The 114,068-nt window shown below is 59.7% G+C and carries 100 protein-coding genes, 1 tRNA gene and 4 pseudogenes (2 of these 105 only partly in view); 68 read left to right on the forward strand and 37 right to left on the reverse strand.

The window, feature by feature from the left end; genetic code table 11:
* Together acnD and prpF are read left to right on the forward strand one after the other, a co-directional pair.
* Window positions 1-1,389: the 3' portion of a Fe/S-dependent 2-methylisocitrate dehydratase AcnD gene (gene acnD, locus N5D61_RS00280; RefSeq protein WP_279890059.1), read on the forward strand. The gene continues 1,206 nt to the left of window position 1, outside the view; 1,389 of the gene's 2,595 nt are visible here — the last part of the coding sequence; the start codon falls outside the window, past its left edge; its stop codon occupies window positions 1,387-1,389.
* A gap of 92 nt (window positions 1,390-1,481) precedes the next feature.
* Window positions 1,482-2,666, forward strand: coding sequence for a 2-methylaconitate cis-trans isomerase PrpF (gene prpF, locus N5D61_RS00285; protein WP_279890060.1), 1,185 nt, complete (start codon window positions 1,482-1,484; stop codon window positions 2,664-2,666).
* A gap of 114 nt (window positions 2,667-2,780) precedes the next feature.
* On the opposite strand, the gene N5D61_RS00290 is transcribed toward prpF, so the two are convergent.
* Complete coding sequence (locus N5D61_RS00290) at window positions 2,781-3,599, reverse strand: pyruvate, water dikinase regulatory protein (protein WP_108238036.1); 819 nt, start codon at window positions 3,597-3,599, stop codon at window positions 2,781-2,783.
* A 191-nt stretch (window positions 3,600-3,790) separates the two neighbouring features.
* Between N5D61_RS00290 and ppsA the strand changes: the two genes are divergently transcribed.
* The 8 genes from ppsA (at window position 3,791) to N5D61_RS00330 (ending at window position 12,074) form a co-directional block, all read left to right on the forward strand.
* Window positions 3,791-6,166 carry a phosphoenolpyruvate synthase gene (gene ppsA, locus N5D61_RS00295; RefSeq protein ID WP_279890063.1) on the forward strand — a complete coding sequence of 792 codons (2,376 nt, stop codon included), beginning with the start codon at window positions 3,791-3,793 and terminating at the stop codon, window positions 6,164-6,166.
* Window positions 6,167-6,339: 173 nt separating this feature from the next.
* Window positions 6,340-7,332, forward strand: coding sequence for an alpha/beta fold hydrolase (locus N5D61_RS00300; RefSeq protein ID WP_279890064.1), 993 nt, complete (start codon window positions 6,340-6,342; stop codon window positions 7,330-7,332).
* Between the two features lie 219 nt (window positions 7,333-7,551).
* Complete coding sequence (rraA, locus tag N5D61_RS00305; RefSeq protein WP_108238039.1) at window positions 7,552-8,040, forward strand: ribonuclease E activity regulator RraA; 489 nt, start codon at window positions 7,552-7,554, stop codon at window positions 8,038-8,040.
* 37 nt (window positions 8,041-8,077) lie between these two features.
* Entirely contained in the window at window positions 8,078-9,073 is a 996-nt protein-coding gene (locus N5D61_RS00310) for a zinc transporter ZntB (protein ID WP_108238040.1), read from the forward strand.
* An 88-nt stretch (window positions 9,074-9,161) separates the two neighbouring features.
* Window positions 9,162-9,425: a CrfX protein gene (locus N5D61_RS00315; RefSeq protein WP_108238041.1), complete on the forward strand. Its 264-nt coding sequence runs from the start codon at window positions 9,162-9,164 to the stop codon at window positions 9,423-9,425.
* Between the two features lie 2 nt (window positions 9,426-9,427).
* Window positions 9,428-10,252, forward strand: a complete 825-nt coding sequence (locus N5D61_RS00320) for a mechanosensitive ion channel domain-containing protein (protein ID WP_108238042.1) — start codon at window positions 9,428-9,430, stop codon at window positions 10,250-10,252.
* Window positions 10,253-10,341: 89 nt separating this feature from the next.
* A complete protein-coding gene (sigX, locus tag N5D61_RS00325; RefSeq protein WP_108238043.1) occupies window positions 10,342-10,932 on the forward strand; it encodes an RNA polymerase sigma factor SigX in 591 nt (196 codons plus the stop codon).
* A 107-nt stretch (window positions 10,933-11,039) separates the two neighbouring features.
* Window positions 11,040-12,074, forward strand: a complete 1,035-nt coding sequence (locus N5D61_RS00330) for an OmpA family protein (RefSeq protein ID WP_108238044.1) — start codon at window positions 11,040-11,042, stop codon at window positions 12,072-12,074.
* Window positions 12,075-12,223: 149 nt separating this feature from the next.
* Here N5D61_RS00330 and N5D61_RS00335 read toward each other — a convergent pair whose 3' ends face one another.
* The 4 genes from N5D61_RS00335 to N5D61_RS00350 form a co-directional block, all read right to left on the reverse strand.
* On the reverse strand, window positions 12,224-13,915 hold the full coding sequence (locus N5D61_RS00335; protein ID WP_279890067.1) for a bifunctional protein-serine/threonine kinase/phosphatase: 1,692 nt from the start codon (window positions 13,913-13,915) through the stop codon (window positions 12,224-12,226).
* A 19-nt stretch (window positions 13,916-13,934) separates the two neighbouring features.
* A complete protein-coding gene (locus N5D61_RS00340) occupies window positions 13,935-15,146 on the reverse strand; it encodes a NarK/NasA family nitrate transporter (RefSeq protein ID WP_279890068.1) in 1,212 nt (403 codons plus the stop codon).
* A gap of 248 nt (window positions 15,147-15,394) precedes the next feature.
* Window positions 15,395-15,970 (reverse strand): ANTAR domain-containing response regulator, encoded by a 576-nt coding sequence (locus tag N5D61_RS00345; protein WP_108238045.1) that lies wholly within the window; start codon window positions 15,968-15,970, stop codon window positions 15,395-15,397.
* Window positions 15,971-15,979: 9 nt separating this feature from the next.
* A complete protein-coding gene (locus N5D61_RS00350; RefSeq protein WP_279890069.1) occupies window positions 15,980-17,188 on the reverse strand; it encodes a CmpA/NrtA family ABC transporter substrate-binding protein in 1,209 nt (402 codons plus the stop codon).
* Between the two features lie 266 nt (window positions 17,189-17,454).
* Between N5D61_RS00350 and N5D61_RS00355 the strand changes: the two genes are divergently transcribed.
* Entirely contained in the window at window positions 17,455-18,477 is a 1,023-nt protein-coding gene (locus N5D61_RS00355) for a quinone-dependent dihydroorotate dehydrogenase (RefSeq protein WP_279890070.1), read from the forward strand.
* A 156-nt stretch (window positions 18,478-18,633) separates the two neighbouring features.
* Here the strand turns inward: N5D61_RS00355 and rmf are convergent, their stop codons facing one another.
* Entirely contained in the window at window positions 18,634-18,849 is a 216-nt protein-coding gene (gene rmf, locus N5D61_RS00360) for a ribosome modulation factor (protein WP_010223328.1), read from the reverse strand.
* 581 nt (window positions 18,850-19,430) lie between these two features.
* Here rmf and rlmKL point away from each other — a divergent pair.
* From rlmKL to N5D61_RS00385, 5 genes are all read left to right on the forward strand, one after another.
* Complete coding sequence (rlmKL, locus tag N5D61_RS00365; RefSeq protein WP_279890072.1) at window positions 19,431-21,695, forward strand: bifunctional 23S rRNA (guanine(2069)-N(7))-methyltransferase RlmK/23S rRNA (guanine(2445)-N(2))-methyltransferase RlmL; 2,265 nt, start codon at window positions 19,431-19,433, stop codon at window positions 21,693-21,695.
* A gap of 157 nt (window positions 21,696-21,852) precedes the next feature.
* Entirely contained in the window at window positions 21,853-23,862 is a 2,010-nt protein-coding gene (locus tag N5D61_RS00370) for a diguanylate cyclase (RefSeq protein WP_279890073.1), read from the forward strand.
* Window positions 23,863-23,993: 131 nt separating this feature from the next.
* Window positions 23,994-24,260 carry a PepSY domain-containing protein gene (locus tag N5D61_RS00375; protein WP_108238049.1) on the forward strand — a complete coding sequence of 89 codons (267 nt, stop codon included), beginning with the start codon at window positions 23,994-23,996 and terminating at the stop codon, window positions 24,258-24,260.
* 119 nt (window positions 24,261-24,379) lie between these two features.
* Window positions 24,380-24,817, forward strand: coding sequence for a GNAT family N-acetyltransferase (locus N5D61_RS00380; protein ID WP_279890074.1), 438 nt, complete (start codon window positions 24,380-24,382; stop codon window positions 24,815-24,817).
* A 154-nt stretch (window positions 24,818-24,971) separates the two neighbouring features.
* Window positions 24,972-26,003, forward strand: a complete 1,032-nt coding sequence (locus N5D61_RS00385) for an Ldh family oxidoreductase (protein WP_279890076.1) — start codon at window positions 24,972-24,974, stop codon at window positions 26,001-26,003.
* Here the strand turns inward: N5D61_RS00385 and N5D61_RS00390 are convergent.
* Window positions 26,000-26,197 (reverse strand): hypothetical protein, encoded by a 198-nt coding sequence (locus tag N5D61_RS00390; RefSeq protein ID WP_279890077.1) that lies wholly within the window; start codon window positions 26,195-26,197, stop codon window positions 26,000-26,002. The two genes, N5D61_RS00385 and N5D61_RS00390, sit on opposite strands and share 4 nt — an antisense overlap.
* Window positions 26,198-26,411: 214 nt before the next feature.
* On the opposite strand from N5D61_RS00390, the gene N5D61_RS00395 reads away from it, so the two are divergent.
* Window positions 26,412-26,609, forward strand: a complete 198-nt coding sequence (locus N5D61_RS00395; RefSeq protein ID WP_279890078.1) for a hypothetical protein — start codon at window positions 26,412-26,414, stop codon at window positions 26,607-26,609.
* Between the two features lie 44 nt (window positions 26,610-26,653).
* Here the strand turns inward: N5D61_RS00395 and N5D61_RS00400 are convergent, their stop codons facing one another.
* Entirely contained in the window at window positions 26,654-26,803 is a 150-nt protein-coding gene (locus N5D61_RS00400) for a hypothetical protein (protein WP_158541433.1), read from the reverse strand.
* Window positions 26,804-26,989: 186 nt separating this feature from the next.
* Here N5D61_RS00400 and N5D61_RS00405 point away from each other — a divergent pair, with 186 nt between their 5' ends.
* The 3 genes from N5D61_RS00405 to map all read left to right on the forward strand — a co-directional run bounded on the left by N5D61_RS00405 (window position 26,990) and on the right by map (window position 28,438).
* Entirely contained in the window at window positions 26,990-27,328 is a 339-nt protein-coding gene (locus N5D61_RS00405) for a helix-turn-helix transcriptional regulator (RefSeq protein ID WP_108238053.1), read from the forward strand.
* A 73-nt stretch (window positions 27,329-27,401) separates the two neighbouring features.
* Window positions 27,402-27,656 (forward strand): ParD-like family protein, encoded by a 255-nt coding sequence (locus tag N5D61_RS00410; protein WP_108238054.1) that lies wholly within the window; start codon window positions 27,402-27,404, stop codon window positions 27,654-27,656.
* The gene (gene map, locus N5D61_RS00415; RefSeq protein WP_279890081.1) at window positions 27,653-28,438 is read left to right on the forward strand and encodes a type I methionyl aminopeptidase; all 786 of its coding nucleotides are present in this window, start codon (window positions 27,653-27,655) and stop codon (window positions 28,436-28,438) included. The genes N5D61_RS00410 and map overlap by 4 nt, the downstream gene beginning before the upstream one ends.
* A 198-nt stretch (window positions 28,439-28,636) precedes the next feature.
* On the opposite strand, the gene N5D61_RS00420 is transcribed toward map, so the two are convergent.
* Both N5D61_RS00420 and N5D61_RS00425 read right to left on the reverse strand, forming a co-directional pair.
* Entirely contained in the window at window positions 28,637-28,891 is a 255-nt protein-coding gene (locus N5D61_RS00420) for a hypothetical protein (protein WP_108238056.1), read from the reverse strand.
* Window positions 28,892-28,983: 92 nt separating this feature from the next.
* The gene (locus tag N5D61_RS00425; RefSeq protein ID WP_108238057.1) at window positions 28,984-29,208 is read right to left on the reverse strand and encodes a DUF6555 family protein; all 225 of its coding nucleotides are present in this window, start codon (window positions 29,206-29,208) and stop codon (window positions 28,984-28,986) included.
* A gap of 474 nt (window positions 29,209-29,682) precedes the next feature.
* Here N5D61_RS00425 and N5D61_RS00430 point away from each other — a divergent pair, with 474 nt between their 5' ends.
* Window positions 29,683-30,012 carry a hypothetical protein gene (locus N5D61_RS00430; protein WP_279890082.1) on the forward strand — a complete coding sequence of 110 codons (330 nt, stop codon included), beginning with the start codon at window positions 29,683-29,685 and terminating at the stop codon, window positions 30,010-30,012.
* A gap of 46 nt (window positions 30,013-30,058) precedes the next feature.
* On the opposite strand, the gene N5D61_RS00435 is transcribed toward N5D61_RS00430, so the two are convergent.
* Both N5D61_RS00435 and N5D61_RS00440 read right to left on the reverse strand, forming a co-directional pair.
* Window positions 30,059-31,123: an endonuclease/exonuclease/phosphatase family protein gene (locus N5D61_RS00435; RefSeq protein ID WP_279890083.1), complete on the reverse strand. Its 1,065-nt coding sequence runs from the start codon at window positions 31,121-31,123 to the stop codon at window positions 30,059-30,061.
* 74 nt (window positions 31,124-31,197) lie between these two features.
* Window positions 31,198-31,473 (reverse strand): DUF1654 domain-containing protein, encoded by a 276-nt coding sequence (locus N5D61_RS00440; RefSeq protein ID WP_279890084.1) that lies wholly within the window; start codon window positions 31,471-31,473, stop codon window positions 31,198-31,200.
* A 171-nt stretch (window positions 31,474-31,644) separates the two neighbouring features.
* Between N5D61_RS00440 and N5D61_RS00445 the strand changes: the two genes are divergently transcribed.
* The 9 genes from N5D61_RS00445 (at window position 31,645) to N5D61_RS00485 (ending at window position 40,130) form a co-directional block, all read left to right on the forward strand.
* Window positions 31,645-31,869, forward strand: a complete 225-nt coding sequence (locus N5D61_RS00445) for a YgdI/YgdR family lipoprotein (protein ID WP_108238061.1) — start codon at window positions 31,645-31,647, stop codon at window positions 31,867-31,869.
* A gap of 654 nt (window positions 31,870-32,523) precedes the next feature.
* On the forward strand, window positions 32,524-33,483 hold the full coding sequence (locus N5D61_RS00450; protein WP_279890085.1) for a sugar ABC transporter substrate-binding protein: 960 nt from the start codon (window positions 32,524-32,526) through the stop codon (window positions 33,481-33,483).
* Between the two features lie 63 nt (window positions 33,484-33,546).
* Window positions 33,547-35,100: a sugar ABC transporter ATP-binding protein gene (locus tag N5D61_RS00455; protein ID WP_279890087.1), complete on the forward strand. Its 1,554-nt coding sequence runs from the start codon at window positions 33,547-33,549 to the stop codon at window positions 35,098-35,100.
* Complete coding sequence (locus N5D61_RS00460) at window positions 35,097-36,092, forward strand: ABC transporter permease (protein ID WP_108238064.1); 996 nt, start codon at window positions 35,097-35,099, stop codon at window positions 36,090-36,092. Before N5D61_RS00455 ends, N5D61_RS00460 begins: the two co-directional genes overlap by 4 nt.
* A 1-nt stretch (window position 36,093) precedes the next feature.
* Complete coding sequence (locus tag N5D61_RS00465; RefSeq protein WP_279890089.1) at window positions 36,094-37,116, forward strand: LacI family DNA-binding transcriptional regulator; 1,023 nt, start codon at window positions 36,094-36,096, stop codon at window positions 37,114-37,116.
* Window positions 37,117-37,154: 38 nt separating this feature from the next.
* Window positions 37,155-38,072 carry a ribokinase gene (gene rbsK, locus N5D61_RS00470; RefSeq protein WP_279890090.1) on the forward strand — a complete coding sequence of 306 codons (918 nt, stop codon included), beginning with the start codon at window positions 37,155-37,157 and terminating at the stop codon, window positions 38,070-38,072.
* Entirely contained in the window at window positions 38,069-38,473 is a 405-nt protein-coding gene (rbsD, locus tag N5D61_RS00475) for a D-ribose pyranase (protein ID WP_279890092.1), read from the forward strand. The genes rbsK and rbsD overlap by 4 nt, the downstream gene beginning before the upstream one ends.
* 42 nt (window positions 38,474-38,515) lie before the next feature.
* Entirely contained in the window at window positions 38,516-39,544 is a 1,029-nt protein-coding gene (locus N5D61_RS00480) for a nucleoside hydrolase (RefSeq protein WP_279890093.1), read from the forward strand.
* A 262-nt stretch (window positions 39,545-39,806) separates the two neighbouring features.
* On the forward strand, window positions 39,807-40,130 hold the full coding sequence (locus N5D61_RS00485; RefSeq protein ID WP_108238069.1) for an I78 family peptidase inhibitor: 324 nt from the start codon (window positions 39,807-39,809) through the stop codon (window positions 40,128-40,130).
* A 59-nt stretch (window positions 40,131-40,189) separates the two neighbouring features.
* Here the strand turns inward: N5D61_RS00485 and N5D61_RS00490 are convergent, their stop codons facing one another.
* Both N5D61_RS00490 and N5D61_RS00495 read right to left on the reverse strand, forming a co-directional pair.
* Window positions 40,190-40,402, reverse strand: coding sequence for a cold-shock protein (locus tag N5D61_RS00490; protein WP_003179963.1), 213 nt, complete (start codon window positions 40,400-40,402; stop codon window positions 40,190-40,192).
* A gap of 298 nt (window positions 40,403-40,700) precedes the next feature.
* A complete protein-coding gene (locus N5D61_RS00495; RefSeq protein ID WP_108238070.1) occupies window positions 40,701-41,015 on the reverse strand; it encodes a hypothetical protein in 315 nt (104 codons plus the stop codon).
* Window positions 41,016-41,407: 392 nt separating this feature from the next.
* Between N5D61_RS00495 and thrS the strand changes: the two genes are divergently transcribed.
* The 9 genes from thrS to N5D61_RS00540 all read left to right on the forward strand — a co-directional run bounded on the left by thrS (window position 41,408) and on the right by N5D61_RS00540 (window position 48,861).
* A complete protein-coding gene (gene thrS / locus N5D61_RS00500; protein ID WP_108238071.1) occupies window positions 41,408-43,330 on the forward strand; it encodes a threonine--tRNA ligase in 1,923 nt (640 codons plus the stop codon).
* Window positions 43,330-43,881, forward strand: a complete 552-nt coding sequence (gene infC / locus N5D61_RS00505; RefSeq protein ID WP_177411056.1) for a translation initiation factor IF-3 — start codon at window positions 43,330-43,332, stop codon at window positions 43,879-43,881. The genes thrS and infC overlap by 1 nt, the downstream gene beginning before the upstream one ends.
* Window positions 43,882-43,941: 60 nt before the next feature.
* A complete protein-coding gene (rpmI, locus tag N5D61_RS00510; protein WP_027620572.1) occupies window positions 43,942-44,136 on the forward strand; it encodes a 50S ribosomal protein L35 in 195 nt (64 codons plus the stop codon).
* A 28-nt stretch (window positions 44,137-44,164) separates the two neighbouring features.
* Window positions 44,165-44,521, forward strand: coding sequence for a 50S ribosomal protein L20 (gene rplT, locus N5D61_RS00515; protein ID WP_045490382.1), 357 nt, complete (start codon window positions 44,165-44,167; stop codon window positions 44,519-44,521).
* A gap of 105 nt (window positions 44,522-44,626) precedes the next feature.
* Window positions 44,627-45,643: a phenylalanine--tRNA ligase subunit alpha gene (gene pheS, locus N5D61_RS00520; protein ID WP_108238073.1), complete on the forward strand. Its 1,017-nt coding sequence runs from the start codon at window positions 44,627-44,629 to the stop codon at window positions 45,641-45,643.
* 31 nt (window positions 45,644-45,674) lie between these two features.
* Entirely contained in the window at window positions 45,675-48,056 is a 2,382-nt protein-coding gene (gene pheT, locus N5D61_RS00525; RefSeq protein ID WP_279890095.1) for a phenylalanine--tRNA ligase subunit beta, read from the forward strand.
* 3 nt (window positions 48,057-48,059) lie between these two features.
* A complete protein-coding gene (gene ihfA, locus N5D61_RS00530) occupies window positions 48,060-48,362 on the forward strand; it encodes an integration host factor subunit alpha (RefSeq protein WP_002553164.1) in 303 nt (100 codons plus the stop codon).
* Window positions 48,343-48,699 (forward strand): MerR family transcriptional regulator, encoded by a 357-nt coding sequence (locus N5D61_RS00535; RefSeq protein ID WP_108238075.1) that lies wholly within the window; start codon window positions 48,343-48,345, stop codon window positions 48,697-48,699. The genes ihfA and N5D61_RS00535 overlap by 20 nt, the downstream gene beginning before the upstream one ends.
* Before the next feature lie 85 nt (window positions 48,700-48,784).
* Window positions 48,785-48,861: transfer RNA gene (locus N5D61_RS00540), tRNA-Pro, on the forward strand.
* Between the two features lie 82 nt (window positions 48,862-48,943).
* Here the strand turns inward: N5D61_RS00540 and N5D61_RS00545 are convergent.
* A pseudogene (locus N5D61_RS00545) lies at window positions 48,944-49,318 on the reverse strand (tyrosine-type recombinase/integrase); the annotation flags it as partial.
* Between the two features lie 69 nt (window positions 49,319-49,387).
* Between N5D61_RS00545 and N5D61_RS00550 the strand changes: the two are divergent.
* The 6 genes and pseudogenes from N5D61_RS00550 to N5D61_RS00575 all read left to right on the forward strand — a co-directional run.
* A pseudogene (locus N5D61_RS00550) lies at window positions 49,388-49,858 on the forward strand (Fic family protein); the annotation flags it as partial.
* 43 nt (window positions 49,859-49,901) lie between these two features.
* Window positions 49,902-50,154 (forward strand): annotated as a pseudogene (locus N5D61_RS00555) (transposase); the annotation flags it as partial.
* 252 nt (window positions 50,155-50,406) lie between these two features.
* On the forward strand, window positions 50,407-51,888 hold the full coding sequence (locus N5D61_RS00560) for an ATP-binding protein (protein ID WP_279890097.1): 1,482 nt from the start codon (window positions 50,407-50,409) through the stop codon (window positions 51,886-51,888).
* The gene (locus tag N5D61_RS00565) at window positions 51,878-54,631 is read left to right on the forward strand and encodes a Z1 domain-containing protein (RefSeq protein WP_279890099.1); all 2,754 of its coding nucleotides are present in this window, start codon (window positions 51,878-51,880) and stop codon (window positions 54,629-54,631) included. Before N5D61_RS00560 ends, N5D61_RS00565 begins: the two co-directional genes overlap by 11 nt.
* Complete coding sequence (locus N5D61_RS00570; RefSeq protein ID WP_279890101.1) at window positions 54,618-55,589, forward strand: PD-(D/E)XK motif protein; 972 nt, start codon at window positions 54,618-54,620, stop codon at window positions 55,587-55,589. The genes N5D61_RS00565 and N5D61_RS00570 overlap by 14 nt, the downstream gene beginning before the upstream one ends.
* Window positions 55,582-57,645, forward strand: coding sequence for an AIPR family protein (locus tag N5D61_RS00575; RefSeq protein WP_058164607.1), 2,064 nt, complete (start codon window positions 55,582-55,584; stop codon window positions 57,643-57,645). Before N5D61_RS00570 ends, N5D61_RS00575 begins: the two co-directional genes overlap by 8 nt.
* Before the next feature lie 21 nt (window positions 57,646-57,666).
* Here N5D61_RS00575 and N5D61_RS00580 read toward each other — a convergent pair whose 3' ends face one another.
* The gene (locus N5D61_RS00580; protein ID WP_347881569.1) at window positions 57,667-58,146 is read right to left on the reverse strand and encodes a very short patch repair endonuclease; all 480 of its coding nucleotides are present in this window, start codon (window positions 58,144-58,146) and stop codon (window positions 57,667-57,669) included.
* Between N5D61_RS00580 and N5D61_RS00585 the strand changes: the two genes are divergently transcribed.
* Window positions 58,139-59,809 carry a DNA cytosine methyltransferase gene (locus N5D61_RS00585; RefSeq protein WP_279890106.1) on the forward strand — a complete coding sequence of 557 codons (1,671 nt, stop codon included), beginning with the start codon at window positions 58,139-58,141 and terminating at the stop codon, window positions 59,807-59,809. The genes N5D61_RS00580 and N5D61_RS00585 overlap by 8 nt on opposite strands.
* 58 nt (window positions 59,810-59,867) lie before the next feature.
* On the opposite strand, the gene N5D61_RS00590 is transcribed toward N5D61_RS00585, so the two are convergent.
* From N5D61_RS00590 to N5D61_RS00600, 3 genes and pseudogenes are all read right to left on the reverse strand, one after another.
* Window positions 59,868-61,874 carry an ATP-binding protein gene (locus N5D61_RS00590; RefSeq protein ID WP_279890107.1) on the reverse strand — a complete coding sequence of 669 codons (2,007 nt, stop codon included), beginning with the start codon at window positions 61,872-61,874 and terminating at the stop codon, window positions 59,868-59,870.
* 111 nt (window positions 61,875-61,985) lie between these two features.
* The gene (locus tag N5D61_RS00595; protein ID WP_279890108.1) at window positions 61,986-63,413 is read right to left on the reverse strand and encodes a site-specific integrase; all 1,428 of its coding nucleotides are present in this window, start codon (window positions 63,411-63,413) and stop codon (window positions 61,986-61,988) included.
* A 239-nt stretch (window positions 63,414-63,652) separates the two neighbouring features.
* A pseudogene (locus N5D61_RS00600) lies at window positions 63,653-64,909 on the reverse strand (IS3 family transposase).
* A gap of 233 nt (window positions 64,910-65,142) precedes the next feature.
* Here N5D61_RS00600 and N5D61_RS00605 point away from each other — a divergent pair.
* From N5D61_RS00605 to N5D61_RS00615, 3 genes are all read left to right on the forward strand, one after another.
* Window positions 65,143-65,964, forward strand: coding sequence for an NADPH-dependent oxidoreductase (locus N5D61_RS00605; RefSeq protein WP_279890110.1), 822 nt, complete (start codon window positions 65,143-65,145; stop codon window positions 65,962-65,964).
* 266 nt (window positions 65,965-66,230) lie between these two features.
* Window positions 66,231-66,509: a DUF2790 domain-containing protein gene (locus tag N5D61_RS00610; RefSeq protein ID WP_279890112.1), complete on the forward strand. Its 279-nt coding sequence runs from the start codon at window positions 66,231-66,233 to the stop codon at window positions 66,507-66,509.
* Window positions 66,510-66,773: 264 nt separating this feature from the next.
* Entirely contained in the window at window positions 66,774-67,100 is a 327-nt protein-coding gene (locus N5D61_RS00615) for a hypothetical protein (RefSeq protein WP_279890113.1), read from the forward strand.
* Window positions 67,101-67,162: 62 nt separating this feature from the next.
* On the opposite strand, the gene N5D61_RS00620 is transcribed toward N5D61_RS00615, so the two are convergent.
* Together N5D61_RS00620 and N5D61_RS00625 are read right to left on the reverse strand one after the other, a co-directional pair.
* Window positions 67,163-68,470, reverse strand: a complete 1,308-nt coding sequence (locus N5D61_RS00620) for an MFS transporter (RefSeq protein ID WP_279890114.1) — start codon at window positions 68,468-68,470, stop codon at window positions 67,163-67,165.
* 105 nt (window positions 68,471-68,575) lie between these two features.
* On the reverse strand, window positions 68,576-69,787 hold the full coding sequence (locus N5D61_RS00625; RefSeq protein ID WP_279890115.1) for an aminotransferase class V-fold PLP-dependent enzyme: 1,212 nt from the start codon (window positions 69,785-69,787) through the stop codon (window positions 68,576-68,578).
* A gap of 160 nt (window positions 69,788-69,947) precedes the next feature.
* Between N5D61_RS00625 and N5D61_RS00630 the strand changes: the two genes are divergently transcribed.
* The 15 genes from N5D61_RS00630 (at window position 69,948) to N5D61_RS00700 (ending at window position 84,266) form a co-directional block, all read left to right on the forward strand.
* A complete protein-coding gene (locus N5D61_RS00630; RefSeq protein ID WP_279890116.1) occupies window positions 69,948-70,673 on the forward strand; it encodes a GntR family transcriptional regulator in 726 nt (241 codons plus the stop codon).
* A gap of 73 nt (window positions 70,674-70,746) precedes the next feature.
* Window positions 70,747-71,151 (forward strand): hypothetical protein, encoded by a 405-nt coding sequence (locus tag N5D61_RS00635; protein WP_279890117.1) that lies wholly within the window; start codon window positions 70,747-70,749, stop codon window positions 71,149-71,151.
* A complete protein-coding gene (locus N5D61_RS00640) occupies window positions 71,145-71,846 on the forward strand; it encodes an RES family NAD+ phosphorylase (RefSeq protein ID WP_279890119.1) in 702 nt (233 codons plus the stop codon). The genes N5D61_RS00635 and N5D61_RS00640 overlap by 7 nt, the downstream gene beginning before the upstream one ends.
* Before the next feature lie 137 nt (window positions 71,847-71,983).
* Window positions 71,984-72,685, forward strand: a complete 702-nt coding sequence (locus tag N5D61_RS00645) for a TetR/AcrR family transcriptional regulator (protein ID WP_279890120.1) — start codon at window positions 71,984-71,986, stop codon at window positions 72,683-72,685.
* A 222-nt stretch (window positions 72,686-72,907) separates the two neighbouring features.
* Complete coding sequence (locus tag N5D61_RS00650; RefSeq protein ID WP_279890121.1) at window positions 72,908-73,966, forward strand: aromatic ring-hydroxylating dioxygenase subunit alpha; 1,059 nt, start codon at window positions 72,908-72,910, stop codon at window positions 73,964-73,966.
* Complete coding sequence (locus N5D61_RS00655) at window positions 73,953-74,909, forward strand: PDR/VanB family oxidoreductase (protein WP_279890122.1); 957 nt, start codon at window positions 73,953-73,955, stop codon at window positions 74,907-74,909. Before N5D61_RS00650 ends, N5D61_RS00655 begins: the two co-directional genes overlap by 14 nt.
* A 94-nt stretch (window positions 74,910-75,003) precedes the next feature.
* Window positions 75,004-76,239, forward strand: coding sequence for an FAD-dependent monooxygenase (locus N5D61_RS00660; RefSeq protein WP_108238090.1), 1,236 nt, complete (start codon window positions 75,004-75,006; stop codon window positions 76,237-76,239).
* 15 nt (window positions 76,240-76,254) lie between these two features.
* A complete protein-coding gene (locus tag N5D61_RS00665; RefSeq protein ID WP_279890123.1) occupies window positions 76,255-77,109 on the forward strand; it encodes an alpha/beta hydrolase in 855 nt (284 codons plus the stop codon).
* A complete protein-coding gene (locus N5D61_RS00670) occupies window positions 77,096-78,145 on the forward strand; it encodes a 2,5-dihydroxypyridine 5,6-dioxygenase (protein ID WP_279890124.1) in 1,050 nt (349 codons plus the stop codon). Before N5D61_RS00665 ends, N5D61_RS00670 begins: the two co-directional genes overlap by 14 nt.
* Window positions 78,138-78,764: an isochorismatase family protein gene (locus tag N5D61_RS00675; RefSeq protein ID WP_279890125.1), complete on the forward strand. Its 627-nt coding sequence runs from the start codon at window positions 78,138-78,140 to the stop codon at window positions 78,762-78,764. The genes N5D61_RS00670 and N5D61_RS00675 overlap by 8 nt, the downstream gene beginning before the upstream one ends.
* 134 nt (window positions 78,765-78,898) lie before the next feature.
* On the forward strand, window positions 78,899-80,119 hold the full coding sequence (locus tag N5D61_RS00680; protein ID WP_279890126.1) for an ABC transporter substrate-binding protein: 1,221 nt from the start codon (window positions 78,899-78,901) through the stop codon (window positions 80,117-80,119).
* A gap of 241 nt (window positions 80,120-80,360) precedes the next feature.
* Window positions 80,361-82,319 (forward strand): ABC transporter permease, encoded by a 1,959-nt coding sequence (locus N5D61_RS00685; RefSeq protein ID WP_279890127.1) that lies wholly within the window; start codon window positions 80,361-80,363, stop codon window positions 82,317-82,319.
* Window positions 82,316-83,098 (forward strand): ABC transporter ATP-binding protein, encoded by a 783-nt coding sequence (locus N5D61_RS00690; RefSeq protein WP_108238095.1) that lies wholly within the window; start codon window positions 82,316-82,318, stop codon window positions 83,096-83,098. The genes N5D61_RS00685 and N5D61_RS00690 overlap by 4 nt, the downstream gene beginning before the upstream one ends.
* On the forward strand, window positions 83,095-83,865 hold the full coding sequence (locus N5D61_RS00695) for an ABC transporter ATP-binding protein (protein WP_108238096.1): 771 nt from the start codon (window positions 83,095-83,097) through the stop codon (window positions 83,863-83,865). The genes N5D61_RS00690 and N5D61_RS00695 overlap by 4 nt, the downstream gene beginning before the upstream one ends.
* Window positions 83,866-83,960: 95 nt before the next feature.
* Window positions 83,961-84,266: a DUF1883 domain-containing protein gene (locus N5D61_RS00700; protein WP_108238097.1), complete on the forward strand. Its 306-nt coding sequence runs from the start codon at window positions 83,961-83,963 to the stop codon at window positions 84,264-84,266.
* A gap of 3 nt (window positions 84,267-84,269) precedes the next feature.
* Here N5D61_RS00700 and N5D61_RS00705 read toward each other — a convergent pair whose 3' ends face one another.
* From N5D61_RS00705 to N5D61_RS00720, 4 genes are all read right to left on the reverse strand, one after another.
* Window positions 84,270-85,700, reverse strand: coding sequence for a mechanosensitive ion channel family protein (locus N5D61_RS00705; protein WP_108238098.1), 1,431 nt, complete (start codon window positions 85,698-85,700; stop codon window positions 84,270-84,272).
* Between the two features lie 262 nt (window positions 85,701-85,962).
* Window positions 85,963-88,197, reverse strand: coding sequence for a xanthine dehydrogenase family protein molybdopterin-binding subunit (locus tag N5D61_RS00710; protein WP_279890128.1), 2,235 nt, complete (start codon window positions 88,195-88,197; stop codon window positions 85,963-85,965).
* Window positions 88,198-88,212: 15 nt separating this feature from the next.
* A complete protein-coding gene (locus N5D61_RS00715) occupies window positions 88,213-89,196 on the reverse strand; it encodes a xanthine dehydrogenase family protein subunit M (RefSeq protein ID WP_279890130.1) in 984 nt (327 codons plus the stop codon).
* Window positions 89,196-89,858, reverse strand: coding sequence for a (2Fe-2S)-binding protein (locus tag N5D61_RS00720; protein ID WP_108238101.1), 663 nt, complete (start codon window positions 89,856-89,858; stop codon window positions 89,196-89,198). The genes N5D61_RS00715 and N5D61_RS00720 overlap by 1 nt, the downstream gene beginning before the upstream one ends.
* Before the next feature lie 673 nt (window positions 89,859-90,531).
* Between N5D61_RS00720 and N5D61_RS00725 the strand changes: the two genes are divergently transcribed.
* The gene (locus N5D61_RS00725; RefSeq protein ID WP_279890520.1) at window positions 90,532-93,321 is read left to right on the forward strand and encodes an EAL domain-containing protein; all 2,790 of its coding nucleotides are present in this window, start codon (window positions 90,532-90,534) and stop codon (window positions 93,319-93,321) included.
* Between the two features lie 120 nt (window positions 93,322-93,441).
* On the opposite strand, the gene N5D61_RS00730 is transcribed toward N5D61_RS00725, so the two are convergent.
* Window positions 93,442-94,647 carry a GGDEF domain-containing protein gene (locus N5D61_RS00730; protein ID WP_279890131.1) on the reverse strand — a complete coding sequence of 402 codons (1,206 nt, stop codon included), beginning with the start codon at window positions 94,645-94,647 and terminating at the stop codon, window positions 93,442-93,444.
* 296 nt (window positions 94,648-94,943) lie between these two features.
* Here N5D61_RS00730 and N5D61_RS00735 point away from each other — a divergent pair, with 296 nt between their 5' ends.
* The gene (locus N5D61_RS00735) at window positions 94,944-96,080 is read left to right on the forward strand and encodes a glycerate kinase (protein WP_279890132.1); all 1,137 of its coding nucleotides are present in this window, start codon (window positions 94,944-94,946) and stop codon (window positions 96,078-96,080) included.
* Window positions 96,081-96,116: 36 nt separating this feature from the next.
* Here N5D61_RS00735 and N5D61_RS00740 read toward each other — a convergent pair whose 3' ends face one another.
* A complete protein-coding gene (locus N5D61_RS00740; protein ID WP_279890133.1) occupies window positions 96,117-96,338 on the reverse strand; it encodes a DUF2790 domain-containing protein in 222 nt (73 codons plus the stop codon).
* A 173-nt stretch (window positions 96,339-96,511) separates the two neighbouring features.
* A complete protein-coding gene (locus N5D61_RS00745; protein ID WP_279890134.1) occupies window positions 96,512-98,041 on the reverse strand; it encodes an MFS transporter in 1,530 nt (509 codons plus the stop codon).
* Between the two features lie 147 nt (window positions 98,042-98,188).
* Here N5D61_RS00745 and N5D61_RS00750 point away from each other — a divergent pair, with 147 nt between their 5' ends.
* Window positions 98,189-99,064 carry a LysR substrate-binding domain-containing protein gene (locus N5D61_RS00750; RefSeq protein ID WP_108238107.1) on the forward strand — a complete coding sequence of 292 codons (876 nt, stop codon included), beginning with the start codon at window positions 98,189-98,191 and terminating at the stop codon, window positions 99,062-99,064.
* Window positions 99,065-99,134: 70 nt separating this feature from the next.
* Here the strand turns inward: N5D61_RS00750 and N5D61_RS00755 are convergent, their stop codons facing one another.
* Window positions 99,135-100,964 (reverse strand): monovalent cation:proton antiporter-2 (CPA2) family protein, encoded by a 1,830-nt coding sequence (locus N5D61_RS00755; RefSeq protein WP_279890135.1) that lies wholly within the window; start codon window positions 100,962-100,964, stop codon window positions 99,135-99,137.
* Window positions 100,965-101,175: 211 nt separating this feature from the next.
* Between N5D61_RS00755 and N5D61_RS00760 the strand changes: the two genes are divergently transcribed.
* Complete coding sequence (locus tag N5D61_RS00760; RefSeq protein WP_108238157.1) at window positions 101,176-101,364, forward strand: hypothetical protein; 189 nt, start codon at window positions 101,176-101,178, stop codon at window positions 101,362-101,364.
* A 92-nt stretch (window positions 101,365-101,456) separates the two neighbouring features.
* On the opposite strand, the gene N5D61_RS00765 is transcribed toward N5D61_RS00760, so the two are convergent.
* The 8 genes from N5D61_RS00765 to glgA form a co-directional block, all read right to left on the reverse strand.
* Window positions 101,457-102,455 carry an alpha/beta hydrolase gene (locus tag N5D61_RS00765; protein ID WP_347881570.1) on the reverse strand — a complete coding sequence of 333 codons (999 nt, stop codon included), beginning with the start codon at window positions 102,453-102,455 and terminating at the stop codon, window positions 101,457-101,459.
* Window positions 102,456-102,719: 264 nt separating this feature from the next.
* Entirely contained in the window at window positions 102,720-103,694 is a 975-nt protein-coding gene (locus tag N5D61_RS00770; RefSeq protein ID WP_279890136.1) for a GlxA family transcriptional regulator, read from the reverse strand.
* Between the two features lie 208 nt (window positions 103,695-103,902).
* On the reverse strand, window positions 103,903-106,092 hold the full coding sequence (glgX, locus tag N5D61_RS00775) for a glycogen debranching protein GlgX (protein WP_108238110.1): 2,190 nt from the start codon (window positions 106,090-106,092) through the stop codon (window positions 103,903-103,905).
* Between the two features lie 186 nt (window positions 106,093-106,278).
* Complete coding sequence (locus tag N5D61_RS00780) at window positions 106,279-106,686, reverse strand: DUF2934 domain-containing protein (RefSeq protein ID WP_279890137.1); 408 nt, start codon at window positions 106,684-106,686, stop codon at window positions 106,279-106,281.
* 17 nt (window positions 106,687-106,703) lie between these two features.
* Window positions 106,704-109,487 (reverse strand): malto-oligosyltrehalose synthase, encoded by a 2,784-nt coding sequence (locus N5D61_RS00785; RefSeq protein WP_279890138.1) that lies wholly within the window; start codon window positions 109,485-109,487, stop codon window positions 106,704-106,706.
* An 8-nt stretch (window positions 109,488-109,495) separates the two neighbouring features.
* Window positions 109,496-111,565 carry a 4-alpha-glucanotransferase gene (gene malQ, locus N5D61_RS00790; RefSeq protein ID WP_279890139.1) on the reverse strand — a complete coding sequence of 690 codons (2,070 nt, stop codon included), beginning with the start codon at window positions 111,563-111,565 and terminating at the stop codon, window positions 109,496-109,498.
* On the reverse strand, window positions 111,555-113,369 hold the full coding sequence (gene treZ, locus N5D61_RS00795; RefSeq protein ID WP_279890141.1) for a malto-oligosyltrehalose trehalohydrolase: 1,815 nt from the start codon (window positions 113,367-113,369) through the stop codon (window positions 111,555-111,557). Before treZ ends, malQ begins: the two co-directional genes overlap by 11 nt.
* A gap of 27 nt (window positions 113,370-113,396) precedes the next feature.
* Window positions 113,397-114,068, reverse strand: partial view of a glycogen synthase GlgA gene (gene glgA / locus N5D61_RS00800; protein ID WP_279890142.1) — the end only. The gene runs 915 nt beyond the window's last position; only the last 672 of its 1,587 coding nucleotides appear in the window; its start codon lies off the right edge, out of view; its stop codon occupies window positions 113,397-113,399.

Here is a 114,068-nt window from a genome sequence, read left to right on the forward strand (position 1 = left end):
ATCACCAGCTGCACCAACACCAGCAACCCACGCAATGTTATTGCTGCGGGGCTGTTAGCACGCAACGCCAACGCGCTAGGGCTGACGCGCAAGCCGTGGGTCAAATCTTCCCTGGCTCCGGGTTCCAAGGCCGTTGCGCTGTACCTTGACGAAGCCGGATTGACCGGTGAGCTCGAGCAACTGGGCTTTGGTGTCGTGGCGTTCGCCTGCACCACCTGCAACGGCATGTCCGGTGCGCTGGAGCCTCGGATCCAGCAGGAAATCATCGACCGCGACCTGTACGCGACGGCCGTTCTGTCGGGCAATCGCAACTTCGATGGGCGCATCCACCCGTACGCCAAGCAAGCCTTTCTGGCCTCGCCGCCGCTGGTGGTGGCCTATGCCGTTGCCGGGACCATCCGCTTCGACATCGAGAAGGATGTGCTGGGCATTGGGCCGGACGGGCAAGAGATTCGCCTGAAAGACATCTGGCCAAGCGATGAAGAAATCGACGCCGTGGTCAAAGCGGCTGTTAAACCGGAGCAGTTCCGCCAGGTGTACATCCCGATGTTCGCCGTTCACGAGGACACAGGTCCAAGGGTCGAACCGCTCTACGACTGGCGTCCCATGAGTACCTATATTCGTCGCCCTCCGTATTGGGAAGGTGCACTGGCAGGCGAGCGCACCCTCCGGGGCATGCGCCCGTTGGCGGTGCTGCCGGACAACATCACCACCGATCACCTGTCGCCGTCCAATGCAATCATGCTCGACAGTGCGGCAGGCGAATACCTGGCGAGGATGGGTGTGCCGGAAGAGGACTTCAACTCCTACGCCACTCACCGCGGCGATCACTTGACCGCTCAGCGCGCCACCTTCGCCAACCCCAAGCTGTTCAATGAAATGGTACGAGAGGACGGCAAGGTCAAGCAGGGTTCGCTGGCCCGCATTGAGCCGGAAGGCAAGGTGGTGCGCATGTGGGAGGCGATCGAAACCTACATGGACCGCAAACAGCCGCTGATCATTGTCGCAGGTGCCGACTACGGCCAGGGTTCCTCCCGTGACTGGGCGGCGAAAGGGGTGCGTCTGGCGGGCGTGGAGGCGATCGTTGCCGAAGGCTTCGAGCGAATCCACCGTACCAATCTGGTGGGCATGGGGGTATTGCCGCTGGAGTTTCAGCCCGGCACCAACCGTACGACACTGGGGATCGACGGCACCGAGCTGTTCGACGTCATCGGAGAAAGAACGCCCCGAGCCACGTTGACACTGGTTATCCAGCGAAACAACGGCGAGCGCATCGAGGTGCCGGTGACCTGTCGCCTCGACACGGGGGAAGAGGTCTCGATCTACGAAGCCGGTGGTGTGCTGCAGCGTTTCGCCCAGGACTTCCTCGAATCGGTCGCCGTGGCATGACGGCCTTTCGCGCCGGGGGCACGGTCTGCACGTGGCCCTGGCGCTGAGGACCGGTTCCGTACCTGTCTCAGAATGAAGAAGGAAACGATTCCATGGCTCACACAGCCCAGATCAAGATCCCTGCCACTTATATGCGCGGCGGGACCAGCAAAGGGGTGTTTTTTCGACTTGAGGATCTGCCCGAAACCGCTCAAGTACCGGGCCCGGCACGCGATGCCCTGCTGTTGCGGGTGATCGGCAGCCCCGATCCCTACGCCAAGCAGATCGACGGCATGGGGGGCGCCACGTCCAGCACCAGCAAGGCGGTGATTCTGTCTAAAAGCATCAAGCCCGAGCACGATGTCGATTACCTGTTCGGTCAGGTGTCGATCGACGCGCCGTTCGTGGATTGGAGCGGCAACTGTGGCAACTTGTCGGCTGCCGTCGGGCCCTTCGCCATCAGCAATGGGCTGGTCGATGCGGCGCGGATTCCTCACAACGGTGTGGCTGTGGTGCGGATCTGGCAAGCCAACATTGGCAAGACCATCATCGCCCATGTGCCGATCACCGATGGCCAGGTTCAGGAAACCGGCGATTTCGAGCTCGATGGGGTGACCTTTCCCGCCGCCGAGGTGCAACTGGCGTTCATGGATCCGGCGGCAGAGGAAGAGGGCGCGGGCGGTGCGATGTTTCCGACGGGCAATCGGGTGGACGACCTGGAGGTGCCCGGCGTCGGGACACTCAAGGCCACCCTGATCAACGCGGGTATCCCGACGATCTTCGTCAACGCCAGTGACATTGGCTACACCGGCACCGAGCTACAGGACGCGATCAATGGCGATCCGCAAGCATTGAGCCGACTCGAGACCATCAGGGCGCATGGTGCCGTGCGCATGGGCTTGATCGCCAGCGTGGAGGATGCTGCAAAGCGCCAGCACACGCCCAAGGTCGCTTTTGTCGCAAAACCCAGTGACTACCTGTCTTCCAGCGGCAAGCGCGTATCGGCGAACGACACCGATCTGCTGGTGCGGGCGATGTCCATGGGCAAGCTGCACCACGCGATGATGGGCACCGCCGCCGTGGCGATCGGCACGGCCGCAGCGATTCCCGGAACCTTGGTGAACCTGGCGGCCGGCGGCGGCGAACGCACGGCTGTGCGCTTCGGGCATCCTTCGGGAACGCTGCGCGTGGGCGCCGAGGCGGTGGAGGTCGGAGGTGAATGGAAAGTGAAGAAGGCCATCATGAGCCGCAGCGCGCGGGTATTGATGGAGGGGTGGGTGCGCGTGCCGGGTGACTGACCGCACATGCCATCGTCGTAGGCGTGCGCGTGCCCGCGATTGCGATCTGTCTGCCGAATCCGTGCTGAATGAGACGACGCCATCGCGGGCAAGCGCGCCTGCGGTTACGCAGTGCTATTTGAATCTGCGTTCTACCCCTTTTTCCACCAGCACTTTCGCCGAGATTTCCTCGACCGAAAAGTGAGTGGAGTTGATGTGCGGAATGTTCTCGCGGCGGAACAGGTTTTCCACTTCGCGCACTTCGAATTCACACTGCGCAAAGCTGGAATAGCGGCTGTTGGGCTTGCGCTCATGACGAATCGCCGTCAGGCGGTCCGGGTCGATGGTCAGCCCGAACAGCTTGGCGCGATGCTGTTTGAGCGCGGCGGGCAACTGCAGGCGCTCCATGTCGTCTTCGGTAAGCGGATAGTTCGCGGCGCGTATGCCGAATTGCATGGCCATGTATAGACAGGTAGGCGTCTTCCCACAGCGCGATACACCCACCAGAATGATGTCCGCTTTGTCGTAATAGTGCGTACGGGCCCCGTCGTCATTGTCCAGCGCGAAGTTCACCGCCTCGATCCGCTCCATGTAATTGGAGTTGTGACCGATGGAGTGGGATTTGCCCACCGAGTACGACGAGTGTGAACTAAGCTCCTGTTCGAGCGGGGCGAGGAAGGTCGAAAAGATGTCGATCATGAAGCCATCGGAGGTCGCCAGGATTTCCCGAATGTCCTGATTGACGATGGTGTCGAAGATGATCGGCCGAACTTCGTCTTTCTCGGCGGCCTTGTTGATCTGCGCCACCATGGCCCGGGCTTTCTCGACGCTGTCGATGTAGGGCCGCGTGAACTTGTTGAATGTAATGTTTTCAAACTGCGCGAGCAGGCTCTGGCCAAGGGTTTCGGCAGTGATGCCGGTGCCGTCGGAGATAAAGAAAGCGGATCGTTTCATTTGCGCCCTGGGCCTTAAGCTGATGACGATTCTTGGATATCATAGGCGCGCTTGCGGGCCATGATTGGCCGCATTCTAACGAGTTTTACGCGTCAGGCTTCAAGATCCGAACCCCGTGCGCAGAATCCGTTCCCTGTCATTGCAGCGCCAAAGCTTTTCCCAACAACAAATCGGTTAGTGGAGAGATCACCTTGGTAGAGTACGTAGTTTCCCTCGATAAGCTCGGCAAACAAGATGTTGAGCATGTGGGGGGCAAGAACGCATCCCTCGGCGAGATGATCAGCAACCTGGCGGGCGCAGGCGTATCCGTCCCCGGCGGCTTCGCCACTACAGCTCAGGCCTATCGTGATTTTCTTGAGCAGAGTGGTCTGAACGATCAGATTCACAAGGTACTCGATGCACTGGATGTCGACGACGTCAACGCACTGGCCAAGACCGGCGCGCAGATCCGTCAGTGGATCATGGAGGCCGAATTCCCCGAGCGGCTCAACAGCGAAATCCGCACCGCATTCGCCGAACTCTCGGCGGGCAATCCGGACATCGCCGTCGCCGTGCGCTCTTCCGCCACCGCAGAAGACTTGCCTGACGCGTCCTTCGCCGGTCAGCAGGAAACCTTCCTCAACATTCGCGGCGTCGACAACGTGATCCGTGCGGCGAAAGAAGTCTTCGCCTCGCTGTTCAACGACCGCGCGATTTCCTATCGCGTTCACCAGGGGTTCGATCACAAGCTGGTCGCCCTGTCCGCTGGCGTCCAGCGCATGGTGCGCTCGGAAACCGGCACCGCGGGCGTGATGTTCACGCTGGACACCGAATCCGGTTTCCGCGACGTGGTGTTCATCACCGGAGCCTATGGTCTGGGCGAAACCGTCGTTCAGGGCGCGGTCAACCCGGATGAATTCTACGTGCACAAAAGCACGCTCGAGGTGGGTCGCCCGGCGATCCTGCGGCGTAATCTGGGCAGCAAGGCCATCAAGATGATTTATGGCGACGAGGCCAAGGCAGGGCGATCGGTCAAGACCGTCGATGTCGACGCCGCCGATCGCGCCCGTTTCTGCCTCAGCGACGAAGAGGTCAGCAACCTGGCGCGCCAAGCGATGATCATCGAGAAGCACTACCAGTGCCCGATGGACATCGAATGGGCCAAGGACGGTGACGACGGCAAGCTCTACATCGTTCAGGCGCGTCCCGAAACCGTGAAGAGCCGCAGCTCGGGCAACGTCATGGAGCGCTACCTTCTGAAAGAGAAGGGCACCGTTCTGGCCGAGGGCCGTGCCATTGGCCAGCGCATCGGCGCGGGCAAGGTGCGCGTCATCAAGGACGTCTCGGAAATGGACAAGGTCCAGGCGGGTGACGTGCTGGTCTCCGACATGACCGACCCGGATTGGGAACCGGTGATGAAACGCGCCAGCGCTATCGTCACCAACCGCGGCGGGCGTACCTGCCATGCGGCGATCATCGCCCGCGAACTGGGCATCCCGGCGGTCGTCGGTTGCGGCAACGCCACCGAGTTGCTCAAGGACGGCCAGGGTGTCACCGTGTCCTGTGCCGAAGGCGACACCGGTTATATCTTCGAGGGCGAGCTGGGCTTCGACGTCAAACAGAACTCCGTCGACGCCATGCCGGAGCTGCCGTTCAAGATCATGATGAACGTCGGCAACCCCGACCGCGCCTTCGATTTCGCCCAGTTGCCCAACGCGGGTATTGGTCTGGCGCGTCTGGAGTTCATCATCAACCGCATGATCGGCGTGCACCCCAAGGCGCTGCTGAACTACCCGAATCTGCCTTTGGACATCAAGGAAAGCGTCGATAAACGTATTGCCGGTTACGGCGATCCGGTCGGTTTCTACGTCGAAAAGCTGGTCGAGGGCATCAGCACGCTCGCCGCAGCTTTCTACCCGAAGAAGGTCATCGTGCGTCTGTCGGACTTCAAGTCCAACGAGTACGCCAACCTGATCGGCGGCAAGCTGTACGAGCCCGAGGAAGAAAACCCGATGCTGGGCTTCCGCGGGGCTTCGCGCTACATCAGCGAAAACTTCCGCGACTGCTTCGAGTTGGAGTGCCGTGCGCTCAAGCGTGTACGCAACGAGATGGGCCTGACCAACGTTGAAATCATGGTGCCGTTCGTGCGCACGCTGGGTGAGGCGAGCCAGGTGGTCGATTTGCTGGCGGAAAACGGGCTGGCTCGTGGTCAGAACGGCCTGCGCGTCATCATGATGTGCGAGCTGCCGTCCAACGCCTTGCTGGCGGACGAGTTCCTGGAGTTCTTCGACGGATTCTCCATTGGCTCGAACGACCTGACTCAACTGACGCTGGGCCTGGACCGTGACTCCGGCATCATTGCGCACCTGTTCGACGAGCGTAATCCGGCGGTCAAAAAACTGCTGTCCAATGCCATCCAGGCCTGTAACAAGGCGGGCAAATACATTGGCATCTGTGGCCAGGGGCCATCGGACCATCCGGATCTGGCGCGCTGGTTGATGGAACAGGGGATCGAGAGCGTTTCCCTGAACCCTGACTCGGTGTTGGAAACCTGGTTCTTCCTGTCCGAGCAGGATGCTCCAAAGTGATGTAAAGCGAGTAAGATGCGGGCCCGTTCCCCGGGCCTGTCTTCTGGAACAGGGCGGTCTTGATGATCCGCCCTTTTTTATGCGACCTGCTCAGACATTTATTAAGGCGCCACGGCGTTCCCGGACTCCCTTCACCGGGCGCTGGTCATTCTTGAATCAAGCAAAAACGATCTATGCAAAGCAGCAGCAACCTTTTTCCCGTGGCCTTGATCAGTGCCGATCGGCGTGGCGATCTGGTCGAGGACGTCTACCGTCTCAAACCCGGCAACAGCCTGGATTTCACCGTCGAGCTGGCTGTGACCCGTCTGGGGCGGGCGGCGGCTCCCGACGTACGCGGCGTGCCCGTGATCCTGCTGCACGGCAGTTTCTCCAATCGGCGCTTCTGGTATTCCCCGAAAGGCATCGGCCTGGGCGCTTATCTGGCGCGCGCCGGGTTCGACGTGTGGATTCCCGAAATGCGTGGCCACGGATTATCCGCCCGAAACGAGGCTTACCGGACTAATCGCGTTGCCGATTATGCGCAGTATGACCTTCCCGCGATCGCCGACTTCGTCGTCGAGCAGACCGGGCAGGTGCCGCACTGGATCGGCCATTCGCTGGGCGGCACGACCCTGGCCGCTGCGCTCGGCGGTCATTACCTGGGAGCCAGGCAGGCGGCGTCGGTGGCACTGTTCGGTAGCCAGGTGACCCGCACCTACTGGCCCCTGAAAGTGCCCGGACTGGCCTGGAGTGCCCGCGTGCTGCTCAAGCGCTTCGAGCATGTATCCGGCCCGCGTTTCAAACGGGGCCCCGAGGACGAGCCGATGGGCATCCTGGTGGAAAGCCTGCGCTGGCATGGGCCGTTCGGCCGTTTCGGGGACAAAAAGGACGATTGGTGGTCCGGCCTGCGCCATGTCAACGTGCCCACCCTGTGCGTCGCCGCCGTGGGGGATACGCAGGACCCGCCCTGGGCGTGCCACGAATTGTTCGAGCAGATCGGTGGCGAAACCAAAGCGTTTCTGCTGCTGGGGCGCGAGCAGGGTTTCACCGAGGATTTCGGGCACGTACAGATGCTCGTCAGCAAGGCAGCTCAAGTGCAAGTCTGGCCCAGGGTCGAGGATTGGTTGAACCGCCAGCTTCAACCCGTTGCGGCTGAATCAACGCTGAACATGTTGGCAACTTCCTGAGTTTGGCTGGTGCGAGGCATTCCTATGCAGGGGGCAGAGGGCTAAGCTAGCGCTGGTCGAATGGCGGGCCGCCCTCCATGCACTGAATACTCGTCGGTCAGGTTTTTGTTCTATATAAGGAAGCAATGTGATGCGCCGCGCGGTCAGACGTGCGACCCATCCGAGCCCGCCAAAAGGCGGATTCCTCTCGAGCGACAGCCTCACTGACAGGAGTTGACCATGCATTACATCACGCCGGATCTATGCGACGCCTACCCTGACCTGGTTCAGGTGGTCGAACCGATGTTCAGCAATTTCGGTGGTCGTGATTCGTTCGGGGGGCAGATCGTGACCCTGAAATGTTTCGAGGACAACTCACTGGTTCGCGAACAGGCGGAACAGAACGGCAAGGGCAAAGTGCTTGTCGTCGATGGCGGCGGTTCGCTGCGGCGCGCGCTGCTGGGGGACATGCTGGCTGAGAAGGCCGCTCGAAACGGCTGGGAAGGCATGGTCATCTACGGTTGCGTGCGGGATGTGGACGTTCTGGCGCAAACCGACCTTGGGGTGCAGGCCCTCGCCAGCCACCCGCTCAAGACCGACAAGCGCGGATTGGGTGATTTGAATGTGATCGTGAGTTTTGGCGGCGTGACGTTCCGCCCGGGTGAGTACGTGTATGCCGACAACAACGGCATCATCGTCTCGCCAAGTCCATTGGAAATGCCTCAGTAAATGGCGTTTCCGCCGTATGGGACTGCAAGGAAAGTAAATGGTCGATGATTCGAACGCCCAGTGGGGCCTGGTGCATGCGCTGGTGTTGAATGGGAAGGGTGGGGCGCGCTCCATCGCGCGCACCGACCTGGATACGTTGCAGTTGGAGGCCCATGAGAGCCTTTGGCTGCACTGGGACCGCAGCCATCCGCAAACCCAGACATGGTTGCGCAAGTCCAGCGGGCTGACGGAGTTTGTCTGTGACCTGATGCTGGAAGAGAACACCCGGCCGCGGCTGTTGCCCTTGCCGGATAACCAGTTGCTTCTGTTCCTGCGCGGGGTCAACCTCAACCCGGGCGCCGAACCGGAAGACATGGTATCGGTGCGGATTTTTGCGGCAGCCCAGCGAGTGATCTCCTTGCGCCTGCGTTCGTTGCGGGCCACAGACGAATTGATTGCTCTGCTCACCGAAGGAAAGGGGCCGAAAACGTCCTCCGAGTTGCTGGTGTACCTCGCTCAGTTACTGACGGACAAGGTACAGGCGGTGGTCAGTGAGTTGACCGACCTGGCCGATGATATGGAAGAACGGATAGACGCCGACGAACGGTACATGCCCGAACACGGCAACATGGTGCATATCCGCAGGCGGGCGGCAGGCATGCGGCGCTTCCTCGCGCCGCAGCGAGACATCTACGCTCAACTGACACGTAGCAAGATGCCGTGGTTCGTCGAGGACGACGCCGATTACTGGAACGAGTTGAACAACAGCCTGACCCGTTACCTGGAAGAGTTGGAGCTGACGCGCGAGCGGGTAGGGTTGGTCCTCGAGGCTGAAGACAGGCGCCTCAACGAACGCATGAACCGAACCATGTACCGGTTCGGCATCGTCACCGGGATTTTTCTGCCGATGAGCTTCCTTACCGGATTGCTGGGGATCAACGTGGGCGGGATCCCGGGAGCGGACAATAGCCATGGTTTCATGCTGGCGTGCGCGCTGATGATTGTGGTGGCGGTGGGGCAGATCTGGCTGTTCAAACGCCTGCGGTGGATGTGACCGGTAGAAAAAGTGTCGTTTTGTGCGTTACGGCGTGTGACTTGTTTGCGAAGGGCTGCGTCTTCCAGTGACATCACGTGAGGTGCCCATGCACGATCCGTTTGAAGAATCACTGCGAGACATGCTCAATTCGTCGTCCTCCAGCCGGGATGACGATGCGGTGCTGGGCCGCGTGCTCAAGACAGCCAACCGGCAAGTCGGCGCTGGCGATTTGTTCGGCCTGTTGGGGCGTTGCATCCAGGGGCTGATGATCGCGGTCAACAACGGCTCAGCTCACGTTTCACCCGTTTCCCGTCGCAAGGCGACGATTGCCGGCACCGACCTGTTCGGCGCTCAAGACAAGGCTGATTGAATATGGAATTGGATCTCTGGACGCAGAGTCTGGTTACCGCAATGACTGCGTTGTGGACCAAAGTTGCAAATTTCATCCCGAATCTCTTCGGGGCGTTGGTGGTGGTGCTGTTGGGTTTCGTGGTCGCCAAGCTGCTCGATACCCTGCTTTCCAAGCTGTTGGCGAAGTTGGGCCTGGACCGTCTGATGGGCGGCACGGGGCTCACCAAACTGATCAGTCGTGCAGGCGTCCAGGTGCCGATTTCGACGCTGATCGGAAAGATCGTGTATTGGTTTGTGCTATTGATTTTTCTGGTGTCGGCGGCAGAATCCCTCGGCCTTGAGCGGGTCTCGGCGACACTTGACATGCTGGCTCTGTACCTGCCAAAGGTCTTTGGAGCGGCGCTGGTGTTGCTGGTGGGCGTATTGCTGGCGCAGGTGGTCAACGGTGTAGTGCGTGGCGCGGCAGAAGGCGTCGGGCTGGATTATTCGGCAGGTCTGGGGCGCGTGGCGCAGTGGCTGGTCATTATCATCAGCATTTCGGTCGCCATCAGCCAGTTGGAAGTCAAGACCGACCTGCTGAACCATGTGATTGTCATCGGCTTGATTACCGTTGGTCTGGCGGTTGCGCTGGCGATGGGGCTTGGCAGCCGTGACATCGCGAGCCAGATTTTGGCAGGCATTTATGTGCGGGAGTTGTACGAAGTAGGGCAACAGGTGCGAGTTGGAGAAGTTGAAGGGCAGATCGAGGAGATCGGCACGGTGAAGACCACGCTGCTCACCGACGAGGGTGAGCTGGTGAGTCTGTCGAACCGGATTCTGCTCGAACAGCGCGTGAGCAGCCGCTGAACCGGCAAATCTGATAATGTATGCCGCCGCAAAATTCGGGTGCCCCCTGAGCGCGGTGGATATTGAACTGACTGTCGGCACACTCTGTTTTGAACAAACCCCAATCGCACTCACTGCGTTACGACCCCCGCGAGCTCTCCGATGAGGAGTTGGTGGCGCGCTCGCACGCCGAGTTGTTCCATGTGACTCGGGCCTACGAGGAGCTGATGCGTCGCTACCAGCGGACACTTTTTAATGTCTGCGCGCGATATTTAGGGAACGATCGCGATGCTGACGATGTCTGTCAGGAGGTGATGCTTAAGGTGTTGTATGGCTTGAAGAATTTCGAGGGAAAATCGAAATTCAAGACCTGGCTCTACAGCATCACCTATAACGAATGCATCACGCAGTATCGAAAGGAGCGGCGAAAGCGTCGGTTGATGGACGCTTTGAGTCTCGACCCCCTCGAGGAGGCGTCCGAAGAGAAGTCGCCAAAACCGGAAGAAAAGGGCGGGCTCGATCGCTGGTTGGTTCATGTGAACCCGATCGACAGGGAGATTCTGGTGCTTCGATTTGTCGCGGAACTGGAATTTCAGGAGATCGCAGACATAATGCACATGGGCTTGAGTGCCACGAAAATGCGCTACAAGCGGGCACTCGATAAATTACGTGAGAAATTTGCAGGCATTACCGAAACTTAACTCGGAGCAAATATCTCTAACGGGCAGGCAAGTTCTGATAGACTTGCCGATGAGTTGCCCCCCGATTAGGGGGGCTGCTTTACAATCACCAGATGGGGATTTAACGGATGAAACTGAAAAACACCTTGGGCTTGGCCATTGGTACTATTGTTGCCGCAACTTCGTTCGGCGCTCTGGCACAAGGCCAAGGCGCAGTCGAAATCGAAGGCTTCGCCAAGAAAGAACAGTTCGACAGCGCTCGTAATTTCAAAAATAACGGCAACCTGTTCGGCGGTTCTGTTGGCTACTTCCTGACTGACGACGTTGAATTGCGTCTGGGCTACGACGAAGTGCACAACGTTCGCAGCGACGACGGTCGTAACATCAAGGGCGCTAACACCGCTCTGGACGCTCTGTACCACTTCAACAACCCAGGCGACATGCTGCGTCCTTACGTTTCGGCTGGTTTCTCCGATCAGAGCATCGGTCAGAACGGCTCCGGCGGTCGTAACCGCTCCACCTTCGCCAACATCGGCGGCGGTGCCAAGCTGTACTTCACTGACAACTTCTACGCCCGTGCTGGCGTTGAAGCTCAGTACAACATCGACCAAGGTGACACCGAGTGGGCACCTAGCGTCGGTATCGGTGTGAACTTCGGTGGCGGTTCGAAGAAAGTCGAACCTGCTCCAGCTCCAGTGGCTGAAGTCTGCTCCGACAGCGACAACGACGGCGTTTGCGACAACGTCGACAAGTGCCCTGACACCCCAGCCAACGTCACTGTTGACGCCAACGGCTGCCCGGCTGTTGCCGAAGTTGTCCGTGTTGAGCTGGACGTGAAATTTGACTTCGACAAGTCCGTTGTCAAGCCAAGCAGCTACGGTGATATCAAAAACCTGGCTGACTTCATGAAGCAATACCCACAAACCACCACCACTGTTGAAGGTCACACTGACTCCGTCGGTCCTGACGCTTACAACCAAAAACTGTCCGAGCGTCGTGCAAACGCCGTTAAACAGGTTCTGGTTAACCAGTACGGTGTTGGCGCTAACCGCGTGAACTCGGTTGGCTACGGTGAAACCCGCCCAGTTGCCGACAACGCCACTGAAGCTGGCCGCGCCGTTAACCGTCGCGTAGAAGCACAAGTCGAAGCTCAAGCTAAGTAATTAGCCTTGCTTTGCGAAAAACCCGGCCTCGGCCGGGTTTTTCTTTTTGGGCCCTATAGCGAGTTGACGTTGAGCGCCATCTCTGGCGCGATCTCAACGTTCTTGCATCAATTTTCATTACCCCATGCCCTGGGCGTGTTCGGTGCTGCTCAGTGTTTCAAGAGCCAGATCCACAGAATCCCGTTCAGCACCATTGAACACAGTGCAAGGGTTCGCCATGCTCTGAGCGGGTCGCGCTCCAGCAAGGGCGTGCGTCGCGTTCGCAACGTGGCCAGTTCACCCTGCTGTAAGTGCAATATCCATTCTTCTGCCGTTTCGAAGCGCTTGCGGGGATCGGCTTCCAGCGCCCGTTGCAGGTGCAGATCCAGCCACTCCGGGACCTCGGGACGATAACGGGTGACCGGTATGGGGCGGCTGTATCGGCGGTGCTGAAAGGCTTCGATCTCCCCATACGGATAGTGGCCACTGAGCAGGAAATACAGGGTCACGCTCGCGGCATAAAGGTCCAGCGCCGGAGAAGGGGCTGCACCCACGAAGGCCTCCGGTGCGATGAAGCTTGGCGTGCCGGGGATGTCACCGGGTGTGTCGCTGGAAAGCCCCGGGCAGAACGCCAAGCCGAAATCCAGTACCTTCAGTTCACCCTGATGATCGATGAGCAGGTTTTCAGGTTTGATATCCCTGTGCACGATGTTGCGCCTGTGCAGCAGGCCTACGGCGCCAATCAGCTCGCGCGCCAGGCTAAGCCACCGACTCATCACCATCGGGCCATCCTGCGTGAAGGTTTCCGCCAATGTCTGGCCCGTGCACTCCCGCATGACGTAATACAGATGCTGACGATCCGGCGCAGGGTGGATCTCGGGAAAGAAGCGTCCGGCAACGCGTCGCATGAACCACTCTTCCAGTAACAGCGATGAATCCGCCCCAGGTTCATCGCGACGTGCTTCGGGCAGCGTCTTCAGTAGCCACGCCTGGCCTTGGGCGTCCCGCACGCGATACAGCAGCGACTGGCGTGAACCCGCATGCCGCTTTTCTATCTGCCAGCCTTCAAAATGCTGCCCGGGGGTCAGGGGAGCAGGCAGCTGCCACTGTTGCAAATGAGCCAGCGTGTCGCCCAGCGCGTCGGAGCCCAGTTGCAAAACCTCGACGAGCACGGCCGTAGCGTTGTCCCGGCTGCCCGCCAAGTGTGCAGCCTTGACCAGCGTCCGCACTGCACTGTCCAGATCGTCCTGTTCGGCGAGAATGGATCGAATCCGCTCATCACCGAGGGTCGTCCAGACACCATCACTGACCAACAGCAGCCGCTCGCCTTGGCTGAGCTCCCCGTCCAGATAATCCATCACCACATGCTGGTCCAGCCCCAGCGCGCGCTTGAGGACATGCTGCATGTCCGGCTGTTCCCAGACATGATCCTCCGTGATGCGCTGCATCTTTCCTGAATGCCAGCGATACACGCGGCAGTCTCCGACATGGGCGAGGGTGAAGCGGCGTCCGCGCAGGACCACCACACTGAGCGTGGTCAGGAGCCCATTGGCCAGCAACCACCGATTCTGAGCCGACAGCAGGCGATCCAACGCGTCTGCGATGCTCCAGGTCTCGGGGGTGGCATAGTAGTCGAGTGCAAGTGCCTGCAGGGTAGTCCGTGACGCGAGTCCACCATCTGCGCATTGGCTGACGCCATCGGCCAGGGCAAATAGAAAGCCTTTGCTCGCTGCCAATGTGGCAGCGGGCGTCACCAGGCGCGTGGCGTCCTGATTATCCTGTCTGGGCCCGCTGGCGCTGTGTTCCGCGAAGCGCAGTTGCAACTGGGGTGCAGAGAGAGCAGGTGGTAGCGGGCGATTCACTGGGCAGTCTCCTCCTGCGTCAGACGCGCGCTGCGGTGACTGCTGCCGAACCCCAAGTGGTCCTCCAGCGGCGTTTGACGTTCATCAGTCCGAACCAGGCCAGGACGCCGAGCAGGGCGAACAACCACAGGCCCAGCTGATAGTCGCCTGTGTGCTGCTTGATGGCGCCCAGGCCCGCTGCCAGCAAGAAACCGCCAATCCCTCCTGCCATCCCGATGAGGCCCGTCATGACGCCTATTTCCTTGCGAAACCGCTGAGGCACCAGTTGGAACACGGCACCGTTACCCGCACCGAGCCCAAGCATGGCAGCCACGAAAAATGCCAGCGCGGCCCAAGCGCTGGGAAGATTGAAGCCGACGGCTGCAATGCAGATGGCAGCGACCGCGTACATGCCTGACAGCGTCCGGATGCCTCCGAACCGATCCGCCAATGCGCCGCCTAGCGGCCGCATCAGGCTTCCGCCGAAAACGCACGCGGCAGTGTAATAACCCGCGGTGACTGGACTGAGGCCGTATTGATCGCTGAAATAGCCGGGCAACGCGCTGGCCAGCCCGATGAACCCGCCGAACGTCACGCTGTAAAAAAACATGAACCACCAGCTGTCTCGGTCGCCCAGTGCCTTGAAGTAGTCGCCCATGGACTTGGCTTTGGGCCGTTCCGGTGCGTTGCGGGCCATTAAAGAGAAAGCGATCAGCGTCAGTACGAGCGGCAGCACGGCAAATCCGAAGACGTTGCTCCATCCGAAGGCTGCGGCAAGGACGGGTGCGATCAGGGCGGCGAAGACGGTGCCCGAGTTGCCGGCCCCCGCGATCCCCATCGCCTTGCCTTGATGTTGTGGGGGATACCACTGCGATGCCAGGGGCAAAGCCACTGCGAAAGAGGCGCCCGCCATGCCCAGGAATACGCCCAGCAGCAAGGCCTGTTCGTAGCTGTGGATGCCCAGTTGCCAGGCGCAGAGGAGGGCGCAGATGACAATGACCTGACCGATGATACCGGCGGTCTTGGGGGAAAGCTGATCCGCCAGCATACCCATCAGGAAGCGTAGAAACGCCCCGGCGAGGATGGGCGTCGCGACCATCAGCCCGCGTTGCTGAGTGGTCAGGTGCAAGTCGGTGGCAATCTGGACGGCCAAGGGGCCCAGGAGATACCAGACCATGAAGCTCAGGTCAAAATAGAGAAATGCCGCGAACAGAGTGGGCTTGTGGCCGGCCTTCCAGAAACTTGTAGTCATGTCACACCTCATCTGCAGGAAATCGTTGTGGTGGTCAATTGCACCGCCACGGGTCAGGTCTTGCAGGTGGAGCAGCCGACGGCGCTCCACCCGGTTCTTTTGTCGAGACCAGAACGAAAAAGACGTCGCCACCGATTCGCGCAGGGCGAAAGGGTGAGCGACGTCTTTGTCGTGAGTGGGGGCAACCGCCGTTGGCTACCTGTGTGTTCTTTAAAGCAAAGTGTGGGCCAAAGGCGCGTAACGGGGCATCAGCCCAACAATTCGTTCATGGCAATGATCTGTTCCGCGACTTGAACAAGCTTCTGCTGTCGGCTCATGGCCTGCCTGCGCATCAAGGTGTAGGCCTCTTCCTCGTTGCAGTTTTTCATTTTCATCAGCAAGCCTTTGGCCGTCTCGATGCGTTTGCGCTCAGCCAATTGCTGGTCGCGCGCCTGCAACTGGGCGCGCAGATCCTGGTCGCTCTCGAAGCGGGCCATGGCCACGTCGAGAATCGGTTGCAAGCGTTGCGCGTGAATGCCTTCGACGATGTACGCGCTAACCCCCGACTTGATGGCCTGGCGCATCACACCAGGGTCGTGTTCATCGGTGAACATCACGATAGGCCGGGGCAGATCGCGGGTGACCAGCACCACTTGCTCCATCACATCGCGGCCGGGAGATTCGGTGTCGATCAGGATGACATCGGGTCGCACCGCTTGAACGCGTTTCGGCAAGTCGATGATCAGACCGGACTCGTCGATGACGTCAAAACCCGCCTCGACCAGTGCGGCTCTCAGGCGGCCGACTTTTTTCGGCGTATCGTTGATCAGCAGGATGCGCAACATATCCCGCCCTCAATGTTCGTTGGCGTCAGGCGCGGCACCGGCCAGCGCGTGAAGTGTGAAGCTGCGGGCATAACCTGCCGGATCGCGGCCGTCCCAAACCTTGCCATCGATCAACTGGCTGCTGCGCAGGGGCGAAGAGGGCACTTCTATGCTCAGGGCGCTGGCGGCTTGACGATACAGGTCCAACTGCTGGACCTGGCGGGCAACTGCCAGGTAATCCGGGTCTTCGCGCAGCAACCCCCATCGGCGGAATTGCGTCATGAACCACATCCCGTCAGACAGATACGGCATGTTCACCTCGCCATTGCGGTGAAAACTGACCGCGTGGTGATCCTGCCATTCATGACCGAGCCCGTCGCTGTAGTGGCCGAGCAATCGTGCTTCGATATCCTCGACCGGCGCGTTCACGTAGTCGACGCCGCTGAGCATTTGCGCAGCACTGCGGCGGTTGTCGAGGCTCCCCTCGATGAAGCGACTGGCCTCCAGCACTGCCATGACCAGGGCTCGTGCGGTGTTGGGGTATTGCTCGACAAACGCCAGGCTGCAGCCCAGCACCTTTTCCGGGTGGTCGGGCCAGATGGTCTGGCTGGTGGCAAGCGTAAAACCGAGCCGCTGGTTGACGGCGCTCGCCCCCCAGGGTTCGCCCACGCAGAACCCATCGATTCGCCCGGCCTTGAGATGCTCAACCATTTTGGGTGGCGGCACCACGACGCTCTCGACATCCTCGAGCGGGTGAATGCCTTGGCTGGCCAGCCAATAATACAGCCACATCGCGTGATTGCCGGTGGGCAGGGTCTGGGCGAAGGTCAGTTTTGTCCCGCTTTGGTGCGTATGGCGGTCCAGTGCTTCAGGAGTGATCACACCTGCCTGCTGCAGCGCCGTGGACAGGTTGATGCTCTGGCCATTCTGGTTCAACCCCATGAGCACTGCCATGTCCTGGGCCGCCACGCCAATGCCCAGTTGCGCTGCGTAGACCAGGCCATACAGGCTATGGGCGGCATGCAGTTCGCCATTGACCAGGTTATCGCGCAGGCTGCTCCAGGACGTCTGGCGCCGTAGTTGGATGTTGAGGCCGTATGGCTGGGAAAAACCCTGAGTGGCGGCGACGATCAGTGATGCGCAGTCAGTCAACGGCATAAAGCCCACGTCGATGCTGTTCAATTCCGGCGCGTCGCTGCCGTTGACCCAGGCCAATGCCGTAGGGAGGCTGTCATTCATGTGCTCGGTTCCGCGTGAAAGCGCGTTGGGGGCCATCGACCTTCCAAAAAAAAAAACGCCGCGCCCTCCGGGCTTTCGTCCAGAAGGTCGCGACGCCATTGTCAAATGCAGCCCGCCGTTGGACTGCACGTTTGACGCTATCCGAAGCAAGCCATATGCCAGCGAGTTCTCCAAGACGGCAAACTTAACGACATGCCTCGCGCTTGACCCTCGCGCACGTCTATAATCCGCGGCTGACTTCAGCCTCTCACGAGCCATGCCTGCCCATGTACAACCTGGCCCGCCAGTTACTGTTCAAACTCTCCCCTGAAACCTCTCACGATCTGTCCATCGATTTGATCGGCGCAGGGGGTCGGTTGGGTCTCAATAGCGTGTTCACCAAGGCACCCATGCGCCTGCCGGTGACTGTGATGGGCTTGCAGTTCCCCAATCCGGTGGGGCTGGCAGCCGGCCTGGACAAGAATGGCGCGGCCATCGATGGTTTCGCCCAACTGGGTTTCGGTTTCGTCGAGATCGGCACCGTGACGCCACGCGCTCAGCCAGGCAATCCGAAACCTCGGATCTTCCGCCTGCCTCATGCGGAGGGGATCATCAACCGCATGGGGTTCAATAACCTGGGTGTCGATCATCTGGTCAGCCGTGTGCAGGCGGCTCGATACAACGGCGTGCTGGGCATCAATATCGGTAAGAATTTTGACACCCCGGTGGAGCGCGCCGTCGACGACTACCTGATCTGTCTGGACAAGGTCTATGCCCACGCCAGCTACGTCACGGTCAACGTCAGTTCGCCCAACACGCCGGGTCTGCGCAGCCTGCAATTCGGCGACTCGCTCAAGCAACTGCTCGAAGCGCTGCGTGTGCGCCAGGAAGCCTTGACGCAGACCCATGGCAAACGCGTGCCGCTGGCGATCAAGATCGCCCCGGACATGAGCGACGAAGAGACTGTGCTCGTTGCCCATGCGTTGCTCGAATCGGGAATGGACGCCGTCATCGCCACCAACACCACCCTGAGCCGTGAAGGCGTCGAGAGTCTGCCACACGCCGACGAAGCGGGCGGGTTGTCGGGCGCGCCGGTGCGCGAGAAGAGCACCCACATCGTCAAGGTGCTGGCTGCGGAGTTGGGCGGCAAACTGCCGATCATCGCCGCCGGCGGGATCACCCAAGGTCGCCATGCTGCGGAAAAGATCGCGGCTGGCGCGAGCCTGGTGCAGGTGTATTCGGGCTTCATCTACAAGGGCCCGGCGCTGATTCGTGAATCGGTGGATGCGATCGCGGCGATGGGCCGTTGAGGTTCAAACGAAAAGAGGGGTCCCCATAGGGACCCCTCCTGGGCGTTGGCCCGCCGTCCGGATGGGACGTGCATGGTGCAGGTGTGAAGTGAATCTGATTGTCGAATCTCTTTTTAAGAAACCTTAATTAGGTCGGTCACCCAAGTGAAAAGGGTGTCAGCCGACTGCGTGAAGTTCGTTGAGTCTGTGTATACCCGCAGTGCCGGTCATACCGTCCCAGTTGTCGCCGCGTCCCTCTCGCCAGCCGTTGATCCAGGCTTGACGTACCGACGGTAGAGTAAATGGGCAAAGCTCACGGGATTTACCAGTTACGCCGTATTGATATCCGCGCGAAAAAGCTCTTTCCAACGGATCACGCTTAAGTCTTCTCATAGGGTGTTGCCCTCGTTTGTTGACTGTTATGTCCCTGGAGACCTCAGGTTGAGGCCAGGCAGAAATCATCTGCCGTTTCGTCGCCCGCTGCCGGCGTCGCGGGCTCTGCACCCCCGTCATTGCGTCGAAGGCTGAGGTGATTTCTAACCAATGAACCGAAGGGTGTGAATGACCGTTTTGTCATAAGAACGTAACGATTGAAGCTTTAAGGCCATAAGTGATGGGTGGATTCGCCGGGCTTTTTGCCGCCGAGCCCCTGATATGGGGGGCCCTGATCGAATGTGCGACGCGTTCTCATGCGGCCGTGATGGCTGATTGACGTCAGATTTAAAGCGACGAAGGGTCACCTCTGTGGCTTCTTATTCCCTTTGTTGTCGTGCTGAATCATGTTTTCAAATCAGATTTCGCGAACCCGGTGGTAGTTGGACCACGGGCTTCGCCGCCGCCTTCGACCTGTATCGTTGCGGCAAATGGGCACAACGGGTGTGCCACGCAGGTGTCCTCTCGGAAAGGCACCTGTTTGAAACAGGGCGGGCAACGCGTTGCCTGGCCACATTACGCCTTATGGCTCTGGAATTCTTATGTCGGACCGCTACGAACTCTTCCTCACCTGTCCCAAAGGGCTGGAAAGCCTGCTCGCTGAGGAGGCCACTGCGCTTGGCTTGCAGGACACCCGCGAACATACCTCGACCATTCGCGGCATCGCCGACATGGAAACCGCCTACCGGCTGTGCCTGTGGTCGCGTTTGGCCAACCGTGTCCTGCTGGTGCTCAAACGCTTTACGATGAAAAACGCCGATGACTTGTATCACGGCGTCCATGACATCGACTGGGCAGACCATCTGGAGCCCGACGGTACTCTGGCGGTGGAGTTCAGCGGCCATGGCTCGGGCATCGACAACACGCATTTCGGCGCTCTCAAGGTCAAGGATGCCATCGTCGACAAGCTGCGGACCCCCGATGGCGAGCGGCCTTCCATCGATAAGCTCAACCCGGATCTGCGTGTCCACCTGCGTCTGGATCGCGGTGAAGCGATTCTCTCCCTTGACCTGTCCGGCCACAGCCTGCACCAGCGGGGCTATCGCCTGCAGCAGGGCGCCGCGCCGCTCAAGGAAAACCTCGCCGCTGCCGTGCTGATCCGCTCGGGCTGGCCGCGTATCGCTGCCGAAGGAGGCGCGCTGGCTGACCCGATGTGCGGCGTGGGGACGTTTCTCGTGGAAGCAGCGATGATCGCCGCGGACATTGCGCCCAATCTCAAGCGCGAACGCTGGGGTTTTTCCGCGTGGCTGGGCCATGTCCCTGCGCTCTGGCGCAAGCTGCACGACGAGGCGCTGGCCCGCGCCGAAGCAGGGCTGGCTCGTCCACCGTTATGGATACGCGGGTATGAAGCCGATCCGCGGTTGATTCAACCGGGTCGCAATAACGTCGAAAGGGCCGGGCTGTCGGACTGGATCAAAATCTACCAGGGCGAAGTGGCCACCTTCGAGCCGCGTCCGGACCAGAACCAGAAAGGTCTGGTGATCTGCAACCCGCCCTACGGCGAGCGCCTGGGGGACGAAGCGAGCCTGCTGTACCTCTATCAGAACCTCGGCGAGCGTCTGCGTCAGGCCTGTCTCAACTGGGAGGCTGCCGTTTTTACAGGGGCGCCGGACCTGGGCAAGCGCATGGGCATCCGCAGTCATAAACAGTACGCTTTCTGGAACGGTGCGTTGCCCTGCAAACTGTTGCTGATCAAGGTGCGACCGGATCAGTTCGTCACAGGTGAGCGCCTCAGCCCCGAACAGCGTCAGGCCGCCCGTGAACAGGCCGTCTCCGATCCACTGCCAGAGGGGCTGCAGGCGCGCGCGCTGAATAAGAACGGTAACCCCATCAAGCCCGCGCCCGCGCCGGCGGTCGAGCAGCCACGCCTCAGCGAAGGCGGCCAGATGTTCGCCAACCGTCTGCAAAAGAACGTCAAGGCCCTGAGCAAGTGGGTCAAGCGCGAAGGCATCGACTGCTACCGCGTCTACGATGCCGACATGCCTGAATACGCGATGGCCATCGACCTGTATCACGATTGGGTGCATGTTCAGGAATATGCAGCGCCCAAATCGATCGATCCGCAAAAGGCTTCGATCCGCATGTACGACGCGCTGGCGGCCATTCCTCAGGCCTTGAACATCGACAAGAGCCATGTGGTGGTCAAACGTCGCGAGCGCCAGAGCGGGACGAAGCAATATGAGCGTCAAAGCGCGCAAGGCAAGTTCAATGAGGTCAACGAAGGCGGCATCAAGCTGCTGGTCAACTTGACCGACTACCTGGATACCGGGCTGTTCCTCGACCACCGGCCAATGCGCATGCGTATTCAGCGGGAGGCGCAAGGCAAACGTTTTCTCAACCTGTTCTGTTACACCGCCACCGCGACGGTGCATGCCGCCCGGGGCGGTGCCCGCAGCACCACCAGCGTTGACCTGTCGAAAACCTACCTGGATTGGGCGCGTCGTAACCTGTCGCTCAACGGCTTCTCCGACAGACAGCGTCTGGAACAGGGCGATGTGATGGCCTGGCTGGAAAGCAGCCGTGACGAATACGACCTGATCTTCATCGACCCGCCCACTTTCTCCAATTCCAAACGCATGGAAGGGGTGTTCGATGTCCAGCGCGATCACGTGCAACTGATCGACTTGGCCATGGCGCGTCTGGCCAGTGGCGGGGTGTTGTACTTCTCGAACAATTTCCGCAAGTTTCAGATGGAAGAGCATGTGCCTCAGCGCTATGCCGTCGAGGAAATCACTGCACAGACCATCGACCCGGATTTCGCCCGCAACGGGAAAATTCATCGGGCCTGGAAGATCACTGCGCGCTAAGCTGACCTCCCCGGACGGATAGGCCAGGCCGCAGAGGGCAATGCCTGATGCGGCCTGGAGTACGCGACATGTAGCACTAGGCAAACTAATGGCTAATAGCTATAACTGAGCTCTGGCCACGGGTCGCAGCAACACTGTGGCGCCATGAGTGCTGGCTATGTCGTCAAATCGGACCCGCGCCAAGATTCTTGGCTTCATCAATGAAGACACCTCGTCCTGGGTCTTGGCCACGTTAGTGTTTTCCGCAGGTGCGGTACTCACGGCGTTATTGGCGCTGGCCAATGTCGAGCTGTATCAGCGCCAATTGCGACAGCGGTTCGAGCTGCTCGCCGCTGAGCGGATCAGCCGTGTGCAGGATCGTCTCGAAGGTCAGATCCGTCGCCTTGACGGCCTTCGTCGCTTTTTCATGTATTCCAATGAGGTCTCGGAGGAGGGCTTCAATGGCTTCGCGCGCCCGTTGTTGATCCTGACGCAAGCTTATTCCTGGGCGCCCAAAGTGCTTGATATCGAACGGTCTCCCTTTGAGCTGCAGGCCCGAGAAGACGGCCACGCAGGTTATTCCGTTCGTGAGCTTTCCAGCGCCGGTGAGTTGGTGTTGGCAGGACGCCGCCCGGTGTACTACCCGGTCCGCTTCAGCCAAAGTCGCAGTACGCTGGCATTGCCTTTCGGTTTCGACCTCAGTTCCGAACCCGTCCGCCGGGCGACGCTGGAGCGTGCGTTGCGGTCCGGCACGATGGCGGCTTCCCCGCGCATCGATCTGGTGGGCCTCGACGCTGAGAACCGCAAGGGGATTCTCTTGGTCGCCCCGGTTTTTCCACGCACCCTTTCCGATCTCGGGCAACCAGGCACGTTCGAGGGGTTTCTGATGGCGGTGATCAGCATGCGCACGATGATGACCGAAGGCTTGCCACCCATCGAACAGGACAACCTGGCGCTTACCTTGGACGACGTCACCTCCTCATCGGAGCCGACACGGCTTTATGATTCGACCGCCTCTGCCATCCCCAGTGAGTTGTCGATTGTCCGAACGCTGGATTTCGCCGGACGCAGGTTCCAAGTGCAGCTGCGGCCAACGGCCGTGTTTGCGGGCGCCAACCCCTCGTCCAACGAAAGCGTGATCATCCTGGGCGCGTTGCTCAGTTTCATGATCAGCGCGTTGCTCTATGTGCTGATCAGTCAACGTCAGCGCGCGATCCGGCTGGTCGAGCAGCGAACCTTGCAGTTGCGCCAGCGGGAACAGAAGTTGCGCAGCGCTCACAGCCAGTTGACCAATGTCCTGGAGGCCACGACCCAGGTGGCGATCATTGCCACGGACCTGGATGGTGTGATCACGACCTTCAATATCGGCGCGGAAAAGATGCTCGGCTACAGCAGCGCGGAGGTGAGCGGCGTCCTGACGCTGCGTCAGTTGCACCTGTTTTCTGAGCTGGCCGACCACGTGTCCGAGCTGAGCCAACGCTACGGCCGACCGATCAAGGCCTGCGAGGCGATGCTGGTGGAAGCCGTTGAAGAACACAGCCACCAGACCAACGACTGGACGTTCGTGCGCCGCGACGGCAGTCACTTGCGCGTCAATATGCAAGTCAGTCCGATGCTCAATGAACACAATCAGTGGGTCGGTTACCTGGCAGTCTGTGTCGATATCACCGAGCGCAAGCGGGTGGAGGAGGAACTGCGCACGATGTCCGTGACGGACGCGCTGACCGGGGTCTTCAACCGACGGTATTTTCAAGAGCGTCTGCAGGCCGAGCTGTCGCGTGTCGGGCGCTACGGTGGAGCATTCGCGGTGGTCATGCTCGACATTGATCATTTCAAGCGCATCAATGACCAGTTGGGTCATGCGGTAGGCGATCGCGTTCTGCAAGCGATCTGCCAGCGGCTCAGTCATCGTCTTCGGGGCAGCGATGTGTTTTGCCGCCTTGGTGGCGAGGAGTTCATGATCCTGTGCCCTGACACCGATGGGGCGCAGGCCTATGGGTTGGCCACGGAGCTTAGGGCGGCATTACGCGCCGAGCCGGTGGACGGCGTGGGGCAGGTCACCGCAAGTTTCGGCATCGCGAGCTGGCGCGAGGGTGAAGGTGGCGATTCACTGCTGGTCCGGGCGGATGCCGGGGTGTATGCAGCAAAAATGGCCGGTCGCGACCGGATCGGACCGGAACGGGTGTAGCCGTACCCGCCGTGACCTTGCGTCGAGTCGTTGCATCACTCGGTTACATAACCTCGGCTGAACTATTTTTTTCCACCGGAACTCCAAAAAGTCGCCTGTATAAAGCCCGAAAAGGGAAATGGAGTTCTGAAATGATCAAGACACTGACTGCCGTCGTCCTTGCCACCGCCTCACTGGCCGCCGCACCTTTTGCGTTGGCGGACAAACCTGGCCCTGGCTGGATCACCATCGAGAAGGCCATTGAAAAAGCCAAGTCTGCGGGCTACACGCAGATCTATAAAATCGAAGCCGATGACAATGGCTACTGGGAAGGCGAGGGGCGTAAAGCCGACAGCCTGACGTATGAATTCCGTATCGATGGCACCTCCGGCAACATTCTTCGGGACCAGAAAGACTGATTCCCAGCGGGGGCGTCGCATCCGACGCTCCCTCTATCTCCCTCGCCAGGCTTTACTCCTCCCCACATATCCAACACCCTTGCCACTCTTTTCTTTCTCACCCCAGCAGGAAGCGGTGCATGAGTGTGCGTATCGAGTTCAAAAGCAATCCCGACGAAGACGAACGTCTCCAGATTCTGGAACCGCTTCGAGCGTATAACGCCTCGAAAGCGGGGGATGGAATGTCAAAAAAATTTGCCTTTTTTGTACGAGACGAGGAAACCGACGCCGTACTGGGTGGGCTTTACGGGCGCATTCTGTATCGCTGGATGTTTATCCAACTGCTCGTCGTGCCCGAGCGTGCGCGAAGCCAAAAGTTAGGCAGTCGGCTGATGGCCATGGCCGAGGATTTTGCCCGTGAGCAGCAATGCATCGGAGTGTGGCTGGACACCTTCGAATTCCAGGCACCCGGTTTTTATCGCAAGCAGGGTTATCAAGCCTTCGGCCAACTGAGTGATTACCCGCCCGGGCATTCTCGGCTGTTCTTTCAGAAACGACTGGACACAGTCAACGGCTGATCTTCGACGGTGCAGGTTGGCGCGGGACTTGCGTAAGCGAGCTGGGCGGGAAGCGAGCGCGCGGTTTACCGAATGAAACGCACGCAGTAATCTCCGAACGCATTTCACATTCTGTTCGGCTTCCCCACTTCCAATAATCACGCCGGAGCTTCAGATGCCTTCACCCCGCGACACGGCTGCCACCGAAACCCTCTCTTTTGTCGAACTGACCGAGCTTCTACAGCGCATTTTCCTGCGTCACGGAACGTCGCCGGCGGTGGCGCAAGTGCTGGCCGAGAACTGTGCCAGCGCCGAACGGGATGGCTCCCACAGCCATGGGATCTTTCGCATCAAGGGTTACCTGGCCTCATTGGGGGCAGGGTGGGTGGACGGCCAAGCGGTGCCACACGTCGAAGACGTGGGGGCCGCGTTCGTGCGGGTCGATGCTGGCGGTGGCTTCGCTCAGCCGGCGTTGCACGCTGCTAGAGCACTGGTGGTCGAGAAGGCGCGTCACGCAGGCGTCGCGATCCTGGCCATTCGTAATTCCCACCATTTTGCAGCGCTGTGGCCAGACGTCGAACCCTTCGCTCAGGAGGGGCTCGTGGCGTTGAGTGTGGTCAACAGCATGACCTGTGTGGTGCCTCATGGTGCCCAAAGGCCCTTGTTCGGCACCAACCCTATCGCCTTCGCCGCCCCACGCGCCGAGGGCCCGCCCATCGTTTTCGACATGGCGACGAGCGCCATTGCCCATGGTGATGTCCAGATCGCGGCGAGGGAAGGGCGCGCCCTTGCACCCGGCATGGGGGTCGATGGCGCGGGGCAACCCACGCAGGACCCCAAGGCCGTGTTGGACGGCGGCGCGCTGCTCACCTTTGGCGGGTACAAAGGATCGGCCCTGTCGATGATGGTCGAGTTGCTCTCGGCTGCGCTCACGGGAGGGCATTTTTCATTTGAGTTCGATATGTCCACCAAACCAGGCGCCCAGACGCCTTGGACCGGACAGTTGATCATCGTGATAGACCCCGACAAAGGCAGCGGACAGTCATTCGCCCAACGCAGCGAAGAGCTGGTTCGGCAAATGCACGGCGTGGGGCAGGAGCGGATGCCTGCTGATCGACGTTATCGCCAGCGCCAGAAATCCCTGGCCGAGGGCATCGTGCTGTCTGCGACGGACTTGGCCCACCTTCAAGCGCTGGCGGCGCGCTAGGCCGCTGGCGCTGGAACCCTGCCCGCCAGCTTGACCGCCATCGGATGCTGCAGCGCAATGTGCAGCCGCTGAAGATGGCGGCTGTCCAGTGTTTCGTCCGATGATCGGACTTTGGTCGCACAGGGCATGGCCAGTGCACTGGCGCTGATCGCGGCCAGCACCGACACGAATAGCAGGGCAATGAGCGTCTTCATGGTCGTGTCTCGACGGTAAAGGGAGAATGGGCTACCTCGCTGCACCCTACCTCTGGCAATGGCTGCGCCGGTATCCCGTTACTGCCCCGTGCTTGCCCGATGCTGTTGGATGGCCGCGCAAAGGCGGACGACCGTTCGTCAAGACAGGGCTTGCATCCGTTGTTAAAGAAAAAGTACTGTATGCATGAACAGTATGTGACTAGAGAGATCGACCATGCAGATGAATCACGCTCAAACCGCCTCACCGTTCATTTCTGAAGTGACAGACGTCACATTCGATAGCGTTTGGGGCAACGCGATGCAACGAGAAGACTTTCTGGCATTGGCGGCCGGTGTCCGGCAATTCAGCCAGGAGCTGGCCGGGCTAACGCTCGTTTCCACTGCGCACCGTCCCGCTGCCGAGCAGGCATAGCCGAGAGAATGCCAGCGTTGCCAACGTTGGTGGTGAGTGGGGTTTCAGTGTTTATAAGTGGAGCGGGCCACGCGGGTTCGCGTCGAAAGATCTTCGGCATCGGGCTGACGCCGTTTGCCCATCTTGATCAGGCTCAACGCGAACAAAGTCCCCATGAGCGACAAGGCACACCACGCCAGGATAAATGTGATCACGTCTGGTTCTCCGAACTGCATGAATCGGGTGCCCGCTACAGGCCGGCATTCCATCCGAATCTATCGGCCATGTTGACGTATTCCTGAGGCCGTAAGGGCAAATCTTGAACAATCGTCGAAGCAATCGCAACTCCCCCGGACCAGTGGGGTCTGGAACTTAACAGCTTACGTTTGAGGCTATTGATCATGAACATTGGCCGACGATTGAAGGAAGAGCGAAAACGTCTTGGGTTGTCCCAGCAGGAATTTGGCGCTGTGGGTGGTGTTGAGGCCAATGCCCAAGGCAAGTACGAAAGCGGGGAGCGTATTCCTCGCGCTGATTACCTTGCCGACCTGGAAAAGCGAGGCGTCGACATCCTTTATGTGCTGTCAGGCAAGCGAACGCCGTTGGCGATCGATGCGCTTAGCGAAGCGGAGCGAGCAATCATCACGCACTATCGCGCATTGGGCGAAAAGGATCGGTACGCCATTTCGCAATTGGCCGATTCCCTGTCTGAATGTGCACCGGAACACTCCACTGCCTGAAGTGCACTCACCCGTGGTTGTGGTCGAATATATGAAACGTTTATGATTCGTATATTCACGACGAGGGTTACCCATGGGTCTAGTCAAGATTTCCGAACAGATGCACGCCAACATTCGCTCGGCCAGTGCGGCTCTCAGCCGCTCCATCAATGCGCAAGCTGAACACTGGATGCGCATCGGCATGCTGGCCGAGCTCAACCCGGGTCTGACCTACAGCGATATTTCCCAGATGCTGATCCGCGCTGAGTTGACGGGAGACGCTTTGTTCCAGGGGCAGGCCGATTCATCCGAGGGTGGCGACTTCAAGATCGGGGTGGCGACTCGATGAGCATCACTCTGAAAAGCGAAGCCGATATGGTGGGCCTGCGAGTAGCGGGTCGTCTGGCCGCGGACGTACTCGCGATGATTGCGCCCCATGTCAAACCTGGCATCAGCACCGAAGCCTTGGATGACCTGTGCAACGACTATATCGTCAATGTCCTCAAGGTCACGCCTGCCAATGTGGGCTACCACGGGTTCACCAAAACCACCTGCATATCGCCCAATACCGTCGTATGCCACGGCATCCCTTCGCCAGATGACATCCTCAAGGAAGGCGATATCGTCAACATCGACGTCGCCGTCATCAAGGATGGCTGGTATGGCGACACCAGTCGCATGTACTACGTCGGCGAGGTGAGCCCGTTGGCAAGGCGTTTGGTAGAGACCACCTACGAGGCGACGCTGGCGGGTATCCATGCCGTACGCCCAGGCGCGACCCTGGGCGACATCGGGAATGCCATTCAGACGGTCGCTTACCGCGAGGGCTTCAGTGTCGTGCGCGAATATTGCGGCCATGGCATCGGACGTAAATACCATGAAGAACCGCAGGTGCTGCATTATGGCGCCGCAGGGAAGGGGCTGAAGCTCAAACCTGGGATGGTGTTCACCATCGAGCCCATGATCAATGCTGGCAAACCAGGAACCCGAGTGCTTGACGACGGCTGGACGGTGCTGACCCGCGACCAGTCACTCTCCGCTCAATGGGAGCACATGGTCGCGGTCACCCCGACTGGTTTTGAACTGCTCACGCCGTGGCCTGACGGGACAGGTGCGTTTCCGCCGGTATGACAGCTTCTTCCCGGACGAATAAAGTCACAATTGATCGAGTGACGAAAACTCGATGGGGCTTGTAGGATTTGTCTCGTTCCCCTGGAGTGCTGCGGCCTGACCGGCTCATGGATGATCAGGCATGCAGCACTTGGGGAGAACACCAGACTATTTCCCCAAAAAGAAACCGGCCTAGGCCGGTTTCTTCGCAGATGCGAGTCAGCCCTGCAACTGCTTCGCCGCATCGACTCCGGCCGAGCTGAGCTTGACCGGGTATTTCAACGATCGCTCGCCCTTGTCGGGGTGATCGACACATCCATCGTGTATCAGACCTGCCTGCTGAAGATGTTCGAGCGTGTCGGCGACGGCATTCTCGCCTCGGTAATTGTCCAGGATTTCCTTGCCCAGCCCGGCAGGGTGGGCGTGCAACAGCCGGGTCAGCACCTCGTGCTTGAGTGCGTTATCGATGGTCATGTTCTTCCTCGCTTTGCTGGTTTGATGAGCGCTGCTTGTAGATACCGACCATCTGCCCCTCGGATCGTTTTGCGTTTCTGCTCAATTGGCTATCAAGTGCGTTTCCATTGAACTTGAGTCACCCCCAGTGCTTCGGCGTAAAGCATCGCCAAGCGCAAGGGGGCAGTGGCCACGCTGCCTTCGAGATTACCGACGCCGGCGTGCAGTGTGGCGTAATGCAGCGCCTCGCTCTCGCACAGGTGCCGGGCATGGTGGGAAAACTGTCGCGGTTCGCCTCTGAATCGGTAATGAATTTCAAAATCCTTAGAGTCATTCATCATGGGCCTGTTGGGCGTCTGATACGCCGGTCTGAAATTGGAGTACTTCCTGATGTACCTGACAGCGTCGCCGGAGGTTGTTGCAGCGATGCTGTCACTTCATTTCGGGATCGATACAGGCTGCTGGAGGGTATCCTGCCTTGGATCGTAATGCGGTTCTCTGCCTGAGAGGCGTCACTGGGTGTCGCTAAAATCGATACTGCCCGACAGAGAATTGCACTGTTTGCCGGTCGTTTGAACTGCGCGCCGATAAGCGGCGATGTGCCATATCTTTTTGAATGGTCCAGCGGTGGTGAGACCCTCGCTCTCTACGCGATTCAATGCTTTTAGAGGAGTCAGGCTATGGTCAGGCCTCCATCGGGCAGGATCAGCTGCATGGCCCTCCAATGATGAAAAAAAGGCAATCTAATGGCCCGCATGTCCACCCTTTTCTGAAAAAATCCTTACCTTTCAGGGTATTCCGGGACATAGCGTATGCGAAGTGTGGGGCTAAGTGTGGCGGCATGGGTCTTGATGATGGCAGCGATGCCTGCGCAAGCCCGTGATATCAGCAAGAACGATCTTCAAGTGTGCAAGTGGGGTTCGGACGTCGCAAAGACGGCTCAGCAATCCAAGCTCGCAGGCACGACCCTCTCCAGCGCTCGCAAGCATCTGCAAAAGCGCCATTATTCACAGCCGTGGATGCGAAAGATGGCGCTAGGCATCACTGATCAGACCTATAAAAGCCCGTCCCGCCTCAAGCCTGTAGCGGTCAAACAGGCCTATTACGAAGGCTGCGTTCAGCATGATCTGGCGCGCAAGTGAGCAGGGGGCAGTGACGCCGACATGGGCGTCTCTGCCTGGATTGAGTTCAATGGCAATTGCCGGCGAGGTGGTAATGTTGCGCTTCCGCAGCGGCTGCGCTGATGAACTCGACGCGGTTCTTCTCTGACACGCTGTTGTAGGAAGGGCAGTCAGGGCGATGGTAGACCATGGTTTTCTTGTTTCCACGGATCGCTACCGTAAGGGGCTTGGTGCTGCCAGGGTTCACAGCGGCAGGCCGCATCGGGTTGGGGGCACTGGGTCTGGCAGCGCGCGCACTGTTGGCCGTGACGCCTTCCATCAGACTTGCGCGGAGGAAAATGGGCGCGTGGTCAGAAACCTTTTCCCGCCCTTGGGCATGGGTCAGTCCGAGAAATTTCGGGTAGTTGAATACCTCCACGGCCCTGACCTTGATCGCTGAATCCTTACTGATGAAGATGTTGTCGTACAGGTTGGAAAATTTGCCGTCAGTGGTGGACAGTGTGCTGGCACCCTGGAGCATCAGCGGGCGAGCGCTGTCATCGAGCTTTTCCCAGGCAGAAGAAGTGGGCGGTGTGTTGAAGTCACCCACCAGCAGGATCGCGTTATTGCCCGGGTAGGTCTCTTTCAACCAGGTCCAGTAACTGGACAGCGCTGTAATCTCTGACGCACGATCCGCCTGATTTTTGCCGTAGAGAATGTGCACGGTGGCGACCACGAAGGTGGTGTCGTCCTTGAGCGATCTGAAGCGCGCGGAGTAGGGCTCGCGCTCGAAGGTGTCGCCGCGATCCAGGTAGGTTACGGCGCCATCTTCATAGCTCACTGCATCATCGCGCCAGATGAAACCGTACATCTCTTTATAAGAGGAACGGCCCACGGCATGGGAAGCCATTGCGCTCCAGTGTTTGCCGGTCTGGCGCGTCAATTCTTGCGCAAGGGTTTGGAGCGCTTGCTCGCTCATCAGCTCTTGTATCGCAAGGAAATCGACACGTTGCGCGACTTTGGCAATCGCCTGAAAGTCCTTGGTCGGGCGCACATTCAAGTGTTCCAGGTTCCAAGTGCCCATGTTGAGGTCAGCGTGAGCGTGGGGCAGGAGGGCGAAGGTCAGTACAAGCGAAGCGAACACTCTAAACATGAAAGACAGCCAGGCAAATTGAAACGAAAATGAGCCGTTCGTACCGACTCGTGGGTGGTGCGCAGACCGAGGGGTCAATCTTCTCTAGGCACGGTCCAGAAAATCTGTACGCCTCCATCGTCACGCCACGCCAGGGTCACGTTATCGTTCTCGGCGATTTCCTCCAGCAGTTGGCTCCAATCATCTTCCTGTTCGTTGGCGAGCCGGAAAATCAACGCCGATCGTGAGCGCTGGGCAGTGGGTGAGTTGATGATTTTCTGAATGCGCGAGGCCAGTTGCTCATAAGAAGCCGGCGCGGGAGCGAGACTGTCGGACACGAATGAATCCTTTTGTTTTAACTGTATGCGCATACAGTATTTTATCGTGGGGGATTTCGCAATGGGACTTAGGAATATTCATCAACGCGGCCAACTCCTTGATTCGTATAGGAGAGCGGGCAATCTCGAACCAAAAGCGCTCGCGCCGATCAGATGCTCTGTCGGCGAATCAGTTCGCACCGGCCATGAGAACGAGGAGTCAGCATGAAGATGAAAAGCGTGGGGCCGCTTCTGGCGTTGGTAAGTTGCGTGTGGCTGGCAGGGTGCTCTACTGCGACCGTGGTGACGTTGCAGAACGGTACGCAGTATGTGACCAAGGACCTGCCGAAAACCAAGAACAAGGATGGCTTCTATGAGTTCGAAGACATCTCAGGCAAAAAAGTGAAAGTTCGGGCTGATGAGGTCGCAACGGTCAAGGAAGAAGATTGAAGACCAGCCCCTGATCGAACACCGTTCGATCAGGCATCCTGACGCGCATCGGATGGTGGAGCAGGGCAGCGTCAACCGTGATCCCTGAGTCGGGAGGGATAGGTGGACAACCCACTCGAACGCCGGCCGGAGGCTGATCGAATCCGTGTGATCTCCTCCCGCAGCCTGTCTCGCACCACCATCTGCTGCTCTGGCGATAGCGACTCGTACCACTGGCGCTGGGCCTCTCTGTCTCGCCCCACAGGACTCGCCCCCGGCAGGGACGCAATCATGGAGTGCACGAATTCCGAGGCAGGATCGGATCCTGCCTCCGCTGGGATTTCGTTTGTAGCCGGGCTTGTCATTATTACTCCCGCAGTTCATCGGTAAAGCCATGGGGAATGGCGATGTCAGATAGCCTCTATCTTAGCGCATCTATAGGTTTTACAGAGGATTAGCACACGGATTTCGCGTACTGCCTGAGGTGTAAAGGGGCGATTGCCGCCGTTGGCGTCATACAAGAGGGCGGCTGCGCGCCGCAGGGATCGAGCGAGCAGTTGACAAAGGCCTAAAGGGTTACCATAGTTCGGCTCACGCAAACGTTTGCGGTCCCATCGTACCTCGATCGGGATTCAAACGGTGCCGATACAATAATCATAATGTCGGAGTGATCCCATGAAGCTGCCCTTCGCTGCACGTCTTCTCGCTGTCGCCATGCTCACCGCGAGCTCCCTTTCCCTGCCTATCTCGTCCGCTTACGCCGACGAAGCCAAAAAGCCGACCGTCGCGCTGGTGATGAAGTCCCTGGCTAATGAGTTCTTCCTGACCATGGAAGACGGCGCCAAGGACTATCAGAAGCAACACTCCGCCGACTTCGATCTGATTTCCAACGGCATCAAGAACGAATCCGATACCGCCGCGCAGATTGACATCGTCAACCAAATGATCGTCAAAAAGGTCGATGCCTTGGTCATAGCCCCTGCTGATTCCAAAGCGCTGGCGTCGGTGATCAAGAAGGCCATCGACGCCGGGATCAAAGTCGTCAACATCGACAACCAGCTTGATCCCGAAGTGCTGAAAAGCAAGAACATCGAAGTGCCGTTCGTAGGGCCGAATAACCGCAAGGGCGCGAAATTGGTCGGCGACTATTTGGCCAAACAGCTCACGGCGGGTGATCAGGTCGGGATCATCGAAGGTGTTCCGACCACCACCAACGCGCAGCAACGCACTGCCGGTTTCAAGGATGCAATGGACGCTGCGCAGATGAAAATCGTGTCCACGCAATCGGGTAACTGGGAAATCGATAAAGGCAATGCCGTCGCCTCGGCGATGCTTAACGAGTACCCGAACCTGAAGGCGCTGCTGGCCGGAAACGACAGCATGGCATTGGGCGCCGTGTCCGCGGTCAGGGCGGCGGGCAAAGCGGGCAAGGTGCAAGTCGTGGGCTACGACAACATCAATGCGATCAAGCCAATGCTCAAGGATGGTCGCGTACTTGCGACCGCTGACCAGTTCGCCGCGCGTCAGGCCGTGTTTGGCATCGACACGGCACTGAAGATGATCAAAGGCGACAAGCTCGACATCAAGGACGGCGTCATCGAGACCCCTGTCGAATTGGTCACCAAGCCGCAATAAGCCGTTTTCCTATCATCCGTAACGACCGCCTGTTCTTTAGGGAGCAGGCGTGTGGAGAGCGCTATGCCAGCGTCTGCTCAGGCCGCTGTTCTATCTGTCAGCGGCATCGGCAAAACCTACGTCCAACCTGTTCTCGGCGATATCGACCTGACCCTCGTGCGTGGCGAGGTACTGGCGCTGACCGGAGAAAACGGTGCCGGTAAAAGCACCCTGTCGAAAATCATCGGCGGCTTGGTCACGCCAACCACGGGCCACATGCAATTTCATGGGCAACCCTATGCGCCTGGCAGCCGTAGCGAGGCAGAGAAGCTGGGGGTGCGCATGGTGATGCAGGAACTGAACCTGCTGCCCACTCTGTCCGTTGCCGAAAACTTGTTCCTTGATCATTTGCCCAGCCGCGCGGGCTTCATCAACCGCAAGAAGCTCCGTGAGCAGGCCATCAAGGCCATGGCCCAGGTGGGACTGGATGCGATCGACCCGGATACGCCGGTCGGTGAGTTGGGCATTGGCCACCAGCAGATGGTGGAGATCGCGCGAAATCTAATTGGCGATTGCCATGTCCTGATCCTCGATGAGCCGACGGCAATGTTGACGGCCAGGGAGGTCGAGATGCTTTTCGAGCAGATATCTCGCCTTCAGGACCGGGGCGTTTCCATCATTTATATTTCCCACCGTCTGGAAGAACTGGCCCGTATCGCCCAACGCATCGCTGTACTGCGCGATGGCAAGCTGGTGTGCGTGGACGCGATGGCCCAATACAACAGCGAACAGTTGGTTACCTTGATGGTGGGGCGTGAGTTGGGGGAGCACATCGACCTGGGTCAGCGTGCTATCGGAGAAGTGGCCCTGTCGGTCAAGGGGCTTGGTCGATCCGACAAGGTGCGTGATGTCTCCTTCGACGTGCGTGCCGGGGAGATTTTCGGCATTTCCGGACTGATCGGTGCGGGCCGGACTGAATTGCTGCGCCTGATTTACGGTGCCGACGTCGCCGACAGCGGCACGGTGTCGGTTGGCAATCCTCTACGCCCGGTGCGTCTCAGTTCGCCGGTCGACGCCGTCCGTCAAGGCATCGCCCTCATCACCGAAGACCGCAAAGGTGAGGGGCTGCTGCTGACGCAGTCCATCAGTGCAAACATCGCGTTGGGCAACATGGGCGCCATTTCCACTTCTGGCGTGGTCAACGGCGGCGCTGAAATGGCATTGGCCTGTCGCCAGGTGGATGCCATGCGTATCCGCAGTTCCAGCCCGACACAGCTCGTCTCCGAGTTGTCCGGGGGCAATCAACAGAAGGTGGTCATCGGACGCTGGCTGGAGCGCGACTGCCGGGTGATGCTGTTCGACGAGCCGACCCGCGGAATCGACGTCGGCGCCAAATTCGACATTTATGCGTTGCTGGGCGAATTGACCCGCCAAGGCAGGGCGTTGGTGGTGGTCTCCAGTGACCTGCGCGAGTTGATGTTGATCTGCGACCGTATCGGTGTGTTGTCCGCAGGCCGGCTGATCGACATCTTTGATCGTGACACCTGGACCCAGGACCAACTGCTCGCTGCTGCCTTCGCTGGCTATCAAAAACGTGATGCGCTGCTGTCAGACGCTGCGCTCGGGGATTCTCGATGAAGACTTCAACCACTCCTGCCGCGTTGCCTTCGCCCGCTAAACGCACCGGCCATTATTTCGGCCTGGGCACTTACTTGGGGTTGGCGGGCGCTTTACTGGCGATGATCGTGCTGTTTTCGCTGCTCAGTGATCACTTCCTGTCCTACGAAACGTTCAGCACCCTGGCCAACCAGATTCCAGACCTGATGGTGCTCGCCGTCGGCATGACGTTCATCCTGATCATCGGCGGCATCGACCTGTCGGTCGGCTCGGTGCTCGCCCTTGCCGCGTCGGCGGTCAGCGTCGCCATGCTGAGGTGGGGATGGGGTGTGCTGCCCTCTGCGCTGCTGGGGATGGTGTGTGCCACTGCCGCAGGTACCTTGACCGGGTCGATTACCGTCGGATGGCGAATCCCTTCGTTCATCGTTTCGCTCGGTGTGCTGGAGATGGCTCGAGGCGTGGCGTATCAATTGACCGACTCACGTACGGCCTATATCGGTGATGCCTTCGCCTGGCTGTCGAACCCTTTCGCCTTTGGCATCTCCCCTTCGTTCATTATCGCCCTGGTGGTGATCCTCGTCGCCCAGACTGTGCTGACCCGTACGGTATTCGGGCGTTACCTGATTGGCATCGGCACCAACGAAGAGGCCGTACGTCTGGCAGGCATCAATCCCAAACCTTACAAGATTCTGGTGTTTTCGCTCATGGGGTTGCTGGCGGGACTGGCAGCGTTGTTTCAGATTTCCCGCCTGGAAGCAGCAGATCCGAACGCCGGTTCCGGCCTTGAACTGCAGGTCATCGCGGCCGTGGTCATTGGTGGCACCAGCCTGATGGGGGGGCGTGGTTCGGTCATCAGCACGTTTTTCGGGGTGTTGATCATTTCGGTGCTGGCGGCCGGATTGGCGCAGATCGGCGCGACCGAGCCGACCAAGCGCATCATCACGGGGGCCGTGATCGTCGTCGCGGTTGTTCTGGACACTTACCGCAGTCATCGCGCACGGCGGCGTGGCTGATATGGCAACCATCAAAGATGTGGCTGCAATTGCGGGGATTTCCTACACGACGGTTTCCCACGTCCTGAACAATACGCGACCGGTGAGCGACGAGGTGCGCAAAAAAGTCGAAGCGGCCATTGCCCAACTCGATTACGTTCCCAGCGCGGTGGCACGCTCGCTCAAGGCGAAGTCGACTGCCACGATAGGCCTGTTGATTCCCAACGGCATCAACCCGTATTTCGCTGAATTGGCCCGGGGCATCGAGGATTACTGCGAGCGCAATGGGTTCTGCGTCATTCTCTGCAACTCGGACGACAATCTGGAGAAACAGCGCAACTACCTGCGCGTGTTGCTCGAAAAGCGGGTCGATGGCTTGATCGTTTCGTCCGTGGGCGGGGGCGACAGCCTCGCCGACAGCCTGTGCGCGGTCCGGACGCCGATGGTCATCGTTGACCGGGATCTGGAGAATGTCACTGCGGACCTGGTGCGCATCGATCATGAGCTTGGCGGGTATCTCGCCACCTCGCACCTGCTTGAATGGGGGCATCGTCACATCGCCTGTATCTGTGGTCCGGAGCACACCAGCGTGGCGCGCATGCGCCTGGCCGGGTATCGGCGGGCAATGTTCGAGCGTGGCGTGCCCGTGCGTGAGCACTGGGTGGTGGAAAGTGATTTCACCGGCCCCAGCGGTTATCAGGCGGCTTCTCGGCTGCTGGAGGGCGAGCGCCCGACGGCGATTTTCGCTGCCAACGATATGGTCGGCATCGGCGTGTTGCGCGCCGCGGCCGAACGAAACCTCAAGGTGCCTGCAGACTTGTCGGTGATCGGTTTCGACGACATCCAGATGAGCCAGTATGTCTACCCGGCGCTGACGACGGTCGGGCAATCGATCCTGCAACTGGGCGAGCGTGCGGCAGAGGTTCTGCTGAATCGAATTTCAACGCGCGGCGCGGCGCCGATTCAGAGGCTGATCGTGGCACCGAGCATCGTGCTGCGCGAGTCCACGGCAGCCCCGGCTAACGCCTTCACCGAATTTCGCTGAACCGGCCGCGAAGGTGCCGGAGAGAAGAGTACGACGTCATGCAAGCAAACGTAGTGATAGTGGGCAGTCTCAACATGGACTTGGTCACCCGGGCGCCCCGCCTGCCACGGGCGGGGGAGACGCTGGCCGGGCAATCGTTCGTCACGGTGCCGGGCGGCAAGGGGGCGAACCAGGCCGTCGCCGCTGCTCGTTTGGGCGCCCGTGTGGCGATGATTGGTTGCGTCGGTGACGATGCTTATGGCGAACAGTTGCGCTCGGCCCTGCTCAGCGAAGGGGTCGATTGCCAGGCGGTGACGACCGTGCCAGGCATCTCGACGGGCGTTGCGCTGATCGTGGTCGATGACAGCAGCCAGAATGCGATCGTGATCGTCGCTGGAGGCAATGGTTGCCTCTCGGCCGCGGTGGTGGACCGGTTCGATACGCTTCTCAACCAGGCCGAGGTCATCATTTGTCAGTTGGAGACGCCGACCGAGACGGTCGGGCATGTCCTCAAGCGCGGCCGAGAACTGGGCAAGACCGTCATCCTCAACCCGGCACCCGCGACCGGTCCGTTGCCTGACCAATGGTGCGGGTGGATCGATTACCTGATCCCCAACGAGAGCGAGGCGGCCCTCTTGACCGGCCTGCCGGTCGACAGTATCGCCTCCGCGCAAGCCGCCGCGTCGGCATTGATGAGGGCAGGGGTTGGCAAGGTGGTCGTCACATTGGGCGAGCAGGGGGCCGTCTTCGCCACGCAGGAGGGGGCACAGCACTTCGCTGCGCCCCGCGTTCAACCGGTCGACACTACGGCAGCCGGAGACACCTTCGTGGGTGGTTTCGCCGCGGCCCTGGCAGCAGGGCAGTCCGAAGCTGAGGCCATCCGCTATGGTCAGATCGCCGCTGCGCTGTCTGTCACGCGGGCCGGTGCCCAGCCTTCCATTCCCAGCAGACAAGACGTTCAGGACTACCGACCATGAAGAAGACTCCGCTGCTCAACATTGCGCTGTCGCGCGTCGTGGCGTCCCTCGGGCACGGTGATACCCTTCTGATCGTCGACGCCGGCATGCCGGTACCGCCTGGCGTCGAGCTCATCGACCTGGCAGTTACCCAGGGTGTACCGGATTTCATGACGGTCCTGACCACGGTGCTGGCCGAGATGCAGGTGGAGAGCCATGTGCTGGCAGACGAGATGCTCGCTCGGCAACCGCCAGCCCTGGCAGGCATCCAGGCACTGCGGGCAGCTGGAAGCCTAGGCCAGCAGCGCTTGATCAGTCATGACGCCTTGAAGCAATTGAGCCGTAACGCGCGTGCGATCGTGCGCACAGGTGAATGCCAGCCTTACACCAACATCGCCCTGGTGGCGGGTGTCGTTTTCTGACACCTTCGACCAGGCTTACACCGAAGAAACAGGGAGTTTCCAATGCCGAAATATCGTCGTATTGCCATTCAACTCATCAGGAGTCTTGCACTGTTGGCCATTTTCTCCGGTACAGCGGCTCATGGAGCAGAAAGGCGTGATGTGATCATCGACACCGACCCAGGTGCGGATGACGTGGTGGCACTCCTGCTGGCTCTGGCCTCACCTGAAGCGTTGAATGTGCTGGCCATCACAACCGTGGCCGGTAACGTGCGGATCGACAAGACCTCGCGCAATGCGCGCCTGGCCCGTGAATGGGCGGGGCGCGAAGAGGTGCCGGTATACGCGGGTGCGGGCCAGCCGTTGGTCCGAACGCCCATCTACGCGGAAAACATCCATGGCGCGGAAGGCTTGCCGGGTGTCGCGGTGTACGAGCCGAAACACGGCCTGGCCAAAGGCAATGCTGTGCAGTACCTGATCGATACGCTGGGCAAGGCGGCCCCTCACAGCGTCACCGTCGCCATGCTGGGGCCGCAGACCAACCTGGCATTGGCATTGATTCAGGCACCTGAGATCACTCGCGGGATCAAGGAAGTGGTGGTCATGGGAGGTGCGCACTTCAACGGCGGGAACATCACGCCGGTGGCGGAATTCAACCTTTTCGCCGACCCTGACGCGGCGAAAGTCGTGCTGGCCAGTGGCGTCAAGCTGACCTACGTGCCGCTCGACGTCACTCACAAGATGCTGACCAGCGATCAGCGCATCCAGAAAATCAAGGGCTTGAATAACCGGGCCGGGGAGCGGGTCGCTGACATTCTCAACGAATACGTCAAGGCCGACATGGTGCACTACGGACTCCCCGGCGGGCCTGTGCACGATGCCAGCGTCATCGCATGGCTGCTCAAGCCTGACCTGTTCAGTGGCAGGCAGATCAACCTCGCGATCGATAATCGAGAGGGCGTCACGATGGGCCAGACCGTGGCTGACTGGTACGACACGCTAGGGCGACCCAAGAACGTCTACTGGGTCGAAAGCGGTGACGCTCAGGGCTTCTTCGACTTGCTGACGGAGCGTCTTGCGCGCTTGAAATGAGGTTTGTCCCCCTCCCACCGCAGGGGCGGAGGCAGGTTCCTTTCAGTCGGGCCTGCCGACCGTCTCGCTGCCTGTAAGCTGCGATTGTGATGACCGTCCCAAACGTTTTGTGACGATTTGCTTGCCGGCCGGGCCGTTGGCTCGGGCAGACTTCTTGCCTCAATCAAGCAACGGCATGGCCGGTCGACAGCATCCGCGCGAAACCATGTCATCCGGGTGCTGTCGCAAACAGGCTTGTCTATGTAAATCTCAAGGAGGCGGTATGCCCTGGAAATACGCGTCATCGGGTCTGGTTCTGGTCGCTGCGGTACTGGCCGGTTGCAGCAGTACGTCGGAGTCGACACAGCCCTCGGCGAATGCTTCGCCTTCGGATTCTGCCTACTCCCGGTGCGATGCGGCGGCCGCGCAGTTCGCGCTTGGCAAACCGGCTTCTGCAGCGTTGCTGGAGCAGGCGCGAGTGAAGGCGGGCGCGCAGACAGCCCGTGTGCTGGGCCCCAACGACATGGTCACCCTGGAATATCGCTCCGATCGGCTGAATCTGAACACCGACAAGAGCGCAACGGTGAATCGCGTGAACTGTGGCTGACGCTTTGTAACAGGCGTAAAAAAACCCCGTCGAAGACGGGGTTTTTTGTTGCGTTCGGATTACTCCGGACGAACTTGAGCGGCTTGCATGCCCTTTTGGCCTTTCTCAGCCACGAAGGAAACGGTCTGGCCTTCTTTCAGGCTTTTGAAACCGTCGCTTTCGATAGCCTTGAAGTGTACGAACAGGTCGTCACCGCCACCTTGTGGAGTGATAAAGCCGAAGCCTTTTTCATCGTTGAACCATTTTACGGTGCCGGTTTGGCGATTAGACATGGTGAATCTCCAGAAACATAATTTTCAGTAGTACTGTGCTGCTCAGGCCAACTGGGCACACGCGGGCTATCATAGTCGAAATGTGTGACGGCTGGACTTTTTCGGTAAGAACTTTGTGCCAGTGCCGTACATCGTTCCGTCATATGGCCGGATTATTTCCTGTCGGTATCAGGAAGAAGGCTGTCAGTGCTCTTGCTGCAAATGGGCCAAAGCCCCCTGTTTAAGCGGCTTTGAGCGGATCGAGGCAGCCAGGAGGGCAGGCCGCCTCATTGCGCTGTTCGGGGGCAATGTAAATTTTTTATTTTTTGCCTTTGAGGCAGTTTTCACCCACCGCTTTTTGCAAACGAGCGGTCATTTCAGTGCTGGGTGTCTTGTTTTTGTCGCTCAGGGAAGCAATTTCCTTGTCGGAAAAGTTCTTTTCGATCTGCTGAGCACCACATTCGCAATGCGCCTTCGCCGCATTGGCATCCATCCCAGGGTTATTCTGAGTTGCCGCCGCGGTGCACTCACTCATGTAGGTGGATCGGGTCTGCGCATCCATGGCGGCGTGGGCGCTCAATGGAAGCGCCAATGCCAATGGAGCGAGCAGGGCGGCAACATGTAGAACCTTCATGGTGGTTTCCTTCTTGTCTGTGGGGCTGCCGTCGGCAGGCCTTTAAGGGAGGGTATCGGTTCATCTGACGGCAGTGAGCACAGCCAGTTCAGTATCGCGGCAAATCCTACAGTCCCAGTCTGATGCTTTATTCGCAATCGAGTGCCCGCGACGTGACCTCAAGCGCAATGGCTGTGCTAGCATGGCCGCCCGCAGATTCGCTCGCGTCTCTCGGGGCAGGCCGCTTTCAGCCAAAGGCCTGTCTATTTTGCTTATCCAGTCACTCTGGTTCGGTCATTGGTTGGCCCTTGGGCTCCTGCCACTGTGAGGCAGGTACACCGCCGAATCGCGTACTGGCCCTATCCCAACCCACGTGACCTTTGGTAGGGGTCACCACTAGGAGAGGAGGCGCCATGCCAACTATTACTCTTCCCGACGGCAGTCAACGTTCTTTCGATCACCCGGTATCCGTAAAACAGGTCGCCGAGTCCATCGGTGCAGGCCTGGCGAAGGCAACACTCGCGGGCCGGGTCAATGGTCAACTGGTCGACGCCAGCGATCTGATCGAGGCCGATGCAACCCTGCAGATCATTACCCCGAAGGATCAGGAAGGTCTCGAGATCATCCGTCACTCCTGCGCGCACCTGGTCGGCCATGCGGTCAAACAGTTGTACCCGACGGCGAAGATGGTCATCGGTCCGGTCATCGATGATGGTTTCTATTACGACATCGCCTACGAGCGTCCTTTCACGCCGGACGATATGGCGGCGATCGAGCAGCGCATGCAGCAGCTCATCGACAAGGACTACGACGTCATCAAAAAGATGACGCCCCGTGCCGAAGTCATCGAGGTGTTCAAGGCGCGCGGTGAAGACTACAAGCTGCGCCTGGTCGAGGACATGCCGAATGAGACGGCCATGGGCCTGTACTACCACGAAGAATACGTCGACATGTGCCGCGGCCCGCACGTGCCGAACACCCGCTTCCTGAAGTCGTTCAAGCTCACCAAGCTGTCCGGTGCCTACTGGCGCGGCGATGCCAAGAACGAGCAGTTGCAGCGGGTGTACGGCACTGCCTGGGCGGACAAGAAGCAACTGGCAGCGTACATCCAGCGCATCGAAGAAGCGGAAAAGCGCGACCATCGCAAGATCGGCAAGCAGCTTGATCTGTTCCATCTGCAGGAAGAAGCGCCGGGCATGGTTTTCTGGCATGCCAATGGCTGGACGATTTACCAGGTGCTCGAGCAGTACATGCGCAAGGTGCAGCGCGAGAATGGCTACCAGGAGATCAAGACCCCGCAAGTGGTCGACCGCATTCTCTGGGAGCGTTCGGGTCACTGGACCAACTATGCCGAGAACATGTTCACCACGTCGTCCGAGAGCCGCGACTACGCGGTGAAGCCGATGAACTGCCCGTGTCACGTTCAGGTGTTCAATCAAGGGCTGAGGTCCTACCGTGATTTGCCGCTGCGGCTGGCGGAATTCGGTGCCTGCCACCGGAACGAGCCATCCGGCGCGCTGCATGGCATCATGCGCGTGCGCGGTTTCGTACAGGACGACGCCCATATCTTCTGTACCGAAGATCAGGTGAAGAAGGAAGCGGCTGACTTCATCAAGCTCACGCTGGATGTCTACAAGGACTTCGGCTTCACCGACATCGCCATGAAGCTGTCGACTCGTCCGGTCAAGCGTGTCGGCTCCGAGGAATTGTGGGATCGCGCTGAAAGCGCCCTGGCCGATGCGCTCAACGAATCTGGCCTGGAGTGGGAATATCAGCCAGGAGAAGGGGCGTTCTATGGGCCGAAGATCGAGTTCACCCTGCGAGATTGCCTCGGACGAAACTGGCAATGCGGCACGTTGCAGTACGATCCCAACCTGCCGGAGCGGCTGGACGCCAGTTACGTGGCCGAAGACAACAACCGCAAGCGTCCGGTGATGCTGCACCGTGCGATCCTCGGCTCCTTCGAACGGTTCATCGGTATGTTGATCGAGCATTATGCCGGCGTGTTCCCCGCCTGGCTTGCGCCCACTCAGGCCGTGATCATGAACATCACCGATAAACAGGCCGATTTTGCCCTCGATGTTGAAAAAAATCTCAACGAAAGCGGGTTTCGTGCCAAGTCCGACTTGAGAAATGAAAAAATCGGCTTTAAAATCCGCGAGCATACTTTGCTCAAGGTTCCTTATCTCCTCGTGATAGGAGACAAGGAAGTTGAGGCCAAAACTGTCGCTGTGCGTACCCGTGAAGGCGCAGACCTCGGCTCGATGCCGGTCGCGCAATTCAAGGAGCTCCTCGCACAAGCGGTTTCCCGGCGTGGTCGCCAAGATTCGGAGTAATTATTATTAAGCGTGAAATGAGACAGGATAAACGAACTGCACCGAAGGCCCCGATCAACGAGAATATCTCGGCACGCGAGGTTCGGTTAATTGGCGCTGACGGCGAGCAGATTGGCATCGTCTCGATTGATGAAGCGCTTCGAATTGCTGAAGATGCGAAGCTGGATCTGGTAGAAATTTCCGCGGATGCCACCCCACCGGTTTGTAAGGTGATGGACTACGGCAAGCATCTTTTCGAGAAGAAGAAGCAAGCCAGCGAAGCGAAGAAAAACCAGAAGCAGATTCAGATCAAAGAAATCAAGTTTCGTCCAGGGACGGAGGAAGGGGATTACCAGGTAAAACTACGCAACCTGGTACGTTTCCTGAGTGACGGGGACAGGGCCAAGATTTCCTTGAGATTTCGTGGTCGTGAGATGGCCCACCAGGAGCTGGGGATGGAGCTGTTGAAGCGGGTTGAAACTGACCTGCTCGAATACGGTTCGGTCGAACAGCATCCTAAGATGGAAGGACGCCAGCTGATCATGGTCATCGCCCCGAAAAAGAAAAAGTAACCTCCAGGGCACGGCAGGCCTTGCGGTTATGTTTATCAACTGAATGCGGAGTATCCGAACATGCCAAAGATGAAAACCAAAAGTGGTGCAGCTAAGCGGTTTCTGAAAACCGCGAATGGCATCAAGCACAAGCACGCTTTCAAGAGCCACATCCTGACCAAAATGTCGACCAAGCGTAAGCGTCAACTGCGCGGCAGCAGCCTGCTGCACGCATCTGACGTGGCAAAAGTCGAGCGCATGCTGCGCCTTCGTTAATTTTGATCAAAGATAGAGGAAGTAACTCATGGCTCGTGTAAAGCGTGGCGTCATTGCCCGTAAGCGTCACAAAAAAATTCTGAAACTTGCTAAAGGCTACTACGGCGCGCGTTCACGCGTGTTCCGCGTTGCCAAGCAAGCGGTAATCAAGGCAGGCCAATACGCCTACCGTGACCGTCGTCAGAAAAAACGTCAGTTCCGCGCTCTGTGGATCGCTCGTATCAATGCGGGTGCCCGCACCAACGGTCTGTCTTACAGCCGTCTGATCGCTGGCCTGAAAAAAGCATCGATCGAGATCGACCGCAAGGTTCTGGCTGATCTGGCAGTGAACGAAAAAGCGGCGTTTGCTGCGATTGTCGAGAAAGCTAAAGCCTCGCTGGCTTAAGTCCCCCGGCAATCACCAGGCCTCTCTCGGGGTCTGGTGTTAAACGTCTTGAATAGGGGAAGAGCCTTGTAAGCTCTTCCCCTATTTCGTATCTGGAGTCTGTAAATGGAAAACCTGGACGCGCTGGTTTCGCAAGCTCTTGAGGCTGTGCATAGCGCCGAAGATATCAACGCCCTGGAGCAAATCCGAGTTCATTACCTTGGCAAGAAGGGTGAATTGACCCAGGTGATGAAGACCCTGGGGAATTTGCCGGCTGAAGAGCGTCCGCAGGTCGGTGCGCTGATCAACGTCGCCAAGGAGCGTGTCACAGAGGTCCTCAATGCCCGCAAGGCGTCCTTCGAGGAAGCGGAGCTGGCCGCTAAACTGGCCGCCGAATCCATTGATGTGACCCTGCCTGGCCGCGGCCAGACCACAGGCGGTCTGCACCCCGTTACCCGGACTCTGGAACGTATCGAACAATTCTTCACCCATATCGGCTACGGCATCGCCGAAGGCCCTGAGGTGGAAGACGATTACCACAACTTCGAAGCGCTCAACATTCCGGGTCATCACCCGGCGCGCTCGATGCACGACACCTTTTATTTCGATGCACGCATGCTTCTGCGGACCCACACCTCGCCGGTGCAGGTCCGGACCATGGAGGCCAACAAGCCGCCGATTCGCATCGTGTGCCCCGGTCGCGTTTACCGAAGTGACTCCGATATCACGCACTCCCCGATGTTCCATCAGGTTGAAGGCCTGTTGATCGACCGCGATATCAACTTCGCCGATCTGAAGGGCACCATCGAAGAATTCCTGCGCGTGTTCTTCGAAAAAGAACTCGCCGTACGTTTCCGCCCTTCGTATTTCCCGTTCACCGAGCCCTCTGCGGAAGTCGACATGGAGTGCGTGATGTGCAGCGGCAAAGGTTGCCGTGTCTGCAAGCAGACCGGATGGCTGGAAGTCATGGGCTGCGGCATGGTGCACCCGAATGTGCTGCGCATGTCCGGCATCGATCCGGAGGAATTCCAGGGCTTTGCTTTCGGTATGGGCGCAGAGCGCCTGGCCATGCTGCGTTACGGCGTCAATGACTTGCGCCTGTTCTTCGACAACGACTTGCGGTTCCTCGCGCAGTTTCGCTAGGTCGCCGTCACGAACTTATTAGGAGAGCAGGATGAAATTCAGTGAACAATGGCTGCGTGGCTGGGTAAGCCCGCAAGTATCCCGTGACGAGTTGGTCGCTCGTCTGTCGATGGCCGGTCTGGAGGTCGACAGCGTGACCCCGGCTGCCGGCGTTTTCAGTGGTGTCGTGGTGGGCGAGGTGCTGAGCACCGAGCAGCATCCGGATGCCGACAAGTTGCGAGTCTGTCAGGTCAGCAACGGTGCGCAAACCTTTCAAGTGGTCTGCGGTGCGCCGAACGTGCGCCCAGGGCTGAAGATTCCGTTCGCGATGATCGGGGCGCAGTTGCCTGGCGACTTCAAGATCAAGAAAGCCAAACTGCGTGGCGTTGAGTCCAACGGCATGCTCTGTTCGCAAGCCGAGCTGCAGGTGGGCGAGGGCAACGATGGGCTGATGGAGTTGCCGGTCGATGCGCCGGTCGGGAAGGATTTCCGCGCGTACCTGGAGTTGGACGACGCGAGCATCGAGGTCGATCTGACGCCTAACCGCGGTGACTGCCTGTCGGTCGCGGGCCTGGCGCGCGAAGTGGGGGCTTTGTACGATGCCCGCGTGACCCGCCCTCAGATCGCGTCCGTGCCTGCGGTACATGACGAGGTGCGTCCGGTTGAGGTGCTGGCGCCCGCCGCCTGTCCTCGTTATCTGGGCCGCGTGATTCGCAATGTCGATCTGTCTCGTCCTACCCCGCTGTGGATGATCGAGCGTCTGCGTCGCTCCGAAGTGCGCAGCATCGATGCCGCGGTCGACATCACCAACTATGTGATGCTGGAACTGGGCCAGCCGCTGCATGCGTTCGACCTCGCTGAAATCAATGGCGGCATCCGTGTCCGCATGGCGGAAGAGGGCGAAAAGCTGGTGCTTCTGGATGGCCAGGACGTCACCCTGCGCGCTGACACGCTGGTTATTGCCGATCACCAGCGTGCGTTGGCCATCGCTGGCGTCATGGGCGGAGAGCACAGTGGTGTGAACACTTCCACCACCCGGGATATCTTTCTGGAAAGTGCGTTCTTCGACCCAATCGCAGTGGCCGGTAAAGCGCGCTCCTACGGGTTGCACACAGACGCTTCCCATCGCTACGAGCGAGGCGTGGACTGGCAACTGGCTCATGAAGCCATGGAGCGTGCCACAGGCTTGCTGCTGGAAATCACTGGCGGCGAAGCCGGCCCGATCATCGAGGCGGTCAGTGAACAGCATCTGCCGTCCATCGCACCTGTCACTTTGCGTGCGGATCGTATCGAGCAAATGCTGGGCATGACCCTGGAGGCTGCGGAGGTCGAGCGTTTGCTCACCGCGTTGGGCTTGAAAGTGTCTCCCGAAACGGCGGGGCAGTGGCAAGTGGAGGTCCCTAGCCACCGGTTCGATATCAGCCTGGAAGTGGACCTGATCGAGGAGCTGGCGCGTCTCTACGGCTACAACCGTCTGCCCGTTCGTTATCCGCAAGCGCGCCTGGCGCCACAGGCTCGTGCCGAGGCGCGTGGTGACCTGCCGGCACTGCGTCGTCTGTTGGTTGCGCGCGGTTATCAGGAAGCGATCACTTACAGCTTCATTGATCAGAAATGGTTCGAGCTGTTCACGCCTGGGGTCGAGCCGCTGTTGCTGGCCAACCCGATTTCCGCGGACATGGCCGCCATGCGCGCGTCGTTGTGGCCGGGGCTGGTCAAGGCGTTGCAACACAACCTCAACCGCCAACAGGATCGCGTACGTCTGTTCGAAAGCGGGTTGCGTTTTGTTGGTCAGCTGGAAGGTTTGAAACAAGAGCCTATGCTGGCAGGTGTGATCTGCGGCAGCCGCCTGCCGGAAGGCTGGGCGCAGGGGCGTGATGCGGTTGACTTCTTCGACGTCAAGGCTGATGTCGAAGCGGTGCTGGGCTTCTCTGGAGCGCTGGGCGATTTCCGTTTTGTGCCCGGCAAGCATGCCGCTCTTCACCCGGGCCAGACGGCTCGTATCGAGCGCAACGGTCGTGAAGTGGGCTACGTCGGTTCGCTGCATCCGGAATTGGTCAAGACGCTGGGGCTCGATCGCCCGGTCTTCGTATTCGAACTGGTGCTGGCGGAAGTGGTGGAAGGGCGCCTGCCGAAATTCCATGAGCTCTCGCGCTTCCCGGAAGTCCGTCGGGACTTGGCTTTGCTGGCAGACCGCGAGGTTTCAGCGACGTCGGTCCTCGACGTTATCCGTGAAAATGCAGGGGAGTGGCTGACAGACCTCAGGCTGTTTGATGTGTATCAGGGTAAAGGCATTGATCCGCTTAGAAAAAGCCTCGCCGTTGGCTTGACCTGGCAACATCCATCGCGCACTCTTACTGACGATGAGGTAAACGCTTCGACGCAGCAAATTCTCACCTCGCTTGAGGAAAGGTTAAACGCCACGTTAAGGAAGTAGCGTATGGGGGCTCTGACGAAAGCTGAGATGGCCGAACGTCTGTACGAAGAGCTTGGCCTGAATAAACGAGAAGCCAAGGAACTGGTTGAGCTGTTCTTTGAGGAAATCAGGCACGCTCTGGAGGATAACGAGCAGGTCAAATTGTCCGGTTTCGGCAACTTTGACTTGCGCGATAAACGCCAGCGACCGGGTCGAAATCCCAAGACAGGGGAAGAGATCCCGATTACCGCTCGCCGTGTGGTCACCTTTCGTCCAGGGCAGAAATTGAAGGCCCGAGTTGAGGCTTATGCTGGAACCAAGTCATAACGACGAGCTGCCGCCCATTCCGGGCAAGCGTTACTTCACCATTGGTGAGGTCAGCGAGCTCTGCGCGGTGAAGCCCCACGTTCTGCGTTATTGGGAACAGGAGTTTCCTCAACTCAACCCGGTCAAGCGTCGCGGAAACCGGCGGTATTATCAGCGACAGGATGTGCTGATGATCCGCCAGATCCGCGCGCTGCTGTACGATCAAGGCTTCACCATCGGCGGTGCGCGTCTGCGCATGTCCAGTGATGAAGTCAAAGACGATTCTCTGCAATACAAGCAGTTGATCAAACAGATGATCGTAGAGCTGGAAGATGTGCTGGTGGTGCTACGAACGTAGCACTCGATAAAATACTTCCATCTTTCAAAAGCTTAGGGTATATTCCTCACCGCTTTCGCAAGAAGCCAAAAGTTTCACGCCTAGTCGGGGCGTAGCGCAGTCCGGTAGCGCACTTGCATGGGGTGCAAGGGGTCGAGTGTTCGAATCACTCCGTCCCGACCATATTATTTACTGACTTAGCCACCGTTTGGTGGCTTTGTTGTTTTCGGGTCAGTGACTTTTCGAGTGACCCTGCTGCTTCTCATCATGCATTTCTCCTTTTCAGAATCGTCAACGCTGGTGCGCGAGAGTCGGTTGCTGATACCTTGTTTGCCGCTGCAATCAGTTGATCCAGTTCCGCAGCGGAATAGTGGCTGGTGATGCTCCCATTCTTGTGGCCAAGCAACGCTTTGCGATCCTCCTCTGTCACGCCTGCTGCACGTAGCCTTCTGCCAAAGGTGTGCTTCAGGTCGTGAACACGAATGCACAAATACCCGTCATGGGCTTTGCGCAGGAACTTCTCCCCCCATTTCTTCGCCGCTCGGATCCTTGCCTTCTTCCAGGCCGAGTCGTTCATGCGGTGAACAGTGGTCTCATTCCCGTCTCCATCTGGCTTGCCAAACGGAAAGACGTACAGCGGATGCTTGCAGTGGTTTAATGGCTCCGGACACCTCAATAGGGGAAACTCTACCCACTGAGGAGTCGCCATGAGTTCATCCATCCCTTCGCAGATGGCAATGGGCGAATGGGGCGCCTATGGCAAACCTTGATACTCAGCCAATGGCGAGCGGTTCTTGCGTATTTGCCAGTCGAGAGTGTAATTCGCGAACAACAGGATGCTTATTATGAGGCGTTGGCCATCTCTGACAAGGCAGCAGAGGCGACACCTTTTGTTGAGTTCATGCTGGCGGCCCTGCGCCAGGCATTGCTTGAAGGTGTTGCAGGCGATCAAGGAGGCGACCAAGTAAGCGATCAAGTAGCACGCCTGCTGCAAGCGCTACCGCCAGGTGAGGCCCTCAAAGCCAGCGAATTGATGCAGCGCTTAGAGCTGGCGCATCGCCCGACCTTCAGCAACAACTACCTCAAACCTGCCTTGGTTGCCGGCTTGATCGAGATGACCGACCCCGCGTCGCCACGTAGTCCAGCACAGAAGTACCGAAGAGCTGGATTTTTCAAGTAATGCTGGAGCAATCCGATGACTAGGTGTTTGTCTGAAAAGGCGTCGAGGGGCGACCACGCAGACGTTGCCGCCGTCTCTTGGCCGACAAAGGGTACGACAGTGAAGCGCTCCGGCGTCACTGCGATTGTGTCGGTATCCAACCGATCATTGCTCGACGTAGGATGCATCGCAAGCCACGTCTTGGACTTCCTCGATTTTTCGATCGATCCCAGTACAGAAAGCGCAATGCGGTTGAACGCCTGTTCAGTTGGCTCAAGGAAAAACGCAGGTTCTGCACCCGTTTCAACAAGCTGGCTCGCCGCTTCAGACCCATGGTGAACCTGGCCTGTATCGATCAATGCTGGCGCGTCGACTTTTCAGACAAAACCAAGGTGCCTGTAGGGTCTAGACATCTCTTACTCGGTGCTGAATCGACACGGCTCATAGAGAACAGTGGGACTCGAGGTGATGGCACTATGCTCTTGAACTTGTTTACTAGGCCGGTGTGTTCCGGCTAGTGTTGTCGTCGACTTGTAGTCTTAGGACGCAGTTCGAATCTAGGAGAGGACATGAGGATCCCGAATCCGCCTTTGGCCAAGGATCTTATGGCTACCGCCAGAAGCTTTGGTAGCTACGACTTGGCCGCAGCTCTGGCTGATCTGATAGATAACAGCATCAAGGCACGGGCGAAACGGGTGGACATTACCTTCATTCCGAAGCCGGATGATGTGCAGGTGAGGATCAGGGATGACGGTGTCGGTATGGACAGGGAGACCCTGACCGTCGCTATGCGCCCAGCCAGTGCCAATCCTCAGGCAGAGCGTGAGCCTGAGGATCTGGGCCGGTTCGGATGGGGGCTCAAGTCTGCATCGCTTTCCCAAGCACGCATCTTGACGGTTGTTTCCTGGCAGCAGAGCGCCATTACTGCCGCAAGCTGGGATATCGATAATATCGACGACTGGAGCATGGATGTCGTGGAGGGAGCTGAGGCTCTGCACTTGCTTGACGGGAAGCCGGGTACCCCTTCGGGAACCGAGGTGATATGGAGTCGCTCGGACAGGCTTCTGGATCGGGAACACAGTGTTTCAGTTGACGAGTCGCTTACCCACACAATTGCCCACGCCATTCAGAAACTTTCCCTGATATTTCATCGTTACCTTGCCGGTGAGGGCAAGCGACGGTTGACGATAGTCATCAATGGCAATCAGCTTTTCCCGATCGACCCGTTCATGACCTCACATGATGCAACCCAGACACTGGATGCAGAGAACATCGTCATGCCCAGTGGGGAGCAGATCAGGGTTCAACCCTATGTACTGCCTCATTTCTCCAAGTTGTCGACCGAGGACCAGGAGAAGCTGGGCGGGCCAGAGGGCATGGTTCGAAATCAAGGGTTCTATGTATATCGGAATCGACGCCTCATTATCTACGGAACCTGGTTCCGTCTGGTGCCGCATGGGGAGCTCACTCAACTGACGCGGGTCCGGGTGGATCTGCCGAATACTCTGGATGCCGATTGGCGAATAACTGTGGACAAGTCTGACGCTCAGCTACCCGCAGTCTTGAAGCGCAGACTGCAGGAGGTTGTGAGGCGTTTCAATCGACGCTCGATTCGAGTACATCGCAATAAAGGTGTTGCTCTGGATCGGCTTGAGATCCATTCGGTCTGGCGACGATACGTAAAGAACGGCCAGATTCGTTATCGCGTGAACCGCGAGCACCCAATGGTGGCCCGGCTTTTGGGGCAGCCGGACTTCTCTGCGGATTTCGATGCGGTACTCCGGCTGCTTGAGTCCTATTTTCCGACTGACATGTTTCTGAAAGATGCCGAAGCAGGGGTGAATCAGTGTTCCACCTCTGTCGAGGAGTTCGAGTCGCTGGTTGACCAGTGCATGATCAATTATCTGCAGGACTGTGATGGTGCCCCGGAGATCGAGGGCTTTCTGAAGTTCATTGCCGTAATGGAGCCATTTGCAAGCCAATGGACCTATACGGAAAGCTATGTTCGTAAAAATACGGCGAGGAAGTGGAGGATGTCGAATGGACTTTGATGCTAGCTTGAGCTTTCTGCGAGTGGAGATAGACAGACGGATTCAGGGGCGGTTTCCAGTACCTCAGGGGTTTCTGGACACACATGTGAAGGAAGTTTCTGCTATTGCAAGTATTCTTGATGAAGAGCTGGCGAGTCGCCTGATCAGGCATCTGGAAACGATATATGGTACCCAGCAGGGGGAGGGACACGTTCTCAAGACCGATTTCCAGGAGTGGTACCCCGGGCGGAAGGGAGAAGTCGACTTCTACTACTGGCGCAGGCTGCAGAAGTACTGGCTGGATCATTCGATCCTGCCTGTTCAGGTCGTCCAGTCCGTCGACAAGGTTACCGACGAGATTCTGGGATATCTGGGTGACCCTCTTGAGGGCGACTCTTGGCGGCGCCGAGGTCTGGTCATGGGGCATGTGCAGTCGGGAAAGACCACGAACTATTCCGCGTTGATTGCCAAGGCGGCAGATGCAGGTTATCGGATAATCGTGGTTCTCGCTGGGCTGACCAATTCACTGAGATACCAGACTCAGGTCAGGCTGGATCAGACTTTTGTCGGAAAATCATCCCTCGGAGACAATTTTGTTTCGGAAATATATCCGGTCTCCTATGTTCTCAAGGGGCTTGAGGGGGAGGGAGGGGAGATAAGGCATCCCTTCTGTGGGACTACGCAGAGTGCTGACTTCAGTGTGAAAACGGCGAAAAGTGTCGGTGCCACAGAGGGCAATTTTGCTGATCCAATACTGTTTGTTACCAAGAAGAACGAGAAGGTTCTGGCTCGTCTTGCCGACTGGTTGAGAGGGCTTCGTCAGGACGGGCAACTCGAGGGGCCGATGTTGCTGATCGATGACGAAGCGGACAATGCATCGGTCAATACCGCAAAGGATCCAGGTGTTACCACGCGCATCAACGCTCGGATACGTGAATTGCTGAGCTGTTCGCGGCGCTCTTCCTACGTTGGCTATACGGCTACGCCATTTGCCAACATCTTCATCGATCCGGATACCGAAGACAGCATGCTTAAGGATGACCTTTTTCCGGAGCACTTCATCAAGTCTCTTGAGCCGCCAGGAAACTATATCGGCGCCGAGAAGCTCTTTTCCGACGGCGGAGAGCTGTTTGAGGCTTGCATCCGCGAAATACCAGGCGACTACCTTGATCTGCTTCCACTGAGCCACAAGTCCGGAGATCCGGTCAGTGAACTGCCGGAAAGTCTCGAGGATGCAGTTCTCGAATACACTGTATTCAGGGCCATTCGGGTTCTTGCCGGCGAGAGCCGCAGGCATTCCTCGATGCTGGTGAATGTCAGCAGATTCAATGCCATTCAGCGCCAGATCCACGATCTCATCTACCTGCTGCTGCAGGATCTGAAGGCTGCTGTTGATGCCTGGGCATCCAGCAGCTCCTGGGGTAGTTCGCGGCTGCTTTTAAGGCTGCACGAGATCTGGGAAAAGGAATATGCGGAGCACTGCGATTTCGACTGGGACGATGTTCGTGGTGCCTTGCGGCGTGGCCTGGCACCTGTCGAGGTCCGGCTGGTAAACATGCAGGGCGGTGGTCTGGACTATACGAAAGCCCCCGAGTCAGGCATGCATGTGATTGCAGTCGGTGGTCTGGCCCTGGCCCGTGGACTGACTCTCGAGGGGTTGGCGGTATCATACGTACTGAGGAATGTCGGTGCTGCTGACACACTGCTGCAGATGGGGCGCTGGTTCGGCTATCGGCCGGGCTATGAGCGACTGTGTCGGATCCATGCTACCGGCGAGATGCTGGGGGACTTTCGTGAGGTAAGCAACGCGGTTGAAGAGCTGCGGGAGGACCTTGTTCGCATGGAGCGGATGGGGATCACGCCTAACGAGTTCGGTCTCAAGGTCCGCCAAAGTCCAACAGGTATAGCCATTACCGCCGCGAACAAGATGCGGGCCGCCAAGCCTGTGCTGATGGCAGTGGATCTTTCCACCAAGCATCTTCAGGCGTTCGAGCTGTTCAACGACGGGAGCATCAATGCTGAGCATTTCGCTGCCGTGACGTCCCTCGTGGAGAAGCTTGGAACAGGCTGGGTTGAGCATGAGGTGTCAGATGATGGCGCTCTGGTCTGGAAGGGCGTTGGCGTTGCTCTGGTTCAGGAGCTGCTTCGAGAGTTCAAGCTTCCGCAACTGCATTTTGCTTTGGGATACGAAGGCCGAAGTCTCACATCGGACTACATTGCTGATCGTGCCAGCGGCGAACTGGCACTATGGGACATTGCGATCCCGTTCCGGCGAACTGGTGAGCCGGGAATAGATTTTCCGTTCGGGCGAGGGGGGGTGAAGAATATCTACTGTCGAGTACGACATTCCGGGGTTTCCAAATCGGATGACCCCAATGTCGTGAAGATAACGGCAAAGAACGTTGTCGCAGATGCTGCAAGAACCGACCTTCAGTATGGCGAAAGAGAGGAACTGCGTGAGCAGATTGCAAAAATAGAGAGCGAATTTCCGGATTTCAGCCCAGAGATGCAGTACCTGATGGCCAGAACACGGCCTCTCCTGTTGATACATCTGCTGGATTTCAGGCTGAAGAAATCCGACGAGAAGAGCAAGAAGCTCGACTTCGAGGCTGGCAGGCCTGTCGTGTCGATCAGTCTGGCATTTCCAGACACGGGTGTGGCTCCACAGCCGCGCGAATATGCGGTGACCAAGCGTCTGGCTCAGATGATGGAGCGGCAACGTCAGGAGACAGAGTCGGACGAGGATCTTGATGGTGACGAATGACTTCATTGCCAAGTGGGACGAGATCGCACATCTCGGCCGAGGCGCCGGGCGCTTCAGGGTTTGTCCGGATCATCTCCTCGATCTGTTCATCAGCTACTCCAGTGCAGGCGAGCGAGAATTCATTCTGGAGTCCAGCGCATCGGAGCTGAATGGCTCGAACTTGCCGGAGTTCGAGAATGTGGCCGTTCGTCACTGCGAGATCGACGGGGGGCACCGCCTTGTGCTCTGCCTAACAGACCATCAGTTGAAGGATCTCTTTTCGATCATGTGTGCCGACCTCGCGGATGCCTCTTCGCGATCGGAAAGCCCTGCCGGAGCCGCGAACATATTCGCCGTACGGCTGAATCGCTGGGCAGACCTGCTGCGCCGAGGGCGATCGCGGGAAATGTCGTTCAGGGAGCGGCTCGGCCTGCTCGGTGAGCTCTGTCTGGTGAAGTGGTTGATCGACGTTTGTGAGGTTGCTCCAGAGGTGGTCACCCGCGGGTGGCGAGGGCCGGATGGTGATACCAACGATATCGGCCTCAACAACGTTCGTATAGAAGTCAAGTCGCAGCTTTCGACCCAGCCGTTCATGATCAGGGTGTCCTCGCTGGAACAGCTTGACGGTGATGGACGAGAGCGCTGCGTTGCTCTGCACCGATTCACCGTTTCGGAAAGTGGAGTCAGTCTGGCGTCGCTCGTGGCGGACATATCCTTCCGGCTTTCTGGTACCCATTCTGGTCTGATGGAGTTCCAGCGGAAGTTGTTCCTCGTTGGATATCAGCATGACGCCGGCTATGTCAGTGAAGCGTTCAACCTGGACGCCGTACGGGTCTATCGTGTTGCCGAGGGGTTTCCGCGGCTAGTCCCTTCTACCGTTCCTGACGGGATCGTTCGAGTGAAGTACGACATCGCTTGCGAAGCCATAGACGACTACCGGATAGATCAGATGGAACTGGAGATGTTGATCGATGGCTGATCTCCAGGATGAGTACGAAGAGCTGCTCGAGGAGGTGCGTGTAGGCAGCGTTGCCGGTCACGAATTGCAGATCACCGAGTTCTTCCGGATCTATTCGACTCTGGCTGCAGAAAATGGGGATACACCGGACATGGACTATTGTCCGGTGCTGAAGGAAGGTTCTGGAGGATACCGTGTCGATGGGTACGCACTGGGTATGCTCAGTGATGACAGCTCCGAGGCCGGCGATCTCTATCTCGCAGTCTGCGACTATCGGCAGGAGGCGGATATGCCTGCCGTCAACAGCCGGGATGTGGACAGGGCCGTCGATGGTGTCGAGCGGTTCTTCAAGGCGGCCATGAGCCAGAAGTTCCTGGCCAGTCTGGAGGAGGCCAGCCCTGCATATCAGCTTGCGGCACTGATTCAGCAGTACGGCAGCAGAATCAGGCGCCTGCGCGTCATTCTCTTCACCAACTGTCATCTCCGTGTCCGCAAGAGTCTCTTCGAGACCCGGGATGTCGGTTCGGTGACATTGCACGTCAACGTCTTGGATCTCGAGCGCTATGCAAGAATCTCGTCCGTCGGTGGCGAGCCGGTTGAGATTGACTTCGATGAGGACTTTGGTGGGGCGATCGAATGTCTGCCTGTATCGACCGGAGCTGAGAGCTATCAGAGTTATCTGTTTGCCATGTCTGGCAGCGCACTGGCGAAGGTATTTGCAGCTTTCGGCAATCGCCTGCTGGAGCAGAATGTAAGGAGTTATCTGCAGGCGAGAACCAGTGTCAACAAGGGCATTCTGCGAACCATTGCCGAAGAACCCGGAATGTTCTTCGCCTACAACAACGGAATCACTGCCACGGCTTCATCGGTCGATATCCGTAGACTGGAAGAAGGTGGGCCGGCCATCTCCCATATCAGGGATTTCCAGATCGTCAATGGTGGCCAGACTACAGCCTCCCTGCTATACGCCAGAGATGGGCTGGGGCGGGATCTCGATCAGGTATACGTTCAGGTCAAACTGTCGGTTGTCGATGAGGGGCGTCTCGAGGAGGTGGTTCCCTGCATCTCCGAATATGCGAACACCCAGAACAAGGTTTCCCTTGCCGATCTGGCCTCCAACAGCCCGGTTCAGATCAGGATCGAGCGTCTCTCCAAGGACGTATCTGTGCCACAGAGGGCTGGATCCCTGCACAGCAGCAAATGGTTCTACGAGCGTGCCCGGGGGCAGTACAAGAATCTCTTTGCCTACAAGTCGAAGGCCGAGCGCAGCAGGCTGGAACTGACCTATCCGAAATCCCAGCTACTGACCAAGACCGACTTGGCCAAATACGAGTTGTCTTTTGAAGGCAAGCCCCATCATGTCAGTGAAGGGGCTCAGAAATGCTTCAGCAGGTTTACATCAGTGCTTGCTGGGCTCGATGATGCTTCGAAGATCACAGAGACGTGGTTTCGCCGGGCCGTGGCCAAGGCTCTGCTTTTTCTCCGGCTCGATGAGATTGTGCAGAAATCGGAATGGTATCGCAGTGACCGTGGCTACAAGGCCCAGATAGTTACCTACACGATTGCGGCATGTGCCGAGGGGTTTCGGGCTGCAGAGCTTCAGATCGATCTGGACAGGATCTGGCGGGAGCAAGAGGTTCCTCGGACTCTCCTGGACTGGATGTTCGTGGAGGCCTGGAGAGTGTCCGAAATTCTCAAGTCGCCTCCGGAAAGCGTGCGAAACGTATCCGAGTTCGCCAAGCGGGAGTTCTGCTGGGCGCAGTATGTCAAGGGGAGGGTGGGGTTACCCGGCTCCGCCGTGAAGCAGTATGGGGTTTCTCTGCAGGAATACGCAGACGAAACAAGGCAGGGGCAGCGGGAAGCGATCAGGAATCAGGAGATCGATTTCGATATTGCCCTTTTCGGTCTGGCTGACAGAGCAGTCGAGATCATGGAGCAGGCCCGACAGAGCGGGGCTGCTTCGCCCAAGAACATGGATGCGCTCAAGAAGCTTGCGGCTGGGCGTCTCACCAGCCTCTCGAAGGGGGAGAAGGGCGCGCTGAAATATCTGCTGGAGCGACTGGAAATCGAATACTAAAGCCCGCGCGAGCCGCCTCTGTCAGGAAGGGGCAGTATCGGGAAATTCGGGCCAGGCCACGAATTTTTGATTACAATCCGGGATCGTTTCCAGCAACCAGTGCATGTCCGTTTCCGGACGGCGTGTTCCACATTCCCAGAGCTCGATGACGCGCCATCCAAGTTGCAACAGTTCGTTCCGGTTTCTGAGATCCCGTTTCACGTTCTGCTCGAATTTCAGACGCCAGAAGCCCTCTCGAGTGGACGGGGTAGTGGTATACCTGCACCCTGGATGCCTGTGCCAGAAACACCCGTGAATGAATATGCAGACGCGGTAGCGGGGGAGAACCACATCGGGTCTGCCCGGAAGCTCCCGCGGATGCAAGCGATACCTGAAGCCGTGCCTATGCAACAGTCGCCGAACCTTCATTTCCGGCAACGTGTCGCTACCGCGAATCCCGGCCATCATGCGAGACCTGACTTCTTTGCTGACTACATCCATGACAGAAATCCAGATGAACATGATTTTCAGGGAGCATACAGCTATTGATGCTGTGGCAGTGCTTCCCAGGCCAATTCAGGTCGTCGATCTCTTCGCAGGGCCGGGGGGGTTGGGTGAGGGGTTTTCGGCTTCTGGGGATGGCAAGCAGTTCGAGATCGTCGTGTCTGCCGAAAAGGATCTTGCGGCATGGCAAACCCTCAGACTGAGGGCATTCTACCGTCTTCTGAAAACAAAGAATCCGAAGCGGCTGATCGACTACTACAGTTTTTGCAACGGTACTACGGATCGGCCCTACTCGGATGCGAGCAAAGCCGAGTGGAAAGAGGCAGAGGCAGAGGCACGATGCATAACGCTTGGCACGAAGGAGGGAGATCGAGAGCTTGATGAGATCCTCGATGTACGGCTTGACAGCAGTCGACCCTGGGTACTGATAGGTGGTCCGCCCTGCCAAGCCTATTCGGTTGTCGGCCGTGCGCGTAATCAGGCAAAGGCAAACTATAGTGCCGAAGAGGATGATCGCCATTTCCTCTACAAGGAATATCTGAGAATCATCAAGGAGAGAAAGCCTGCAGTCTTCGTCATGGAGAATGTGAAGGGTATTCTTTCGTCCAAAGTGGGAGGGGAGAGAATCTTCTCCCAGATACTGAAAGATCTCTCAGATCCCAACAAGGCTCTCGGAGATGCCGAGCCCGGCATCAAGTACCGCATCTGTTCGCTCGTGAGCGGGCAAACCTATGGTCCAGGGGATGATGTCGAGCAGGTAGATCCTCATGCTTTCGTCATCAGGGCAGAGGAGCACGGGATTCCTCAAGCTAGGCATCGAGTGATTCTCCTCGGCATAGCTCTGGATGAGGAGGGCAGCATTCCATCCCATGCGCTGCTGGCAAAGGCGGAGGAGAAGGTAGTGGTCAAACAGGTTCTGGACGACCTCCCGATGCTGCGTAGCCGACTGACCCGGCAGCGTGATGGAAATGAAGCCTGGTACCGAGTGGTTGCAGATCAGCTGGACGAGCTGAGATCAGAACTCGATGAGAGAGCTGATCCGAAACTGGCTTCAGAGATGGATATTGTCAGAAGCGGTCTACTGTCCGCTTCGATTGATGTTGGAGATATCCGGGTTGCCCGAGTCGGAAAAGATGGAAGGACGGGCCTTTCTTCTTTGGATGAGTGGTATCTGGATGACGACTTGGACTATTGGCTGAACCATGATGCGCGCGGACATATGCCTTCGGATCTACGTCGCTATATATTTGCAAGTCTGTTTGCCCGAGCTCATGGGGTGTCTCCTAAAGGGCATCAGCAGTTTTCTCTGAAGGGGTTGGCTCCGGCACACAAGAACTGGGAAACTGGAAAGTTCAGCGACAGGTTTCGAGTTCAACTGGCGAATCAGCCTGCTACAACCATCACTAGTCATATTTCAAAAGATGGGCACTATTTTATCCATTATGATCCAAAACAGTGCCGTAGCCTGACTGTCCGTGAAGCCGCTAGGATACAAACTTTTCCCGATAACTACTTTTTCCAAGGAAATAGAACTCAGCAATTTCAGCAGGTAGGTAATGCGGTGCCTCCGCTTCTGGCAAATAAAATTGCGGGGATTGTTTTCAATGCTGTGTGTGAAAAGGCATCAAAAGAGAAGTCTAGCAATTTTTCTTGCGTGTGGGGGGACGTGGTAGGCGATTAAAAATTTATGAAGAAATCTGCCGATGTGGGCGATCGGCAGATTTTCAATGTGCTTATTGTTACTCGTATTTGATTCGTTGGTTCTCTGTGGATGCCTCGCCGTTGTTTAAAAAATCAATCAATTCACCTAAGATTATTAAGTCGCAGTGCTTAGCGCCGTTTTCGAGATCAGCGAGGTAGTGGGTGACTCCATGATATTGTCGCTGGTCTGAGTTCTCGGGAATTAGAAGAGAAATTATGCTGTACTTTTCTTTATACAGATCACCAGTTTCCCATGCGACGCAGAGATCCACATCTTTGATGTTCTTGTCTTGACTGTCAAAATCTTCAATTAAACCATCGAGAGAAAATTTATACTCAAGAACTCTCGGCGTGGTTACTCTGCCGCTAAGGCCCTTTGCGGTAATTTCGGTGACGCCTAAAGGGTTCTGTTCTTGATTGTATATATATAGCTCCTGCGGCAGGTCGAATGCGATCTTGAAAAGTCCATCATAAGTAAAGCGTTCGTTCGTAGACATCATGTTTAGCCCGCGGATGACACCACCGGCTATGAGTTGATGAAAAAGTGCGATTACATCTTGCTCACGAGTAGGGGCTGACGTAATAGATATTCGCTCGATTGGCAAGAAAAAATGCTTGCTTTTTAGTATTAAAGGTTGAGTGCTTTCGTGTTGAATCATCTTTTGCTTCCACTCGTCAATCTCTAGTTCACGAACTAAGTCTGGCGCACTTCCAGTGTTTGCTTTTAAGCGCAGTCTGAGTTTGGCTAGATGGTTTTCGACGATCTGGCGCGCAACACTTTTTGCGAAATCAGTAAGTTCGCGATGAAAGCCCTTCCGCCCTAAATCAGGTGTGTAATCTTGGAAGTGTATCAGAAAATGAACTTGGTTCTGCCGACCGATACTTCTTGTCAGTGGGACTTGAATGACCTCTCCTTGAGGCATGTTGTTGGCGGCCATCTGGATGCCGCTCGATAGAGCTTTTGTACGGGTGGCGAGTGAGTCATTGAATGAGGTCCATAGCTTGGCGGTATAGCCAAACTCCACGAATACATGGGGCTTGTGTCTTTCAATAATATCTAGCTCTTCTGTATCTAGTGAAGGGCCCAGTAGCTGCTTCAGTCTTTCTGAGTCCCAGTTCTCGAAGATAAAATCTAGATTAGAGAATTTGTCAGGCATTTTTCTTCCAGGCCCGAATTTCTTGTAAAGCTCATCTTGAGCTTTCAGTAGCTCATTGAATGAGGCTTTCTTAGAAGAGGATTCATATAGCCATGGATATTTTGTTCCTTTGACTTCTTTTTGGGTTGACTTGCTCTTGTGTACTGCGGTGACTATAACCTTGATGTCTGCATCTGCTACTACTGCTCCAAGGCCGGTTTTTATATATAAAATTTTCTGCCAAGTAGAAGCGTCGGTGGCTTGTTGCCAGCTCAGTTGTTTTGGATGGGTCGAGGAGTCAAAGCGTACTGCGATCGAAACGCCTCTGTCAAAGGAGTCGTAGATGCTGTCCGGGCTGGCCGAGTTATCTGGTTCTACTTTTGGATTTCCCCCACTTATATTGGAGCTCAGCCAGTTTCTTGCATTCACAATTCTTCCTGATGCAGCGAATCCAGGAACTTTAGTGGCTACTCTCATGTAGTTGAAGCCATAGGCAATATATGTGGCGCCTACACCTTTGTGGCCTCGAGTATTTCCTGACTTGAAGGAGAAATTAGGGGCGAGGAACTGCTGAAATTTTTGCTCATCGAGCCCAATGCCATTATCGCTTACTGACAGCATGTTGTCGTCAAGATTGATCAATATGCTAACGGTTGGCTCGTAGCTATCCGAGTCGCCTGACGCTAGCTCCAGTTGTCGTCTTGCTTCAACGGCGTCTAAGGAATTTTGAATTAGTTCACAAAAGGGGTCGTACCAGCCGACATAGGAGCTCAAGATGTTGTTGATCTCTCTTTTTAAAGCTCCAAAGGCTGCGTCGTTTACTTTGGTGCTTTTGAACTCGAGAGGATCGAAAGGTGGAAAAGACATGGTGGCAACCTTAGGTAGACTTTCTTTCATGATAAAAGACATTTACCCTTCTGCTAATGATGTTCACGTTTTGCCTGAAATCTTTCAAGGTAAAAAGGGGAAGTCAAGACAGGGTGAATGCGCGAAACTATTCTCCGAGGAAAGCTAGTATACTTACGTTTTATCTGTTGCGTATTGCCGTGGCAGCGCCTCAGAACAGCCTGCGCTTAGAATAGCTTCAATTTGCTCACCCAGTAGCCTCCAAGCCTCGGTTTTCTCCTTGGCGTAGTCGTGATGCAGGTAGTGCCGACGAACCTTCGATCCGCCCAGCAGATGGTTCTGGCAGCGATCAATGATCTCCAGCGTGACACCCAGCTCCTGCATCATCGTCGCTCCAGTGCGCCGCAAGTCATGCGGTGTCCATTCACCCTTGGTGCCTTTGCTCAGCACCAGTGAGTCGTCATGGTGGCGACCTGTGAGGGGCTTGCTGCGGTTCTTGAAACGGCACTGCCGATCGCCGATCAGTTTGCTGACCGTCTTGGTATCGACGTGGTTGTTCTCGTCCTTGCTCGGGAAGCAGAACGGTGTATGCCCGGTTTCTTCCCTTAGGCGCTTGAACTGGTTCAGTGCGAATGGTGACAGGAACACATAGTGATCCTGGCGCTTGCCCTTGTGCCCTTTGGTGGCTTCGGCTGGGATGAACCAGGTGCCTTTTTCCAGATCGACGTGGCGCCATTCGGATTTGAGCAGTTCGCCGATGCGGCAGAGGGTGCTGAGGCAGATCCACACTGCGCATTGGACGCGTGGGTTGACCGGGCGGATGCCGGAGTATTTCTGGCCGGCGGGGAGGGCGTCGTAGTCGCGTTCGAGGCGGGCGAAGATGTCGCGTAGTTCGCGGATTTCATCGGGGGAGAGGAGGCGGTCGCGCTGTTCCTGGTAGTCGTGGTCGAGGAGTTTGTTGACGTCTACCAGGTCGGCCGGGTTGCCATCGGCCATCAGGCCGCGCCAGGGTTTGCGCTTATCGGCCCAGCGCAGCATCTGGCCGATGTCGTTGTTGCGGATCACGACGGTGCGGTTCAGGCCGCGGGCCTTGACCGAGCGCAGGACGGCGAGCAGGTCTTTCTCGGTGAGGTTGCGCAGCGGCTTCTTGCCAATGAGGGGCAGTACGTCCTTGGTGAAGCTGCGGCGCAGTTCGGCGTTGCCGTCCTGGCGGAATACGCCGTCGTGCATCCACTCTTCGAAAAGGGCGGCGACCGTCTTGTTTTCCGCAGCCTGGCGCTCGGCTTCGGCAATGGTGGCGGCGATGGCGGCCTGGGCTTCGATCTTGGCGGCCTTGCGGGCAGTGGTGGGATCGATGCCCTTGGTGACGATCGCTCTGACTTCGTCGCGCTCGGCGCGGATCTGCGCCAGCGATTTCTTGGGCCAACTGCCTAGGCGGTGATCGCGCTTGGCTCCATCCAGTTTGAACTCGTAGCGAAACAGTACCGTCACGCCGCGCACGCCGGCTCGAACTTTAGCGACCAGGCCGCCGTCTTCACGCGATGTCTTGCCGTCATCGGCCGAGGTAAGCGCTTCCAATTGCTTCGCCGTCAGTTTTGCCACTTCCTACCCCTTGCCTGATTCGGTCGTCCTGGAATTTTGCCCCACTTTTGCCCCATCGAATCGCTTGGCTGTCGGTGGATGCTGGTGGATCGTAATGGATGCCAATATAGCCTGTATGCCCCGTATTTACTAGGATTTAGGCGTTCCGATAGCGTCCATGGACTTCCATGGAAATCCACTAGATAAGCGCAAGGGATGCAAGGGGTCGAGTGTTCGAATCACTCCGTCCCGACCATTGTCTAGTCCTGAAATAGGTTTACGCCTGTTTCGCCCTCAAAGCGCTCGATGCACCGCATCGGGCGCTTTGTATTTCAAGGCCTGAGGTGGCCGCTTGCGGTTATGAATATCCACCGGTTCGTCGACCATACGCTTGGCTTCGGCAAGGTCTCTCGGGCGATGCAGCAGAAACTCTGTCTTCAATATGCCGTTCACCCGCTCTGCCAGCGCGTTCTGGTAGCAGTCATAACCATCCGTCATCGAACAGCTCACCCCATGCCTGGCGTGCAGCTTCTGATACAGATCCGAGCAGTATTGCGAGCCACGATCTGAGTGATGCACAAGCACCTGACCTGTTTTTCTACCCCTCAATGCCTTGCGCATCGCCTGGGCAACCGAGTCGGCATGCAAGGTCTCATGCACGTGATGACCACCTATTTTTCGAGAGTAAGCATCGGTCGCCAGGCTCACATACGCGACGCTTTGCTGGGTGGGCAAGTAGGTGATGTCTGCCACCCAGACCTGCTGGGGACCGGTGGCTGTCACTTGGTCGGGGCCAGGTTTTAATCTGTTGGGATGACGCCGGAAGCGATGATGGCTGTCAGTGGTCTTGTGGTAGGCGCGCTTGCGCGCAATCAGTTGACGGTTGTCTCTGAGGACGTCGAATAGCTGATCCCGTCCCACCGTCCGCGCCAGTTCAGGCTCGCCTTGCATCAGACCAAGTAGTTTACGCGTGCCCAGCCGCGGCATCTGAAGTCGGGTTTCCAGTACAAACCCCAGTACTTTCTGGGCGTGGCTGGCGTGCATGTCGTAGACCCGGTTTCGCTTGTAGTAAGCCTGCCGGGATATGCCCAGAAATTGGCAAGCCCTGACGATGCTCAGACCTTGGATTTGCCCTTGGGAGAGGACTTGCCGGATCGCTTTTTTACGACTGAAACACCGTAATCATTCTTCAGCACGTCAACCACGGCTTCGAAGAACTGGGCTTTCTGATTGACAAGGGCGAGCTTTTCTTCAAGCTCCTTGATTCGCTGCTCTGGGGTCAGCGGCAGCTTCGGATCGTCATTGGTTGGCTCCTCTGGGCACGAATGGAGGCGCCTTGGCTCCAGTCTTGGCGCCCATGCTTGCGTAACCACACCAGCACAGTCGAACGCCGCTGAATCCCGCAACGCCGTTGAGCCTCTTTATAACTCAACTCGCCTTTTCTCGACCTGATCGACGACCGCCAATTTAAAGCTCAGCGTGTAATCACGCTGACTGCGCCTTTTTCCCGAATCCATGGTTCCTCCTGAGGAAAGGTCTGAAGGGGTAAACCTTATTCAGGGCGGGACACATATTTCAAAAAAGCCCAACCTCTTCAGGTTGGGCTTTTTTTTGCGCGATCAATCGTACCGCCCTGGTTACGCGAGGGGGTGGTGCCCTGCGGCCTGGTAAATCCTGTAGATCGAAGCGAACCGCGCTGCCACTATGGTCAGCGTCGATTCACCTTTTCTGGATATCCTGGACGTTCCTTATGACAGACATCACGCAACACCGTCTTGCCACCCGCTATGGTCAGCCCGACATCGAGGTGCCAAATAATTGGGGTCCTGTGCTCGATGAGCTGCTGAATCATCGCAGTGTCCGTTCTTTCTCCGAGGCGCCGCTGCCGGAGGGGACGATCGAGGCCTTGATCGCTGCGGCGCAGTCGGCGGCCAGTTCCTCGAACCTGCAGGTGTGGAGTGTGGTGGCGGTTCAGGACAAGGCGCGCAAGGCCCGGTTGGCCGGGTTTGCGGGGAATCAGGCGCATATCCACCAAGCGCCTCTGTTTCTGGTGTGGTTGGCAGATCTTTCACGGGTTGCCCGCCTGGGGGCGCGTCAGCAGGTGGAGCTTGAAGCGCTGCCTTACATCGAGAGTCTACTGTTGGGGACCATCGACGCGGCGCTGGCTGCGCAGAACGCGGTCGTGGCGCTTGAGTCGTTGGGGCTGGGCAGTGTGTACATTGGCGCCATCCGCAACGACATCGAAGCCGTCGCCCAAGAGCTGGACCTCCCGCCGCAGGTGTATCCCGTGTTCGGATTGTGCGTGGGCCACCCGTCCGTCGAGCGCCCTGCGCAGGTCAAACCGCGTCTTCCTCAGGCAGCCGTGCTGCATCACGAGAAATACTCGGTGACGCACGAGGCGTCGGCGATCGAGCAGTACGACGCGCGCCTCGGGGCGTTTTACCGGCAGGAAGGTCTCAAGGCAGCAGGGTGGTCGGAGCAGGTCATCGCCCGGTTGCGCGGTGTGGCCAGCTTGAACGGCCGCGAGCACCTGGTCGATGAGCTGAAGCGGCTGGGCTTCGGTCTGCGTTGAACGGAGAGCGACGCAAGGCCTCAATGAGCGCCTTGCGTGCTGCTGCTTTGCCCATCATTTCAGCCCGCTTAGTTACGTCCTTATTCAGTATTAGTTTGGATAAAGAGTATTGCGATAAATAAGATAATCCTAGGTATTGATGCCACTAATCTTTCCTATCGACAACAAGTATTTACCCTCCGATAAAAAATCCATAAGAATTCATTCCAGAAGCAAACGAAAACCCGCTTTGCTCGATACCGTTCAAACCCTTCTGGAGATTTAAAATGAAATACGTTGCCTTTGCTGCTCTCTCGTTCTTCAGCGTCTTCGCTTCAGCCAGCGAGCTGGCTGCCAACTCTGCAACCGCTCAACCTCTCACCCAGGTTGAACAGTACAACCGCCACAAAGGCCTGGACGTCGCCAAGGTCATCAGCGTCAAGACCGCACAGGATCCAGAAAAAGTCGATGGCCTGGTCAAAAGCCAAATGACCTATGTCGACAGTGCCGGCGTCTCGCACAACCTGGAATACACCACTCAAGGCTACGGCCGTCAGAATGGTTAATGTGTGAGTACTATCGGTATGATAGAAAATGATGAATAAAAAACGCTGCATGAGAGTGCAGCGTTTTTTATTTGTTGTACTTGATCTTCTTTGCCCGTTTCCCACGAGCTTTAATCTGCTGGGTTTGGACATGGCCAGACCTGACTCATTGCTTGTATCGATAGTGAGCATCAGTCGTTACAACTTCCCCTGTGACGCACAATCCGGACAATGCCCTGCATTCAAGCGCTGCCCAACGCGCAGCATTTTTGACAGGACTTGACCATGCGCACACTGATGACCCCCATTACCTTGGCCGCTTTCATGTTGTTGACGGGCTGTGCTTCGGCGCCCAATGAACCGACCCTCACCTTGGAAACCACAAAAACGCCTGAGCAGTTCACGGCGTGCCTGGTGCCAAAATTACAAGGTCGCTCGATGAGCCCGACCTTGTCTCAGCCCCAACGCCATTACCGGATTGTCGTGTCCAGTACGGTGGCGGCTGACAACGTCATCGAGGCGTACAAAGCGCCTGCCGGCGGCAAAATCTTCATCTATGAGCGCAGCCTGTTGACCACTGGATTCGGGCAGGCCGCCAAAGATTGCGCGTGAGTCGGCAGGCCTTCGGCCCATTCCGCTATCGTTGAAGAGCCTCATGCGAACGGGCATTCGGTTTATTTGCCGGTGATTATCGCACTTGGCGCATCCGGCTTCTTTGCTGGCGCCCCTTGGATAGCGCTGCCGTATTCAAAGCGGTTTTGCGGGCGCATGCGGAACGACAGCAGGACGCCAATCGCCAGCAACACGATGCTGACCAGAAATGGCAATTGCCAGTTGCCAAACTGGTCAATCAACAGGCCTGCCGCAACCGGGCTGACGATCGCAGCCATTGCCGAGCCTGTGTTCATCATTCCGCTGGCCGTGCCGCAGTGATCTGGCGCGATGTCCATCGGGATCGCCCACATCGGGCCAATGGTCATTTCCGAAAAGAAGAAGGCCACCGCCAGGCACGCCAACGACACGTACATGTCATGGGTGAACATCAGTGGGATGAGCGCCATCAGTGTCAGGGACAAACAGACGGCCACCATGCGGCTGCGGGCCTTGTTCAGATCCCCGGTGCGTTTGTAGATCCGGTCGCTGACAATGCCTCCCAGTGTGTCGCCCACCACGCCGCCGAAGAACACGGTGGAGGAAAAGATCGCCGTGTTTTTCAGGTCGAGCCCCATGTTCATGAAGTACATGGGCACCCAACTGAGCAGCAGCCAAAGTGTCCAGCCGTAGCAGAAGTAGACGGTGGTCACGGGGGCCATGCGCTTGAACAGTCGCCCCCAGGGCAACGCGACGCGGCTCTTGGGTTTGAGCGGGGGCAGGGCGTCCAGTTCCTGGCGGGTGATGCGCGGGTGGTCTTTGGGGTGTTCCGTGAACACCAGCATCCACAGCATGACCCAGACAAAGCTGATGGCGGCGCACACATAGAACGACTCGCGCCAGCCATAAGCGGCCATGACGGCAATCATCGCGGCGGGTGCCAGCGCGTTGCCCAGGCGTGCAAAGGCGTGGGTGATGCCTTGAGCGAAGCCGCGCTGATCCTTGGCCACCCACCGCGACATCGCTGCCGTCGCAGCGGGAAACGTCGCCCCTTCACCCAGGCCGAGCAGAACCCGCGCAATCAGCAGTGATACGAAACCGCCAGCGAGCCCCGTCAGTACTGTCGCACCGGCCCAGACCAGGCCGCACACGACAAGCGTTCGCTTGGCGCCAAAACGGTCGCTGACCCAGCCACCGATGATTTGAAACACGAGGTAAGGGTAAGCAAAGGCAGAAAACACCAGGCCGATCTGGGTCTTGGTGAGGTTGAACTCAGCACCGAATCCGACCGCCGCAGTGCTGACGTTAACGCGGTCCAAGTAGGTGATGAAGTACATGGCGCACAGCATGAAGAGCACCACCGCAGTGGGGCGCAGGCTTGACAGCTTCATGTTCTATCTCCAGTTTCTTATTGTTCTCGCCAAGGGGGCGAGCGTTCGGGATAGTGCGTGTAAAGGGAGCAGGGCACTGCACCTGGGGACGCAGTGCCGGTCGGGTCATGCGCGTCGAAGCGGTACGGCTTGGCCTCCCAGGTAATCCATCGCGGCCAGCACGCCACTCGATTGCAGCGTCACCCCCGCCAGTTGCAGGCCCATTTCGCAGCCGGTGAGCGTGGCCATCAGTGTCAGGTCATTGCAGTCTCCCAAGTGGCCGATACGGAACATGCGCCCCTTGACCTTACCCAGGCCGGTGCCCAACGACATGTCAAACCGTTCATAAATGAGCTTTCGAACCTGATCGGCATCCACGCCTTCAGGGGTCATCACACCTGTCAGGACCGGACTGTAAACGCTCGGATCCGCACACTGGATCGGCAGGCCCCAGGCATTGACGGCAGTACGGCACGCCTGGGCGAGGCGATCATGGCGAGCGAACACGTTGTCCAGCCCTTCGCCCAGAATCATGTCCAGTGCCTCGGACAGCCCGTAAAGCAGGTTGGTGTTGGGCGTGTAAGGCCAATAGCCGCTCTTGTTCATCTCGATGATGTCGTCCCAGCCCCAAAAGCTGCGCGGCAGTTTCGCGCTTTTGCTGGCGTCGATGGCTTTGGGCGAGAGCGCGTTGAAACTGATGCCGGGGGGCAGCATCAAGCCTTTCTGCGAGCCGGACACCGTGACATCCACACCCCACTCATCATGCCGATAATCGGCGCAGGCCAGGCCGGATATGGTGTCCACCAGCAGCAGAGCAGGATGGCCTGCGGCGTCGATGGCCTTGCGCACGGCTGCGATGTCGGACGTGACCCCGGTGCTGGTTTCGTTGTGGACCACGCATACGGCTTTGAGGCGATGACCGCTGTCGGACCTTAGGTGCGCTTCGATCATGTGGGCATCGACTCCGCCTCGCCAGCCTTCGACCCCGGGCTTGCCAATGAAATGCGGTTTGAGGCCCAGGCTCAGCGCCATCTTCTGCCACAACGTGGCGAAATGGCCGGTCTCGAACATGAGTACTTCATCCCCGGGGCTCAAGGTGTTGCACAGGGCCGCTTCCCACGCCCCGGTGCCAGAGGCTGGGTAGATAATGACAGGATGCTGAGTCTTGAAAACCTGCTTGATGCCGGAGAGCACCTTGAGCCCCAATTCGCCAAACTCAGGGCCCCGGTGATCGATGGTGGGGTAGCTCATCGCGCGCAGGATGCGGTCCGGAACCGGACTGGGGCCGGGGATCTGCAAGAAGTGGCGGCCGGCAGGGTGGTAGTCGAGCTTCAGCATGGGTAACTCCTGTGGGTTTTTGTCTTTTGTTTTTTGAATGCAAAATACCTTAGCACTGGGTCTACCTGTGTCAAACGGCTCAAATGAGCTAATATCCGGTCATTCCTGGGTGTTTACGGTATAAGGCGTGGAACGCACACGCGCTGGTAGAGGATTTTGTATGCAAAACGTCGAAGTATTTGCAGGGCCCGAGAACGCGCGTCCGCTGCTCAAGGTCGAGCGTCAGCGTCTGCATGATGTGGTGGTCGAGCACTTGCGTACGTTCATCACGGAAGGGGTGTTGGCACCCGGCACCAAGCTCAACGAGAGGGAGCTGTGCGAGACCCTTGGCATATCGCGAACGCCGTTGCGTGAAGCGCTCAAGGTGCTCGCCGTGGAGGGGTTGATCGAGATCAACCCTAACCGTGGCGCTACAGTGGCCCGCATGTCGGAGTTGGAGATCCGTGAAACCTTCGAGCTGATGAGTGGCATCGAGGCCTTTGCCGGTGAACTGGCCTGCGATCGCATCACCGCCGAAGAACTCGATGAAATCAAGGCGCTTCACTACGCAATGGTCGTCAGCAAGAACCAGAACGATTTGCCGGGTTACTATCAGCGTAACCGGGCGATCCACGACCTCATCAACCAGGCGGCACGCAACACGGCACTGCGTCAGGTGTACCTGTCGCTGAACCGCCGTATCCAGGCCTTACGTTTCCTCTCCAATCAACAGGCTCCCAAATGGGAGCGGGCCCTGCACGATCACGAAGAGATGATCGAGGCACTCGAGGCTCGGGATGGCAAACGGCTGAGCGGCATCCTGCGCCATCATCTGCTGGAAAAACGCGACGCGCTCATGCTGATGGTGCGCGACGAGAGTGAACCTGCGCACTCGGTGCGTCGCTAAGTCACCGCCGTTTGCATCTATAGAGGCAAAAGGCCTATAGTTGGCTCTACAGAGTCAATTAGGAGATTTCGCGATGACAGCTGCCCTCACCACTCAGGCACTTTCCCGCACGCAAGGTGTGGTGGGCCTGCGTGCGGCGCTGCGCGTGCTCGACAAATGGAAAGCGTCCAGCGAACAGGCTTGCTGGGTGCTACGTATATCCCGCAGCACGTACACCCGGGCCCGTCAGGACGATGCCGGCTGGTCGGTGACGCTGGATCTGGATCAACTGCACCGGGTCAGTTTCGTCCTCAACATCCATGCAGCGCTGCGCACGTTGTTCGATAACCCGGACAATGTGTACGGCTTCCCGGCGATGGCCAATCACAACGAGTTTTTCAACGGCCGCTCTCCGCTGGAGGTGATGGCACAAGGGGACATGACGTCCCTGTACGAAACCTTCCGGCGGATCGATGCCCTGCGGGGCGCCCAATGGTGACGCCGGAATCGTTGCCTGAGTTGCCAGATGAAAAACAGCACGCCTGGCGCCTGGTCAACTCCAAGTACCCGCCTATCAACTTGTTCAACGACGTGGCCGACGCTGACGAATTCGAAACCCTTTATCAGATTCAGGCGCTGACCAACCCTCGCTTGCTCAACGAAGTGGGCAGGCTGGAGCTGATCCCACGGCAGGACATTCCCTTCGGCATCCCCGGCTGTGCCTACGCGACCGCGCCCTTCACCCATGTCAATCCGAGCGGGTCGCGTTTCAGCAGCGGTGCCTTCGGCGTGCTTTACCTCGCCGATGCCGTGGAAACCGCCATCGCCGAAGTCAGGCATCACCAGCAGCGTTATTGGTCAGGGGTGGACGATCTCAATTATGAGCGGTTTGTCTTCCGCGGCCTGTCATGCCGCTTCCGGGAGACGGGATGCGTCGATGTCACTGGGGTTCCATTGTCCGATCCCATCTACGCCCCCGACGACTACTCGGCTTCCCATTCCTTGGGCGCTGCGTTGAGACGCAAGGGCGTCGCCGGGCTGCGCTACCATTCCGTGCGTTCGCCAGGTAATTATTGTTGGGCGCTGTTGACGCCGCGCCACGTGGTTTCCATCCATCAAAGCGCGCATTACGAAATGATCTGGAATGGGCGCATCACAAGCGTCAATCGTCTCTCCGGCGCGACAGGCGCCTAAGGCTTCTTTCATCCTGAGTGGCACGAACGCTGCTAGGAATTAAAGAGCTAATCAATTAATTTATCTCACTCGTCCGTCGAGGCGGCGCACTTGGGCGCCTCCCGCGAAAACAAGGGATCACAAGGTAATCTTCATTCATGCAGACCATTACGGGCCGTCGTGGTAAGGCCGCTTCCCTCGAAGGGAAGGGCAAGACCGGCAAGAAGGGACCGGGGCGTCCAGAAGGCGCCAGCAATTTGCGAGACGGGATACTCGACGCGGCCGAAGAAATGTTTGCCAACCTGGGGTACGCCGGCACGACGATGCGCGAGGTGTCGCAGCACGCCAACGTGACCCAGGCGCTCATCAGTTATTATTTCGGTTCCAAATACGGGCTGTTCGAAGAGGTGTTTCTGCGTCGAGGGAGTGCGATTTCCGATGAGCGCCTGAAAAACCTCGATACCCTTCAGGCGCAAGGGCAGACCCCCAGCGTGCGCGCAATCGTGGAGGCGTTTCTGCTGCCGACCGTGGTACTGCGCACCTCGGTTCAAGGTCGCCACTTCTTGCGACTGCAGGCGCGACTTCACACTGAACCACCAAATATTTCCTACGCATTGCGAGACAAGGCCTATGGCACCTCGACCCAGCGGTATGTCGACGCGCTCAAGGAGGCGGTGCCGGGCCTGACCGATCTGGACGCCAATTGGCGCATTACCTTGATGGTCGGTACCTACCTGTATGCGTTTTCGGACAGCCACCGGATGGAAGAGCGCCTACCGGACGGTCAGTACAACCCGGAAGACTGGCAGTCGCTCATTCAGCAAGTGACCAGTTTCGTGGTGGGTGGAATGTCGGCCTGACCCCGCCACGCGCGGAAAAAGCACCAAAGTGGCGATAGGTTCACCAGGATGGTGCGTCGCGTGAGAAGAGGCGACGCATCGCAGAAACCCTAATTACGAGAAGAATCAGCAGGTTAAAACGACAGCGTGTTTTTGGCACACCTTCTGCTAACGTTTAATTAAAAGGTTGATTAATTAATTGTGCTCTTCAGTGAGCAAACCTGAGAAAGCAGAGGAGTCGTGATGAATCTGATTGCCGTTTCATCTCATCAACCGGTCACTGCCGCAGACGGCTGCCAAGACCCTGTCTTGCTGAATGATTGGCATGTCGTGGGCTACAGCACTGATTTTGTGGAGGGCACGATTTACCCCGTCCGCCTGCTGGAGCGTGAACTGATTGTCTGGCGCAGTGCCGATGGGCAAGTGCATGTCTGGGAAGATTTATGCATCCATCGTGGCGCACGGCTCTCCAAAGGCTGGATCAAGAACGATTCGGTGGTTTGCCCGTACCATGGCTGGCAATACAACGGCGAAGGTGCCTGCACCTTGATGCCTGCGGCGCCCGATGAAAAGCCGATGAAGAAAGCGCGGGCGTTTCCCTACCTCGCAGTGGAGCGCTATGGCTTCGTCTGGACCTGCCTGGGGCAGCCTGAGTCCGACGTTCCAGTCTTTCCCGAATGGGACGACGAGACCTTCCTCAAGGTGCACAGCGGCCCCTATACCTATGCTGCCAATGGTTTCCGCGCGGTGGAGAACTTCATCGATGCTTCGCATTTTCCGTTCGTGCACGCCGGGCTCAACGGCGTGATGGACAACCCTGACCGCCTGGAGCCCTATACCGTCGAAGAGGTGGACACGGGGTTGCGCTCCTCCGAGGTCCGGGTGTTTCAGCCGTGGGGCGATGCGCGCGGCAAGCCCTTGATGGCTTTCTACACCTACCACGCGTTTCGACCGCTGGTGGGCTACTTTTCCAAACGCACCCAGGACGCGGACGCCGAAGGCAACATCGTCAGCGACCATTCCGATACCTTCGCCACGCTGTTCACCGTTCAACCACTGGATGCGGTCAGTTGCATCGTGCGCGTCTGCGCCGGCATGAACGTCAGTCCGCGTCCTGACCCTGCGGCGGTAAAGGCCCGAGCCGATGTGGTGTTCGGCCAGGACCGTGAAATCGTGGAGAGTCAGCGCCCGGAGCGGATTCCAGTGGAGCTGCGTTACGAACTGCACCATCGCACCGACCTGATGGGCCAGCGCTATCGGACCTGGCTGCGTAACAAAGGCATCCGCTATGGCGTTATCTGACGGCGTGATCAAGGTGCGTCTGCGGGCCATCGAATACGGCGTGCCAGGCATCAACCTCTACACCTTCGAATCGCTGGACGGCCAGCCGCTACCGGCTTACGAGCCCGGGGCTCACGTCGACGTGGCCATGGCCCCGGATGTGCTGCGGCAATATTCGCTGTTATGGCCTGCTGTACATCCCACGCAATACCGAATTGCCGTGCAACTGTCAGAGGCTGGGAAGGGGGGATCGCGCAAGCTGCATTTCGAGTCGGTGGTGGGGGCGGAATACGCATTGTCGGCGCCACGCAACCATTTTCCGCTGCGGCCGAGCGACGAGGCATTTCACCTGTTCGCCGGGGGCATCGGCATCACCCCGCTTATTTCCATGTACCGCCAGCTGAAGGCCAGCGGACGCAGTGTCACGCTGTATTACTGGGCGAGCAGCCCGCAACACATGCTCTTTCACGAGCAGTTATGCCACGAGCAGGACGATGTACGTTTGTTCCATACCCGCACGGGCGAGAGTCCGCCGCGCCTCAATGATGTGCTGGCGACCTTGCCCGATGAAGCGCAGCTGTATTGCTGCGGGCCGCAGGGCATGGTGGACGAGTTTGATCGTTTGACGCAGGGCCGACCGGAAGGGAACACCCACCGAGAGCGCTTCAGTGCCACCACCGATGCATTGCAGCCAGGCGACAGCTTCCGCGTGACGCTGCAGCGGTCCGGTATGACCTTGACCGTGCCGGCCGAACTGAGTCTGTTGCAGGTCTGCGAGGCGGCGGGCGTCGATGTGGCGTACTCCTGCGAAGAAGGGGTGTGTGGGGCTTGTGAAGTCAGGGTTCTGGCAGGGCAGGTCGAGCACCGGGATACGGTCCTGACACCCGGGCAGCGCCAGCGCAGTGAAAGCATGATGATTTGCTGTTCGCGCGGTGTCGGCGAAGGCTTGGTGTTGGACCTCTGAAGGCCTAATCAAAATTTTTTTGATCAACAATTAATTGGTTGACCAATTATTACGCAAGCCGTAGGGCGAATCGTCAGACGGCGGGAGAAAGATCATGAGCAGAGCATTGCGAGTCGGGATCATCGGCGCGGGGATCGGGGGCGTGACGCTTGCCCGGGCACTCGAGCAGCGGGGTATCGAGGCGCGGATTTTCGAGCGCGCAGCCATGTTCGGTGAGGTGGGGGCAGGCGTGCAGATGACCCCCAACGCGGTCAAGGTGTTGTCCGAGCTGGGGCTGGATGACCGATTGAAGTCTATCGGGTTCTTGCCTCAGGCCATGGTCGGTCGCAACTGGAAAACGGGGCGTGAACTGTTCAGGACTCCGCTCAAGGACAGTTGCCCTGCGCTCTACGGCGCTCCGTTCTACCACGTTCATCGCGCCGATCTCCACGCCGCGCTCGCGGGCGACATCAAGCCCGCCCAAGCCACGTTTGGCGCCCATTGCATCGGCCTGCAGCAGCACGGGCAGACCGCGGTTGCCGAGTTTGCCGACGGTTCGCAGTTCGAGGCTGACCTGATTGTCGGCGCCGATGGCGTGCGCTCGGTGATTCGTGAACAACTGTGGGGGCAGGAAGCCGCCAAGTACACCGGACACATGTGTTGGCGTGCGCTGGTCAACGTCGAGAAACACCCATTGCCGTTTGTCAGTCCGGATTCGAATTTCTGGATGGGGCCCAAAGGGCATGTGGTGACGTATTACGTCAAGGGCGGCTCGATGGTAAACATCGTTGCGGTCAACGAAAGTCCCGCCTGGGTTGAAGAATCGTGGAACGCCAAGAGCACGCAGCAGGCGCTGCTCGACGGCTTCAAGGGCTGGCACCCGAACCTGATCGAGTTATTCAAACGCACGGACCCGGACGCCATCTACAAGTGGGGCTTGTTCGATCGCGACCCGATGCAGACCTGGTCCAAGGGCCATGCCACGCTGCTGGGCGACGCGGCGCACCCGATGCTGCCGTTTCTGTCGCAGGGTGCGGCGATGGCCATCGAAGACGGTTACGTGCTGGCTCAATCCCTGGCCAGTCATGGGCTACCGCAACTGCAATCGGCCTTGCGCGCCTACGAACTCGAACGGCTGCCACGCACCAGCCGCGTCCAATTGGAAGCCCGTGAGCGTGGGCGGACGTATCACTTGCCCTCGGCGTGGTCGCAGCTCAAGCGCGACATGGCCTACCGCTGGCGCCAATTACTCAACCCCAATGCCGTGGGGATCCAGGCCAATTGGGTCTACCAATACGACGCCCGGGATTGCGAAACGCGGTTCCCCCACGCGGAAAAAATCCCTGCCTGAGACGGAGGTCATGCCATGAGTCATCTTCGTTATGGTGCGCACGTACAGGCCAACGGCATTCGCCAGCATTATCTGCGTTATGGCCCTGCGAAGGATGTCGGCGTCGGCCGGGACCCGGTCATCGTGGTGCCGGGGATCACCAGCCCGGCCGTCACTTGGGGGTTTGTGGCCGAGCAGTTGGCCGCCCGCCTGGAGGTCTATGTGCTGGACGTGAGGGGGCGTGGGTTGTCGGAAGCCGGTCCCCACCTGGACTACGGCCTGGATGCCCAGGCCGCCGACCTGAACGCATTCGCCGCAGCCCTGGGACTGGCGCGCTACAGCGTCCTGGGCCATTCGATGGGGGCGAGGATCGCTATTCGTGCCGCGCAATCCCGCCCCGCCGGGCTGGCGCGCATGGTTTGGGTGGACCCGCCTGTATCGGGGCCGGGCCGTCGCCCCTATCCGGCGCAACTGCCTTGGTACATCGACTCGATCCGTCAGGCCCGACGGGGCATGAGTGGCGAAGATATGCGCGCCTTTTGCCCGACTTGGACCGACGAGCAGCGCGCGCTGCGGGCGCAGTGGCTGCATACCTGCGACGAGCGGGCGATTCTCGCCAGCTTCAGTGGCTTCCACGAGGACGCAGTCGTCGAGCAGGTTGCCCATGTCACGTGCCCCACCTTGCTGATCACCGCTGCCCGAGGCGATGTGGTCGGGGACGAGGACGTGGCCGAGATGCAGACGTTGCTCCCCGCCCTGGCCCACATTCGCGTGGCAGAGGCCGGGCACATGATTCCCTGGGACAACGCGGCGGGGTTTTACGCCGCACTGGGGGATTTTCTCGAGGCTCCAACCAACGACAGCGAGGGCAGCTCCCATGGCGGTCAGTGATTTCACGATGTTCGAGGCCTGGACCCAGGTCCTGCGTCTGTCGAACGTTCAGGCGGGCCAGTCGGTGACGATTCTGACCGGTGCCGACACCCACCCGCAGACCTTGCGCACCGCGCAATTGGCGTGTCAGTCGCTGGGGTTGATCGCCAGTCGCCTGGACCTCCCGCCGGTCAACGGTGAGCGAGCACTGAGCCGTGACCCGCTGGCTTACCTCGGCACCACGCCGCTGACTGGCAATCGTCCCGCCATGGCGGCACTCAAGGCCAGCGATCTGGTGCTGGACTTGATGACCTTGCTGTTCTCGCCCGAGCAACACGCCATCCTCGCCGCGGGCACGAAAATCCTCCTGGCGGTTGAACCTCCGGAAATTCTGGCGCGCATGGTGCCGACCGAGGCCGATCGCGAGCGGGTGCTGCGTGCCGCGGCGCGCATCGAGCGCGCAACGTGCATGACCGTCACCTCACCGGCGGGCACCGCGCTGTCTTGCCCGCTGGGCGAGTTTCCGGCCATCAGCGAATACGGTTTCGTCGACACGCCGGGGCGGTGGGATCATTGGCCCAGCGGGTTCGTACTGACCTGGCCCAACGAACTGCAAGCCAGCGGGAGCATCGTCATCGATCGCGGCGACATCCTGTTGCCTCATAAAAGCTACGTGCAGGACCCCATCCACCTCACCGTGGAGCGAGGTTACGCCACGCGCATCGAAGGCGGGGTCGATGCCGCGTTGCTGCGCGATTACATGGACAGTTTCGACGATCCGGAGGCGTTCGCCATTTCCCACATCGGTTGGGGCCTGCAACCCCGCGCGCGCTGGTCGACCCTCGGCTTGCTGGACCGCGAAGCCCATATCGGCATGGATGCCCGTGCCTATGAGGGCAATTTCCTGTTCTCCCTGGGGCCGAACAACGAGGCGGGCGGCACGCGAACCACGGCCTGCCATATCGATATTCCCTTGCGTGGCTGCACAGTGACCCTGGATGACCAGGTGGTGGTCGCCGCCGGACGCGTCGTGAACGAGGAGGGCGGACATGAGTGATCTGGAGAGCTATCAGCGTCAGGGTTTCGGCGCCGACTTGGCGCTTCCGGCGCCTTATGCGCTGCTGATCGTCGATCTGGTGGAGGGCTTTGCCGATCCTGCGATCTTCGGCGGCGGCAACATCCCTCAGGCCATCGCGCAGACCGAGCGTCTGTTGGCCCACGCCCGACAGCAGGGGTGGCCCGTGGCGCATTCGCGCATCGTGTTCGCTGACGATGGGGCGGATGCCAATGTGTTCTCCCTCAAGGTCCCCTCGATGTTGACCCTGACCGAGCATGCACCGCGCAGCGCCATCGTGGCGCAATTGGCCCCACGGCAGGGCGAACGGGTCGTGCGCAAAACGCTGCCCTCGGCGTTTTTCGGCACGGATCTGGCCGCCTGGTTGACCTTTCAAGGGGTGCGCACGCTGCTGGTGGCGGGCGCGGTCACCAGTGGCTGCGTGCGGGCCAGTGTGCTGGACGCCATGAATCATGGTTTCCGTCCATTGGTGGTCAGCGATTGCGTCGGTGACCGGGCGTTGGGGCCCCACGAAGCGAACCTGTTCGACATGGCGCAGAAATACGCCGTCGTCAAACCGATGGCCGAGGCGCTGGCCTTGTTGCACGACCAGCAACCCTGAAAGGTTTCATCCAATGACAAGCCTGTCTGGCACACGCGTTGCAATTAATTAACTGCCCGTTTAATAACGGTGGTCCGAGCCTGGAGCGCCCTGATGCAGTGCAAGTCTTTTCCCTGATCAGCTTGGAGAACACCATGAAGATGCGTGCACGTTTTATGAAATCGAACCTGCTGGCGGGCGTCGTCGCCCTGATCGTCAGCGGCGCTGCCTGGTCCGCCGACACGATCAAGATCGGCGACATCAACAGCTACAAATCCCAGCCGGTGTTTACCGACGGGTATAAGAAAGGCATGGAATTGGCCGTCGAGCAGATCAATGCCGCTGGCGGTGTCGATGGCAGGAAGCTGGAGTTGGTCACCCGCGATGACAATGCCAACCCCGGCGATGCCATTCGCCAGGCCGAAGACCTGATCAACCGTGAGCACGTCGATGTGCTGGCGGGCGCGTTCTACGCTCACATCGGCACCGCCCTGTCGGATTACGCCAAGCAGAAAAAGCGTTTCGTGCTGATCACCGAAGCCTTGAGCGACAACATCGTCTGGAGCGCAGGCAACCGCTACACCTACCGCCTCGATGCGTCGACCTACATGCTGACGTCGTCGTTGGTAGACGAAGCCGTCAAGTTGCACAAGAAGCGCTGGGCATTGGTGTACCCCAACTATGAGTTCGGCACCGCAGCGGCCAGCGCATTCAAGACGTTGCTCAAAGCCCGCCAACCTGACGTCGAGTTCGTGACCGAACAGGCTCCGCCACTGGGTAAGGTCGATGCGGGCAGCGTGGTTCAGGCCCTGGTGGACGCCAAGCCCGATGGCCTGTTCAACGCGCTGTTCGGGGCTGACCTGGCCAAGTTCGTCCGCGAAGGCACCACGCGCGGGTTCTTTGGCGAACAACTGCCGGTGCTCAGCATCATCACCGGGCAACCCGAGTACCTGGAGCCGCTCAAGGATGAGGTTCCGCCTAACTGGACCGTCACCGGTTACCCCTGGTACAGCATCGACACACCTGCGCACAAAGCGTTCGTCGCCGCGTATCACGCGAAATTCGGCACCGAGAACCTGCGCTTCGGCTCGATCATTGGGTATTCGGCGATTCAGTCCATCGCGGCCGGGATCAAGGCGGCCGGGGGTAAAACCGACTCCGAGTCGCTGGTCAACGCCTTCAGCGGCTTGAAAGTGCAGACCCCGGACGGCCCGCTGGAATACCGCAAGATCGACCATCAGGCGACCTGGGGGCTGTACGTTGGCAAGTTGGCGGTGAAGGACGGTTCCGGGGTGATGGTCGATTACCAGTTCAAACCGGGTGAGACGCTGCTGCCGTCCGATGACGAAGTGCGCAAGCTGCGCCCAGCCGACTGAACGCGTGCGTAAGGCCCGCATTTTGGCGGGCTTGATCCAAATTGCCCGGGGAGTCGCAATCCCCTGGGAATGGCGTGGGGCGGGAAGGGTGTTACCGCCGTGAGCGTGCTCATGGGCCGATGGCACGTTGCGCAGTGAAGGGCAGCGGCCTACCGCCTCCTTCAGCCCGCCCGCACCCGAAAGGGTGGTGCTTTCCCAGGACTCAAGCGTCCCATAACACGGCTGCTCGATCGAGGGTGTCATGGACTTTTCAGCGTTATGTTCACAGTTGCTCAACGGTTTGGCGGAAGCCTCGTCGTTGTTTCTGGTGGCGTCCGGGTTGTCTTTGATTTTCGGGGTGACCCGGATCGTCAATTTCGCCCATGGTTCGTTTTACATGGTGGGGCTGTACATCGCCTACTCGATCGTCGAGCACCTCACCGGTTCGCTGGGAGGGGCCGGCTTCTGGTTGGGGCTGGCGCTCGCCGCCGTGTCGGTCGGGCTGATCGGCGCGGTGGTGGAGATCGTTCTGTTGCGCCGCATTTACAAAGCCCCGGAGTTGTTCCAACTCCTGGCAACCTTCGCCTTGGTGCTGGTCATCAATGACGCGGTGCTGGGGTACTGGGGCGCCGAGGAATTGCTGGGCCGTCGGGCGCCCGGCTTGACCGGATCCGTCGACATTCTGGGGCGGCAATTCCCCACCTATAACTTTTTTCTGATTGCCGTAGGCCCTGCGGTGCTGGGCCTCGTCTGGCTGCTGCTGGTTCGCACCCGCTGGGGCGTGCTGGTCCGCGCGGCGACACAGGACCGCGAGATGCTCGGCGCGCTGGGCGTCAACCAAGCGTGGCTGTTCACCAGTGTCTTTGCCCTGGGCGCGATGCTCGCCGGACTGGGCGGTGCGGTGCAGTTGCCTCGTGAGCCGGCCAGCCTGTCGTTGGACCTGCGCGCGATTGGCGAGGCGTTCGTGATCGTCGTGGTCGGCGGCATGGGCTCGCTGCCCGGCGCTTACGTGGCGGCCCTGCTGATCGCAGAAATCAAGGCGCTGTGCATCGGGTTGGGGACCACGACCCTGTTCGGGATTCCGGTGTCCTTCTCGAAGTTGACCCTGGTCATCGAATTTCTGGTGATGGCGGTGGTGCTGGTCGTCCGTCCATGGGGGTTGATGGGCAAGCCTCAGGCCACCAGCCGCAATTCGGCCCCGGTGGAGGCGCCTTTACGCGCGGGGTCTCCCACCTTCAAAGGGCTCATGGCCCTGCTGTTCGTGGGGTTGGCGGTGCTGCCGCTGCTGTCCGAATGGCTGCCTTACGCCAGCGTGCTGACGCAGGATGTGCTGGTCGCGGTGCTGTTCGCCGTCAGCCTGCATTTCATCATGGGGCCGGGCGGAATGGCGTCCTTCGGCCACGCGGCCTATTTCGGCCTGGGTGCCTACGGCGCGGCGATCCTGTTCAAAGTGCTGACCATGCCCATGCCGCTGGCCTTTGCCCTGGCACCCCTGGTCGCCGGCCTGGGCGCGTTGTTGTTCGGATGGTTCTGCGTGAGGTTGTCAGGGGTCTATCTGGCCATGCTTACCCTGGCCTTCTCACAGATCGTCTGGTCCGTGGTATTCCAGTGGGAAGAAGTCACGGGCGGCTCCAACGGCATCATCGGCATCTGGCCTTCGAGCTGGCTGGACGGCACGGCGTATTACTACCTCACCTTGGTGCTGGTGTGGCTGAGTGTCTTTCTGGTGCGCCGCATCCTCTTCGCGCCCTTTGGTTACAGCCTCCGCGCGGCGAGGGATTCGGCCCTGCGGGCCGACGCTATCGGCATCGACGTCAAGCGCGTGCAATGGCTCGCCTTCGTGATCGCCGGTGTCTTCGCTGGATTGGCGGGGACCCTGTACATCTTCTCCAAAGGCAGCATTTCTCCCGATGCCATGGCCGTGGGTAAATCCGTGGACGGCCTGGTGATGGTGCTGCTGGGTGGCATTCAAAACTTGCTGGGCCCAGTGGCCGGCGCCAGTGTGTTCAGTGTGTTGCAGGACTCCATCATGCGCGCCACCGATTACTGGCGTGCGGTGTTCGGCGGGGTGATTCTGGTGTTGGTGCTCGCGTTCCCGCAGGGTATCGCCGGGTTCTTCCACTGGGTCGCAGAGGGCTGGCGGCACTGGCGGGAGCGTCGGAATTCCCAGGCGGCGCCCTCCATTCAGTCGGTGGCAACGAGCGTGGAGAAACAGGCATGACGCTTCTGCAAGTCCGTGATTTGAACAAGTCCTTCGGTGGCGTACGCGCGGTCGACGGCATCAATTTCGATCTGCACGAGGGCGAGTTGCTCGCCCTGATCGGTCCCAACGGCGCAGGCAAATCGACCACCTTCAATATGGTCGGTGGCCAACTCAAGGCCTCCGGTGGTTCGATCCGGTTGCAAGGCCAAGAGCTGATAGGAAAGCGTCCGCGCGACATCTGCCGCATGCAGGTGGGGAGGACCTTTCAGATCGCCGAAACCTTCGCCTCATTGAGCGTGGTGGAGAACGTGCAGATGGCGCTGATCTCACACCACGGCGAGGGTTTCTCGCTGTTCGGCTCGGCCCGCAAGCGCTATCGCCAACAGGCCCTGGAACTGCTGGACCAAGTCGGCATGCAGCGCCATGCCGAGCGCCCCTGCAGCGAGCTGGCCTATGGCGACATCAAGCGCGTGGAGCTGGCGATGGGGCTGGCCAACGATCCGAAACTGTTGCTGATGGACGAGCCCACGGCGGGCATGGGCCCGGAAGAGCGCAATGATCTGATGGCCCTGACCAAGCGCCTGGTGGTGGAGCGCAGGATGGCCGTGCTGTTCACCGAACACAGCATGGACGTGGTGTTCGCCTACGCCGACCGGATGATCGTGCTTGCCCGGGGCCGCCTGATCGCCGAAGGCGACGCCCAGACCATTCGCAACCATCCCAAGGTGCAGGAGGTGTACTTCGGGACGGGCAAGACCTTCGAAAATGAACTGACTGACGCGCAGGTGCAGGTATGAACGCAGTGGCTGCAACGCAAACACCCCTGTCGACCGCCACGCCGGACACCTTGCTCGACGTCAGCGGCCTCAACGCCTGGTACGGCGCCGCGCAAGTGCTCTATGACGTGCGCCTCAATGTCAGGCGAGGTGAAGTGGTGGCGCTGATGGGGCGCAACGGGGCGGGTAAATCGACCACGTTCAAGGCGCTGATGGGCATGCTCGGACGACGTCAGGGGCAGATCCGCTTCATGGGGCGCGACGTGGCAGGGCTGCAGCCGTTCCAATTGGCACGGCTGGGCCTGGGTTTCGTTCCGGAAGATCGAAGGGTGTTCACCCATCTGACGGTGACTGAAAACCTGGAAGTCGGACGCCAGCCTGACCGGCAATGGCCGGACGGCAGCGAAGCGCTGAACTGGACGCCGGAGCAATTGTTCGCGTTCTTTCCCAATCTGGGCGCCATGCAAGACCGACCCGGTGGCCAGATGAGCGGCGGTGAACAGCAGATGCTGACGGTGGCGCGCACGCTGATGGGCAACCCGTTTCTGATCTTGCTCGACGAACCCTCGGAAGGGGTCGCGCCGGTGATCGTCGAGCAGATGGCCCACATGATCCTCGCGCTGAAGGCCAAGGGTGCGAGCATTCTGCTGTCCGAACAGAATCTGCATTTCGCCGGGCTGGTGTCTGACCGCGCCTACGTTCTGGAGAAGGGGCTGATTCGCTATGAAGGCAGCATGGCGGCACTGGCTGCGAACGAGGACGTACGCAAGGCCTACCTGACGCTGTAACGCAGCGGCGGTTGCGCATCTGCAGGGTGCGCAGCCGACGAACCAAGGGGGAGGCCGTGTTATCCTCACCGTTTTCGTCACCCCGTGGAATTACCGTGAAATTCATCCATCAGCGCGAGCACCTTAACGAAGGCGACATTGTCGTCATCGAGGCCTCGGGCACCTGCAACATACGCCTCATGAGCGACGCCCATTTTCGCAGTTTCAAAAATGGTGGCCGTCACAGTTACCACGGCGGCGCCTTCGACCGTTTTCCGGCGAGGATCGTCGCCCCGGGCAGCGGCTTCTGGAACATTACCCTCGACACCGTCACCCGTCGCGCGATCAGTGTCACCCGCAAGCCCGCGATCAAGCATTCGATCAAGATCATCCGTCGCTCGGGCAATGGCTTGCCTCGCTGAGCCTCAGCGCTTCTGTAACCAGCCCAGAAAGTTGTTCTTCTTGATCGCCACTGGCTTGCGCAAGAGGATGTGCTGGCTGCTTTGCTGGCGAATCGCTTGCAGCTTGTTCAGTGCGGTGGTGATTTCGGCGCGCTGCTCCATGGCCCGCCGTGTGGCGGCTTTGTCGATGCGATAGATCACGCACGAGGTGAGGGCGACGAACCGGCCCTCGGATGGCGCGTCGGCCAACACGCCCTGTTCGCCCATGACTTCGCCCGGCCCCATCCGCCCAGCCTCGATCAAGGTAGTGCCATCCAGAATATTGGCGGATACCACGCCGGTCGCGATGACCAGCAGCCCGTCACTGATCTCGCCCCGTTCCATGATGGTCTGACCGGCGGCGTATTCTCGCGAGACCATGGCCTGCGCGAGCTGATCTTTTTCCTCAACCGTGCTGGTACGGAACACCTTCACCTCGTCGAGCAGGGCGCGCGGCCGTGACACGTCGTCGGCAGTGGTGTCCGATTGCCAAGTGATGCCCGCGGCCTCCAAGTGGCGATAAGCGAGGTCGAACAGCAAGTTGCGCACATCGCTCTTGGTGCTCAGGTCGCCGATGAAGCCGGTCATCGAGTATTCGATGGTCGTGGGGCTGGTCTCCTTGACGACGGCGCGAGGCTTGGGTGTCTGCAGCAGCGCACTGCAGCCCTGCAAGGCGCGTTCGAGCGCGTCCAGTACGCGTCGCGGACGAATGTGGGGCGACATCATGACGTTGATTGACACGCCGTGAATATGGGCCGGTCGACTCAAGTTGACGATCTTGGCCTTGGCCGCCACCGAATTGGGAATCACCACCATGGTGCCGACGCCCGTCAGCAGGTGAGTGGCGCGCCAGTCGATGTCCATGACCTTGCCTTCCATGCCATCGATGGAAATCGAATCATCGACCTGATAAGGCTTGGTGGTGTTCAGGATGATCCCGGAAAACACGTCGCTGAGGGTGCTCTGCAAGGCCAGACCGACGATGATCGCCATTGCGCCGGACGTCGCCAGCAAGCCTTTGACGGGCAGTTGCAGCACGTAACCCGCTGCCGCGACGATGGCGATGAGAAAGATCACTGCACCGATCACTTCCTGCAACAGCCGGCCGCTATGGCCGACCCGGCCGGTCAGCAGCAGCCCGAGCAACACCGTCAGCGTGCGAGCCGCGTACATCCACCAGACGATGGCCAGTGCGGTGGCCGCGAACTGCATGGCGCTGTTGTCCGGCCATGCGGGGGCCTCCAGCGGGCTGACGCCCGAATTGATCACCACCAGGCTGTAGGCGACGAAGCCCAACAGGCGGATGGCGATGCGCAGCATGCGATTGCGGTCGGCCAGCAGGTGCCAGGCGATCACATCGGCCAGCAACAGAAGCAGACTCCAGGCGAGCGAATAATGGGGGACGGCTGACGGCATGTTGGAATTCCGCGGGGAAATGGCAAGTCGCTGTGGCACGCGGATGGTAGGGACGGGCGGGGGGAAATGTCTATAACGAATGCGGCTTCGCCCCCGTTGGGTGATGGAGGCCGTTGGCAGGGCGATGCACGATGGGGCTTCAGGGTGGACGGGTCTGTTTGATCAACGGCGGAGGAGGGCTTCACTGCCGGTCTTCGCTTCGCGGTAGCCGCGTCCCTGCGGCTCGATGCGATCCTGCGGTGTCAGGCTTTACGAGTAGCGCTTATGCGCTCATCGTGGGTGGCAGCTCCATGAGTTTATCCAGGGTAATGGGCAAGTCACGGATGCGTTTGCCAGTGGCGTGTGCCACCGCGTTGGCGACGGCGGCCGCCAGCCCGGTGATGCCGATCTCGCCAATGCCCCGCGCTCCGAACTCGTTGAGCTCGAGGTCCGGGTAATCGAGCAGGATTACGTCGATATCAGGCTGATCGGCATGCACCGGCACCACATACTCCGCGTAATTGTTGTTCACCGGCAGGCCATTGCGCTCGTCGTAGTCGGTGGCTTCGAACAGCGCCATGCCGACGCCCATCACAATCGCGCCCTCGACCTGGTTCAGCGCCGTCTTTTGGTTGACCACTTTGCCCACGTCGATGGCACTGACCACTCGGGCCACCCTGAGCCGCGAAATACCCGGGTCCCAGCGGACCTCCACGAAGTGCACGCCGAACGAGCGGAAGGAATGCTTGCTGGTGTCGTTCATGCCGGTCTTGGCTTCGCCAAATGCACTGGACTGTTTTTGCGCCTTGAGCACATCGACGATGGCGAACGATTTCCCCCCGCTCTTCAACTGTCCGTTCTCAAAGCTGATGTCGTCGGCCTTGGCACCCGCGAACACCCCTTTGGGAGCCGTGGAGAAGCCCTTCAACTGCTCGATGGCCTGCCGTGTCGCTTCGGCGATGGCGGGCATGACACTGGCTGTGGCCCAGGAACCTCCCGACACCGGGGCCGGAGGAAACGACGAATTGCCGAGTTCGACGTCGATCTTGTCCAGCGCAATGCCGGTCAGGCTGCTGACGACCTGGGCGACAATGGTGTAGGTACCGGTGCCGATGTCCTGCACACCGCAGATGGCATAGGCCGTGCCATCTGCGCGCAGCGAGACCTGCGCCTCGGCAGGTGTGCGATACGCGTCCCAGTTACAGGCCGCCATGCCGTAGCCGATGATCTCGTGACCGTCCTTCATCGACCCAGGCTGCGGGTTACGCCGACTCCAGCCAAAGCGCTCGGCCGCCTTATCGATGCATTCCTGCAAATGGTTGCTGGACCACGGCAGGTTCTGGCTTTCATCGCGGTCGGCCACGTTGAGTTTGCGAAACGCCAGTGGGTCCATGCCCAGGTTCTCGGCCATTTCATCCATGGCCGACTCCAGCGCGAACAGCCCGGGCGCGGCCCCGGGGGCGCGCATGGACGTCGGGGTCCCGCGGTTGACCTGGATGGTCTGGTGGGTGACGAGTACGTTCGCGCAGCTGTAGAGGCTCTTGGTCGAGGTGCCACAGTTCTCCTTGTAGGGGTCAGTAAACGACGTACTGTTGATCGACTCATGACGCACCGACACCAGCTTGCCTTTCTCGTCGGTGGCCAGGCGCAGACGTTGGCGGGTTTCAGGACGATGCCCGGTGGTGGTGAACATCTGCTGGCGGGGCACCACCAGCTGGACCGGACGGCCGAGCGCTCGGGCGGCGCCGCACGCCGCGACGGAGTGTGGCCAGACCCACAACTTGCTGCCGAACCCCGAACCAATGAACGGCGCACGGACTTCGACACGCTCGGGCATCAGCCCGAAGATCTTGGCCAGTGAGTTGCGGTGGGCAACCACGCCCTGGCTGGCCTCATAGACGATCAGTCGACCGTCGTCCCAGTGGGCGACGGTGGCGTGCATCTCCATGGGGTTGTGCGTTTCGACCGGGGTGGTGTAGGTCGCGTCGATACGGTGAGCGGCGCGTTCGAACGCGGCGCCGGCATCGCCGCGGCTGTGGTTGGGGCTGCCGTCCTGCGGTGTGCCTGCTTTCATGCCCTGGTCGAGGTTGGCAGCGGCGCTCGCCTGGCTGTAACGGACTTTGACCTTGTAGGCCGCTGCGCGGGCGTGCTCGAACGTGTCCGCCACCACCAGGGCAACGAATTGACCTGCGTAGTAGACGGTGTCGTCTTCGAACGGCAACCGGTTTTCATCGGATTTCGCCGCCTTCAGGATGGCCGAGAATGACATCGGCAATGCCGAGTTGTGATACAGCTCGGGAAAGTGGTCGTGGTGGAAAATGTCCAGCACACCCGGGGACTGGCGCGCCGCATCGAGGTCCAGCCCGGTGATCTTGCCGCTGGCGATGGTGCTGAATACCCCATAGCCGTAGGCCATGCCGGGTAGGTGATGGTCCGAGGCGTACAACGCCGTACCGGTGACTTTGCGCCGGCCATCGACTCGACGGGGCGCCGAGCCGATCATGCTTGAGTCGGTCATGTCTTGCTCTCCAGATCAGGCCGTCAAGGTGCTGAGATTGCGTACGATTGCTTGCTGCGCCAAGGCAATCTTGTAGGCGTTGTGGCGGTAGGGCCGTGCGCCTTGTAGCGCCAGGGCTGCGGCTTTCTCCATGTTGTGTGGGGTCAGGGTCGCGCCCTTGAGCGCGCGCTCCGCGTCCAGGGCACGCCAGGGCTTGGTGCCAACGCCGCCCAGGGCGATGCGGGCCTCACGGACCGTATCGCCATCGGTGACCAGAATCACCGCGCTGGAGGCCAGTGCGAACTGATAGGACGCCCGGTCGCGCAATTTCAGATAGCCCGACCGGCTGTTGGCCAGCGCAGGATCGAGCACGACATGGGTGATCAACTCGTCGTCCTTGAGGGCGTGTTCTTTCCACGGCGTGGCACCGGGCAAGAGGTGGAAGTCGAGAAAGTCGATGCTGCGTTTGCCTTGGGTCCCTTGCACTTCGACCTTCGCGCCAATGGCCGCCATGGCAACGCACATGTCCGAAGGGTGAGTGGCGATGCACTGATCACTGGTGCCCAGCACAGCATGGACGCTGCGGTTGTGGCCATCGATGGCGGCACAGCCGGACCCGGGCTGGCGTTTGTTGCAAGGCGAATGGCCGTCGCGGAAATAGTTGCAGCGCACCCGTTGCATCACGTTGCCCGCGGTGGTCGCTTTGTTGCGCAACTGGGTCGTGGCGCCGGACAGCAGCGCCTGCGACAGCACCGGGTAGTGTTCGACGATGTAATCGTGATGGGCCAGGGCAGTGTTGGTGACCAGCGCTCCGATGCGCACGCCGCCGTCCTTCTGAACTTCGATCTGATTGAGCGAAAGATGATTGACGTCGATCACCTGATCGGCGGGCATCACGTCGAGTTTCACCAGGTCCAGCAAGGTCGTGCCGCCGGCCAGGAAAAACGCCGAGGGGCTTTTGGAATGGGTGGCGACAGCCTGTTCGATGCTGCCGGCCCGCACGTAGTCCAGGCTTCTCATCAGGTCACCTCCTGCAGCTTGATTCTGGCGCTCTGGATCGCCGCGAGAATGTTTTTATACGCGCCGCATCGGCAGATATTGCCGCTCATGGCTTCGCGAACGCTGTGGTCGTCGCTGCCGATGTGCTTGTCCTGCAGTAGGGCGACCGCACTCATGATCTGACCGCTGGTGCAGTAGCCGCACTGGTACGCGTCGTGTTCCCAGAACGCCTCCTGCACGGGGTGCAGTTTGCCGTCCTTGGCCAGGCCCTCGACGGTGGTGATCGCATCGCCTTCGTGCATCGCCGCCAGTGACAGGCAGGAATTGATCGCGGTGCCGTTCACGTGAACCGTGCAGGCGCCACACTGCCCGTGGTCACAGCCTTTCTTGGTGCCGGTCAGTTGCAGGCGGTCGCGCAACACGTCCAGCAACGCCGCGTTGGCCGGGAGGTTGAGAGTATGCACCTGACCATTGACGTTGAGGGTCATGCGCCGCTCGTCTTTGGCGGGCGGACGGGTGTCGTCCGGTACGGCGGCCTGGGCCTCCAGCGCTTGGCTCCACATGGGCGCGGTAGCCGCCGCGAGGCTGGAAACGCCGATGGATTTCAGGAAGTTTCGTCGGGAAGGGGCGGTGAATGCCGTGATGCCGGCATCGCTGTCTTTCTTATCAGGCTGATCGGTCATGAACGGGTCCTCGTCAGCAAAGGAATCGAGCCTGACGCCGACGGTGAGCGGCGCGCAGGTGTTTACGGCAGTGGTGGTTCGAAGGCGTTACGATCATCAGCGCGTTAGCTGGGCGTTCACCGCAGGGGCATGCCTTATTGCACGGCATTTCATGCCCCGTAGCGTGTTGCGCCGCCCCAGGGACGAAGAGCAACGCGCGATGGCCAGCAAACGGCTGGTTGAGTACTGACCTGCCGTTGCGTCGTTGGTTGCGAGAATTTCGGCCCTGGAGTCCGGGTGGGTGATTACTGGCCGACCGAAGGGCGTTCGTTGGCCTTCAGGCGGGTGATTCGAGGGGCCTCGGGCGGCGAAGGCTTCTTATTTGCGCAGCGGCGCGACGGCGGGCAGGTTGTCGGTGTGAGCGCACCAATGGGTACATTTCGAAAACGACCTGCCGATAACGAGGGAGATGTCACGTGAAATTTCGTGAAATTCAGGTTTTCCGTCGTTTACAGGCCGCTGATACGAATAAGGTGCTTGCAAGCATCCGTCAGACGCCGTGAAGATAGCTCAGTCTCGAGGGGGCATTGGAGTGCGCATGAATTCCCACGTTTCGAACACTTGCCCGCACTCGCCAATTGCCGACGGACAGGCACCCTTGACCGCTGATAATGGACTGGAAAACGCCTCATCGATGACCGACGAACTTTCCCTTGAAGCATTGTTCAAGGCGGCCAGGGCTGCCGCTCCTCAATTGAGCTGGGCGGCCTACCGTGCCAACCGCCATTTGCATTTGTTGGCGCAGGGCGATTCTTCGACTCACTGGCCGGCGCTGATTGCGCGCGGAGAGTTCGATACATACTGCCAGGACCATCGGCTGCAGCGCTGGGTCACCGGCCATGGCGAGGCGCCCCTCGGCTGGTTATTGACGCCGGAACAGGAGGCGGGAAATCCGTTTCTGGCCACCCTGGCCGATCGCTTGGGCTTGCGCCTGCAAACCGTCGCTCTGGCCCGGGCCCAGGCGACACAGCGCGTCCTGTACGAAATCAGTTCGCTCGCCAGCTCGACACGGGATCGTTCGGCCTTCCTGGAGGGCGTTCACCGGCAACTGGCGACGCTGATCGATGCCGAAAACTTTTACCTGGCGCTGTATGAAAGCCACAGCGGCAAAATCACCTATCCCTACTACATCGATATCACGGACGCTGACGCGCTCGAAGCCGAGACCCACGAGTTTCTCGATCCCGAGCGCCTGTCCATGACCGGCTATGTGCTGACCACCGAACAGCCGATGTTCGTCGATGCCGCCGGGATCGAGCGGGCCCAGGCCATGGAGCGTTTCTACTGCATGGGGCACCGACCGGAGTTCTGGATGGGCGCGCCGCTCAAAAATGCCACGGACGAAGTGTTCGGCATGTTGGCGATGCAGGTCTACGACCTGTCGCGGGTTTATAGCGTGGAAGATCAGGAGCTGTTCCTGGTGGTCGCCCGGCATGTGGCGATGGCGCTGGACCGCATCCTTCATCGTGCCCACCTCGAAGAAACCGTGGTGCGGCGTACCCTGGAGCTGTCGCGGCTCAATGATGCCCTGAGAAACGAAGTCGCCGATCGCGAGCGGGCGGAGCACCTGCAGACGGCGTTGTTCCAGATCACCGAGCTGTCGAGCCAGCCGGGCGATATGGCGGACCTGTTCAAACACCTGCACGGCATCGTGGGCGAGCTGTTGTTCGCCCTGAACTTCTACATTGCGTTGTTCGACGATGCCACCGGGGAGGTGACTTTTCCCTACTACGTCGACGAACGCCTGACCCGCCGACCGGACCCGCGCCGTGGCGAGCGGGGCTTCACCGAATACGTCATTCGCCAGCGTCGCCCGTGCCTGATCGACAGCGCTGAGGCGCGGCGTCTGGAGGGTAACGGGGAAATCACCCTGCAGAATGATGTCAACCGCTCCTGTTCCTGGCTGGGGATTCCCTTGTTTGACGGCGATACGGTGCGCGGCGTGCTGGCGGTGCAAAGTTATTCGCCCCATGTCAGCTATTCGCTGCGCGACCAGGACCTGCTCACCTTCGTGTCCCGACACATCGACACGGCGCTGTCGCGGCGCAGTGCAGCGGAGGCGATTCATACCGCGAACGTGCAACTGGAAGCCCGGGTCCAGGATCGCACCCGCGAGCTGGACTACGCCAATGCCAAGCTGCAGCACGAAAACGCCCATGACTCGCTGACGGGCCTGCCCAACCGCAGCCATCTGCAACACCAACTCAAACTGGCCTGGGAAGCGTTTTGCGAGCGCGGGCGTGAACTGGTGGTGATGTTCATCGACCTGGATCGCTTCAAAATGGTCAATGACAGCCTCGGGCATCATTCCGGGGACCTGCTGCTGATCCAGGCGGCAGATCGCCTGCGCAGTTGCATGCGTGAAAGCGACCTGCTGGCGCGGCTCGGCGGCGACGAGTTCGCCGTGCTGGCCTATGCGGCTCCTCCGGACGTGACCGCCGCGATCGCGGAACGCATTTTGTTGGCGTTCGACGCGCCTTTCTACATCGATGGCCACGCGGTGTTTTCGTCATGCAGCATTGGGGTGGTGGCGGCTGACCTGCAATTCCACAAGGAACCGGCCGACCTGCTGCGCGACGCCGACACGGCGATGTACCGGGTCAAGAACGCGGGGCGTGACAGCTACGCCGTGTTCAACCAGGAAGTGCGGCGGGAAGTGTCCGACCAGATGGAGCAGGAAGGCGCGTTGCGCAACGCCCTCAAGCGCAACGATGAACTGCTGCCCTATTTCCAGCCGATCATCGATGTGGCCACCGGCAAGGTGCTCGCCCTTGAGGCCTTGATCCGCTGGCGCCAGCCCGATGGCCGGATCATCGCGCCGGGGCAATTCCTGCCCGCGCTGGAAGGTCTGCGTCTGATCGGCAGGCTGGATTTCTACATGCTGCAGCAGGTGGTTGCCATGCTCGCTCAACCCAGCCACGCCCATTGGCCGACCGTGCATGTGAACTGCTCGAGCTACAGCATCAGCCGCCCCGAGTTCGCCAGCGAAGTGCTGGCGCTGTTGGATCAACATCAGGTAGCGCCTTCGCGTATTTGCCTGGAATTGACCGAAGGCGCGCTGGTGGCCGAGCCGGAACTGGCGCGCCAGGCCATGAAACACTTGGCGGACAACGGTGTTTCCACCGTGCTGGACGACTTCGGGGCTGGCTTCTCGTCCCTCAGTTATGTGCACCAGTACCATTTCAGCGGCCTGAAGATCGACAAGTCGTTCACCCTCGAACTGACCACGAGCTCACGCAGCCGCGCGATCGTGCGGGCCATCGTGCGAATGGCCGAATCGCTGGGGCTGAGCGTTGTCGCGGAGGGCGTGGAAGACGCGGACACCTTGCAGTTATTACGGGAAATGGGCGCGGGGCAGGCGCAGGGGTATTACTTCTCCATGCCTGTGCCGCAGCACCAACTGGATCTGAGTGCGTTGGCCTGACGGTGAGCCCGATCCAAGGCGAGCACTCGCCGGGCTCGGGCTCATGCGCCGCCGAGCGACACTGGAGCGTTTTCTAGCAGGTAGGGCGGCCAGCGGATCGGGTGGTGGTCAGGGTCGGGTCTACAGGTCCATCGCTTCCACGACTTCAACCCGCCCGCGCACTTGCTTGGCCCGATACAAGGCCTTGTCCACCGCACGCAGCAACGTTTCAAAGTCTTCCCGGCGGTCCATCGACGAGGTCTGAACCAGCCCGGCACTGAAGCCGATCCGAAAGGGCAGGTCACCTGAGCTCGGCAGTTGCTCGAGGGCATCGCGCAAGCGCTTCATGAACCCTTGGGCTTGCCGCACATCCGTTCCGGGAAACACCAGCAGAAACTCCTCTCCGCCCCAGCGCACAAAGACATCGTCCTTGCGCATCAGCCCTGTCACCGTCCGGGCAAACACTTGCAATGCCAGATCGCCCACGGCATGACCGTGTTGATCGTTGATGCGCTTGAAGTTGTCCAGATCCACCATTGCCACGGCCAGGGGATAACGCTGCGCAGCGCCTTGCCGCCGTTCTTGTTGAAGAATGGTCGACACCGCGCCTCGACGATTCAACGCCCCGGTCAGGGTGTCGGTAATGCTCAACCGCACCACTTGCTGGCGCAATTGTTCCTGCAGCATCAAGGCGAAGCTGAGGGTAAACAGAAACGAGACCATGAAATCCATCGCCAGCGCTGGCAGTGAAAACATGTCCGGTTCGTCGAAATTGACCGGCCCCGGGGGATCGATTGCCGAGGTCAAAGCGTTGCAGCCGTGGAAGATCAGCAGCGCGGCGTGCCCCGCCAACAAGGCCCAGGCTCCGCGAAAGCGCTTGCGCAGCGGCCAGGTGACGCTGCACTGCAGGCCAATGGTGATCACGCAAAACAGAAAGAACCACGCCAGCAGATAGGCGCTGTGCAGCAATACCCCGGCGCCCAGGCCGTAGATCAACAACGGGATCGCCAATACACCAGTCTGCCAACGCCTCGGGCGGGGAGTATCGGCCAGTTGATGCAGCGCCAGCGTGTGGCATCCAATGGCCAGCAGCAGGCCTGACGTGCTGACGATGAATGCCGTTTCTGGCTGCAGGATGCCCAGCCAACCGAAAGCGGGCGGAAGCACCCCGGGTTGCAGCAGGTCCGTCGCACGGTAGGCAGCCAGCACCAGGTCTCCGGCGATCCACCCGTGGAGCGGGGCGCGATGGCCGCTGCTGCCAACGTACGACAGGCACAACATCAGCGTGGTCATCAGTCCGAACGGGATAATGATCAGAAGCAGGGTGACCGGATCGTTCAGGAGCATAGGACGACGAAATTCGTAGGGGCGAGTGATGGCGACCGTGTTCAAACGGCGATACGGCTGCCATAACCCTCGTAAAATAGTGGCTATATAGTGTCATATTTGCCGTGGCCAGTGTTTCATCCTCTGCGCCACCCATGACGTTATAGAGAAGGACACCCGCGGCGTCGACGTTGACCGCGGAATTCCGAGGCTTTTTGTTCAAGTGAACAATCAACCGGAGCGGCCACTGTGCGACAGGCTGGCGGAAAAACCGAGCAGCCGTGCGAAGATTGCTTCATTCGAATAAGGAGAACGCCATGAAGATCGTCATCGCCCCGGATTCCTTCAAGGACAGCCTCAGCGCCCAAGGGGTGGCTCAAGCGATTGCCAGAGGTCTGCGGGAAGTCTGGCCCGAAGCGCGGCTGGTGGAATGCCCGATGGCCGACGGTGGCGAAGGAACCATCGAAGCGGTTCTGGCGGCGTGCGGCGGGCAATGGATGACGAGCCAAGTCAGTGGCCCGCTGGGCGCTGCGGTTCAAGCTAAATGGGGCTGGCTGGCGGACACGCACACCGCCATCATCGAGATGGCCATGGCCAGCGGGCTGCAGATGCTGACACTGGAACAGCGAGATGCCACGGTGACCAGCACCTATGGCACCGGGCAACTGATCGCCGCGGCGCTGGACGCTGGAGCGCAGCGCATCATTCTCGCCATTGGCGGCAGTGCCACCAACGACGCCGGCACCGGCATGTTGGCCGCGCTGGGCGGGGTTTTTCTGGACGCCAGCGACAAGCCCTTGCCCCCTGGGGGGCTGGCGCTCGCCCAGTTGGCGAAAATCGATCTGTCTGCCCTGGACGTTCGGCTGGGGGCCGTGCAGTTCGAAGTCGCCGCCGACGTCAACAACCCGCTCTGCGGCCCTCAGGGCGCATCGCACATCTTCGGCCCGCAAAAAGGCGCTTCATCCCAACAGGTACTGGCGCTCGACGCTGCCTTGAAGCATTTCGCCGAACACTCGGCGCGGGTGCTCGGTGAGGATCACAGTGAGCAACCCGGAAGTGGCGCGGCGGGCGGAATGGGCTTCGCGGCCAGGGCCTACCTCAACGCTTCCTTCCGCCCGGGCGTGGAGGTGGTGGCGGACCTCACCGGCCTGGCCGATGCGCTGCAAGACGCCGATCTGGTGATCACCGGTGAAGGCCGCTTCGACGCGCAGACCCTGCGCGGCAAGACGCCTTTCGGGGTGGCCAGGATCGCCCGCCGCACCGGGATACCGGTCATCGTGCTGGCCGGCACGCTGGGCGACGGGTACGCCGACCTGTACGAACACGGCATCAGCGCCGCCTTTGCACTGACCAGCGGTCCCATGACCCTGGAGCAGGCGTGCCGCGACGCGCCAACGCTGTTGCATGACCGCGCTCGGGATCTGGCGCGGTTGTGGCAACTGGCAGCGCGCTGATCAGTTGTCGCCCAGGCAGGCGTTGCCACTGGTTTCTTAACGCAAGGTATGGGCTTTGCCCATGTGATCGACGTAACTGAGGTCGACCGGGCGCACGCCACAGAAATTCAGATTGGGGGTCTTGGTCACTTCGGCGATGTCCAGAGGGGTGCCGTAGGTGTATTCCTGAATCGGGGGCATGGTTTTCACGTCGGCTTGGGCAGTCAGGGCGATGCTGCTCAGGACGGTCAGGGTCAGTGCGATCAGGGTGGTTTTCATCAGGGTGTCCTCATAGGGTCAATAACGTTCGAACCGGTATGACGAAGCCGGAGTACGGTTATTCCCTCTGCCCTTGAAAAAACCGGGTCAACTCGGGCCTTTCTGCCCTGAGGACGGGGTTGCCTCGGTCCCATGTCCCTTGCATCCCCTGCTGACCTTCCGCTCCGATCGGGTCAGCCAGGCTGCCACTGGCTCACGGGAATCGGCTTGCGCATGAGGGTTCCCACCATCAATGCCGCCACCAGGCCAATACCGCCGGCCAACCCCAGTACCGCGCCGAAGCCGCTGATGAACGCCTCGCGAGCCAGCGGCTCGACGACGACGCGAGCGCTGGCATCCAGGGTGTTCAGCGCTGCCGACATGTCGCCAGCCACCACGCGCGACGCCATCTCTCCAGCATGGTCCAGCCACTGGGGCGCAGCCTGGTGCAGGCCCTCGGTCAGCGCGTTCTGGGTGTGGTTGGCCAGCAGCGCGCCGTAGACACCCACCGCCAGGAGGATCGAACTGAAGCGCATGGTGGTGCTCAAGCCCGACGCCATGCCCGTGCGGGTGCGGGGGACGCAGGCCATGATGTTTTTCTGCGTGTCGCCGTTGAGCAGCCCTGCGCCCGCGCCGGTGAGGGCGATGGCCACGGCGAACGCAGGGTATCCGCCGACGACGGTCGCACCGGCGCACAGCAGGTTACCCAGGCTGACCAGTGTCAGCCCCAGCGCCATCATGGCGGCGGGAGAGAGGTGGCGGGACAACGTGGGGCCCAGGCGTGGGCACAACAGCATCGTGACAGCGAACGGCAACATGCCCAGCCCGGCGCCGATGGCACTGAAACCCAGTCCGTTTTGCAGATAGAACGGCAGCAGGGTCATCATGACCTGGGCGCATCCGGCGTAGGCGAACATTCCCAGCAACGCACCGATGAAGCGTGCAGAGGTAAACAGTTGCAGGTCCACCATGGGGCGACGCTGCATACGCTCAGCCATCACGAAAAGTGCCATGAGCAGCGCGCCGGCTGCCATTCGCGCAAACGTCAGCGGGTGGCCCCAGCCCAGGCGATTGGCTTCGATCAGGCCCCAGATCAGGCTCAGCAAACCAGCACTGAACAACAGGCTTCCCACCGGGTCGAGACGCGCCGATGCTGGGTCACCCGACTCACCGATGTGGCGCACGGCCAAGGCCAGAAGTAACAGACCGACCGGCACGTTGAGGTAGAAAATCCAGCGCCAGCCGACCCCCTCCGCAATCAGGCCGCCCAGGGTCGGGGCCGCCGTCATCGCCACCCCCATGCACGCGCCCCAGAACGCCCAGGCCTTGGCCCGTTCGACCTCGTCGTGGAACACATGGCCGATGGTGGCAAGCGCCGAGGTCAGCAACAGTGCGGCGCCCACGCCTTTTACGGCCCGTGCAACGTCGAGAAACACAATGCCAGGGGCCGCGCCGCAGGCCACGGACGCCAGGATGAACAGCACGAGCCCGACCAGGAGGGTCTTCTTGCGCCCGAAACGGTCCGCCAGGCTGCCGGCAGGCAGCAGCAATGCGGCGAAGCTCAGCATGTACGCGCTGACCACCCATTCGATGTCGGCGAAACCGGCGCCCAAGTCCCGCGCAATGCTCGGCAACGTCACCGCGACGATGTTGGTGTCGAGCACGATCAGCGAGCATACGCCCGACGCGGTCAGCAAGGTCATGCGGGGAGAGGGGGATGACATGACTTCTCCAACGAGGGTTAGCTAATAAGCAATTGGCAGAGCGGCAGGATTTGCTGCCTCGTGCCCCGCCGCATTGAGCATAACGGGATATGGGTTATTCTCCGTTAGCGTCCTTGAACCATTTCATTTCCTCAAAGGTAACGCATCATGGAGATCCGCCATTTCCGCTATTTCCTTGCGGTGGCCCGCCATCGCCACTTCACCCGTGCCGCCGAGCAGTTGGGCATTGCGCCGCCCACGCTGACTCGCCAGATCCAGGATCTGGAAAACGCACTGGGCACGCGATTGTTCGTGCGCGAGCAACGGGAGGTGCGCTTGACCGAGGCCGGGCGGGCATTGCAGATCGAGGCCGAGCTGGCGGTGCGGCAGTTCGAGACCGCGCGCTACAACGTCGAGCGCGCCGGTCGTGGCGAGGCGGGCAAGATCGAATTGGGGTATGTGGCGTCCGCTGTGTTTTCGGGGGTGCTGCAGCGTCAGGTCGGGCAATTTCGCCAGCACCATCCCGATGTGGACTTCGCCATCACCGAGCACGCGATGCCGTCGTTGCCGCGCATGGTCGAAGAGGGGCGGCTGGACGTGGGCTTCATCCGTTCGCCCATGAGCCTGCCGGATTCGCTCGAGGCCGTGAAGCTGTTGGCCGAGGACTTCGCCCTGGCTCTCCCGGACACGTCTTGGCTATGCGGGCTGAGCACCCTCGACGCGCGGCATTTGCAGAACGAGACGTTCATCCTGCCCGAACAGATTTCCGGCACCCTGGACGTCGCCGCCCATGGCGGGTTCACGCCGACGCTCGGGCCGCAGCCGGGAGGGCTGGTCTCAGTGATTGCCCTAGTGAGCCTGGGGCAGGGTGTGGCCGTCGTCCCCGCCTCGGTGGTGGACCATGTTCAGTTGCCGAACGTGGTGTACCGACGCATCGACGACTGTCAGCCCACCTCCTGTCTCTCGCTGATCCATCGGCGCTACGAAAAGGCCCCCGCGGTAGCGCGCTTCATCGACCATGTGAAGCGCTCTCGGGAGCCGTGATCCGGTGAAGGCGCGCCTTTCTCGAGTGCGTCGTCGTCCTTAGCTGTCAGGCCGATGAGCGAAGCGGCTGTCAGCCTTTGGCGGCTTCGTCGGCTGCTTCGTCGGCTGCTTCGTCCATGCGGTCGGATTCGAACAGCTCCGCCAGCTCCGTTCGTGCTTCCAGCGCGCTCTGCATGACCTTCGCCGCATCGTCATAGATCAAATGCTGGCGGTTGAGCACTTGTTCGTCATGCCGTTTGAAACGGTTGATGCGCGCCGCGGCCTGCGCTTCGCTCAAGCCCAGCCCGATCAGCGTGCGCCGGGTCATCTCCAGGCTGGAATAGAAGGTCTCACGTACGGCCTGTGCGTCCAGATCCATCAGACGATGCACGTGCTGGCGGTTCCGGGCTCGGGCGATGATCTTCAGGTGCGGGTAAAGCTTGCGCACTAATTCGGCAGTCTTGATGTTGGTGTCGGGGTCGTCGGTGGCGATGACGAAGTACTCGGCCTGGTCGACCTTGGCGGCGCGCAGGATTTCCGGGCGCAACGGATCGCCATAGAACACCGGCACGTTGCCGAAACTGCGTGTGAACTCGATGGTTTCCACTGAGGTGTCCAGGGCGATGAAAGGGATTTTCTGCGCCCGCAGGATACGCGCCACGATCTGCCCCATCCGGCCCATACCGGCGATGACCACGCGCGGCGCGTCGGATTCGATCTCTTTATATTCCTCGGGCACTTCCTTGACCACCGGCTTGGGCTTGAGCCAGCGGGACATCACCAGCAACAGTGGCGGGGTCAGGGCCATCGACAGGGTGATGGTCAGCACCAGCGTGTCATACAGGCTGGCGTCGAACAGACCCTGATCGCGACCGATCTTGAACACCACAAAGGCGAATTCGCCCCCAGCCGCCAGCACCAGCCCCAGCCGCAACGCACTTTGTGCGCCGAGCCCGCCGGCCAAGCGCCCGACGAAGAACAGCAGCGGCAGTTTGAGTGCGATCAGCAGAAGGGTCAGCGCAAGAACGGTGATTGGGGAGCTCAACAGCAAGCCAAGGTTGGCGCCCATCCCGACGCTGATGAAAAACAGCCCCAGGAGCAGCCCCTTGAAGGGCTCGATCTGCGATTCCAGCTCATGCCGGTATTCCGAGTCCGCCAGCAGCAAACCGGCGAGAAACGCGCCGAGTGCCATCGACACACCCACCAAGTCCATCAGCCAGGCCGTTCCGATGACCACCAGCAGGGCCGTCGCGGTGGACACCTCCTGCAGCTTGGTTTTGGCCACGATCCGAAACACGGGACGCAGCAGGTACCGGCCGCCGATCACCACCACTGCGATACCGCCCAGCACTTGCAGGCCGTGGCGCAGGGAGTCGCTGGAGGATGCGTCATGGTTCCCGCCGGCAAGCATGGGCACCAGCGCAATCAACGGGATGGCGGCGATGTCCTGAAACAACAGGATGGCAAACGCCAGCCGCCCGTGAGGCGCATTCAACTCTTTGCGCTCCGCCAGGCTTTGTAAACCGAAGGCCGTGGAAGAAAGCGCCAGGCCGAGGCCGAGGATGACCGCGCTGTTGAGCGGCTGGCCGAAGCCGAGCAGGGCGACGGTGCCGATCACCAGCCCGGTCAGCAACACTTGGGCCAAGCCCACCCCGAACACCGATTTACGCATGACCCACAAGCGTTTGGGCGAAAGCTCCAGGCCAATGATGAACAACAACAGCACCACGCCCAGCTCGGAAATGTGGGCAACGCTTTGCGGATTGCCGATCAGGCCCAAGCCTGACGGGCCGATGACGACTCCGGCGATGAGGTAACCGATGACCGCGCCCAGTTGCAGGCGCTTGGCCAGTGGCACAGTCAAAACGGCGGCGAGCAGAAACACGACTGCGGCTTGCAGCAGGCTGCCTTCATGAGGCATTGGGGACTCCTTCCAACAACGAAAAATGGCATGCACGGCACGTAACGCGCGGGTATTAAACCACGCTCAAGCCGAAGGGTTTCGTCGGCGAGACGCTTCGTCGCAGTATGGGATCTGCGTGCGCGGGGTGATATCACCTTTGTGAGCGCGTAAGATGGCGCACGCTTTTGCCTTGGTGCAGATGTTCTTTTCCGTTTTTCAGGACCCCGCAATGACCCACAAACAGCGTCTGATTTATTCGATCATCATCGCCTTGAGCGTCCTGGTTATCATGCTTGGCATGTCCCACCTGCAGACCATCGGTGTGTTGGACCAGAAGACTTTTCAGTACATCGCGATGTTCATTGCGGTGGTTGTGGTGGTGCTGAACGGCATCCTGCGGCGCAAGGTCAAGCGCTGAGGTGTTGAAACCGGCACGGCCCTCGTGCCGGCTTCGACATCCGCGGCTCGCTTGGGGCCGCGTCCATTCACCTTCCCCTCAACACTGCTGCCTCACAGATGATCGGCATCGATGACGGCCTGAGCGAACGCCTGCGGCGCTTCCTGCGGCAGGTTGTGCCCGATGCCACCGCGGATCAGACGAAATTCGTATTTTCCGGTGAAGCGCTTGGCGTAATCCTCTGGCGCCGGATGAGGCGCACCGTTGGCATCACCTTCCAGGGCGATGGTCGGAACGCCAATGGCGGGCGTGGTGGCCAGTTTCTGCTCCAGGGCATCGTAGCGGGCTTCGCCCTGCACCAGGCCCAGGCGCCAGCGATAGTTGAAGACGGTGATGGCGACATGATCCGGGTTGTCCAACGCCTTGGCGCTGCGATCGTAGGTGGCATCGTCGAACGCCCACTGGGGTGAGGCCGTTTGCCAGATCAGCCTGGCGAAGTCGTGGGTGTTTTTTTCGTAGCCCGCACGGCCGCGGTCGGTGGCGAAATAGAACTGATACCACCATTGCAGTTCGGCTTTGGGCGGCAGCGGATTTTTTCCCGCCGCCTGATTGCCGATCAAGTAACCGCTGACTGAAACCAGTGCCTTGACGCGCTCGGGCCACAACGCCGAGACGATGTCCGCCGAGCGCGCGCCCCAGTCGTAACCGCCCAGCACCGCAGTCTTGATGTTCAGGGCATCCATGAAGTCGATGACATCGCTGGCCAGTGCCGCTGGCTGGCCGTTGCGCAGCGTTCGGTCAGAAAGAAAGCGGGTGTCACCGTAGCCTCGGGCGTAGGGCATCAACACGCGGTAGCCTTTCGCGGCGAGCAGGGGGGCGACCTCGTCGTAGCTGTGAATGTCGTAGGGCCAGCCGTGCAGCAGCACCACCACCGGGCCATCGGCCGGGCCGGTTTCCGCGTACGCCACGTTCAACAAGCCGGCGTTGATGTGTTTGAGCGGCCCGAAAGGTGTTGCCATGACGGCGCTGACTGGGACAGGTGCGGCGTCTTGCGCCGCTGCGTAGTCCGCTGCCCCCATCAGCCCCAGAGCGAAAAACGATGCGTTGAAGATCCGGCGTGGGTGTAACCAAGGGCTTGTGCGGTGTTCAGTCCGTTTCACGGGAGCGTCTCCATGTTGATCAAGGGGCGAGAAGGGCCATTCCTCCTCGGGTGCCTTGGGTGCATTTCAGCGCGCCTGTGTATCTGCGATGTGTCCCAGGGGGGCGGGCGTTGCAACACGGCGTATGCGTGTCGAGCCGGGATACACGGTGATACACACGCCTGTCAGCCGCGCCCAGCCCGACGTCAAGCGCCGTGGCTGAGGCGAGGAGCACGATCACCCACCACCGAATTGCTGTCGATACTGGTTCGGCGACAGCCCGATACGCTCGTTGAACACCTTGCGCATGTGCCGAGCGCTGCCGAACCCGCAACGCGAGGCCAGCACCTTGAGCGGCACATCGCAGGCTTCCAGGAGCTTGCGCGCGTGATCGATGCGGGCGTTCTGCACGTATTGCATGGGGGTCATGTTCACTTCACGCTGAAACGCACGGGCAAAATTGCGCGGGCTCATGGCGGCGATTTCCGCCATTCGGGAAATGCTGTAGGCCTGGTCGATGTGATCCACGACGTAGGCCTGCACCCGGGCAATGGCCGAGCCATCGCGGGGCACGGCCGCCAACAACGGGCCATAGGGCGTCTGGCCGCCCTGGCGTTTCATCGCGACCAGCAAGACTTTCGCCACCTCCAGGGCAATGTCCTTGCCATGGTCTTCGGCGACGACCGCCAGGGCCATGTCGATACCGGCAGTAATGCCGCCGGACGTGATCAGGTTTCGATCGATCACGTAGATCTGCTCGGTTTCCACCCGCGCTGCGGGGTAGCCACGCTTCAAACGTTCGACGTAGTTCCAGTGCGTTGTGCAGCGGTATCCGTCGATCAGCCCGGCGTCGGCCAGCAGGAAAATCCCGGTGCAGATTGCGCCGAAGCGCCGCGCCCGACGAGCCGCATCAGGCAGCCACTCGTTCAACTGCGGATGGCGGGTCCCATAAGCGCCTGGCCCGCCAGGCACCAGCAGCAGGTCAATGTCTGAGGGGCAGCCATGCAACGGCAAGTCGGCCTGCACCTTCAAGCCTGAAGAGCCGCGGACCCAGCCGGGGTGTTCGGAGACGGTGAGCAGTCGGTAATGTTTTTCTGGAGGGAGCATGCGGTTGGTAATGGAAAAGACATCCATCGGGCCTGTGACATCCAGCAACAGCACGTCATTGAACAGCACCATCACTACCGTTTTATGCGTTTTCGTACCTTGCATGCAGCGACCGCCTTGATCCTGGCCCGCGCGGCGGGTGCCGTCGGGGTTTCATCCATTGCCAGGCGGCAGTTTAAGGCACTTGAGAGGCATTTCGGTACAGCGGCGGGCGATTGGGGAGGGGAGCAAGGAGGCGGACGCCCGAACCGTTTCCTGTGACGGAGGGTTCGGGCGCCGATTGAGGTGGGATCAGGCTAGGCTGCCGGAGCGATCACGCCTCATCCTCTTTCTGCAACACGAAGAGCAGCAGCGAACGAGGGGTGACGGTGTATTCGGTACCGAATTCAAACCGCTCCTTGCCTTTGATATCCGGCTGGTTGGTATCGACCAGGCCGATCCAGTTCACGCCTTCCGGCACTTCCGGCAGGGTGAAGTTGACCCCTTCATGGTGCGAGTTGACCACCAGCAGCATCGTGGCGTCGGCACCGCGGCGGCGGATGCCGGTCTCCTGAGCGCGTCCATCGATCAACATGCCCAGGCACTTGGCGTTGCGATCTTCCCATTGCTCGATGCCCATTTCGTCACCGTTGGGTGACAGCCAGGTAACGTCCTTGACCCCCAGCTCCTCGTTGTAATCACCCACCAGGAAACGTCCGCGACGCAGCACAGGGTAGGTCAGGCGCAGCTTGATCAGGCGCTTGACGAAGGTGTGCAGTGCCTTGCCGTCGGCGTCCCAATCCCAGTTGACCCAACCGATTTCACTGTCCTGGCAATACGCGTTGTTGTTGCCGTGTTGGGTACGCGCGAATTCGTCGCCGGCGACGATCATCGGCGTGCCTTGGGAGAACAGCAGGGTGGCGAAGAAGTTGCGCATCTGGCGCAGACGCAATGCATTGATGTCCGGGTCCTCGGTCGGGCCCTCTACGCCATGGTTCCACGAGCGGTTGTCGTTGCTGCCGTCCTGGTTGTTCTCGTCATTGTCTTCGTTGTGCTTGTCGTTGTACGACACCAGGTCGTGCAGCGTGAAGCCGTCGTGGGCGGTGACGAAGTTCACCGAGGCGAACGGCCGGCGCCCGCGATGGTTGAACAGGTTGCCAGAGGCCGTCAGACGGCTGGCCAGGTCCGCCAGCTGACCTTCGTCGCCCTTCCAGAATGCGCGGACGGTGTCGCGGAACTTGTCGTTCCATTCCGCCCAACCCGGCGCGAAGTGCCCGACCTGATAGCCACCCGGGCCGCAGTCCCATGGCTCGGCGATGAGTTTGACCTGACGCAGCACTGGGTCCTGACGGCAAGCGACCAGGAAGCTGTGCCGCTCGTTGAAACCGTCGTGGTAGCGGCCCAGGATAGTGGCCAGGTCGAAGCGGAAACCATCGACGTGCATTTCGCTCGCCCAATACCGCAGCGAGTCGGTGACCATCTGCAGGACGCAGGGGTGGCTGAGGTCGAGTGTGTTGCCGGTGCCGGAGTCGTTGATGTAGTAACGCTTGTCATCGGGCATCAGCCGGTAATACGAGGCGTTGTCGATGCCGCGCATGGACAGGGTCGGGCCCAACTCATTGCCTTCGGCAGTGTGGTTGTAGACCACGTCGAGAATGACTTCGAGGCCCGCGTGGTGCATGTGCGCGACCATTTCCTTGAACTCGGCGATCTTGCCATGGGCCAGGTAACGAGGGTCCGGGGCGAAGAACGCGATGCTGTTGTAGCCCCAGTAGTTGGTCATGCCCTTTTGCAGCAGGTGTTGATCGTTGACGAAGGCATGGATCGGCAGCAGTTCCACGGATGACACGCCCAGCCCCTTGATGTGCTGGATCACGTCATCGACCATCAGTCCGGAAAACGTGCCTTTGAGCTCATCTGGGACGGACGGGTGACGCATGGTGAACCCGCGAGTGTGGGTCTCGTAGAGAATGGTTTTTTCCCAAGGTACCGCGACGCGTTGATCACGGCCCCAGGTGTACGCCGGGTCGATGACCTTGCTTTTGGGCACATACGGCGCACTGTCTCGCTCATCGAAGCTGAGGTCGCCATCGGGGTGGCCGATGGTGTAGCCGAACAAGGCTTCGGACCATTTGAGTTCGCCCACCAACTGCTTGGCGTAGGGGTCGATCAAGAGCTTGTTGTGGTTGAAGCGGTGACCGTTCTTGGGGTCGTACGGACCGTACACGCGATAGCCGTAAATCAGCCCTGGATGGGCGTCGGGCAGGTAGCCGTGAAAGATCTCATCGGTGTACTCGGGGAGCTCGATGCGTTCCAGCTCGGTTTCGCCGGTGGCATCGAACAGGCACAGTTCGACCTTGGTCGCGTTGGCGGAAAAGATCGCAAAGTTGACGCCCAGTCCGTCCCAGTTGGCGCCAAGCGGGAAGGGCAGCCCTTCCCGAATACGCGAAGTCGGGGTTTCCGGTGCGTCGGCTTTCGCTGCTTCTTTTTTCTCGGGGGCGGTGTTCTTGTCTTGCTTGCTCATGGTGGTTCCTGAAGTTCGAGTGATTTCCTGAAGGCGAACAGCGCCCGTGCCGTTGGCGGAGCGTTAACCGCCGAACTGCGTAATCGAATTGGGTTGGGGCAAAGGGGTTACCGCAGGGGGACGATCTTTTTCAGGCGATCCCTGCGGTAAAGGCTTGCAGTACGACGATCACTCGCCGTGGGCGATTCACGGCGCGGGAGGCTTGGCAGCCGGCGCCTTCTTCGCGGCAGGTTTGGCAGCAGGCTTGGGCGCCGGCTTGGCCGATCCGGAATCGGCGGTGCTGGCGGCGGCTTTAGGTTTGGCCGGTGCCTTGGGTTTGGCAGCAGGCTTCTCGGCCGCCTTCACAGCGGGTTTGGCAGCCGGTTTCGCGGCGGATTTATCGGCGGACTTTGCCGCCGGCTTGGACGCCGCAGTTTTAGGTTCAGCCTTGGGCTTGGCCGCTTTGGCCGACGCCGCTTTTCTAGGCGACTTGGCTTCCGCGTCTGCCAGTTTGCGAGCCATTTCCCAATGGCGCGCGTCTTGACCATGAGGCTTGCCCTCAGATTCCCAAATCTGGTGGGCCAGCTCGCTGATTCGTTTTTCGTCGGCACTCATCTCGACACTCCCAGGTATTACAAGGTTTGAAAAAGCAGATTGACGGAAAATTCCTTGAGCGCTGCGCTGAGCGACAATTCCTTGTTGGTTGTGACTGTAGTCTGCGCAAAAAGTCCCTTCCAATTTGGATTTGAATCAGCGAACGGCAGGATAATTCGTGTATCGCCCCAATTTGCCGCGTTGATGAATGGAGTTTGCGCGGTGCCCAATAGTTCAGCCGGCAAACGTGGAACCACAACGATCGCCCGCTTATCCTCCTGAATTCGGGCAAAGGCCAAGACGTGTTCGGCCTGTTCGCCGACCACGTCGAGGGGTTGATAGCGGCCGTCGCTGAACAGCGTCGGGTACTGATCGCGCAGCATGAGCACCTGTGCGATCAACGCCTGTTTGATCCGACCGTCCTGCCACTGGGCGAGCAGCTCGGTGAGCGCCGTGGTGTCACTCAGCGCGCGTTGGCGAGCGGGGTAGTCCACCGGACGACGGTTGTCCGGGTCCACCAGGCTGAAATCCCAGAATTCAGTGCCCTGATACAGATCAGGGACACCGGGCACGGTCATCCGCAGCAAAGTTTGCGCCAGACTGTTCAACGCGCCTGCGGGGGCGATCCGATTGGCAGTCGCACCAATAGATTGACGCAAGGCCAGGGCATCCGGGCTCATCAACACCGTTTGCAGAAATTCACGGCAAGCCGTCTCGTACGCCTCGTTGGGTGCGCTCCAACTGCTATGCAGTTTCGCTTCGCGCAAGGCTTTTTCCTGCCACTGCGTCAAACGTTTCGAATAGGCTTCGAAGGCCTCGTCCCCCTCGATTCCAAAGGGCCAACTGCCCAGCATGGCCTGATACAGCATCAGTTCGTCGCCAGGGCTGATCTGGGTCTCGCCCTCCTTGAGGGGTGCAGACAGTTGCAGCCAGCGTTCCACTTGTTCGGCATACCAGGGAGCGTGCTCGCTGAGCACGGCCAGGCGGGTACGGGTGTCTTCTCCGCGCTTGTGGTCGTGGGTGGCGGTGGTCAGCAGGTTGTTGGGGAAATGCGCACCGCGTTCGATACATGCATCGTGAAATGCGGTGATCGGTGCACTGAAATGTTGCGGGTGAAAGCCGACGTCGTTGCGCGAGAGCAGGACGGCCGAGCGATAGAACGAGGTGTCCTCGACCGATTTGGCCGCCACGGGCGAGGTCAGTTGCTGGAAGCGATTGCACGCTTTGCGCCGCATTTCGCGCAGGGGGCCGCTGGGGTAGTCGCGCAGCCGCTCGCCGCCCAGCCAGCGCGCCAGGGAATCCAGCACTGGCCAATCACCCTCGCTCAGCGTTTCTCGAGCGCCTTCCATCGCTTGTTGGAAGAAGCGTTTGTCTTCCTCCGAGCGCCCACAGGCGGTGATATAGGTGCGGTACACCGGGAAGTTGCCCACCAGCGCCAGCAGGGCACGTCGAATAGCGCCCAAGGTGAGGTCGCGACTCATCACGTCGCTGCGAGCCACTTGGAGCAGCGCTTGGGCGAGGTTTTCGAAATCCCCGGCCAGGGAGCCATGCAGCACCAGATCGCGTGCTTCGAGCACTTCCTGGTTGAAATCGGCGGTGCGCCCGCTGATGCGGCTCCACAGGTCCCCCAGCACCGCTTCGCCTTTGGGATCGTGCTGCAGCAGTGACACTTGGTTCATGAACTCGTAGCCGGTGGTGCCGTCCACGTTCCAGTCGGCGCGTACGGGCTCATCAGGGCCGAGGATCTTTTCGACGAAAATCGGCACATGGCTAAGTTCGGTGCCTTTCGGACGCAGCTTCAGCAGGCTGTCGACCCGGCGACGCAGTTTGCGGCAATAGCCTCGAGGGTCTGCCAGGCCGTCAATGTGGTCAATGCGCAAACCATCCACCAGGCCCTCGGCGATCAGTTGGAAAATCTTCGCATGGGTGGCTTCGAACACCTGCGAGCGCTCGACTTTCAGGCCGCCCAGTTCATTGATGTCGAAGAACCGCCGCCAGTTGATGTCGTCGCCCGCGGTACGCCAACTGGCCAGCCGGTAGTCTTGGCGCTCCAGCAGTCGATGCAGTCGCTCGAAGCCTTCCGGCTCCCGTGAATCGAATTGCGCCAGGCCTGATTCGATGGCTTCGGCCAGGGACGGATCTGCCTTGATCCGCGCAACCAGATCCGCTCTGGCCGCCTTGGCACGTTCGTAGGCGTCGGGTTGGCTGTCAAGCTGAGTAAAGCGCTCGGCAAACTCGTCCAGCTCTGGCCGATTCGCTGCCGACAGCAACGGGCCGTAAGTCCCCGGGTTGATCGGAAAGTGATGCTGGTAGTGTTCGACCCGGAAGCTGCCTTGCTCGGCGTCGAAGCGCACAGGCACCTCGCCGTTCTGCAGCACGGTCCCGTAATCGGTGCTCAGGAACGGCTGCAGCAACTGGCCCTTGAGCAAGGGGTCGGGTGAATTCCACTGGATGTCAAAGAACTTCGCGTAGGGGCTGCGTTGCCCCCATTCCAGCAAGTCCAGCCACCAAGGGTTGTCGGCACCGCCCACGGCCATGTGGTTGGAGACGATGTCCAGAATCAGCCCCATGCCGTGCTCGCGCAGCGCCGCGACCAAGCGACGAAGCGCGGGCTCGCCGCCCAGTTCAGGGTTGATCACTCGCGGATCGACCACGTCATAGCCGTGCATGGACCCGGCGCGCGCCTTGAGCAGGGGCGATGCGTAGACATGGCTGATGCCCAGTGCAGCGAAGTAGGGCACCAGCGCCGTGGCGTCGTCGAGGGTAAAGTCTTTGTGGAACTGAAGGCGCTGAGTGGCGCGCAGTGATTTCAAGGCAGGCATGAATGAGCTCATTGATCGCGCTCCGCAGCCTGGCGCCGTGCGAGGGCGAGTATTTCCAGGCGGCGAGCGGCATTTGGGTTATCCAGCAGCGCGGCGCTGTCGCCGGGCAGGCGCCGACGCCAATTAGGGTGACTGTCAGTGGTGCCTGGGAAGTTGGCTTGCTGGTCGATGCCCAGCGCGTCCTCGATCGGCAGCAGGACCAACGGCGCACGGGTGTGGCCCAGATAGCGCACACTGCCATCGATGAGATCGGTGTCGTCGGCGCCGTGCATGCCGTAATTGTGCTGCATGGCTGCGCGCAGCCCTTGGCGTTCACGCTCGCGCGCAGTGCGCCATTGCTGCTCGGTCTCTTCGTCGATGTGGCCCAGGGTCTTGTTCCAGTCGATGTCCAGCTCGCTGAGCCAGCCGGTCAGGGTGGGCAGGTCATGGGTGCTGGTGGTCGCCAGCGCATCGTCGGACCATTTGATAATGGGTTTGAAATGGGCGTTGTCCTGTTCGAACAGCAGCACCCGCATGCCCAGGATGCCCCTGCTCGAGAGTTTCTCATGCAGGCCATCCGGCACTGTGCCCAGGTCTTCGCCAAGCACCACAGCCTTGTGGCGCCAGGATTCCAGGCACAACAGCCGCAGCATGTCGTCCAGCGGGTAATTCAGGTACGCCCCTTCACTCGGGGGGGAGTCCAACGGAACGACCCACAGCCGCTGCAAACCCATCACGTGGTCGATGCGCAAACCGCCTGCGTGGGCGAAGTTGGCGCGCAGCATCTCGATAAAGGCGCGAAACCCGTTGCGCTTCAGGCCGGTGGGCGAGAAGGCGGAGATGCCCCAACTCTGCCCCGAGCGGTTGAGGATGTCCGGTGGGGCCCCTACGGTGAGAGCCGACAGCAGCTCGTCCTGACGACTCCAGGCCTGGCTACCGGCGCCGTCGGCGCCCACCGCCAGATCCCCGATCAGGCCAATGCTCATGCCACTGCTTTTGGCTGCGGTCTGTGCTCGCTCCAGGCCTCGCGCGATCAGCCACTGAGCGAAGGCGTGGAAGCCGATTTGCTCGCCATGTCGGGACGCAAACTCGTTGAGGGTGGGGCTGCGCGGGTTTTTGTACGCGTCTGGCCATTCGTGCCAGTTGCCTCCGATACCCAACGCATCGGCTTCATCGCGCAGGGCCTCGAAGCGGCAGTGATTTTCCAGCGCTTCACCGCCTGCATGACGGAAGCTGTTGAAATCCTCGTGCAGTGGATGGGCGCCGCCGATGAACGACGCATACAGGGCCCGGTAGAGTTTCCATTTGGCCGCCGCTGCGGCGGGCCAGTCAATCAGGGGCAAGCCCTCCAGGCGCTGCAGTTCCTCGCCCAACCCGGTCTGCTCGACGGCGGCGCGCACCGCTCGCTCGCCAAGGATGGCGCCGGGGGCTGCATACAGGGCGTTGAGAAACAGGCGACTGGAAGGGGAATAGGGGCTGAAGCGCTCGCTGTCGTTGGAAAACATTGCATGCACCGGACTGATGGCCACGGCCGCCGCGCCCCGTTCGCCTGCCGAGCGAACGAAGGTTTCCAGCGCCTGGGTATCGCCGAAGCCGCCATCGCCTTTGCGGTGCAAGTAATACAGTTGCAAGGTCAGGCCCCACGCGCGGGGCACGCCGGTGTCCATGGCCATCGCCAGGGTGTAGGCCGTCTTGGGTGCGACAGCGATGGTCAGGTGCTGACCCGCGATCGCCAGTTGCTGGTAACCCACCGTTGCCAACGCGGGCAACTCGCCGTTGGCGGTCAGTTTGGCATCCAGCCGCGAGCCGTCCTCGAGCTCCAGCACGAAGGGTGTCCCGGGCTTGAACCATGCCGAAAGATCCAGATTGCTGCCGTGGTCGACCGTTAGCAGCGGCGGAGGCGTTGTTGACTGGCTTTGTTCCTGGAGGCGTTTCAGACTTTCATCGATCTGTGCGTCGTCGTCGGCGGGGTAGCCTAGTCCGTTCAGTACCTTGCGCAGCACCTCCGGACTAACCCTTTGCGGTCGGGCGTTGGCGTCTTTCCAATCGACTGACAGCCCGGCCTCGACCGCCAGCATTTCCAATGAGTCATTGCTCATTCTGTTCCTCCACAACGTCACTCGATATCAGGCTGACAATGGCCGTGTAGGGATTGAGGGTGCCGGATTGGGAAAGTTCTGCCGATTTTGGATGTGATTCATGAATGACCTGTTGCGCGCTGTACGCCTCGCTCTCCAGCGGATGTGCGCTGAGGTTCAGGTCGATGCGCAACACAGTGCCGTCGCCCATCTGCCAGCGCGCGCTGACCGCTTTATCACCCAGTACCTGAGCGCCCAGGGCTTGCACCCCCTCAAGGCGCGGAACAACGTGCCGATGGCGCAGACCCAACAGGGTTTTGTACAGCGACAGCCAATTCCGATGATCCTGCCCCTTGTCCGTTTCCAGCAGCAAGGCATCGAAGGCCGGACGCGACGCTTGGAAGGTCTGCAGAGCATTGGGGTCCGGGATGCGTTCGCGCTGCTCTGGATCGGCGAACGCGGCAAAGTCCTTGAACTCGCCGCGACGGCCTTCGCGCACGGCATCGGCCAGTTCGTCATGAAAGTCGGTAAAGAACAGGAAGGGCTCGCTCGCCCCCCATTCGTCGCCCATGAACGTGAGCGGGATCATCGGTGACAGCAGCAGCAAGGCTGTCGCCGCACGCAGGGCCTCAGGCGGACAGAGCTGCGATAGACGCTCGCCCAGCGCACGGTTGCCGATCTGGTCGTGGTTCTGCAGAAACAGCACGAACGAGGTCGCAGCCAAGTGTGCGCTGGGTTCGCCGCGTCCATGGCCATGGCGCGTCGATTCGCCCTGGTAGACAAACCCCTCGCTCAGCAGGCGGGCCAGCTTATGCGTCGGTTGCTCGGCGAAATCGGTGTAGTAGGCGTCCGTCTCGCCGGTCAGCAGCACATGCAAGGTGTTGTGGCCGTCATCGTTCCATTGCGCATCGAAGCCCTGTTCCATGCGATGGGCTTCGTTGAATTCGTTTTCCAGCACCAGCCAGACGTGACGCGACGGCGCAATTTCCTGCCGCACGCGCTCGGCGAGCGCCTTGAGAAAGGTCGGGTCTTCGATGGCGTGCACCGCGTCGAAGCGTAGGCCGTCGAAGCGGTAGTCCTGCAGCCACATCAGTGTGTTGTCGATGAAAAAGTCGCGCACCTCGGGTCGCCGAAAATCGATGGCGTCCCCCCAGGGCGTCTTTTTATCGCTGCGGAAGAAGTGCTTGGCATAGTGGCCCAGGTAGTTGCCGTCAGGCCCGAAATGGTTGTAGACCACGTCCAGGATCACTGCCAGCCCCAGCCCATGGGCGGTGTCGATCAAATGTTTGAGTTGTTCCGGCGAGCCGTAGGAAGACTGCGGTGCGTAGGGCAGCACGCCGTCATAGCCCCAGTTGCGATCGCCCGGAAATTGCGCGATGGGCATCAATTCGATTGCGGTAAAGCCAGTGTCGGCCCAATGCTGCAAGTGCTGTTCGACGCCGACGAAACCGCCGAGGGCGCCCACATGCACTTCGCAGATGACCGCCTCGTGCCAGGGTCGGCCCTGCCAGGCGTGCTGTTGCCAGGCAAAGGCGGCCTGATCGATCACTTGGCTGTAGCCCTGCACGTCGTCGACCTGAGCCCGGGAGGCCGGGTCAGGTACGAGAAGATCGTCATCGATTTTGTAGCGATAGCGCGTGCCGGCAGCGCACTGAGCATCGAGGACAAACCAGCCGTCCTCTTGCGCGAGGAGGGCCTGCGACGGCCCGTTTTCGATTTCTACGCTGACGCGTTTCGCATCCGGTGCCCACAGGGCGAACCGGGTATGTGCGGGATCCAACAGGGCGGCGCCATGGCGCCACCTCTCTTCCGTGCGCAAAGGCATCCGTTACCCCTTTTTTCAGTTCAAGAATCAGTAATGCAGTGCCGCTCCCACGTTCTTTTTCAGCAGTTCCTGATAGAGATCGGCGTAGGGTTCCACCGCTTTGTGCCAGTCGAAAGGCGCCGCCATTGCACGGCAACGCATGGCATTGAGCAGCGTCGGGTTGGCAAAGACGTTGAAGGCGCGGGTCAGCGCCTCGGTGTAGCTTTCCACCGTAGATTCGTCGAACAGGAAGCCCGTGCAGCCGTCTTCGATGGTGTCTGCCAGGCCGCCGGTCCGACGCGCCACGGGCAAGGAGCCAAAACGCTGGGCGTACATCTGGCTCAAGCCGCAAGGCTCGTAACGAGAAGGCATGAGCAGGAAATCGCTGCCGGCGAACATGCGACGGGCATCGGTCTCATTGAACCCCACGCGCACGCTGATCTGACCGGGGAAGCGAGCGGCGAGGGCGCGCATGGCGTCTTCTTCGTCCGGTTCTCCGCGACCGATGATCGCAATCTGCCCACCGTTATTGACGATGAACTCAGCCACACCAATGGTCAGGTCCAGGCCCTTCTGGTAGACCAGTCGGGAGACCACGGCGAACAAAGGGCCGGTCGAGGGTTCGAGTTCGAACAGCTCGCGCACGTAATCGGCGTTGATTTCTTTGCGCTTCCATTCATTCGGCGCAAAGTTGCAAATCAAATGGTCATCGGTGGCCGC

The sequence above is a fragment of the Pseudomonas sp. GD03842 genome (assembly GCF_029841165.1).
GTDB lineage: Bacteria > Pseudomonadota > Gammaproteobacteria > Pseudomonadales > Pseudomonadaceae > Aquipseudomonas.

Excerpts from the sequence above, each read along its gene's own strand:
- prpF (WP_279890060.1), top strand. The coding sequence starts at position 1,482 with ATGGCTCACACAGCCCAGATCAAGATCCCTGCCACTTATATGCGCGGC.
- N5D61_RS00290 (WP_108238036.1), bottom strand. The coding sequence starts at position 3,599 with ATGAAACGATCCGCTTTCTTTATCTCCGACGGCACCGGCATCACTGCC.
- N5D61_RS00300 (WP_279890064.1), top strand. The coding sequence starts at position 6,340 with ATGCAAAGCAGCAGCAACCTTTTTCCCGTGGCCTTGATCAGTGCCGAT.
- rraA (WP_108238039.1), top strand. The coding sequence starts at position 7,552 with ATGCATTACATCACGCCGGATCTATGCGACGCCTACCCTGACCTGGTT.
- N5D61_RS00310 (WP_108238040.1), top strand. The coding sequence starts at position 8,078 with ATGGTCGATGATTCGAACGCCCAGTGGGGCCTGGTGCATGCGCTGGTG.
- N5D61_RS00315 (WP_108238041.1), top strand. The coding sequence starts at position 9,162 with ATGCACGATCCGTTTGAAGAATCACTGCGAGACATGCTCAATTCGTCG.
- N5D61_RS00320 (WP_108238042.1), top strand. The coding sequence starts at position 9,428 with ATGGAATTGGATCTCTGGACGCAGAGTCTGGTTACCGCAATGACTGCG.
- N5D61_RS00330 (WP_108238044.1), top strand. The coding sequence starts at position 11,040 with ATGAAACTGAAAAACACCTTGGGCTTGGCCATTGGTACTATTGTTGCC.
- N5D61_RS00340 (WP_279890068.1), bottom strand. The coding sequence starts at position 15,146 with ATGACTACAAGTTTCTGGAAGGCCGGCCACAAGCCCACTCTGTTCGCG.
- N5D61_RS00345 (WP_108238045.1), bottom strand. The coding sequence starts at position 15,970 with ATGTTGCGCATCCTGCTGATCAACGATACGCCGAAAAAAGTCGGCCGC.
- N5D61_RS00350 (WP_279890069.1), bottom strand. The coding sequence starts at position 17,188 with ATGAATGACAGCCTCCCTACGGCATTGGCCTGGGTCAACGGCAGCGAC.
- N5D61_RS00355 (WP_279890070.1), top strand. The coding sequence starts at position 17,455 with ATGTACAACCTGGCCCGCCAGTTACTGTTCAAACTCTCCCCTGAAACC.
- rmf (WP_010223328.1), bottom strand. The coding sequence starts at position 18,849 with ATGAGAAGACTTAAGCGTGATCCGTTGGAAAGAGCTTTTTCGCGCGGA.
- rlmKL (WP_279890072.1), top strand. The coding sequence starts at position 19,431 with ATGTCGGACCGCTACGAACTCTTCCTCACCTGTCCCAAAGGGCTGGAA.
- N5D61_RS00370 (WP_279890073.1), top strand. The coding sequence starts at position 21,853 with ATGTCGTCAAATCGGACCCGCGCCAAGATTCTTGGCTTCATCAATGAA.
- N5D61_RS00375 (WP_108238049.1), top strand. The coding sequence starts at position 23,994 with ATGATCAAGACACTGACTGCCGTCGTCCTTGCCACCGCCTCACTGGCC.
- N5D61_RS00380 (WP_279890074.1), top strand. The coding sequence starts at position 24,380 with ATGAGTGTGCGTATCGAGTTCAAAAGCAATCCCGACGAAGACGAACGT.
- N5D61_RS00385 (WP_279890076.1), top strand. The coding sequence starts at position 24,972 with ATGCCTTCACCCCGCGACACGGCTGCCACCGAAACCCTCTCTTTTGTC.
- N5D61_RS00390 (WP_279890077.1), bottom strand. The coding sequence starts at position 26,197 with ATGAAGACGCTCATTGCCCTGCTATTCGTGTCGGTGCTGGCCGCGATC.
- N5D61_RS00395 (WP_279890078.1), top strand. The coding sequence starts at position 26,412 with ATGCAGATGAATCACGCTCAAACCGCCTCACCGTTCATTTCTGAAGTG.
- N5D61_RS00405 (WP_108238053.1), top strand. The coding sequence starts at position 26,990 with ATGAACATTGGCCGACGATTGAAGGAAGAGCGAAAACGTCTTGGGTTG.
- N5D61_RS00410 (WP_108238054.1), top strand. The coding sequence starts at position 27,402 with ATGGGTCTAGTCAAGATTTCCGAACAGATGCACGCCAACATTCGCTCG.
- map (WP_279890081.1), top strand. The coding sequence starts at position 27,653 with ATGAGCATCACTCTGAAAAGCGAAGCCGATATGGTGGGCCTGCGAGTA.
- N5D61_RS00420 (WP_108238056.1), bottom strand. The coding sequence starts at position 28,891 with ATGACCATCGATAACGCACTCAAGCACGAGGTGCTGACCCGGCTGTTG.
- N5D61_RS00425 (WP_108238057.1), bottom strand. The coding sequence starts at position 29,208 with ATGAATGACTCTAAGGATTTTGAAATTCATTACCGATTCAGAGGCGAA.
- N5D61_RS00430 (WP_279890082.1), top strand. The coding sequence starts at position 29,683 with ATGCGAAGTGTGGGGCTAAGTGTGGCGGCATGGGTCTTGATGATGGCA.
- N5D61_RS00435 (WP_279890083.1), bottom strand. The coding sequence starts at position 31,123 with ATGTTTAGAGTGTTCGCTTCGCTTGTACTGACCTTCGCCCTCCTGCCC.
- N5D61_RS00440 (WP_279890084.1), bottom strand. The coding sequence starts at position 31,473 with ATGCGCATACAGTTAAAACAAAAGGATTCATTCGTGTCCGACAGTCTC.
- N5D61_RS00445 (WP_108238061.1), top strand. The coding sequence starts at position 31,645 with ATGAAGATGAAAAGCGTGGGGCCGCTTCTGGCGTTGGTAAGTTGCGTG.
- N5D61_RS00450 (WP_279890085.1), top strand. The coding sequence starts at position 32,524 with ATGAAGCTGCCCTTCGCTGCACGTCTTCTCGCTGTCGCCATGCTCACC.
- N5D61_RS00455 (WP_279890087.1), top strand. The coding sequence starts at position 33,547 with ATGCCAGCGTCTGCTCAGGCCGCTGTTCTATCTGTCAGCGGCATCGGC.
- N5D61_RS00460 (WP_108238064.1), top strand. The coding sequence starts at position 35,097 with ATGAAGACTTCAACCACTCCTGCCGCGTTGCCTTCGCCCGCTAAACGC.
- N5D61_RS00465 (WP_279890089.1), top strand. The coding sequence starts at position 36,094 with ATGGCAACCATCAAAGATGTGGCTGCAATTGCGGGGATTTCCTACACG.
- rbsK (WP_279890090.1), top strand. The coding sequence starts at position 37,155 with ATGCAAGCAAACGTAGTGATAGTGGGCAGTCTCAACATGGACTTGGTC.
- rbsD (WP_279890092.1), top strand. The coding sequence starts at position 38,069 with ATGAAGAAGACTCCGCTGCTCAACATTGCGCTGTCGCGCGTCGTGGCG.
- N5D61_RS00480 (WP_279890093.1), top strand. The coding sequence starts at position 38,516 with ATGCCGAAATATCGTCGTATTGCCATTCAACTCATCAGGAGTCTTGCA.
- N5D61_RS00485 (WP_108238069.1), top strand. The coding sequence starts at position 39,807 with ATGCCCTGGAAATACGCGTCATCGGGTCTGGTTCTGGTCGCTGCGGTA.
- N5D61_RS00490 (WP_003179963.1), bottom strand. The coding sequence starts at position 40,402 with ATGTCTAATCGCCAAACCGGCACCGTAAAATGGTTCAACGATGAAAAA.
- N5D61_RS00495 (WP_108238070.1), bottom strand. The coding sequence starts at position 41,015 with ATGAAGGTTCTACATGTTGCCGCCCTGCTCGCTCCATTGGCATTGGCG.
- thrS (WP_108238071.1), top strand. The coding sequence starts at position 41,408 with ATGCCAACTATTACTCTTCCCGACGGCAGTCAACGTTCTTTCGATCAC.
- rpmI (WP_027620572.1), top strand. The coding sequence starts at position 43,942 with ATGCCAAAGATGAAAACCAAAAGTGGTGCAGCTAAGCGGTTTCTGAAA.
- rplT (WP_045490382.1), top strand. The coding sequence starts at position 44,165 with ATGGCTCGTGTAAAGCGTGGCGTCATTGCCCGTAAGCGTCACAAAAAA.
- pheS (WP_108238073.1), top strand. The coding sequence starts at position 44,627 with ATGGAAAACCTGGACGCGCTGGTTTCGCAAGCTCTTGAGGCTGTGCAT.
- pheT (WP_279890095.1), top strand. The coding sequence starts at position 45,675 with ATGAAATTCAGTGAACAATGGCTGCGTGGCTGGGTAAGCCCGCAAGTA.
- ihfA (WP_002553164.1), top strand. The coding sequence starts at position 48,060 with ATGGGGGCTCTGACGAAAGCTGAGATGGCCGAACGTCTGTACGAAGAG.
- N5D61_RS00535 (WP_108238075.1), top strand. The coding sequence starts at position 48,343 with ATGCTGGAACCAAGTCATAACGACGAGCTGCCGCCCATTCCGGGCAAG.
- N5D61_RS00560 (WP_279890097.1), top strand. The coding sequence starts at position 50,407 with ATGAGGATCCCGAATCCGCCTTTGGCCAAGGATCTTATGGCTACCGCC.
- N5D61_RS00565 (WP_279890099.1), top strand. The coding sequence starts at position 51,878 with ATGGACTTTGATGCTAGCTTGAGCTTTCTGCGAGTGGAGATAGACAGA.
- N5D61_RS00570 (WP_279890101.1), top strand. The coding sequence starts at position 54,618 with ATGGTGACGAATGACTTCATTGCCAAGTGGGACGAGATCGCACATCTC.
- N5D61_RS00575 (WP_058164607.1), top strand. The coding sequence starts at position 55,582 with ATGGCTGATCTCCAGGATGAGTACGAAGAGCTGCTCGAGGAGGTGCGT.
- N5D61_RS00585 (WP_279890106.1), top strand. The coding sequence starts at position 58,139 with ATGAACATGATTTTCAGGGAGCATACAGCTATTGATGCTGTGGCAGTG.
- N5D61_RS00580 (WP_347881569.1), bottom strand. The coding sequence starts at position 58,146 with ATGTTCATCTGGATTTCTGTCATGGATGTAGTCAGCAAAGAAGTCAGG.
- N5D61_RS00590 (WP_279890107.1), bottom strand. The coding sequence starts at position 61,874 with ATGTCTTTTATCATGAAAGAAAGTCTACCTAAGGTTGCCACCATGTCT.
- N5D61_RS00605 (WP_279890110.1), top strand. The coding sequence starts at position 65,143 with ATGACAGACATCACGCAACACCGTCTTGCCACCCGCTATGGTCAGCCC.
- N5D61_RS00610 (WP_279890112.1), top strand. The coding sequence starts at position 66,231 with ATGAAATACGTTGCCTTTGCTGCTCTCTCGTTCTTCAGCGTCTTCGCT.
- N5D61_RS00615 (WP_279890113.1), top strand. The coding sequence starts at position 66,774 with ATGCGCACACTGATGACCCCCATTACCTTGGCCGCTTTCATGTTGTTG.
- N5D61_RS00620 (WP_279890114.1), bottom strand. The coding sequence starts at position 68,470 with ATGAAGCTGTCAAGCCTGCGCCCCACTGCGGTGGTGCTCTTCATGCTG.
- N5D61_RS00625 (WP_279890115.1), bottom strand. The coding sequence starts at position 69,787 with ATGCTGAAGCTCGACTACCACCCTGCCGGCCGCCACTTCTTGCAGATC.
- N5D61_RS00630 (WP_279890116.1), top strand. The coding sequence starts at position 69,948 with ATGCAAAACGTCGAAGTATTTGCAGGGCCCGAGAACGCGCGTCCGCTG.
- N5D61_RS00635 (WP_279890117.1), top strand. The coding sequence starts at position 70,747 with ATGACAGCTGCCCTCACCACTCAGGCACTTTCCCGCACGCAAGGTGTG.
- N5D61_RS00640 (WP_279890119.1), top strand. The coding sequence starts at position 71,145 with ATGGTGACGCCGGAATCGTTGCCTGAGTTGCCAGATGAAAAACAGCAC.
- N5D61_RS00645 (WP_279890120.1), top strand. The coding sequence starts at position 71,984 with ATGCAGACCATTACGGGCCGTCGTGGTAAGGCCGCTTCCCTCGAAGGG.
- N5D61_RS00650 (WP_279890121.1), top strand. The coding sequence starts at position 72,908 with ATGAATCTGATTGCCGTTTCATCTCATCAACCGGTCACTGCCGCAGAC.
- N5D61_RS00655 (WP_279890122.1), top strand. The coding sequence starts at position 73,953 with ATGGCGTTATCTGACGGCGTGATCAAGGTGCGTCTGCGGGCCATCGAA.
- N5D61_RS00660 (WP_108238090.1), top strand. The coding sequence starts at position 75,004 with ATGAGCAGAGCATTGCGAGTCGGGATCATCGGCGCGGGGATCGGGGGC.
- N5D61_RS00665 (WP_279890123.1), top strand. The coding sequence starts at position 76,255 with ATGAGTCATCTTCGTTATGGTGCGCACGTACAGGCCAACGGCATTCGC.
- N5D61_RS00670 (WP_279890124.1), top strand. The coding sequence starts at position 77,096 with ATGGCGGTCAGTGATTTCACGATGTTCGAGGCCTGGACCCAGGTCCTG.
- N5D61_RS00675 (WP_279890125.1), top strand. The coding sequence starts at position 78,138 with ATGAGTGATCTGGAGAGCTATCAGCGTCAGGGTTTCGGCGCCGACTTG.
- N5D61_RS00680 (WP_279890126.1), top strand. The coding sequence starts at position 78,899 with ATGAAGATGCGTGCACGTTTTATGAAATCGAACCTGCTGGCGGGCGTC.
- N5D61_RS00685 (WP_279890127.1), top strand. The coding sequence starts at position 80,361 with ATGGACTTTTCAGCGTTATGTTCACAGTTGCTCAACGGTTTGGCGGAA.
- N5D61_RS00690 (WP_108238095.1), top strand. The coding sequence starts at position 82,316 with ATGACGCTTCTGCAAGTCCGTGATTTGAACAAGTCCTTCGGTGGCGTA.
- N5D61_RS00695 (WP_108238096.1), top strand. The coding sequence starts at position 83,095 with ATGAACGCAGTGGCTGCAACGCAAACACCCCTGTCGACCGCCACGCCG.
- N5D61_RS00705 (WP_108238098.1), bottom strand. The coding sequence starts at position 85,700 with ATGCCGTCAGCCGTCCCCCATTATTCGCTCGCCTGGAGTCTGCTTCTG.
- N5D61_RS00710 (WP_279890128.1), bottom strand. The coding sequence starts at position 88,197 with ATGACCGACTCAAGCATGATCGGCTCGGCGCCCCGTCGAGTCGATGGC.
- N5D61_RS00715 (WP_279890130.1), bottom strand. The coding sequence starts at position 89,196 with ATGAGAAGCCTGGACTACGTGCGGGCCGGCAGCATCGAACAGGCTGTC.
- N5D61_RS00720 (WP_108238101.1), bottom strand. The coding sequence starts at position 89,858 with ATGACCGATCAGCCTGATAAGAAAGACAGCGATGCCGGCATCACGGCA.
- N5D61_RS00725 (WP_279890520.1), top strand. The coding sequence starts at position 90,532 with ATGACCGACGAACTTTCCCTTGAAGCATTGTTCAAGGCGGCCAGGGCT.
- N5D61_RS00730 (WP_279890131.1), bottom strand. The coding sequence starts at position 94,647 with ATGCTCCTGAACGATCCGGTCACCCTGCTTCTGATCATTATCCCGTTC.
- N5D61_RS00735 (WP_279890132.1), top strand. The coding sequence starts at position 94,944 with ATGAAGATCGTCATCGCCCCGGATTCCTTCAAGGACAGCCTCAGCGCC.
- N5D61_RS00740 (WP_279890133.1), bottom strand. The coding sequence starts at position 96,338 with ATGAAAACCACCCTGATCGCACTGACCCTGACCGTCCTGAGCAGCATC.
- N5D61_RS00745 (WP_279890134.1), bottom strand. The coding sequence starts at position 98,041 with ATGTCATCCCCCTCTCCCCGCATGACCTTGCTGACCGCGTCGGGCGTA.
- N5D61_RS00750 (WP_108238107.1), top strand. The coding sequence starts at position 98,189 with ATGGAGATCCGCCATTTCCGCTATTTCCTTGCGGTGGCCCGCCATCGC.
- N5D61_RS00755 (WP_279890135.1), bottom strand. The coding sequence starts at position 100,964 with ATGCCTCATGAAGGCAGCCTGCTGCAAGCCGCAGTCGTGTTTCTGCTC.
- N5D61_RS00760 (WP_108238157.1), top strand. The coding sequence starts at position 101,176 with ATGACCCACAAACAGCGTCTGATTTATTCGATCATCATCGCCTTGAGC.
- N5D61_RS00770 (WP_279890136.1), bottom strand. The coding sequence starts at position 103,694 with ATGCAAGGTACGAAAACGCATAAAACGGTAGTGATGGTGCTGTTCAAT.
- glgX (WP_108238110.1), bottom strand. The coding sequence starts at position 106,092 with ATGAGCAAGCAAGACAAGAACACCGCCCCCGAGAAAAAAGAAGCAGCG.
- N5D61_RS00780 (WP_279890137.1), bottom strand. The coding sequence starts at position 106,686 with ATGAGTGCCGACGAAAAACGAATCAGCGAGCTGGCCCACCAGATTTGG.
- N5D61_RS00785 (WP_279890138.1), bottom strand. The coding sequence starts at position 109,487 with ATGCCTGCCTTGAAATCACTGCGCGCCACTCAGCGCCTTCAGTTCCAC.
- malQ (WP_279890139.1), bottom strand. The coding sequence starts at position 111,565 with ATGAGCAATGACTCATTGGAAATGCTGGCGGTCGAGGCCGGGCTGTCA.
- treZ (WP_279890141.1), bottom strand. The coding sequence starts at position 113,369 with ATGCCTTTGCGCACGGAAGAGAGGTGGCGCCATGGCGCCGCCCTGTTG.